Here is a 111558-nt window from a genome sequence, read left to right as displayed (position 1 = left end):
CCGGCACTCTGGGTGATGCCGCGCTGGCGCTCTCCCACCTGCTGAGCAAACGCACCCTCAACGAGAACCAGCTGGCAGCTGTGCTGCCACGGCTCGACCACCCCCATCCCCGCATTCTGGCCGGTCAGGCGCTGCGCGGGCTGGCGGGCAGTGCGCTGGATCTCTCCGACGGTCTGGCATCGGATCTCGGCCATATCCTCAAGGCCTCCGGCGTGCGGGCCCAGATCGAGCTCGATCTGCTGCCGCTCTCGCCGGTGCTGCAGGATGCGGTGAGCGAGCAGGAGGCGTGGCAACTGGCGCTGGCCGGTGGCGATGACTACGAGCTCTGCTTCACCGTACCGGAGGAGCACCGCGGCGCGCTCGATACGGCGCTGGCCCACAGCGGGGTCAAATTCAGCCGCATCGGCCGCATCGTGGCGGGCGAGCCGGGCATCGACTACCTGCGTGGCGACCAGGCGGTCGAGTTGCAACTGAAAGGGTGGGATCACTTCGCATGAGTTTGTTCAGGATAAAGCCCGAGCTGACACGACTGGATCTGAAAAATCCGCTTCACTTTTTGGCGGTGGGATTTGGTTCCGGTCTCAGCCCCAAAGCGCCGGGCACCATGGGCACCCTGGCGGCGATTCCGCTCTATCTGCTGGTGAGCGGTCTGCCGACCCACTGGTTTATCGCCTTGCTGGCGGTGGGTTTTGTTGTCGGTATTCGTATCTGCCAGAGCGCCACCGATGCCATCGGCATGCCGGATCACGGCGCCATCGTCTGGGACGAGGTGATCGGCTTTGGCGTCACCATGATCGCAGCGCCAGCCGGCTGGGAGTGGGTGGTGGCGGGCTTCGCGCTGTTCCGGTTGTTTGATGTGCTCAAGCCCTGGCCCATCTCCTGGTTTGATCGCCGGATCCACGGTGGCCTGGGCATCATGCTGGACGATCTGATCGCTGGCCTGTTCGCCCTGTTTTGTATGCAATTACTGGCATTCTGGCTCGGTTGAGTGCCCCCTTCCGGGGGATGACCGTTCTGGCATCCCCCGATTTATATCTGCTTAATTTTCATTCATCGGCATATGCTGCCGTTTATCATCCATTTCACATAAATATTCACTACTCATTCGGGGCTGGTGATTGTTTTGGAAATAGTGATAAATGCTGCTTGTTGCGTTGTTGTTGAAATTAAAGTAATGATACCAATAGATGTACGGACGCACCGGCCATTTGTGTGATGAAAATCATCATTTATCTCTGCCGAATTGGTGGTTATCTGCACAAAACATTGCGGAATTGTATAACTCAATCATTTACACCCGTGGTCAAACCGTCTAAGTTACTCGCGGGTTATTCCAAAAAAATGCAAAAAACCCGCCCGGATCGCTGGTTTCGCTGCCTCATGGATTGAGCGAATATTGCCCAAGGTAACAACCGGCATCTGCGGCTGATTTACGGACGAATTATTTGGGACGGATGTCCCCCGCAGAGGTAAACATGTCCTTGCTCGAAGTAAAGAACTTGCGGATCGAGTACCCCTCCCGCTACGGGGTGCTGGCCGCGGTAAAGGATCTCTCTTTCTCTATCGAAAAGGGTGAGATTGTCGGAGTGGTCGGTGAATCCGGCGCCGGCAAGTCCACCATCGGCAACGCCGTTATCGATCTCCTGAGCCCGCCGGGTCGCATCGCCCGTGGCGATATCTATCTCAATGGCGAGCTCATCTCCGGCAAGAGCCAGAACGAGATGCGGGCCATCCGTGGCTCCCGTATCGGGTTCATCTTCCAGGACCCCATGACCTCCCTCAACCCGCTGTTCACCGTTGAGCATCAGCTGGTGGAGACCATTCTGGCCAATACCGACCTCTCTCGCGAAGCCGCTTTTGCCAAGGCATTGGAGCTGATGGGGGCGGTGGGTATTCCGCAGCCGGAGCTGCGCATCAAACAGTATCCGCACCAGTTTTCCGGTGGCATGCGTCAGCGGGTGGTTATCGCCATTGCGCTCTCCTGCGATCCGGAGCTGATCATCGCTGATGAGCCGACCACGGCGCTCGACGTATCCATTCAGGATCAGATCCTTCAGCTTATCCGCGCCCTCTGCAAAGAGCGTCAGGTGGGCTGCATGCTGGTGACCCACGACATGGGCGTGGTCTCCAACGTTACCGACAAGGTGGCGGTGATGTATCGCGGCGATCTGGTGGAGTTCGGCCTGACCGAACAGGTACTGGGCAGCCCCAATCACCCCTATACCCGCAGCCTCATCTCGGCGGTGCCCCGCTCCGATGTGAAGCTGGTGCGTTTCCCGCTGGTCTCCTATATCGAGGATGCCAGTGCGCCGGATACCAATATCGACCTCAAGACCCACTGGCTCGGCCAGAGTCAGGACGAGCGTGCCTATGAAGGGGCGCTGCTGCGGGTGGAGAACGTCGATCTGAAGTTCGTCACCAAGGACTCCATCTTCCCGAGCCGCCGCCAGTATGTGCGTGCCTGCAACAACATCAGCTTCGAGATCTTCGAGGGTGAAACCTTCGGTCTGGTGGGGGAGTCGGGCTCCGGCAAATCGACCATTGCCCGCGCCATCACCGGTCTCTATCCGCCTGATACCGGCAAGATTTTCTTCGAGGGGATCGATCTGACCGCTCTCAAGAGCGAGCGCGAGCGTCGCCCGCTGCGTCGCCAGATGCAGATGGTGTTCCAGAACCCCTATTCCTCGATGAACCCGCGGATGAAGGTGCGCGACATCATTGCCGAGCCGATCCGCTTCCATCAGCTGGCGAGCAGCGAGAGCCAGATCGAGGGGATCGTCGGCGATCTGCTGGATCACGTGGGTCTCGGTCGTGGTGCCGGGGTCAAGTATCCCCACGAGTTCTCCGGCGGTCAGCGCCAGCGTATCTCCATTGCCCGCGCACTGGCCACTCGCCCGCGCTTCCTTATCTGTGACGAGCCGACCTCGGCGCTGGATGTGTCGGTGCAGGCCCAGATCCTCAACCTGCTCAAGGATCTGCAGCAGGAGCTCAAGCTCACCATGCTGTTTATCAGCCACGATCTGCCGGTGATCCGCCAGATGTGCGACCGCATCGGGGTGATGCAGCACGGTCATCTGGTGGAGGTGGCCGAGACCGAGAAACTCTTTACCAATGCCGAGCATGAGTACAGCCGCAAGCTGATCTCCCTCATGCCGGAGTTCAAGGGAATGTCCCGCGAGGGGCTGGAAATCGCAAGCTAGGAGAGCGCCGGTGCGCCGGTCTGCTTGTCAAAAAAAGTGTCATAAGAAAGCCAAAAGCATGGAGAACAAGATGAAGAAAGGATTGTCCAAGATTGCCCTGGCGCTGTTTGCCGCCGGTTTCGCCTTCAGTGTCTCAGCCGCTGATATCAAGGTGGGTGTCGCTTCTGACGCCACTTCGCTGGATCCGCAGGAGCAGCTCTCCGGTCAGACCCTGGAGATGTCGCACCTGGTATTCGATCCCCTGATGCGTTACACCCAGGACCTGCAGTTCGAGCCCCGTCTGGCCGAGAAGTATGAGCGTATTGACGACAAGACCGTCCGCTTCCACCTGCGCAAAGGGGTCAAGTTCCACTCCGGTAACGACTTCACCGCTGACGACGTGGTGTGGACCGTCAACCGCCTGAAATCCTCCGTCGACTTCAAGGCGATCTTCGATCCCATCAGCGAAGTGAAGAAGGTCGATGACTACACCGTCGATCTGATTACCGCCAAGCCCTTCCCGCTGGTGCTGCAGACCGTCACCTACATCTTCCCGATGGACTCCAAGTTCTACACCGGCAAGACCGAAGCGGGCAAAGACAAGGCCGAGATCGTCAAAAACGGCGACTCCTATGCCTCTACCCACGTCTCCGGTACTGGCCCGTTCACTGTCAAGTTCCGCGAGCAGGGTGTGAAGCTGGATTATGCCCGCAACGCCAACTACTGGGATAAAGCCTCCAAGGGTAACGTCGAGAACCTGACCGTAGTGCCGATCAAGGAAGATGCGACCCGTGTTGCAGCCCTGCTGGGTGGCGACGTGGACATGATCTATCCGGTTGCGCCGAACGATCTGGAGCGCGTGAAGAATGGCAAGGACTCCCAGCTGGTCACCCTGTCCGGTACCCGCGCCATCATCATCGAGCTGAACCAGAACACCAACCCGGCACTGAAAGACAAGCGCGTGCGTCAGGCGATCAACTACGCCATCAACCAGGTGGGCATTGTCGAGAAGATCAACAAGGGCTTCGGTACCCCTGCTGGCCAGCTGAGCCCGAAAGGCTATGCCGGTCACAACGAGGCGCTGGTGCCCCAGTATGATCTGGCCAAGGCCAAGGAGCTGATGAAAGAGGCCGGTTACGAGAAAGGCTTCAAGATGACCTTCATCTCCCCGGCTGCCCGCTACGTCAACGACGTCAAGATTGCCCAGGCTGTCTCCGCCATGCTGGCCAAGATCAACATCAAGGTGGATCTGAAAACCATGCCGGTGGCCCAGTACTGGCCTGAGTTTGACAAGTGTGCCGCGGACATGCAGATGATCGGTTGGCACTCCGACACCGAAGATACTGCGAACTTCTTCGAGTTCCTGACCTTCACCAAGGATGCCAAGACCGGTATGGGCCAGTACAACTGCGCCGGTTATGCCAACGCCGAAGCTGACAAGCTGGTGATGGATGCCAACGCCGAGACCGATCCGGCCAAGCGTGCCGAGATGCTGAAGAAGGTCGAAGCCATGCTGATCGAAGATGCTGCCTACGTGCCGTTGCACTGGGAAGATCTGGCCTATGGCGCCAAGAAGAACGTCGACATCAAGCCGGTGGTCAACGTGATGAACTTCCCTTACCTGGGTGACCTGGTGGTCAGCAAGTAAGAGAACGTCGCAAGGAAGGACGGGGCGGGGTGGTCAGCTGGCCACTCCGCCCACTAACAGAAGCCTGTGCCACGACACAGGCCACGTAGAAGGACAAGCATGTTTACATTCCTGCTGAAACGGTTCTATCAGGCCGTGATAGTGATGTTCGTCATCAGCCTGGTCGCCTTCTCCATCCAGGACAACCTGGGTGACCCGTTGCGCGAGCTGGTGGGACAATCCGTCTCCGAAGCCCAGCGTCACGAGTTGCGCGAGAAGATGGGCCTTAACGATCCCTTCCTCATCAAATACAGCCGCTTTCTGAAAAATGCGGTGCATGGGGATTTGGGCACCTCCTATTTCTTCAAGCGACCAGCTCTCGAGGTGATCCTCGACAAGCTGGTGGCTACCCTTGAGCTGGTGTTTGCTGCCGCGCTCATCATCGTGGTGGTCTCCATTCCACTCGGTGTCTATTCGGCGATCCGCCCGCGCAGCATTCCCACCAAGATCATCATGGCGGGGAGCAGTATCGGCATCTCGATCCCGGTATTTTTGACCGCCATCATGCTGATGTACCTCTTCTCCATCCAGCTGGGCTGGCTGCCAGCCTATGGCCGCGGCGAGACCCGTAACCTGCTGGGCTGGGAGTCGGGCTTCTTCACCTGGGATGGCATCCTGCACCTGATCCTGCCGGCGGTGTCGCTCTCTTCCATCATGCTGCCGCTGTTTATCCGGCTGGTGCGCTCCGAGATGCTGGAGCAGCTCTCTTCCGAGTACGTCAAGTTCGCCCGCGCCAAGGGGCTGGACAACAACAAGGTCTACTATCAGCACGCTCTGAAGAACACCATGCTGCCGGTCATTACCGTCGGCGGGGTGCAGATCGGTACCATGGTGGCCTACACCATTCTGACCGAGAGTGTGTTCCAGTGGCCGGGTACCGGCTTCCTGTTTCTTGAAGCGATCCACAGGGTCGATACCCCGCTGATCACCGCCTACGTCATCTTCGTGGGATTGATCTTCGTGGTGACCAATACCCTGGTCGACCTGCTCTACGGGTTGATTAACCCGACCGTTAACCTGACTGCCAAGGGGTAAGCATGAGTAACGCTGTAACTGCAAGCCCAAGCCGTTGGGCACGATTCAAGAACTCTGACATCGTCTACTACTTCCTGCGGGACAAGGTAGCCATGTTCAGCTTTGCGGTGTTCGTGGTATTTGTGCTGGCGGCGCTGCTGGCCCCCTGGCTCGCCCCGCACAACGTCTATGACCAGACCAGTTTTGATCTGATGGATGCCGAGTTGCCCCCCTCCTGGCTCGAAGGTGGCGAGGAGCGCTTCTGGCTCGGCACCGACAACCAGGGACGAGATATCTGGAGCACCATCCTCTATGGCGCCCGTATCTCCCTCACCATCGGCCTGTTTGCGGTGGCGCTGCAGCTGGTGCTTGGTATCGTCATCGGTCTGATTGCCGGTTACTTCGGTGGTCGTATCGACAACCTGCTGATGCGCTTTGCCGATGTGCAGCTGTCGTTCTCCACCATGATGGTGGCGATCATCATCTCCGCCATCTTTCAGGCAACCTTTGGCTCCGAGTTTTACTCGAAGTTTGCCATCATGATGCTGGTGGTGATCATCGGTATCGCCGAGTGGCCGCAATACGCCCGTACCGTGCGCGCCTCTGTGCTGGCGGAGAAGAAGAAGGAGTATGTGGAGGCCGCCAAGGTGATGGGGTTCCGCGCCCCGCGCATCATGTTCCGCCACATTCTGCCCAACTGCCTGTCGCCCATTCTGGTGATCTCCACCGTGCAGGTGGCCAACGCTATCATGAGCGAGGCGGCGCTCTCCTTCCTCGGGCTGGGAATGCCGGTTGATCAGCCCTCGCTCGGTTCGCTTATCAGCGTCGGCTTCAACTACATCTTCTCCGGCTCCTGGTGGATCACCGCCTTCCCGGGTATCTGTCTGGTGGTGCTGGTGCTGGTCATCAACCTGCTGGGTGACTGGCTGCGGGATGTGTTTAACCCCAAGATCTACAAAGGTTAACGCGGGCCGACTCTGAGGCGCCGAGTCGCAGCTGTCAGGTCATTTGGATGAAAAAAATCCGAAACCGGTTTAGCCGGTTTCGGATTTTTTATTGGTCTTGAGCAGACAGCTTGTTGATTGCACACCCATCAGTAGTGCGGCGGCGGGGTCTCTTCGGCCATGCTGGCAATCTGGCTGGGCTGTACGCTTTGTAGTTTGTCGATCAGCAGCTGGATCTGGTATTTGAGCCGATCGAGTTCACGGCCCTGGGTGGTCACCTCGTCGTTGAGCTGCTCTATGGTGTATTCCGCATAGGCGAGACGGGTTTCCAGGGTTTCGATGCGATCGTTAAGTTGCTGACTCATGGGCCTTCGGGTCCTTACTTGATTGTCCAGATTTCGGCCAGACCACTGGAGCTGGCACTGACAAGGTGGCTATTGTCGCGCAAAGCGACGCCGTAGACCACTGCGCTGGGCGGTTTCACCTTGGGTTGCGGCGAGACGCGCCAGCTCTGCAGCAGGGCACCATCGCTCACTTGCCACAGGGAGAGCTGACGGGAAGGGGCGCCGGTGATGAGCCACTTGCCATCGTTGGCAAAGCGGGCGCTGGTGTATACCTCGAAGCGGTGATCATATTGCAGCTGACTCACCTCCTTGCCAGTTTTCAGGTCCCAGATGCTGGCCCGGCTGCTGTCGGCGGTGAAGGCGTAGCGGCCGCTCGGCTCCAGTCTGGCCATGATCACCCGGCCACCATGGTTGAAGCGCCAGATCACCTGCCCGCTACGGGTATCCCACAGATAGGCGCTGTAGTCGTTGCCGCCGGTCAGGGCGTAGCGACCGTTGGCGGAGAGATCCACCGTATTGACCTGTTCGGTGTGCCCCAGAAACTGCAGGCGACGGCCGCTTCGGGTGTCGAGCCACTCAGCTTTGCCATCTTCCCGCCCGATCAGCACATAACGACCGTCGGCAGAGAGCGCGATGTCCCTCAGCCTGGATTCAGGAAGTGAGTAGTAGCCTTGTGATTGCCCGTCGTTCAGCCGCCAGGTAGCAAAGGTGTCTGGGGTTGCGGTGACGGCATGGCTGTTGCCTTCGGAAAAGCGGGTAATGAATACCAGATCATCCGCAGAGTCGGATTGCTTCCAGCGCCAGCGTTGACGGTTCTGTTCCAGATCCCAGACGATGATGCCCTGGCTGATGCTGGAGACGATGGCCTGCTTGCCATCACTGGAGAGATCTGCGGTCAGCAGACCCGTGCTGGCGAGGGTCATTTGCTGGTTGGGTTGGGAGCTCTGCTCGCAACCGGTGAGCATTAAACAGAGGCTCACCAGATAAATGGCACTTTTTATCATTTTTGCGGTCTCACGCTTTTGTTACCTGCGATCACGGCGTTAGTATAAGGCGCTTATCACGATAAACCTCTCATTTCACGATGGAACCGAGAGCGGTATTTGGAGTTTGGAGAAACTGATGAACAAATTTCTGAAGGTGTCCCTGTTGGCTGCGGCCGTTGCCGTCGGTCTGACTGCTTGCCAAAAAGACGAGAAGCCTGCTGCGGCCAATACCGCCGAAGTGAAGGCAGAAGCCAGCAAGCCGGCAGAGGCGACCAAGGCCGAAGCCAAGAGCTTTGAAGAGCAATCTGGCTACGCAATTGGCCTCTCCATGGGTCGTTACATCGCCAATACCCTGGAGCGTCAGCAGGAACTGGGCATCAAACTGGACAACGCCGTGATCCTGAAAGGGGTGACTGACGGTCTGGGCAAAGAAGCCAAGATGACTGATGAAGAGATCCAGAAGGTACTGCAGGATTACGACGCCAAGATCAACGAGCTGACCAAGGCCAAGGCCGAGAAAGACGCCGTTGAGAATCTGAAGAAGGGCGAAGAGTTCCTGGCTGCCAACGCCAAGAAAGAGGGTGTGAAGAGCACTGAATCCGGCCTGCAATACGTGGTCGAGAAGATGGGCACTGGCGCCAAGCCGAAATCAACCGACATCGTCAAGGTTCACTACACCGGTACCCTGACCGACGGCACCAAGTTCGACAGCTCCGTCGATCGCGGCGAGCCGGCTACCTTCCCGCTCAACCAGGTTATCCCGGGTTGGACCGAAGGTGTTCAGCTGATGCCGGTTGGCTCCAAGTTCAAGTTCTTCCTGCCGTCCAAGCTGGCCTATGGTGAGCACGGTGCAGGCTCCATCCCGGCGAACGCCGTGCTGGTGTTTGACGTTGAGCTGCTGGCTATCGAGAAGCCGACTGCAGACGACGCCAAGAAGTAATCCCTTCTTGTAGTTAAAAACGGCTCCTTAAGGAGCCGTTTTTACTTGTGTATTCCCTGCAATCGCGGGATAACAGAGCTGTCTTGGCGTTGGGTTTGCGCGCGAAAATAAGGCAAAATAGATCGCAGAATCAAATACAAGGATGAGTCCAGTGGCTGAAAATAAATCGCGTGTCCTGCTGGTGGAAGATACCCGTAGTCTGGCGGTGGTCTATGAACAGTACCTGCGCCAGGAGGGGTATGAGGTGGTGCTGGCCGATTGTGGTCAGCAGGCGTTGGCGCAGTTGCTGGCAAGTCCTCCCCCCGTGGTGCTGCTGGATCTGGAGCTGCCGGATATGTCCGGTATGGATATTCTGCAGATGATCACCGAACAGCAGTTGCCCTGCTCGGTGGTGGTGATCACCGCCCACGGCTCGGTGGATGTGGCGGTGGAGGCGATGCGCCTCGGTGCCTTCGATTTTCTGACCAAGCCGTTTGACAGCAAGCGGCTCTGTGCCACCGTTCGCAATGCCTTGAAACACCAGCAGTTGAGCTCGCTGGTTGCCCACTATCGGGAGAACTTCGAGCGTAGCTCCTTCTTCGGCTTTATCGGTGCCTCCATGTCGATGCAGGCGGTCTATCGCATCATCGAGAGCGCTGCGCCCAGCAAGGCGACCGTCTTTATCACTGGCGAAAGCGGCACCGGCAAAGAGGTGTGTGCCGAGGCGATTCACCAGTGCAGTCCCCGCAGCGAACAGCCCTTTATTGCCCTCAACTGCGCCGCCATTCCCCACGATTTGATGGAGAGCGAGATCTTCGGTCATGTGAAGGGCTCTTTTACCGGCGCCCAGGGGGATCGCAAGGGGGCGGCCAGTCTGGCCGATGGTGGCACCCTGTTTCTCGACGAGATCTGCGAGATGGACCTGGATCTGCAGAGCAAGCTGCTGCGCTTTATCCAGACCGGCACCCTGCAGCGGGTCGGCAGTGGCAAGCTCGAGACGGTGGATGTGCGCTTTATCTGCGCCACCAACCGGGATCCGCTGGTGGAGGTGAAAGCGGGCCGTTTTCGCGAGGATCTCTACTATCGGCTCCACGTCATTCCCCTCACCCTGCCGCCGCTGCGGGAGCGGGGCGAGGATATCCTGCTGCTGGCGCGTACCCTGTTGCAGAGCTACGCCAAGGAGGAGAACAAACGCTTCAAGGATTTCGATGTCGAGGCGGCGCGAGTGCTGCTCGACTACCCCTGGCCTGGCAACGTACGCGAGCTGCAAAACGTGGTGCGCAATATCGTGGTGCTCAACGACAAGGAGCTGGTGAGCCCGGATATTCTGCCGCCACCGCTCAATGGGGTTCGTCCCCAGCTGCCGGCTGCGATTGCGGCAGCGGTGGCATCGGCTCCGGCAGCCACCGGGGTGGCCAACGGGCCAATTCGTCCGCTCTGGCTGGTGGAGAAAGAGGTGATCGAACAGGCCATCGCCAGCTGTGACGGCAATATTCCCAAGGCGGCGGCCCTGCTCGAGATCAGCCCCTCCACCATTTACCGTAAAAAGCAGGGGTGGGAAGAGTCCAATCGGGCCTGAACCATCTTGCCAGCAGAAAGGGCGGCTAGCGTGCCGCCCTTGCTATTTGGGGGATCAGAGTTTGGCGAGGCGCTTGAGGCGGGCCAGTCGCTCCCCCTCGTTGGCGCTGAACCAGCGGTCCTGCGACAACAGAAACCAGGCGCGGGAGAAGTATTCCGCGGCCAGCGGATCGTCCAGCACCAAGGCATTCTCCCCCAGCTCCTCGAACAGATAACCATCCTCAGGTTCGCCTGCCTCGGCCATATCGGCCTTGAGTTGGTGCAGCTCTGCCTGCGCTTGCTGGTGCTGACCCTGGGCCCGGGTCAGGCGAGCCAGACTCCAGCGAGCGATAAACGCCTTGGCCGGCTGGTTATGTTGCAGATGCCAGGCCAGACACTTCTGCTGCTGGATTTTCGCCTCATCAAAGCGGCCCAGTTCGAACAGGGTCCAGCCCTGATTGTTGTAAAGGGGGGCCAGCCAGCCACGCACCTTCTCGTCACTGCTGCGCTCCGCCAGCTCCATCGCCAGTTGATGCCAGCGGCTCTGCTCTTCCAGTGGTGCGGCGATGGCGATCATGTGAGCGGCGTCGATGGCGAGATAGGTTTCTTTCTCCTTGAGTCCCCACTGCCAGGCTTGTTCAAACAGCGGTTTGGCGCTGGCTTTGTCGCCCGCCGAGTTAAAGGTGCGGCCCCGTTCCAGCAGGGCCCGGATCCGCGCTCTGGGGGTTGTGTCGGTGAGGCGAGGCGCTATCTCGTCGAGCAGCTGATGGGCTTCGGCAAACTGGCGCTGCAGCGAGTGGGTGCGGGCAATTTGGGTCAGCAACTCCAGTTCGAGTTGCAGGTCGGCGGCGGTGCGCGCTTCGGGAAGAAGGGTGTGAAAACGCAGTGCGCTGGCGGCGGGATCCTGATAATCCCACAGCGCCATGAAATCGGGCGGATTGTCCATTTGGCCTCCTTGCTGGTTATCCTGTCACCAAGATGCCTGCAGGCCATTGTTTGTACAAGGGGCGCCCATCACAGAGCGCCCCTTGAGTCATGTTAACGGCTGTGGCCGGTTGCTCAGTAGACCATAGCCAGGCTCATCAGCATCAGACCGAGGGCGGCAAAGGCCCCCTCTTTGATGGCGAGCCGTGGCACCAGCGCCTTGGGCAGGGCCGGAAACAGGCTCAGGGCAAAGCCAAGGCCCGGCATCAACCAGTGGAATGCCGGATCGCGCAGGGCGGGATCGGCGGCACCATTGATGATGATCAGCAAAATAAACAGGGTGAAGGCCGGCAGGATAAACCAGCGTACCCCACCGGCGGCGACCGCCCGCAGCGGCGAAATGCGATAGAGCAGCATGGTCACAAGGAACAGTACAAAAGGGGCCAGCAGATAGAGCGGAGCGGGGTTCATAACATCTTTCCTGAAAACTGATCGTCAAAAAACAGGGAGTCCGGTGCAAGAGGCGCGCGATTTAACCACTCTTCGCAGGTAATCACCAGCAGCCCGGGCCCGGGCTGTGAAGAGGATCCCGGATAAAGGTTTGCTAGCGCGTCTTAGTGCAACCAGAACCAGGCTGTAGCAAATCCTAGCCAGCTCAGCACCAGCAAGATCCAGGGCAGGGGATGCTGATGGCTTACTTCAACCACTTCAAGCTGATCGTCTTGCTCTTCGGTTTGTGGCGCCGCCTGTGGCTGCCTGGCTTTGGCCTGCAATTTTTTCTGGCGGCTCGCTTCGCGGGCCCGCGCCTTCATCTGTTTCTTGTATTCGTCGATGCCTTTCTGGATCCCTTGCGCGATAAGCTGGGTCTGCTCCTTGGTCTGCCCCGGCTTCTGGTTGGCACGGGCAATTTTCATCGCCTCCTGCTGGGTCTCGGGGGAAATCTTGTCGTACTTGGCCATCAAATCATCTCCTCGGGCATGGCTGGCTGGGGAGTATGCCATAAAGGCGCGTCCGGGTGGCGCCTCCTTGGTGCGGGAGGGGAGCAAGTGAGTGACTGCTCAACAAAAAAACTGATAAATCAGCAGGAAGCCGGATGTTGGGCCGAAGATCACAATTAGCAGAATTTGTGAGTCATCGATGAAAAACGGTCATCCGTTGTTTGTTATATTGGCGCCCGACCCGCTGGACAGGGTTGATAAATAACAAAACAATCAAGGTGATATGGAAATGAATAATAACTTTATCAAAGGCGGCGTGGCACTGGCCGTGCTTGCTGCACTGACTGGCTGTAATACCTCGAGCAATGACACCGTTGCACCCTGCACCGAAAATGTCTGCAAACTGACCATCCTGCACACCAACGATACCCACGGCCGTTTCTGGCACAACGCTGAAAATGAGTACGGTATGGCTGCCCAGAAGACTCTGGTCGAGCAGCTGCGTGCCGATGCCAAGGCTGCTGGCAGTGACGTACTGGTTCTTTCCGGTGGTGATGTGAATACCGGGGTGCCGGAGTCCGATCTGCAGGATGCCGAGCCTGACTTCATGGCGATGAACAACATTCGCTACGATGCCATGGCAGTGGGCAACCATGAATTCGACAACCCTCTCAGCGTGCTGGAGAAGCAGCGCAAGTGGGCCCAGTTCCCCATGCTCTCGGCCAACATCTATGACAAGGCCAGTGGCAAACACTACTTTGACCCCTACAAGGTGTTCAAGCTGGAGAGCGGTCTCAAGGTCGCCGTACTGGGCCTGACCACCGAGGATACCGCCCAGCTGGTGGATCCCAACAACGTGCAAACCCTGGAGTTCCGCGATCCGACCAGCGAGGCGGCCAAACTGGGCCAGCAGATCCGCAGCAACAAGGAGGCCAATCTGGTCTTCGCCATCACTCACATGGGCCATTACGAGAATGGTCAGCACGGCAGCAATGCGCCGGGCGATGTAGAGATGGCTCGTGCACTGCCGGCAGGGACTCTGGATGCCATCATTGGTGGCCACTCCCAGAATCCGGTCTGTATGGAACCGGGTACTACCAACAAGTACGCCAATTTCAAACCGGGTGATAACTGCCAGCCAGACCAGCAGAACGGCACCTGGATCATGCAGGCTCACGAGTGGGGCAAGTATGTGGGCCGTGCCCAGTTTGAGTACCAGAATGGCAAGTTGACCCTGACCAGCTATGACCTGATCCCGGTCAACCTGATCAAGCGTAACGCCAAGGGCGAGGCGATCGATGCCAACGGCGCCGTAACCAAGGATCCGGCCAAGATGCAGTTCGTACAGGACGAGATCACCAAGGATCCCGAGCTGTATAACACCCTGCTGGGTTATCAGGAGAAAGGTCAGCAAGAGCTGAATGTCGTCATTGGCTCGGCAGATGGCTTGCTGGTTGGTGATCGCAACTCGGTTCGCAACAAGCAGACCAACCTGGGTCGCCTGATCACCACGGCGACCAGCAGCAAGCTGGGTGTCGACTTTGGTATCGTCAACTCTGGCGGCGTCCGTGACAGCATCCCGGCCGGTGATATCACCTACCGCAGCGTGCTGCTGGTGCACCCGTTTGGCAACACGGTCAACAAGGCTGTCATGAAGGGAAGCGATCTGGCGACCTATCTGGGCCAGGTGGCAAGCAAGACCCGCAATACCGGTGGTTATGCCCAGTTTGGCGGTATCAACATGGCGGTGGATTGCCAGGCCAAGAGCGTCAATATCACCAGCATCGGTGGCAAGGCGTTTGATCCGGCTGCAACTTACAGCTTCGCGATCCCGAGCTTCAGCGCCTCCGGTGGTGACGGTTATCCGAAGATCGATACCATCAACGCCGGGTTGGTCGATGCTGCCGTGCTGAAGGAGTACATCGAGATCAAGAAGACCATCAACGTGGCCGATTATCAGTCAGGCAATGAGGTGAGCTATCTGAACTCAGCCTCTACCGAAGGGTGTAACTAAGCGCTGTCGATTCGGTATCGTCACAACAGTAGTCACACTCTGCTGTCTTCTTAAAAAAATCCCCAGGCATTACCTGGGGATTTTTTCGAACCGTTACTGAATTTTCCAGTCTATTGCATCACATCGTGTCTCGTCAGGCTTGCAGCCAGCTTTCGATGCTGCGCTGGATGCCTGCATCGTCCAGACCGAGCAGGGCATAGATCTCCTGCTGGGTACCCTGTTCCACGAAGCGATCCGGCAAGCCAAGGTTGAGCACCGGCTTGCACTGCTTGCTGCGCATCAGCAGTTCGTTCACCGCCGAACCGGCACCGCCCATGATGGCGTTGTCTTCAATGGTGACGAAGTGATCGTGGCTGGCCGCCAGCGACAGCACCAGCGCCTCATCCATCGGTTTGACAAAGCGCATATCCACCAAGGTGGCATCCAGCACTTCGGCGGCCGCTTTGGCGTGGTGCAGCAAGGTGCCAAACGCCAGAATGGCAGTGCCCTTGCCCTCTCGCAGGATACGTCCCTTGCCGAGCTCCAGTGCCTGCATTTCTGACGAGATGGGGGCGTCGCTCAGGCTGCTGCCGCGCGGATAGCGCACTGCGGCAGGGCCCTGATGGAGATAGCCGGTATAGAGCATCTGGCGGCACTCGTTCTCGTCGGAGGGGGTCATGATCACCATGTTGGGCACGGTGCGCAGGAAGCTGATGTCGAACGCCCCCTGATGGGTGGGGCCGTCAGCGCCTACCAGACCGGCCCGGTCGATGGCGAACAGCACTGGCAGCTCTTGCAGCGCCACGTCGTGGATCACCTGATCGTAGGCACGTTGCAGGAAGCTCGAATAGATGGCGACCACCGGCTTCTTGTCGGCGATGGCCAGACCGGCGGCAAAAGTGACCGCATGCTGCTCGGCAATGGCCACATCGAAGTAGCGATCCGGATACTGCTGGCTGAATTTCACCAGCCCGGAGCCTTCGCGCATGGCAGGGGTGATGCCGACCAGCTTCTCGTCTTTGGCCGCCATGTCACACAGCCACTGGCCGAAGATGGCGGAGAAGGTGGGCTTGGCACCACTCGCCTTGGGCAGAGCGCACTCGTCCGGATTGAACCTGGGCACGGCGTGATAACCGATAGGGTCTTTTTCGGCGGGCTCGTAGCCCTTGCCCTTCTTGGTCTTGACGTGCAGCAGCTGCGGGCCCTTGAGGTTGCGCATGTTGCGCAGGGTCTCGACCAGTGCCTCGATATCGTGACCGTCGATGGGGCCGATGTAGTTGAAGCCAAACTCCTCGAACAGGGTGCCGGGCACCACCATCCCCTTGAGGTGCTCTTCGGCCCGCTTGGCCAGCTCCTTGACTGGCGGCAGACCGGCTAGCACCTTCTTGCCGCCTTCGCGGATGGTGGTGTAGAGCTTGCCGGACATGACCCGGGCCAGATGGTTGTTGAGCGCGCCAACATTCTCGGAGATGGACATCTCGTTGTCGTTGAGGATCACCAGCATGTCTTTATGGACATCGCCGGCGTGGTTGAGCGCTTCAAAAGCCATCCCCGCCGTGATGGCGCCATCACCGATCACCGCCACGACCTTGCGGCCCAGCCCTTCACTCTCGGCGGCAACCGCCATACCGAGCGCCGCACCGATGGAGGTGCTGGAGTGGCCGACGGAGAGCACGTCGTACTCGCTCTCGCCACGCCAGGGGAAGGGGTGCAGACCATCTTTCTGACGGATGGTGTGGATCTGGTCACGGCGTCCGGTCAGGATCTTGTGGGGATAGGCCTGATGGCCCACATCCCAGATCAGCCGATCGAACGGGGTGTTGTAGACGTAGTGCAGGGCCACTGTCAGTTCGACCGTGCCGAGCCCGGAGGCAAAGTGTCCGCTGGAGCGGCTGACGGAGCGCAGCAGATATTCGCGCAGCTCGTTGCACAGCACCGGTAGCCGCTCTTTGGGCAGGGAACGCAGCTCTATCGGGGTGTCCGCGAGGGCCAGGTTGGGGAAATTGCTAATATCAACGCTCATTTTTTAACTGTTATCCAGCGTTTAGTGGGTTCGCTCGATGATGTAATCGGCGAACGCTTCCAGAATGTCGGTATTGTAGGGCAAGGATTGCAGGGCTGTTAAGGCTTTACCGTGCAGTTCGCGAGCCAGCTCACGGGCGTTTTCGAGTCCAAGCAGGGCCGGATAGGTACTCTTCTCCAGCGCCAGATCGGAGCCTTGCGGTTTGCCCAGGGTGGCGGTGTCACCTGTGATGTCGAGGATGTCATCCTGCACCTGGAAGGCGAGGCCGATGGCGGAGGCATAGGTTTGCAGCGCCGTCAGGGTCGCTTCGTCGACATTCTCCTTGCACAGGGCGCCAAGAGTGACGGCGCATTCGATGAGTGCCCCCGTCTTGTGGCGGTGTACCTGCTCCAGCTCGGCGAGCGTGATCCGGCGTCCTTCCGCTTGCAGATCCAGCGCCTGACCGCCGCACATACCGAGATAGCCGGAGGCGCGGGCAAGAGTGCTCAGCATGCGCACCCGGTTGGCCATCAAGGTATCGGGCATGGGGTGATCGGCCAGAATGGAGAACGCCAGGGTCTGCAGCGCATCACCGGCCAGAATGGCGGTGCCTTCGTCAAACGCCTTGTGAACGGTTGGCTGACCACGACGCAGGTCGTCGTTATCCATGGCGGGCAGGTCATCGTGCAGCAGGGAGTAAGCGTGGATGCACTCCACGGCAGCCGCGGGGCCATCCAGCAGTTCGCTCTTGACGCCCAGCATCTCGCCGACCGCGTAGACCAGAAACGGGCGAACCCGTTTGCCGCCCAGCAGCAGGCCATAACTCATGGCATCGCGCAGACGCGGCGCCATGGCGGGCAAGGATTCAAGTTGTGCTGACAGACAGTCGTCAATACGCTGACGATGCAGACGGGAAAAATGGTCCAGCGCCACTCACTCCTCTCCTTGTTCTGGCTGGAAGGGGGCGAGCTGATCACTGCCATCGGCTTGACTGAGCAGGATCTGGATCTTCTGTTCGGCCAGTTCCAGCTTCTGCTGACCGGCCCGAACCAGATGAACGCCCTGCTCGAACTGCTTGAGTGCCTCTTCCAGGGGTAGGGAACCTTGTTCTAGCTGATGAACGATGGTTTCCAGCTCTTCCAGAGTGGCATCAAAACTCAGACGGTCGATTTTTTTACTGGCCATGTCCATCCTCGGGGATTGAAAAAAACGGCTTATATTAACATCGACCGTCCACAGGGGGGAGGCAGAAAAGCATTGCCCCCTCAAACTCTCGCTAAACTGGCCGATAATGAGCCATCATTCTCAGTGGATGTATGCTTGCCGCATGGGTCGCAATAGCAGAAAATTCAACAGACTATAAATAGACACAAGAACCGGTGACAGGAGTAGGGACGTGGATCTAGGCAGTCTGATAGGGATAGTGCTGGGTTTCGGGGTGGTGGTGTACGGCATGCTGCTGGGTGGCCCCATGAGCATGTATGTGGATATGCCATCGGTCTACATCACTGTATTGGGATCAATCTTCATCGCCATGATGAAGTTCAACCTTGGCCAGTTCCTGATGGCATTCAAGGTGGCGGGTAAAGCCTTTATGTACAAGGGCGACAAGCTTGAAGACCTGATTACTAAAGCCGTTGAACTGGCTGACGCGGCTCGCAAAGGGGGCTTTCTTGCGCTGGAAGCCGCAGAGATCCCCAATGCATTTATGAAAAAAGGGATCGATATGCTGGTGGATGGTCACGATGCCGAAGTGGTGCGCGCCGTGATGGAAAAGGATATCGACCTGACAGCCGAGCGCCATGTCATTGCCATCAAGGTCTTCCGTACCCTTGGGGATCTGGGCCCTGCCATGGGGATGATAGGTACGTTGGTGGGTCTGGTGGCCATGCTGGCCAACATGAGTGACCCCAAGTCGATCGGGCCGGCGATGGCGGTGGCCTTGCTTACCACCCTGTACGGTGCGATAGAGGCCAATATGTTGGCGATCCCGATTGCCGACAAGCTGGAGCTGCGCAGCGGGGAGGAGAAGCTCAGTCGTACCCTGATCCTTGATGCCATTATGGGAATTCAGGATGGCCAGAACCCGCGGGTGATCCAGTCCATGCTGCAAAACTATCTGAACCAGTCCAAACGTAATACTGGCACCGAATAGGGGGCGTTATGTCTGATTGCAAGTGCCCGCCACCAGGTCTCCCTGGTTACATGGGAACCTTTGCCGACCTGATGTCGCTGCTGATGTGCTTCTTCGTGCTGTTGCTCTCCTTTGCCGAGATGGATGTGCAGAAGTTCAAGCAGATAGCCGGTTCCATGGACAAGGCATTCGGGGTACAGAACATCCTTGAGGTGAAAGATATTCCCAAGGGAACCTCGGTGATTGCCCAGGAGTTCAGGCCCGGTCGCCCTGAGCCCACGCCGATTGATACTGTGATGCAGCAGACTATCGATCTGACCCAGACCGAACTGGAGTTTCTGCCCGGCGAGTCGGATCAGGCCGGTGGTCAGGACAAGAGTGATGGCAAGCAGACGGGGGGCGATACCGCGCAGGATGCGAAGAAGGCGCAAGAACAGTCCAATACCCTGGCCAAAGCCCTCGCCGAGCAGATGAAAGATCAGATCCAGGACGGTGCCATCGAAATTGAGGCGCTGGGCCAGCAGATCATCATCCGGATCAGGGAAAAAGCGTCGTTCCCCGCCGGTTCTGCGTTTTTGCAGCCCCAGTTCTGGCCGGTCATTCGCAAGGTCGCGACCTTGCTCAAGGATGTGCCGGGTGAAATCACCATCTCCGGTCACACCGACAACGTGGCGACCGAAGATGAGCTGTTCCAGTCCAACTGGGAGTTGTCGTCGCAACGGGCGGTGGCGGTGGCGCACCAGATGCTGAAGGTCCCCGGTTTTGATCAGGGGCGGCTGGTGGTGCAGGGGATGGCGGACTCCCAGCCATTGGTGCCCAATACCACCCCGGAAAATCGTCGGATGAACCGGCGGGTGGAGATCGCCATCATGCAGGGCAAACCGACCGTTTCGGCCCCCATTTCCGTACCGGAAGGGAAGTAAGCGAGGGGAATGCCGATGACGCAAGTGGGATCTGCATCAGGGGGCTGACGTGGATTTTGTGTTGGCTTCATATTAAGATGCCTCATCCGAACCGATTGCTGCGGCCTCCTTGCAGATGGCCGCAGTTTCTATTTTCAAGCAACCCAGGTTTCGACTATGAATCATACTCCGATGACTGTTCGCGGCGCTGAGAAGCTGCGCGAAGAGCTCGATTATCTCAAGACCGAGCTTCGTCCCCAGATTATCGAAGCGATTGCCGATGCCCGCGAGCACGGTGATCTGAAGGAAAACGCCGAATACCATGCCGCTCGCGAGCAGCAGGGGTTCTGTGAAGGCCGCATTCAGGAGATTGAAGCCAAGCTCTCCAATGCGCAGGTGATCGATGTCACCAAGATGACCAACAACGGTCGCGTGATTTTTGGCGCGACTGTGACTCTGCTCAAGAGCGAGACAGAGGAAGAGGTGGTTTACCGAATCGTGGGTGATGATGAGGCTGATATCAAACAGAACCTCATCTCTGTCAACTCCCCCATTGCCCGCGCCCTGATTGGCAAGGAAGTGGACGATGTCGCAATCGTCAAGACCCCGGGCGGTGATGTGGAATACGAAGTGCTGGAAGTCGCTTATATCTAAGCGAATGCTACAGACAATGAAACAGGGGGGCTTGCGCTCCCCTGTTTGTCTTTATCTATGTGATTATTGATAAAAATCAGGACAGATACGCCTCGGTAAAGGCGTCCTGATGGCGCTGAAACAACCAGTGGCGCAGCCGTTCGATGTTGTTTTCGCTCATCTGAAAGCTCAGTGCCCAGGTGGCATGGTCGGCATTGGCTTTGATGCGCCTTACCAGTCGTCCCTGCAGTGGAAGAGGGTCCTCTTGCTCGATGCAGAGCTCGCCGTTGATGGGGGTGTCGGCCACCATGTCGATTGGCAAATTTTCCACGATGAGGCCGTTGAGGGAGAGGCTGAGTACCTGAAACAGGCCCAGTTCGCTGCATAGCTTGGCCTTTTGGGTGAGACGCCAGGCGCGCGGTTGGGCAAACCCCAGCTCCCTGATGACCGGTGCAGATAAGCGGGGCTCGACGAAGCCATCTTCCCCTTGGGTAAAGCTCAGGGGAAAACGCAGCTGATGGCCAGCGAAGCGGGCTTCGAGTACAAGGTGTTCGGCTTTTTGCAGCAAGCCAAGCATGGGGGCATCGAGGTGACCACTCAGAACATGGGTGTCCTGATTGCTCCCCAAGTCCCGCAGCATGGCCAGCTCATCGTCGGTCAGAATAGGATGGTGAGCCATAATGCGTGTCCGGAAGTATTCATCGCAGGTTAAGGGCTTTGCGACTACTTTGGCAAGCGACTCGGGAAGAAGTGGAATAAGGAAAGAGCGATGCTCTTTCCTTTTACTTGCGGGGCAGCTGGATTTTGGGTTCGTTGGCTTGACGATAAATGGTCAGCACATGACCCATGCTTTGCACCTTGATTGAACCGGTTTCACGGACGATAGCATCCATAACCAGTTGTTTCATTTCGCGATCTTCAGAGGCAACCTTAACCTTGATCAGCTCGTGATGGTTCAGTGCCAGATCGATCTCGGCCAGTACACCTTCGGTCAGACCATGCTGACCCAGCAGGACGACAGGCTTGAGGCTATGGGCAAGGCCCTTGAGGTACTGTTTCTGTTTATTGTTGAGAATCATCGCAATTTCTTCATAAGTCAGGGTTGAAAGGGGCGTATTCTACCCCCACTTAGCCCTTAATACTAATAACCCTTGTGGTTTTTTAAAGTCGATTATCATGACCCAGAAAAAACGTTCCCCCAGTTCAACTCGCTGGTTAAAAGAACATTTCGACGATCAATACGTCAAAAAAGCCCAGAAAATGGGCCTGCGTTCTCGTGCTGTTTTCAAGATTGACGAGATCCAGGGCAAGGATCGCTTGCTGAAACATGGCATGACCGTAGTGGATTTGGGAGCTGCCCCCGGTGGTTGGTCCCAGTTCGCGGTTGAACAGGTTGGTGATTCGGGTCGCGTCATCGCATGTGACATTTTGCCGATGGATCCCATTGCCGGTGTCGATTTCCTGCAAGGGGACTTTCGGGAGGAAACTGTACTCGGCGCTTTGCTGGAGCGAGTGGGTCCCGACAAGGTCGATGTCGTGATGTCTGATATGGCGCCCAACATGAGCGGTACCCAGCAGGTGGATCAGGCTCGCGCCATGTATCTGGTCGAGCTGGCGCTGGACATGTGCAATCAGGTATTGCGTAGTGACGGCAGTTTCGTAGTGAAGGTGTTTCAGGGAGAGGGCTTTGATGCCTATCTCAATGAAATTCGTAAACTTTTCTCCGCTGTCAAAATTCGTAAACCAGACTCATCCCGCGCCAGATCACGGGAAGTCTACATTGTGGCTACCGGTTTTAAACTGTAGTACCCTAACCTTCATCGTTAACTGTCAGTCTGCGAGGTTACTGATTTGAGTGACATGGCGAAAAACTTAATCCTGTGGCTGGTCATCGCCGTCGTTTTGATGTCGGTGTTCAATAGCTTCAGCCCCAGCGATACCACCAGTCGCCAGCTGGACTATTCCAGCTTCGTTAAAGAGGTGACCCAAGAGCAGATCCGTGAAGTGCGGATGGACGGTAAGGTCATTAATGGCGTCAAGCGTACTGGTGAACGATTCACCACCATCATACCTGCGCCGGATCCCCAGCTGCTCAACGACATGCTCAATCACAATGTCAAAGTGATGGGCGAGAAGCCGGAAGAGCCGTCTCTGTTGACCTCTATCTTCATCTCTTGGTTCCCGATGCTGCTGCTGATCGGTGTCTGGGTCTTCTTCATGCGTCAGATGCAGGGCGGCGGTGGCAAAGGTGCCATGTCGTTCGGCAAGAGCAAGGCTCGCCTGATGAGCGAAGATCAGATCAAGACCACCTTTGCTGACGTTGCAGGTTGCGATGAAGCCAAGGAAGAGGTGAAGGAGCTGGTCGACTATCTGCGCGACCCGAGCAAATTCCAGAAACTGGGTGGCAAGATCCCGACCGGTGTGCTGCTGGTTGGTCCTCCCGGTACCGGTAAGACCCTGTTGGCCAAGGCCATTGCGGGCGAGGCCAAGGTGCCTTTCTTCACCATCTCAGGTTCCGATTTCGTGGAGATGTTCGTCGGTGTTGGTGCCTCCCGGGTGCGTGACATGTTCGAACAGGCCAAGAAATCCTCCCCCTGCATCATCTTCATCGATGAAATTGATGCGGTCGGTCGCCAGCGTGGCGCCGGTCTGGGTGGTGGTCATGATGAACGTGAGCAGACTCTTAACCAGATGCTGGTCGAGATGGATGGTTTTGAAGGCAATGAAGGCATCATCGTCATCGCAGCCACCAACCGTCCTGACGTACTGGATCCGGCACTGCTGCGTCCGGGCCGTTTCGACCGTCAGGTTGTGGTCGGTCTGCCGGATGTCCGTGGTCGCGAGCAGATCCTGAAAGTGCACATGCGCAAAGTTCCGTTGGCGGATGACGTCAATCCGGCGCTGATTGCCCGTGGCACCCCCGGTTTCTCCGGGGCGGATTTGGCCAACCTGGTCAACGAGGCAGCCCTCTTCTCTGCTCGTGAGAGCCGCCGAGTGGTCTCCATGGCCGAGTTCGAGAAGGCCAAGGACAAGATCATGATGGGTGCGGAACGCCGCTCCATGGTGATGAAAGAGTCCGAGAAAGAGATGACTGCATATCATGAAGCCGGTCACGCCATCATTGGTCGTCTGGTTCCGGATCATGACCCGGTTTACAAGGTCTCCATCATTCCGCGCGGTCGTGCGCTGGGTGTGACCATGTATCTGCCGGAGCAGGATCGCTGGAGCCACTCCAAGCAGCATCTGGAGTCGATGATCTCCAGCCTGTATGGCGGTCGTCTGGCAGAAGAGCTGATCTACGGTGCCGAGAAGGTTTCTACTGGTGCTTCCAACGACATCGAGCGAGCGACCGACATTGCACGCAAGATGGTGACCCAGTGGGGTATGTCCGAGCGTCTCGGCCCGATGCTCTACGCGGAAGAAGATGGCGAGGTGTTCCTCGGTCGCAGCATGGCCAAGGCCAAGCATATGTCCGACGATACAGCTCGCGTGATCGATGCAGAGGTCAAGCAGGTCATCGACCGTAACTACGCCCGTTCCAAGCAGATCCTGCTGGATAATATGGACGTGTTGCACAGCATGAAAGATGCGCTGATGAAGTACGAGACCATCGACGCCAAACAGATCGATGACCTGATGGCGCGTCGTGAGGTTCGTGCTCCGAGCAACTGGCATGACGAGCACGGTGATACCCCGCAAGGCGGTTCCACCGTGGCTGCCGAGGCCAAGCCTGCCGATGAGGCGGCACCGGTGGCGGATGTCACTATCGACAAAGCCAACGACGCGCCGGCCAAATAATCGTGACTATCCAAACCCCGGGCTTGCCCGGGGTTTTTCTTTATCAGATGGATGTGAAAATGCAGTTAACCAGCAAGGGGCTCAGCCTCTCCCTCGATCGTCCCCATATGATGGGGATCCTCAATGTGACGCCCGACTCCTTCTCCGATGGCGGCAATTTCAACCAGTTTGAACGGGCAATGGCCCATGCGCGCCAGATGGTCTCTGACGGTGCGACCCTTATCGACATCGGTGGCGAGTCAACCCGTCCTGGTGCGCCCGATGTGAGCGAGCAGGAGGAGCTGGACAGGGTCATCCCCGTGGTTGAGCGCATGGCTGCTGAGCTGGAGGTGATGATCTCCCTCGATACTTCCAAAGCGGCTGTGATGCGGGAGGGTTGCAAGGCGGGCGCTCATCTGATCAACGATGTGCGGGCACTGCAAGAGCCTGGAGCACTGCAAGCCGCGGCCGAAGCGCGGGTTCCGGTCTGTCTGATGCATATGCAGGGGCAGCCGAGAACCATGCAGGTCGAGCCGCACTATGAGGACCTGATCGGGGAGGTTCGCGCCTTCTTTGATGAGCGTATTGCGGCTTGTCTGGCGGTCGGGATCCGTCGTGAAGAGCTGTTGCTGGATCCGGGATATGGCTTTGGCAAAACCCTTGCACACAACTATCAGCTGTTGGCGGCTCAAAAGGAACTGCTTGATTATGGCTTGCCGCTATTGGTGGGGATGTCGCGAAAGTCTATGATAGGCAACCTGCTGGGCCGTCCGGTGGATGAGCGTCTGGCGGGCAGTCTGGCATGCGCCCTTATCGGCATGCAGCATGGGGCCCGCATCATCAGGGTACACGATGTACGGGAGACCATGGACGCATTGCGCGTCGGTTGGCTGGCAATGACGGGACAAGATTTTATTTCCAGATAATAAAGAGAACAGACAATGGCAAGAAAGTATTTCGGTACCGATGGTGTGCGCGGCAAGGTTGGCGAATACCCGATTACCCCTGATTTTGTAATGAAATTGGGTTGGGCTGCCGGCAAAGTGCTCTCCAAGAAGGGCACCAAAAAGGTGCTGATTGGCAAAGATACCCGCATCTCCGGTTACATGCTGGAATCCGCGCTGGAAGCGGGGCTCTCCGCGGCAGGCCTTAAAGCCATTCTGATGGGGCCCATGCCCACGCCGGCGGTTGCCTACCTGACTCGCACTTTCCGTGCCGAAGCTGGTATCGTCATCAGCGCTTCCCACAATCCCTTCTACGACAACGGCATCAAGTTCTTCTCCGCCGACGGCACCAAGCTGCCCGATGATGTCGAGCTGGCTATCGAAGCCGAGCTGGATCACGACCTCAAGTGTGTCGAGTCGGCCGAACTTGGCAAAGCGGTGCGCATTGATGATGCTGCCGGTCGCTATATCGAATTCTGCAAGAGCACCTTCCCTTCTCACATGAATCTGGATGGGGTGAAAATGGTGGTCGACTGTGGCCATGGCGCTACTTACCACATTGCGCCGTCGGTTTTCCGCGAGCTGGGTGCTGAAGTGATCACAATGGGCTGTGCCCCGGATGGTCTCAACATCAACGATGGTGTCGGCTCGACTGCGCCTGACGCACTGGTTGCCAAGGTGCTGGAGTGCAAGGCCGATCTGGGGGTTGCCTTTGATGGTGATGGTGACCGTCTGATCATGGTCGACCATACCGGCTATCTCATCGACGGTGATGAAGTGCTCTATATCATCGCGCGCGATGCCCTGCGCAATGGTCGCCTCAAAGGCGGTGTCGTCGGCACCCTGATGGCCAACATGGGTCTGGAGCTGGCGCTGCAAACCCTGGGCATTCCGTTTGCCCGTGCCAAGGTGGGTGACCGCTATGTGCTGGAGATGATGGAAGAGAAGGGCTGGCGCATCGGTGGCGAGAACTCCGGCCACATTATCTGTCTGGATCAGACCACTACGGGTGATGGCATCGTAGCCGCCTTGCAGGTGCTTACCGCCATGCGCAGTGCCGAGATGCCGCTGGCCAAGCTGCGCTCCGGCATGAGCAAGTTCCCGCAGGTTCTGGTGAATGTTCGTTTTGCCGAAGGCAAGGATCCGCTGGCCGCTGATGCTGTCATGGCTGAGGTTGCCAAGGTGGAACAGGAGCTGGCTGGTCGTGGTCGCGTACTGTTGCGCAAATCAGGTACCGAGCCGCTGATCCGGGTCATGGTCGAAGGGGAGCATGAACAGCAGGTGCGTGACATGGCTCAGCGCATCGCCAAGCAGGTTGAATCGGCGTTTTAATGAACAGCCAGGGCGGCTTTTTAGCCGTCCTGGTTGTATCTTGTTCATACGATTCAAAAATTTAAAAATAGCACTTGTCAGCTGAGCATCCTCTGGATATTATCAGCCCCGCTTTCGCAAGGGAGTTGCCGATGGGACATCGCAAGCCGTTTGTAGCAGCCAACTGGAAGTTGCACGGTAGTAGGTCGCAGTTAGAGCAGTTTACGAGTCAGTGCCTAAACGGCGTTGACGGAAAAGTAGATGTGGTTCTCTGTCCTTCCCATGTGCATCTCGACTTTAGCGCTTCACTGCTTAATGAGCAGAAGCTAATAAAGTTGGGGGCTCAGAATGTGAGTCAGCACGCGGCTGGCGCTTACACCGGAGAAATCTCGTGTCAGATGCTGGTTGAGGCAGGGTGTCGTTACGTATTGGTAGGGCACTCCGAGCGCAGGCGTCTCTTTGGTGAGACCAGTTTTATCGTCGCAGAGAAGTTTGCGGCAGCCAGAGCGGCAGGCTTGATTCCCATCCTCTGTTTAGGTGAATCAGGTGCGGCGAGGCAGGCGAGAAGAGCCTTCGAGGTGATCGCTGAAGAGCTGGATATCGTCATAGAGAAAAATGGCGCGATGGCTTTCGATAATGCTATCATCGCCTACGAGCCGATTTGGGCTGTAGGTACAGGTAAATGCGCCACACCCGAGCAGGCACAAGAGGTTCATTCCTTTATACGTGGTCGCTTGGCGGAGGATACTCCGGTAATAGGTGAGAAAGTTAGAATCATCTATGGTGGGAGCGTAACGCCGAGCAACGCGAGAGATTTGTTTGCACAGCCCGACATTGATGGCGGACTGATTGGCGGAGCAAGCCTCGATAGCGATGCGTTTTTAGGAATTGTTGAAGCGGCAAAGGGTGCAAGTTAAATGTACGAGATTCTTTTAGTCGTTTATCTGCTGGTTTCACTGGCTCTGATTGGTCTGGTGATGATTCAGCAAGGTAAAGGGGCTGATATGGGCGCCTCCTTCGGCGCAGGGGCATCGAACACAGTATTCGGCTCCGGTGGTTCAGGCAGTTTCCTGACCCGAACAACAGCAATTTTGGCTACTCTGTTTTTCGTTATCAGCTTGGTGCTCGGATCTATGTCCAGCAACAAGGTAAAGCAGGGTAGTGAATGGGAGAATCTGCAACAAACCCAACAGGTTGAGCAGACCAAAGCGCCAGTAAAGAAAGATACTGACGTTCCCGAGTAAGAGTTTTGCCGTGGTGGTGGAATTGGTAGACACGCTATCTTGAGGGGGTAGTGCTCTAGGGTGTGCGGGTTCGAGTCCCGCCCACGGCACCAATTAAGCAGTGAGCTCGGGAAGCCGAGTGTATTATAGCCAGTCAGTCTTGTATCGAGAGAGTGAAGTGGCTATAATCTCGCACGATTTCGGACGCGGGGTGGAGCAGCATGGTAGCTCGTCGGGCTCATAACCCGAAGGTCGTCGGTTCAAATCCGGCCCCCGCAACCAAATTTCACGCATTTCCTACGCTCAGGAAGGCGGTCGCTGCGAGGCGACAATCAGGGTAAAGCGCCAAGCCCCGATTTGACATCGGGGCTTTTTGTTATGTGCAATTTACTCTGAATCGATATCTATCTGGGCTTTATGCCCTTTTTTTGTTTTGTTTTTCGGAGGGTGACTTTGGCTACGTTGGAACAACGTTTGACCGATCTGCTCGAGGCTCCGGTCGTTGCCTTGGGTTTTGAACTTTGGGGTATTGAGTTTATCCGTGCGGGTAAACACTCCACCTTGCGTGTCTATATCGACGGCGAGCAGGGTGTGACTGTCGAGAACTGTGCTGAGGTCAGCCATCAGGTTGGCGCCATCATGGACGTCGAAGATCCCATCACCGAGGAGTATTACCTCGAGGTATCCTCCCCCGGCCTGGATCGTCCCCTGTTCAAGGTTGCCCATTTCGAAAAATACGTTGGCCAAGAGGCGGCGGTAACGCTTCGGATGGCAACAAACAACCGCCGCAAGTTCAAAGGCGTAATCAAAGCTGTGCAAGGCGACATGATCACCCTGACAGTAGATGGTAAGGACGACGTGTTGGCTTTCACCAATATCCAAAAAGCGAACATAGTGCCGAACTTTGGTTAACGAGGCTATCGGATATGAATAAAGAGATTTTGCTGGTCGTTGACGCAGTATCCAACGAGAAAGCGGTACCCCGCGAGAAGATCTTCCAGGCTCTGGAAACCGCGCTGGCGACTGCGACCAAGAAGAAATATGAAGGCGAGATTGAAGTTCGGGTCGAAATCGATCGCAAGACCGGTGACTACGACACTTATCGCCGCTGGGTAGTCATTGCGGATCAAGCCGCAATGGAGAACCCCTATGCTGAAATCACCCTGGAAGCGGCGCAGATCGATCAGCCGGATATCCAGATCGGTGAGTATGTTGAAGACCAGATCGACTCTGTGACCTTCGACCGTATCACTACCCAGACCGCCAAGCAGGTTATCGTGCAGAAAGTGCGCGAAGCCGAGCGTTCACAAGTAGTTGATCAGTTTAAAGATAAAGAAGGCACCATCATCAGTGGTGTGGTCAAGAAGAGCAACCGCGACAACATCATCCTGGATCTGGGCAGCAATGCTGAAGCCGTGATCTTCCGTGATGACATGCTGCCGCGTGAAACCTTCCGCCCGGGCGACCGTGTCCGTGGCCTGCTCTATGCAGTGCGTCCGGAAGCCCGCGGTTCCCAACTGTTTGTCAGCCGTTCCAGCCCGGACTTCCTGAAAGAGCTGTTCCGTATCGAAGTACCGGAGATCGGTGAAGAGATGATCGAAATCATGGGCGCTGCCCGTGATCCAGGTTCCCGCGCCAAGATCGCGGTGAAGACCAACGATCGTCGTATCGACCCGATCGGTGCCTGTATCGGTATGCGTGGTGCCCGTGTGCAAGCTGTCTCCGCAGAGCTGAGCGGTGAGCGCGCCGACATCGTGCTGTACGATGACAACCCGGCCCAGTACGTGATCAATGCCATGGCGCCTGCCGATGTGGCCTCCATCATCGTTGATGAAGACAACCACACCATGGATATCGCCGTGGAAGCTGCCAACCTGGCTCAGGCCATCGGTCGCAATGGTCAGAACGTGCGTCTGGCCTCCCAGCTGACCGGTTGGGAGCTGAATGTGATGACCGTTGAGGACATGCGTGCCAAGCACCAGGCCGAAAACGACCGCATCATGAACCTGTTCACCAGCACCCTGGATATCGACGACGATTTCGCTGGTCTGCTGATGGAAGAGGGCTTCTCAACCCTGGAAGAGATCGCCTTTGTACCGGTCAACGAGCTGCTGGCTATCGACGGTCTGGATGAAGACATGGTCGAAGAGCTGCGCAAGCGCGCCAAAGATGCCCTGACTACCAAGGCACTGGCCAAAGAAGAGTCTTTCGATGGCGTTGAGCCGTCCGAAGAGCTGCTCAATCTGAACGGTCTGAGCCGCGAACTGGCTTACGCTCTGGCGGGCCGTGGCGTGGGCACCCTGGAAGATTTGGCTGAGCAAGGTATCGATGACCTTGCTGATATTGAAGGGCTGACTGCCGAGAAGGCAGGTGAGCTCATTATGGCTGCTCGCAATATCTGTTGGTTCGGAGAAGAGCAGTCCGAGTAAGATCAAACGGAGGAAAATGAATGGCAGAAGTATCAGTCAAACAACTTGCCACTGACATCGACACACCGGTTGATCGTCTTCTCCAGCAGTTTGTCGATGCCGGTATCAGCAAGAGCAAGGCCGACGACATGGTCAGCGAGTCTGAGAAACAGGCTCTGCTGGCACACCTGAAGAAACAGCATGGAGGTGACGAGGTCGTCGCTCCTGCCCGCATGACCTTGCAGCGCAAGACCAAGAGCACCATCAGTGTTCAGGGGACTGGCGGCAAGAACAAGGAAGTGCAGGTAGAAGTACGCAAGTCTCGCACCTATGTAAGACGCTCGGCGCTGGAAGATGAACAGCGTCAGGCGGAAGCCGAGGAAACAGCGCGTTTGGAAGCAGAAGAAAAAGCTCGTCGCGAGGCCGAAGAGAAGGCTCGCCTCGAAGCTGAAGAGAAGGCTCGCCGTGAGGCTGAGCAGGCTCGTCGTGAAGCTGAGGAAAAGGCGCGGATCGAGGCACAATCAAAGGCTCGACAGGCTTCACAGCCCGCCAAAGCAGCCAGTAGCACAGCTCAGCAAGAGGCAGAAAAGATGGCCAAGCGCGAAGCAGAAGAACTGAAGCGCCAACAGGAACAAACAGCTTTGAAAAAAGCTGAAGAACTCGCCGCGAAGAAAGCCGAAGAGGCTCGTCTCATGGCGGAACAGAACGCAGCCCGCTGGGCTGAAGAAGAGGCCGCTCGCGCCAAAGAGAGCAGCGACTACCATCTGACCACCAACAAGCATGCGCAAGCCGCAGAAGACGAGTTGGATCGGAAAGAAGAGACCAGCCGCCGCACTGCCGCAGCTGCCAAGGCACCGAAGAAAGCCGGTCGTCGTGAAGATGATCGTGACTCTCGCAACCCGCGTGCCCGTAAAGGCAAGCGCGGCAAGGTCGCCATGCCGAACGCCATGAAGCACGGCTTCAACAAGCCGGCTGCCGTGGTGAACCGCGATGTCGTCATCGGCGAGACCATCACTGTGGCCGAGCTGGCCAACAAGATGGCCGTCAAGGGCGTTGAAGTCATCAAGGTGATGATGAAGATGGGTGCCATGGCCACTATCAACCAGGTGATCGACCAGGAGACCGCTCAGCTGGTCGCCGAGGAGATGGGTCACAAGGTTGTGCTGCGTCGTGAGAACGAGCTGGAAGAGGCGGTACTGTCCGATCGTGACGAGACCTCCGAAGCCAAGCCGCGCGCACCGGTCGTTACCATCATGGGTCACGTTGACCACGGTAAGACCTCGCTGCTCGACTACATTCGTAAAGCCAAGGTTGCTGCTGGCGAAGCCGGTGGTATTACCCAGCATATCGGTGCTTACCACGTCCAGACTGACAGTGGCATGATCACCTTCCTGGATACCCCGGGTCACGCGGCGTTTACCTCCATGCGTGCTCGTGGTGCCAAGGCGACCGATATCGTTGTTCTGGTTGTTGCAGCTGACGACGGCGTGATGCCGCAAACCATCGAAGCTATCCAGCACGCCAAGGCTGCCGGTGTACCGCTGGTTGTTGCGGTCAACAAGATCGACAAGCCTGAAGCGGATCCGGATCGCGTCAAGACCGAACTGGCCCGTTACAACGTCATGTCCGAAGATTGGGGTGGAGACTGCCAGTTCGTGCACGTATCCGCCAAGTCTGGCGAAGGCATCGACGACCTGCTGGAAGCCATCCTGATCCAGGCTGAAGTACTGGAGCTGAAAGCGGTGGTTGACGGCATGGCCAATGGCGTCGTGATCGAATCCTTCCTGGATAAAGGTCGTGGTCCGGTTGCTACCGTACTGGTACAAGAAGGTACTCTGCGTCAGGGCGACATCGTTCTGTGTGGTCTCGAGTACGGCCGTGTTCGCGCCATGCGTGACGAACTGGGTCGCGAGATCAAGGAAGCGGGTCCGTCCCTGCCGGTGGAAATCCTGGGTCTGTCCGGCGTTCCCTCTGCCGGTGACGAAGCCACCGTTGTCCGTGACGAGAAGAAAGCCCGTGAAGTGGCGCTCTATCGTCAGGGCAAGTTCCGCGAAGTCAAGCTGGCTCGCCAGCAGAAGGCCAAGCTGGAAAACATGTTCGCCAACATGACCGAGGGCGAAGTGTCCGAAGTGAACGTGGTGATCAAGGCCGACGTACAAGGTTCTGTGGAAGCGATCTGCGATGCGCTGGTCAAACTCTCCACCGACGAAGTGAAGGTGAAGATCGTGGGTTCCGGCGTAGGTGGTATCACCGAAACCGACGCGACCCTGGCTGCTGCTTCCAGCGCCATCCTGGTTGGTTTCAACGTCCGTGCCGACGCATCTGCGCGCAAGGTCATCGAATCCGAGAGCCTGGATCTGCGTTACTACTCCGTCATCTATGACCTGATCGACGAAGTGAAGCAGGCCATGAGCGGCAAGCTGGCCCCTGAGTATCGTCAGGAGATCATCGGTCTGGCTGAAGTGCGTAGCGTCTTCAAGTCTCCGAAGTTCGGCGCCGTTGCCGGCTGTATGGTCACCGAAGGTGTGGTCAAGCGTTCCAACCGTATCCGTGTTCTGCGTGACAACGTGGTTATCTATGAAGGCGAGCTGGAATCCCTGCGCCGCTTCAAGGATGACGTCAACGAAGTTCGTAACGGCTACGAGTGTGGTATCGCGGTCAAGAACTACAACGACGTGCGCGAAGGCGACCAGATCGAAGTTTACGAGACTGTTGAAATCCAACGGACTCTGTAAGCCGAGAGTCAGACAAAATAGGGGGCCGCGGCCCCCTTTTATCGCAGGATAGAATATGGCCAGAGAATTCAGCCGGACCCGTCGGGTCGGACAGCAGATCCAGCGTGAAATCGCGCTGATCCTGCAGCGCGAGGTGAAAGACCCGCGCATCGGCATGGTGACCGTTTCCGATGTGGAAGTGTCCCGTGACCTCAACTATGCCAAGATTTACGTCACCTTCTTGCAGCTGGAAAATGATGCCGAGCGCATCAAGGAAGGCTTGCAGGGTCTGACCGAAGCAGCCGGATATATCCGTAGTCTGCTGGGCAGTGCCATGCGTCTGCGCGTGGTGCCAGAGCTGCGTTTCTACTACGACCAGACCCTGGTCGAGGGGATGCGTCTCTCCAACCTGGTGACCAACACTGTGCGTGAAGACAAGCGTCGCATGGCCGAATCCGGCCGTGACGAAGAAGCTGAATCCGCACCGGATGACACGACTGAGGATAAAGCCTGAGATGACCCGAAGACGTCGTTTCAAGGGCCGTGATGTGCACGGCATTCTGCTGCTGGACAAGCCGACCGGCCTGACCTCCAACGATGTGTTGCAGAAGGTCAAGCGCATCTACAACGCCGCCAAGGCCGGTCACACCGGTGCACTGGATCCGCTGGCGACCGGCATGCTGCCGATCTGCCTCGGCGAGGCCACCAAGTTCTCCCAGTATCTGCTGGAAGCGGACAAACGCTATGAGGTGACCGCCAAACTGGGCGAGCGCACCAACACCAGCGACTCCGATGGTGAGGTGGTCTCCACCCGTCCGGTGAACGTGGCTGTCGGTACCCTGATCGAGGCGCTGGACCAGTTCCGCGGCCCTATCATGCAGGTGCCCTCCATGTACTCCGCGCTCAAGCACAACGGCCGTCCGCTCTACGAATATGCCCGCGAAGGCATCGAAATCGAGCGTGAAGCCCGTCCCATCACCGTATTCGAGCTCAAACTGCTGAGCTTTGAAGGTGATGAGGTGCGCCTTGAAGTGCACTGCAGCAAGGGCACCTACATCCGCTCTCTGGTGGATGATCTGGGTGAAGTGCTGGGTTGTGGCGCCCACGTGACCCAGTTGCGTCGTACCCAGGTGGCCAGCTATCCGTACGAGCGGATGCTGACTCTGGAGCAACTCGAGTGCATCTTCGAGCAGGCCAAGGCCGAGAGCATCCCGCCGCGCGAGCAGCTGGATCCTTTGTTGCTGCCGATGGACACCGCCGTAGCAAGCTTGCCCGAGGTGAACATGCTGGCGGTTGTGGCTGCCTATGTGAATCAGGGCCAGGCCGTGCAGGTGGCGGGTGCGCCGCAAAGCGGTCAGGTTCGCATGACGGTCGGCCCGGAGCGCGAGTTCATCGGGGTTGGCGAAATTGATGATGATGGCCGCGTCGCTCCCAAGCGACTGGTGCGTTATCACGACGAGGAGTGATCCTCAGGCGGTATCAGCACGTCTTTCCCGTTTCGCCTCTTTATCGTTGCGAAAAGGGGCGGGGACGATTATGATACCGCCCTCATTTCACGGCTGAATTAGAGATTGGCTGTGAACCTTTAAACACTCTACTGGAGTATTACCATGTCTCTAAATGCTGAGATCAAAGCTCAAATCGTTGCTGACAACGCTCGTTGCGCCAACGACACCGGTTCCCCCGAAGTGCAAGTTGCCCTGCTGACTGCCCAGATCAACCATCTGCAAGGTCACTTCAAAGAGCACTCCAAGGACCACCACGGTCGTCGCGGTCTGCTGCGCATGGTTTCCCAGCGTCGTAAGCTGCTGGACTACCTGAAGCGTAAAGATTCCGAGCGTTATGCTGCTCTGATCGCCAAGCTGGGTCTGCGTCGTTAATCGACCATCAGATTTCGCGAAAAAGGGGAACCGTCAGGTTCCCCTTTTTTATTGCTCTGTCCCGTCCTGAATATGGTTTACACCTTTCCCCCCAATAAATGGAGAACCCGATGGGACAAGGTGTGAAACGGACACAACGCGATTACTCGCTGACTTTTAAACTGGCACTGGTCGAGCAGATTGAAAAAGGCGAGCTCACCTACAAACAGGCTCAGGTGCGTTATGGCATTCAGGGCCGCTCCACCGTTCTGGTATGGTTGCGTAAACATGGTCGGCAAGATTGGAGCCAGGGGGCTTCTGTGCGTGCCGGCAGGAGCATAACCATGCCTGACCCCGACAACCAGACGCCCGAACAGCGTATCAAGGAACTCGAGCAGCAGCTGGCGCTGATGAGTCAGAAGGCCCAGTTCTTTGAGGCCGTCGTCGATGTACTGAAGAATGACTACGGCGTCTCCATCGTAAAAAAGCGACCCGGCAAGTCCTCTCGCAGCGGCAAGTCGAGAAGCTGACCATCGTCAGGGCTTGCCTGTTTCTGGGGATAAGCCGGCAGGCTTACTACAAGCGCAATCGGGTCGCCGACGAGCGCCATGCACAGGGATTGCAGGTGGTGCGCTTCGTGCGTCAGGTTCGACTGCGACAACCGCGGGTCGGCACCCGCAAGCTGCATTATCTGCTGCAGGGTCAGGATGATGACGGGCTCAAGGTCGGGCGGGACAGGCTGTTTCGGATATTGACCGAGCACCGCCTGCTGGTGCTGCCCAGGCGTGCGTATCACAAGACCACCCACAGTTTTCACCGTTTCTACCGTCATCCCAACTTGCTCAAGGCGGGGCAAGAGCAGGTCACTCCGGTGGCCCCGGAGCAGGTCTGGGTCGCAGATATCACCTATCTGCCAGCCAGGAGCGGGCCGCTGTACCTGAGCCTGATGACGGATGCCTACTCACGCAAGATAGTGGGCCATCACGTGCACGAAGGGATGCACGCGGAGTCGGTGGCGATGGCGTTCAAGAAAGCACTGAAGCAACGGCGTGGCGACGGTGAACTCATCCATCACTCAGACCGCGGCGTGCAGTATTGCTCGGGACTGTATCAGTCATTACATGAACGGTACGGGGTGAAATGCTCGATGACGGATGGGTATGACTGTTACCAGAATGCGTTGGCGGAGCGGGTGAACGGGATTTTGAAAGGAGAGTTATTGTTGCAAAGCCCGCAGGATTTGACGCAAGCGCGGGAAATGGTGAGTGAGGCGGTGGATATTTACAACGCGGAGCGGCCACATCATGCGTTGAAATACAGAACCCCCGATGCGGTACATAGGGGGTTCTGAGTAGAGAAATGCTAGTTGAAAATGTGTAAACCTATTTCAGGACTAGACACTCTTCAAGCCGTTGCCTGCCTCACAGAATTCGCGTCGCCGCTTACCTTTTGCATCGAATCAAGTATACTTGTGCGCGAATTTAAAGAGCCAAATTGTAAAAAGGAAATTCACGTGAATCCTATTGTAAAGTCATTCCAGTACGGTCAACACACCGTCACTCTGGAAACCGGTGTGATGGCCCGTCAAGCCACTGCGGCCGTTATGGTCAGCATGGACGATACCTGCGTATTTGTGACCGTAGTCGGCAAGAAAGAGGCCGATCACGGCCGTGATTTCTTCCCGCTGACCGTCAACTACCAGGAGCGTACCTATGCTGCTGGTCGTATCCCGGGTGGTTTCTTCCGTCGTGAAGGCCGTCCGAGCGAAGGCGAGACCCTCATCTCCCGTCTGATCGACCGTCCTATTCGTCCGCTGTTCCCGGAAGGCTTCCTCAATGAGGTTCAGGTCGTTGCGACCGTAATGTCCGTGAATCCGGCCGTATCCCCCGACATCGTTGCCATGATCGGTGCCTCTGCTGCACTGGCCATCTCCGGTATCCCGTTTGGCGGCCCGATCGGTGCTGCTCGCGTGGGTTACATGAACGGTCAGTATGTGCTGAACCCGACCACCACCGAACTGCCGCAGAGCGATCTGGATCTGGTGGTTGCCGGTACTGCCAATGCCGTACTGATGGTTGAGTCCGAAGCGGCCATCCTTTCCGAAGAAGTGATGCTGGGCGCCGTGGTATACGGTCACGAGCAGATGCAGACCGTGATCAATGCGATCAACGAGTTTGCCGCTGCCGTCGGCACCAAGCCGTGGGACTGGACTCCGCCTGCCGTCAACGAAGCGCTGAAAGCCAAGGTTGCCGAGCTGGCGAGCGCCGAACTGGGTGAAGCCTACCGCATCACCGAGAAGGCTGTTCGTTACGAAACCATCGCGGCCATCAAGGGTCGTGTGGTTGAGCAAGTTATCGCTTCCGGCGTGGAAGAAGATGCCAAGAAGATCGGCGAAGAGTTCCACAGCCTGGAAAGCCGCATCGTTCGTGGTCGCGTAGTACGTGGTGAGCCGCGTATCGATGGTCGCGATCCGGAAATGATCCGCGCCCTGAGCGTAGGTACCGGTATTCTGCCCCGTGCTCACGGCTCTGCCCTGTTCACCCGTGGTGAAACTCAGGCCATCGTGGTCGCCACTCTGGGTACCGAGCGTGACGCCCAGAACATCGACGAGCTGACCGGCAACCGTGCCGATCGCTTCATGCTGCACTACAACTTCCCGCCATACTGCGTCGGTGAGACCGGCATGATGGGTAGCCCGAAGCGTCGTGAAATCGGTCACGGCCGTCTGGCCAAGCGCGGCGTTGCTGCTGTGATGCCGAGCGCCGCCGAGTTCCCGTACGTGGTGCGCGTGGTCTCTGAAATCACCGAATCCAACGGCTCCTCCTCCATGGCGTCTGTCTGTGGTTCCTCTCTGGCGCTGATGGATGCCGGTGTGCCGATCAAGGCCTCCGTGGCCGGTATCGCCATGGGCCTGGTGAAGGAAGAAGAAGGTTTCGTCGTGCTGTCCGACATTCTGGGTGACGAAGATCATCTGGGCGATATGGACTTCAAAGTAGCCGGTACCACCGAAGGTGTGACCGCGCTGCAGATGGACATCAAGATCGAAGGCATCACCAAAGAGATCATGGAGATTGCGCTGAAGCAAGCTCGTGGCGCTCGTCTGCACATCCTGAAAGTGATGGATGAAGCTATCCAGGCTCCCCGTGCCCAGATCTCCGATTTCGCACCGCGTATCCACACCATCAAGATCAATCCTGAGAAGATCAAGGACGTGATCGGTAAGGGTGGTTCCGTGATCCGTGCGCTGACCGAAGAGACCGGCACTAACATCGAGCTGGATGATGACGGTACTGTACGTATCTCCGCCGTGGCCAACGAAGCCGCCATGGAAGCGATCCGTCGCATCGAGGCTATCACCGCCGAGATCGAAGTGAACCGCATCTATGAAGGTAAAGTTGTTCGTCTGGCCGATTTCGGTGCATTCGTCAACATTCTGCCGGGCAAAGATGGTCTGGTACACATCTCCCAGATCACCGATGCTCGCGTGCAGAACGTGGCTGACCACCTGACCATCGGTGACGTGGTCAAGGTGAAGGTACTGGAAGTGGATCGTCAGGGCCGTGTACGTCTCTCCATCAAGGAAGCGAACGCCCCGACCGAAGCCGCTGCACCTGCTGCTGACGCCGCTCCGGCCGCTGAAGAAGCGCCTGCTGCAGAGTAATCTGCTCGCCTGATACCGGATTGGTTCCCGGTTGATGTAAAAAGTCCGGCTTCCCAATGGGAGCCGGACTTTTTTATGGGCAAAACGCGCGATAAGGGATTACTTGCCGAGGATGGCGTACTGCATCTCTTGCAAGGGGAGCACATGGCGGGCTGCTCCCAGCTTGATCGCCTCTTTGGGCATGCCGAAGACCACGCAGGAGGCCTCATCCTGGGCATAGGTGTTGGCACCCGCATCCAGCATCTCGCGCAATCCCCGGGCACCGTCATCCCCCATGCCGGTCATGATGATGCCGGTGGCATTCTTGCCGGCATATTTGGCGACGGAGCGAAACAGCACATCCACCGAAGGGCGATGGCGGTTGATAAGCGGCCCGTCGACCACCTCAACGTGATAGTAGGCACCGCTGCGTTTGAGCAGCATATGCTTGCCGCCGGGGGCAATCAGCGCCAGCCCCGGGATCACCCGGTCATTGTTCCTCGCCTCCCGCACTTCTATCTGGCAGACCCCGTTCAGGCGTTCTGCAAACATGGCGGTAAATTTCTCCGGCATGTGCTGCACGATGACAATGCCAGGGCTGACACGGGGCAAGGCAGTCAGCACGGCTTCCAGCGCTTGGGTACCGCCGGTCGAGGTGCCGATGGCGATGAGCCGCTCGGTGGTTTGTGCCATGGCGTGCTGGTTGGGCGCTAGCATGGCATCCGCGTTGAGTTTGGTGCTGACTGGTACAGAGGAGGGCTTGCCCACGCGCTTGAGGTTGGCCTGGGCCGCGGCACGTACCGCCATGGCCAGGTCGTGGGCAGATTCTTGCAGAAAGCTTTTTATCCCCATGGTCGGTTTGGTGATGATGTCCACCGCGCCGGCAGCCATTGCCTGCAAGGTGGTCTCGGCTCCCTTTTCGGTGAGGGAGGAGCAGATCACCACCGGGGTTGGATGCTCTGCCATGATCTTGGTGAGAAAGGTGATGCCATCCATACGGGGCATCTCCACATCGAGCACGATGACGTCAGGCCACTCTTTCTTCAGTTTTTCCTGGGCAAACAGGGGGTCCGATGCTGTGGCTATCACCCGGATATCAGGCTCCTGCTCCAGCACCGCTTGCAATACCTGTCTGACCACGGCGGAATCATCCACCAGCATGACCCGGATCTGCTTCATTCTCGCGACTCCCGTTGATGTGGCAGACGATGATGGCGGAGCCAGACACTGCCGTTGCTGAGCTCAAAGAGCAAGCTTCGGTGGCCGCTATGGCCAAGATGATGAGCCTTGATATCAAGGCCAAGGTGTCGGGTCAGCTGCCAGGCTGCCTGAATATTTTTGGTGGCGACATTGTTGTCGCTCTGTGCGTATTGAGGCTCGGTAAACATGTTGCCCCCCCCGAACAACTTGGCCTCATATTCATGGATAGGGGCGGGATAGTGACTGGCCGCTTGCAGCAACAAGGCGAGGGCCTCATCGGCATAGCGCCCATCCAGCTTGGCAGAGGGATTGCGCCGACTTGGCAGCATGTAGTGACACATTCCTCCCTGTTTCTGCTCCGGATGCCACAAGGTGATGGCAATACAGGAGCCCAGTACGGTTCGGACCACCACATCCTCCTTGCCAAAAAAGAGCTCTCCCGGTTGCAGGATCACCTCCCGTGCCATGACTTATCTCTTCTGATAGATGGAAGGAGAGACAAGCTGCAGGCCGTGGTGCAGGCCATGCAGGCTCTCTGCGTGGCTCACCAGCAGGTAGCCACCGGGTTTGAGTCTGGGTACCAGCCGCTGCAATACTTGCCCTTTGGTCTCCTTGTTGAAGTAGATCATCACGTTTCTGATAAAGATGACGTCAAACATGCCGATGTCCGGCAGATCCTGATTGAGGTTGATCTGCATGAACTGCACCTTGTCTCGCAACTTGCGATCGATGATGAAGATGCCCTCCTGCAAGCCCACACCCTTGAGACAATATTTCATCAAAAAGGGCAGTGGAATATTTTGCGCCCGCTCGATGGGGTAGCGCCCGCTCATCGCCTGTTCCAGCACCCGGGACGAGATATCGGAGGCTAGGATCTCCCAGTTGAAGGTACTGCGTTTTTCCGCGAGGGTCATGGCCAGACTGTAGGGCTCCTCGCCGGATGAGCTGGCAGCGCTCCAGACCCGCAGTGGTTGCTCGGGCGGGAGCGCTGAGACTATCTCCCGCGTCAGAAACTCGAAGTGTTTGGGCTCCCTGAAAAAGTAGGTTTCGTTGGTGGTAAGGAGATCAAGCGCCAGCTGCAGTTCGCTGCTGCGATCGTTCATGATGAGCTGGAAATAGTCGTCATAACTATCCAGCTCATAGTGGCAGAGGCGTTTCGCCAGGCGGCTGGCCACCAGCGCCTTCTTGGCAGGAGACAGCTCTATCCCCGCCGTTTGATGAAGCCAGCGTTGGAAACGGGAGAACTCATCATCATGCAGCTGGGTTTGATACAAAAAGCCGTCCCTCTACCTGTGTTGTCGGAGATGGGAGAGGCAACGCCTCTCCCGTGACTAGAACCGGACAAAATCGCCATCGCCGATGGGGCGTTGGACGGTGGCGGCTCGTTCCCGACTGTTGGCATTGCTCTCGTTCATAAAGCGACCTCGGGTATTGGGGTGAAGATGCGAGGTGGCTGCTTTACCTTCTTTGGCGTGGGCCTCCAGGGTAAAGAACTCCATGGCCAGTTGCAGCTGTTCAGCCTGGCTGCTCATCTCTTCTGCTGTGGCAGCCAGCTCTTCGCTACAAGAAGCGTTCTGCTGGGTAACCTGACTCAGCTGGCTCATCGCAAGGTTGATCTGGCTAACGCCGGTAGACTGCTCATTAGATGCGGCACTGATCTCCTGCACCAGATCCGAGGTCTTGTTGATGGAAGGAACCATCTGATCCAGCAAACGACCGGCTTTTTCCGCCATCTCGACACTGCTGGAGGCCAGCTCGCCAATCTCCTGGGCTGCAACCTGGCTGCGTTCGGCCAGTTTGCGCACCTCCGCCGCCACTACGGCAAAGCCTTTGCCGTGATCGCCTGCCCGCGCCGCTTCGATAGCTGCGTTGAGTGCCAGCAGGTTGGTCTGGTAGGCGATGTCATCGATGATGCCAATCCGTCTGGCGATCTGCTTCATGGCATCCACAGTCAGTTTGACCGCTTCTCCTCCCTCTACGGCTTCTTTGGCTGCCTTGCTGGCCATGCCATCGGTGACCTGGGCATTGTCGGTATTCTGGTTGATGCTGGCGCTCATCTGCTCGATGGAGGCGCTGGTCTCCTCCATGCTGGAGGCCTGTTCACTGCTGGATTGGCTGATCGACTGGGCTGTCGCGCTTACCTGCTCGGCGGCACTGGAGAGGTTGTCAGAGGCGCCGCGTACTTCGGTAACAATCTTGGTCAAGGAGGCGATGGTTGTATTGAGCGCATCCTTGGTGGTGCCAAACACGCCGGGGTAGTCCGCCTCAATCTGCTGGGTCAGATCCCCTTTTGCCAGACATTGCACGATCCGGATGACATCGTTGAGGGTACTGTCGATCACGTCGGCAATTTGATTGATCCCTTCTCCCATCGCCTGAAAGAAGCCGCTCTTGCCAGCAAGTTCCATCCTGCGGTGCAGCTCGCCATTGATCACGGCCTGCACAATGTCGGACATCTCTTTCTCTATCATTACCTCCTTGGTTCTGTCGGCCCATTCGACCACGGATCCCAACCGTTCTCCGGTATCGTTGAAGACCGGATTGGCGATCAGGGAGAAGGTGCGCCCCCCCAGCTGTATCTGGGTGCGGTAGGTGCTGTTGAGTTTGGCCAACATGGCGCGCTGATGGCCGGGATTTTTATGAAAGCTGTCGATGTTGGCGCCCATCAGCTGATTGGCGTTGAAGCTGTAGAGCTCTTTCTTGATGTCGGTCTCAGCCTGATTGAGCATGCCGGTCACAGCCTCGTTCATATAGATAATGTCGAGGTTGGTATCGGCAATCATCACGTTGGTGCTGGCGCAGTCGAGGGCTTTGCGAACCAGCTGGTTTTCATGGAGCAACATCTGATTCTTTTTAATGTCGTTGCGGCTCTGTTCCAGCTTGTCGCTGAGCAAGGTGACCACCTCGTTGATGGCATGTCCTACTTCACGCAAGGGACTGTCCATACCGGAAAGATCGAGTGGTGCTGGAACCTGCTCTGCCAGGACTGCATGTTGCAGCTGGCCGATTGCGTCGAGTAACTGGGTCCGCTGCCTCACTTCGGTGGCATTGTCTCCGAAGAGTTTTCCTAAGAGTGATTGGGTCATGAGCGTTTCCTTATGCTGCATGTCGTGGAGTATGGAGGCCTGTTCAGGAGGGTTGCAGGTTGCCTTGTGGCAACCTTGCCTGTGGCTGGGCCAGTTCGTTGAGTTGAGCCATCTCATCGAGTGACAACACTTTCCCGGTATCGATGAGGATGACGAATTTGCCGTTGACCTTGCCCATGCCGCTGATGAAATCGGCCCGGATGCGGGCACCAAAACTGGGTGGGGGCTCGATATCTGCTTGTGGGATACCCAGTACTTCCGATACGGAATCCACCACAACGCCAATATCCTGACCTAGAGGTTCATCGCCCTGCGGGGCCACCCCCTCAATAATGACGATGCAACTGCGGCGAGTGATGACCGAAGGTGCATTGCCAAAGCGGGCATTCAAGTCTACGACCGACACTACCGCTCCTCTGAGGTTGATTACGCCGCGAATAAAACCCGGCATCATCGGAACCGGAGTGATATTGCCGTATTCGATGATCTCTTTGACCCCCAGAATATTGATGGCGAACATCTCGTTGTTGATCAGAAATGTCAGGTACTGGGCATCGCCACTGCTCTCGTCAGCGGCCGCTGATGGCACCGTGATGTCGGTGGATGTATGCATGGTCGCCTCCGGTTAAAAGCGGACAAAATCCGCGTCATCAATGGAATGGGATGATGGTTGATTGGGCTGGCTGGCCCTTTGTGGGGGGGCGATGAAACTGCCTCTGGGAGGCATGCCCTTGTGGCCGGTTTCATTGGGCCTGGTGTTGAGCTGCGCACTTTTCTCCAGAGCAAAAAAGGCCATGGTTTGCTGCAGTTCGCTGGCTTGCGAGCTCATCTCTTCGGCCGTGGCCGCCAGCTCCTCGCTACTGGCCGCATTCTGCTGTGTCACTTGATTAAGCTGGTTCATGGCCAGACTAATCTGGTTGGCTGCGCTGGCCTGTTCACCTGAGGCGGCATTGATCTCTTGTACCAGATCAGAGGTTTTGCGAATGGAGGGGACGATCCTTTCCAGCAGGTTGCCAGCCCTCTCTGCCTTGCTGACGCTGTCGGAGGAGAGCTCGCCAATCTCCTGCGCAGCGATCTGGCTGCGTTCTGCCAGTTTTCTCACCTCGGCAGCAACCACCGCGAAGCCTTTGCCATGCTCTCCGGCGCGAGCCGCCTCGATGGCGGCGTTGAGGGCAAGCAGGTTGGTCTGGTAGGCAATGTCGTCGATGATGCTGACTTTCTTGGCGATTTGCTGCATGGCGGTCACCGTCTGTTGAACGGATTGGCCCCCTTCGGTGGCCTCCAACACCGAGTTGCTGGCCATGCTGTCGGTGATCTTGGCGTTCTCGGTGTTCTGATTGATGCTGGCGCTCATCTGCTCGATAGAGGCGCTGGTCTCTTCAACGCTGGCCGCTTGCTCGCTGGTGGCTTGGCTCAATGCCTGCGCCGTGTTGCTCACCTGATTGGAGGCATTGGTCAGGTTGTCGGCGGCGTTGCGTACCTCTTCGATGATATTGGTCAGCGCAGTGATGGTCCGGTTGAGGCCGTCTTTGGTCTGGCCGAAAATACCTGGGTAGGGCTCATCGATCCGTTGGGTCAGATCACCCTTGGAGAGCGCGGTGGCGATGCGCATCACATCTTCCAGGCTGGTATCTGTCACATGGGAGAGGCGATTCAGCAGCTCTGATACCCGCTTGATGTAGCCCTGACGATCCTCCAGCGCAATCTTGTGGCTGAAGTCGCCCTGTTCGACAGCGGCGGTGACCAGCGTCTCGATATCCGTGATCAAGGCCCCCAGTTTCTTGACCATGTTATTCATCGCCATCAAGAGCTGACCCGCTTCATCGTTGGAGTCTATCTGGATCGATACATCCAGATTGCCATCGGCCAGACTATTGGCCACGCGCAGAGCCTGTTCGATAGGGGTGACGATGCTTTGGATCAGCAGGGTGCCAAACCAGGCTGCGAGTGCGATGCCGACCGCGATAACCACCGCCATGGTTATCAGCATCACGTCATACCAGGATTGCGCTGCGGTATATTCCGACTTGGCCACATTGAGCTGCAGGTTGACCAGCTCGGTGATTTTGTTGCCTATCGGGTCGATGGAGCCATAGAGGGCACCGTCAAAATTGTTCAGCATGCCAGTAATCATGCCGTGCTGGGTGGTGAGGTATTTCTCCAGCTTGCCAATATCGGTATCAGCCGCGTTGAACAGGGTTGTCGCCTCGGCTGACAAACGCTGTTCATCCGGTGTGAGAGTGGTGGACTGGTAGTGATGCCACTCGTTTTTGATTGTCTGCTGGGCCTGTTGTATCTGCTTCAAAGCCTCTTCTGCCGGGATCAGCCCCGCATTGGCCTTGTTGAGGTTGTCGATGATCGAGACGGCATAGCTGTCGGAGATAGTCTTCAGCTGCTTGAGGGGAACCACCCTGTCGTTGTAAACGCGCTGCAACCCGGTATTGCTGCTCTGCATGTTGTATAACCCGAGGCTGCCAACGGCCAGCAGCAGCAGGCAGAGCATGCAGAGCAGTACAATAAGACGCAATTTGATGGTGGAATTTTTTAACATGATGGTCCCCTCAGTTGATGCTGGATTGAGGCAGGTTGCGCGACACTGTCAACCTGTTGAGCTGACAGGATTCCTGAGTGATTGCGTGCTGGATCAGCGAAGGAATGTCGAGGATCAGGGCGACCTCTCCCCCCCCCAGAATGGTTGAACCACTGATGCCCTGCAGGCGCTGGAACAATTTCCCCAACGGTTTGATGACGGTCTGGAATTCTCCCAGCAGTTCATCCACCACCAGTCCGGATTTTTTGCCTGCATGGCTGACCACGACAATGTTCTCGCGCCTCCCTTTGCTGCCATTGGTATCGAAGTAGTGTTGCAGGCGGATAAAGGGCAGCACCTCGCCACGCAAATTGATGTAATTGCGACCCTGGGTGTCGGACAGTGCACTCTGGGTCAATTCAACGCACTCGATCACCATATCGAGGGGAATGACGTAGTGGGTGTCGCAGACTCGCACCAGGAAGCCGTCGATGATGGCAAGGGTAAGCGGCAGGCGGATCTGCACACGGGTTCCTTTTCCCGGGATGCTGTCCAGATCGACCGTGCCGCGCAGGGCAGTGATGTTGCGTTTGACGACATCCATGCCAACCCCGCGACCGGAGAGGTTGGTTATCGCCTCGGCGGTAGAGAACCCCGGCTCGAAGATCAGGTTGTATATCTCCTGATCCGTCAGCGTGGTGGTTGGGTTGATCAGACCGCGCTCGATGGCTTTTTGCTGGATCCTGGCTTTGTTGAGACCTGCACCGTCATCCCGAATTTCGATGACGATACTGTTGGAGTCGTGATAGGCATTGAGATTCAGGGTGCCACGGGGGGGTTTTCCTGCCAGCAGCCGTTGCTCTGCCGATTCAATGCCATGATCCATCGAGTTTCTGACCAGATGCATCAGCGGATCGCCGATCTTCTCTACCACCGACTTGTCCAGTTCGGTCTCGGCTCCGGAGATCACCAGAGTGATATCCTTGTTCAGTTCCTGACTGACATCGCGCACCACCCGCTGGAAGCGGTTGAAGGTATCGCCGATAGGCACCATTCGCAGGCGCAGTGCACTGTCGCGGATCTCTTCCACCAGCATGGCAATGACCGAGGTGGCTTCCTGCAGCTGGCTTTCGCGGGTGCGTTGGGCCAGCAGATTGGCTCCTGAACTGGCGACTACCAACTCCCCGACCAGATTGATCAGATCGTCCAGCTTGTCGGCATGCACCCTGACGTAACGGCCCTCTTTGCTCTTGCTCTCCTTGGTCTGGTTCTGTTTTTTCAGGGCTGCATCGACGACGGCTTCGTTTACGGCACCCTGCGCAATCAGGATCTCCCCTAGTTTGGGCGCTTGTTCTGCCGGGGTCGCTTGTTGTGCCTGCAGACCGCTTGCTAACTCCTCTGCAGTCAGGGCGCCGGTGTTGACCAGCAACTGCCCAAGCATGGTGCTATCTTCCGGTAGCGACTCGATCAGGTTGATGAACTCGGCGATCTTGCTGTGGGGCGGCAAGATGGTGATCTGACAGTCATCTCTGACAAATTCAAAGACATCGCTGATGGCCGTCTTGTCTGCCTGCGAGTCGAAGTCTATCTCGTAGCCGAGGTAGCAATTCTCCGGATCGAACTGTTCCCAATCCGGTAGTGCCTGATGGATGGTCTCCACTGAACATATGGTTCCGAGGGTGCCGAGATAGCGCAGAAATGCGGCCGGATCCATGCCATTACGCAGCACATCGGGGCCAAAACGCAGGGAGATATGCCACAGGGAGGCGGAGCTGGTAATTCCTCCCTCTTTTTCGATCTTAGGTTCCGGCGTATGTACAGTATTTGGCAGCGTGGCATGGGGGACGCACTGATGACGGGTGAGAGCGAGCCTTAGCCGTTCATCCTGGTTGGCATCGCCATCGCTTAACGTGCTGCCCTGTTCTGCAACGACACTGATGAGCGTCTGGATGTGGTCACAGCTCTCCAGCAGATCCTTGATCAGAGGAGAGGTGACGGTGAGCTGCTGATTGCGGATCTGGTCTAGCAGATCCTCGACGATATGGGTAAACCCGACGATGGGTTGCAGACCAAACAGGCCAGCCGACCCCTTGATGGTATGAGCAGCACGGAAGATGGCTCCAATCAGCTCGCTATTGTCAGGGTCAGATTCCAGTGATAGAAGGGCTGACTCCATCTCTTCAAGCAACTCGCGTGCCTCGGCGATATAGGTTTGTAAAGCCTGATCAAGATCGATGCTCACGGTGACTCCTTGTCATGGTGGCTCAGGGCCGTTCGCCATGGGTGATGAGGGTGGGGTCGCCAAAAAAGGCCGAGAGCTGGCAGAGCTCCAGCAGTTCAAGCACAACATGGCTGTGCCAGACCAGTGCCAGGGAGGATCCTTGCTGCAGAGCGGTTTTCTTCGCTGCCAGCAGCAATTGCAGCCCGGCGCTGTCTATCTCGGATACAGCTGCCAGATTCAGCTCCAGTTCGTTCCCCTGATGCAATAAGGGCGAGAGAGCATCTTTCAGCTCGCTGACTGTATAAATGGTGATCTCGTCCGGCATGGTCACCACTACCTTGTTGTCGAGTAGCTCACTCTGTAGTTGCATGATGTGCTCCGGATCACGGCATGATGAGCTTGGCGACTGCGGCCAGCATCTGTTCGGGCTGGAAGGGTTTGACCACCCAGGCCTTGGCTCCTGCAGCTTGTCCCTCCTGCTTCTTGCTGTCCTGAGACTCGGTGGTCAGCATGATGACAGGGGTAAATTTGTAGTTGGCCAGCTTTTTGGCCTCTTTGACGAAGGTGATGCCATCCATGTTCGGCATATTGACGTCACTGATGATCAGGTTGATCTTCTTGCCATCTAGTTTGTTGAGCGCATCTTTGCCGTCAGAGGCTTCCATGACCTCATAACCGGCGCCCTTGAGGGTCATGCCCACGACTTGGCGAATAGTTGCCGAGTCATCCACGATCAGGATCGTTTTGCCCATATCTCTCTCCTAGAAAAATGTGATGTCGGCGCTGCTTGGTTGCGCGTTGACAGAACGGGTGGTGCGACCATGGTGAATATTGCGCTGTTCGTCGGTGGCGTATGAGAGCTCCATCTGTGCCAGCCAGCGATTGGCATCGATCTGGATTGGCCCTGTCGCATTGCTGCTTTGCTCCGAAGCAACCAGATGGCTGGAGAGGCTCTCCATGTTTTGTCTGACGTGGCTGAGGATCTGGCTGACCCTGTCTTGAAATTGCAACGAGACAATGACACTGGAGATTTCGCGATGGATATCGGTGCTCTCGTTTTGCAGCAGGGAGGCGGATTCCGCCAGGCTGTCAGTGGCATGGCGAAAACGGGCCAGCACCTGTTCGATTGTCTGCTCCGAATTGAGCGCCGAGGCGTGATCCCGTGCGGCAGCATTTTCGGCAATCTGGAAGGCGCGACCGATAGCAGTATTGATGGTATCAACCTTGTCGGTCATCTTCTGGGCGGTTTCGCTGGAGAGGCGGGAGAGGTTGCGCACTTCATCAGCGACCACAGCAAAGCCACGGCCTGCTTCCCCTGCACGAGCCGCTTCAATGGCGGCGTTGAGGGCCAGCAGGTTGGTCTGGGAGGCGATTTTGGCCACATCCATGGCCATGGTGTTGAGCTCTATGGTGTAGGTGGTCAGGCTTTTTATCTCACCCAGCATGGCGTCCCGATTGGCTTGGGCGGAGTGCAGGATGGCCACTACCTCATTGAGTTGCTGCTGGCTCTCGCTCAAGACTCCTGCCATGCCACGGGAATTGGCATCACCCAGTTCTCCGGCTGCCAGATGAGAAGCATTGACTGCTTCCTCCAGCTTGTTGGCCAAGCCGTTGAAGCGTTGGGTCAGGTCAATCATCGCGGCTTCGGTTTGTTGACGAGAGCTTTCAATTTGCTGGGACCAGATAGGTAGAGCCTTCTCGCACACCTGTTCGAGCCCGATGATGGAGTGGGCGAGAGGATCGGTTGCGACGGTTTGTTCCTCTCCGGCACGATGTCGATGTGTGTGCTGGTGGAAGTGACTCGATGTCCAGAGCGCGGCTGCAATGGCAACCAGCACATTGAGCAGCAGATAGAGAGGTGACAACGCATCGGCAAGCTGCAGCAACAGGCAGCTCAGCAGAGCAAGCCCGATGCAGCAAATCCAGCAAACCGGTTCCCAAAGCGGTGTGTTCACGCCACTTTTGTGTTGTGCCATACGTAGCTTATCCCTGTGCAATTATTTGGTAAGAGGTAAAGGCGCAGGACCGAAACAGTCATGGTGCCCCTTGACGCTCTTTTCTTTATTTATAGTTGGCACAATAAGGTTAGCGGAAAAAAATTAATTGGCTGCAAATCGGAGTTGTTTGTATCAGCGATTGCCGTATCAAGCGGCTTGCGAGGTGGGGGGGCAGAGCTAGGTGGGGATGAAAAGGAGAGAAGGAGCCTGAGGATTCAGGCTCCTGATGAGGATCACGCCTCGTTGGCGTGAGCCTTCTGGCAACCTTCCACGGCGTGGGCAATCAGTTCCAGCGCGCTCTTGTCACACGGGGGCAGTTCGGCATCGCACGCCTTGATAGGGGTGACGCGATCGCCCCACTTGATGATGGCGGCCCCCCAGGTCAGGCCGGCACCGAAAGCGGCGGTCAGCAGATAGGAGTTCGGCTTGACGCGGCCCTGCTCCAGCGCTTCGCAAAGGGCGATGGGCACAGTGGCGGCGGAGGTGTTGCCATAGTTTTCGATGTTGACCATCACCTTCTCCATCGGCGCATTCATCCGTTTGGCGAGGGTCTCGATGATGCGGATATTGGCCTGATGGGGAACGATCAGGTCGACCTGCTCCGGCGCAATACCGGCCTGTGCCAGCACAGTGCTGGTGGCTTCCACCATGCCGCGCACGGCGCGTTTGAAGATCTCCGGCCCTTCGAAGTTGAAGGTGAACAGCCCATCGATATCGGCAAAACGCACCCGATCGGTACCGAAGTTTGGTACGTGCAGGATCTCACGCGCTTCGCTGTCACAGCCCAGCTTGTTGGCGATCAGGCCACACTCCTGCTCGCTCGCCTCGATTACCACGGCACCGGCACCATCGCCAAACAGCACGGCGGTATCGCGGCGCGCCCAGTCCAGCAGGTAGGTGAGGCGCTCGGCGCCGATCACCAGCACCTTCTTCATCATGCCGGTCTGCACCAGCGAGGTGGCGACGGAGAGGGAATAGACGAAACCGGTGCAGGCCGCGTTGAGGTCAAACACGGCCGCATTGACGGCGCCCAGCTTCTTCTGCACCGCAGAGGCGGCACTTGGTAGCAGGTTGTCCGGGGTGGCGGTGGCCAGGATGATGCCATCTAGATCGCTCGCTTCCAGACCTGCGCAGGCCAGCGCGCGGCGACCGGCCAGGGTGGCGAGATCCGAGGTGCTGACATGGGAGATCCGGCGGGCCTTGATGCCGGTGCGCGGATAGATCCACTCGTCTGACGTATCCATGATGGTGCTGAGGTCGTCGTTGGTCAGCACGGAGGGAGGCAGGCATTTGCCCCAGCCGGTGATATTGGCGTATTTCATCTTGTTACCGCTTCTCAAAGTGGATCGCCCGCGGGCGGAAAATCGTGCAATTATGCCGTACAAGACAACCACTGTCATCTTGTGGTCATGGTTATGTGCGGGGGGATCCGCTTTGCCATCTGGTCGCAAAGGGCTGCAATGTGCCGAACATGGCAGGAAATTTTGCTTAAAACGCGGGACTCCTCTGCCCTAAGATAGGCGTTTCGCTACCGATGAGGGTATCTCCTTGCTCAGAGCCAATCTCAACTTGTTGCCGACCCTCAAGGTGCTGCTGGAGACGCGCAATATCAGCCGCGCCGCCGAGCTGCTGCACCTGAGCCAGCCCTCCATCAGCAAGCAGCTTGCCCAGTTGCGCAGCGAGTTTGACGACGAGTTGCTGGTGCGGGAGGGGCAACGCTGGCTGCTGACGCCACGGGCCGAACTGTTGGCCGCCCAGCTGGCGGATTCTCTCAGTGCGCTGGAGCGGCTCTACGAGGCGCCCGGATTTGACCCGAGCCGCTGCGAGCGGGTATTTCGACTCGCCTCTTCTGATTATGTGGCCCAGCATATCCTGCCCGATATCTGTGCCGCGCTCGCCAAAGAGGCGCCGTTGGCGGCGCTGGAGTACAGCCTGTGGGACAAACGTCAGCTGCCGCAACTGTGGCAGTCCGAGCTCGATCTGGTCTCCACCATCACCGAGCAGGTACCGGAGCAGATCCGTGGTCTGCATCAGGGGGAAGATCGGCTGGCGGTGCTGATGGGATGTCACCACCCGTTGGCAGGCAAGACGCTTAATCTCGATGACTATCTCGCCTGGCCTCACCTGCAGGTGAGTGGCGGTGGTGACAAGGACAGCCCGGTTGAGCAGGTATTGGCGCCGCAGGGACTGAGTCGGCGCTGGTTTGCCAGAGTTCCCTTCTTTCAGGCTGCGGTTGAGGTGTTGCTGCGCACCGATTGCCTGATGACCACTCCGGCTCATATCGCCTGGCAGCTATCCTGTGGCCATGAGCTCACCTTTGTCGATCTGCCATTTGCTACCCGCGACCAGCAGTATCATCTGCTGTGGCATCAGCGCCATCATCAGGATCCGGCTCACCGCTGGTTTCGCGAGCTGGCCTACCCCTTCCTGCGGGATCACCTGCAACATACCGTCGGCGAGAGTCGCAAGCTGCTCGATCTCGGCGGTTAGCCCAGTCAGTTGTGTGGCACCATAGCCATTGGTTATGGAATCTATTCATAACTTTCACTACTGGCATAATGGCTCAGCCCGTACCCTGAATACAGGTCATCATATCGAGCATATAAAGAGGAAATACATGGAACTGACGAGTTGGCTGGCACTGGCCGCAATCTGCGTGATGGGCGCCATCAGCCCGGGGCCGAGTCTGGCGCTGATCATCCGCAACACGGTGCAGGGTGGGCAGGGGCATGGCGTCGCAACCGCGCTCGGCCACGGCTTCGGGGTTGGTATCTATGCGCTGGTTACCGCACTGGGCCTCTCCATTTTGATCACCCAGACCCCGATCTTGTTTGATCTTATCCGCTACGGCGGTGCAGCGTTTCTTGCCTGGCTTGGGGTGAAAGCCCTGCTGGCAAAACCAGCCAGTGGTGAAGCGAGTGAAGAGGTGCACCAGCTGCGTGGTCGGCAAGGGGCCTTTGAAGGTTTTATGGTGGCCTTCCTCAATCCCCAGCTGGCGGTCTTCTTCATCGCCCTGTTCAGCCAGTTTGTGCGGGCCGATACCGGTTGGAGCGAAGGGGGCATCATGATGCTTACCGCTGGCGGGATCGATGCAGTCTGGTACGTGCTGGTGGCGCTGGTGCTCTCCCGCGGGCCGGTGCTGGCGTGGCTTAAAGCCAAATCCTTTGTCATCGACAAGGTGAGCGGGCTGGTGCTGCTCGGGCTGGCACTCAAGGTAGTTATCTAATCCTGCATTTCGCAGATACCTTAAGCGGGATCAAGGCACGCGGGTGGTGAATGGGCTAGAGTAGCGCCCATTTGCTGTCCGCCCTGATCCCGAGACCATGCACCAGAACAAGCACCCGTTAAGCCACAACAACCGGTTGGAGCTGCTGGCTCCGGCCAAGAACCTCGCCTACGGCATCGAAGCCATCAACCATGGGGCCGATGCCGTCTACATGGGGGGCCCAGCCTTTGGCGCCCGCAGTGCGGCGGGCAACTCCATCGAGGATATCGAAGCGCTGGCACGTCACGCCCACCGTTTCGGCGCCCAGGTCTTTGTCGCCTTCAACACCCTGCTGCACGATCATGAGCTGGAGCAGGCCCGGCGCCTGACCCACCAAATTTATGAAGCCGGTGCCGATGCGCTCATCGTCCAGGATATGGGGCTGCTGGCGCTGGATCTGCCACCCATCGCGCTTCATGCCAGTACCCAGACTGACAACCGCACGCCGGAGAAGGTGAAATTTCTGCAGGATGTGGGCTTCTCTCAGGTGGTGCTGGCGCGCGAACTGTCGCTGGCGCAGATCCGCGAGATCAGTGCGGCGACCAATGTGCAGCTGGAGTTTTTTATCCACGGCGCGCTCTGCGTTTCCTACAGCGGCCAGTGCAACATCAGCCATGCCCGTACCGGCCGCAGTGCCAACCGTGGTGAGTGTGCCCAGCTCTGCCGTCTGCCCTGCTCGCTGCAAAAGCCGGATGGCGAAGTACTGGTGGCCGACAGCCACCTGCTGTCACTCAAGGATATGGATCAGACAGACAACCTGGAGGCCTTGATCGAGGCGGGGATCCGCTCCTTCAAGATTGAAGGGCGCCTCAAGGGGCTCGACTACGTCAAGAACGTCACCGCCTGGTATCGGCAGAAGCTGGACGCCATTCTGGATAGTCGCTCCGATTTGGTGACTGCCTCTGCTGGCCGTTGCAGCTACAGCTTCACGCCAGATCCCAAAAAGAGCTTCAACCGCGGCAGCACCGATTACTTCCTCCATGGCCGCCAGCAGGGGATCGACTCCACCAAGAGCCCGAAGTATGTTGGCGAGCCGCTGGGGCGTGTTACCAAGGTGACCCGTGACGGCATCGAGATCGACGGCAAACAGGTCACCCTCAACAACGGCGACGGTCTGGGCTTCTTCAAGCCGAATAACGAGCTGGTGGGGATGCGCCTCAACAAAGTCGAAGGTAAGCAGTTACTCCTGTCAGAGCGCATGCCGGGGCTGAAGGTGGGGACAGAAATCTACCGCAACCACGATCAGGCGTTCAGCAAGATGCTGGAGAAGGCGAGCGCGGATCGCCGCATCCGGGTCGATATGGTGCTGGCAGAGTGCGATGAGGGCGTGATTCTCACGCTCACCGACGAGCAGGGCATCAGTGCCGCGGTGGCCCTGCCTTGCGACAAACAGCCTGCCGACAACCCGGAGCGGGCGTTGCAGCAGGCGCGGGATCAACTTGGCAAACTCGGCAATACCCTGTTTGTGGCGCGCAAGATTGAGTTGGTAGTAACGAGGCCGCTATTTATCGCCGCATCACAGCTCAACGGTTTGCGCCGGGAGGGCATCGCCGCGCTGGAGGCGGCACGGGTGGCCAGCTACCAGCGCCCCGAGCGACGCATCGCCCTACGGGATATCAACTATCCCCAGCACCGTCTCTCCTACCTTGGCAATGTGCTGAACAGCGCGGCCGAGCAGTTCTTCCGCAAACACGGGGTGGAGCGCATTGCCCCTGCCTATGAGGCGAACAAGGAGGAGCGGGAAGTGGTGCTGATGATCACCAAGCATTGCATCCGCTATAGCCAGAACCTCTGCCCGAACGAGGTGCCCGGTCTCAAGGCCGAGCCGCTGGAACTCAAGATGGGTAAAGACACCTTCCGCCTGCGTTTTGACTGTAACCGCTGCGAAATGCATGTGATGGGCAGCCTGAAACGCTGATCAATGAGCCCCTTTCTCCATCCGGGAAGGGGCAATTTTTTATCGCAGGTTCTCTGCCTACCCTCCTTTAATTGCCCCTCTCCAGCGCCAGCAGCGCTTTTTTGATCTCCAATCCCCCCGCATAGCCGGTCAGGCTGCCGTTTTGGCCGTTCACCCGATGGCAGGGGACGATGATCGAGAGCGGATTGCGGCCGTTCGCCGCGCCCACTGCCCGCACCGCATCGGATTTGCCGATGGCGCGGGCAATATCGCTGTAGCTGCGGGTCTCGCCGTAGGGGATGTCGCACAATGCTTGCCACACCGCCTGCTGAAAGGCGGTACCACGGGCGGCAAGGGGCAGGGAGAAACGCTGCAAGCGACCGGCAAAATAGGCGTCAAATTCGGCGAGGAAGGGAGCCAGCGCTTCGTGATCTTGCTGCCAGCCACTCATATCGGGCAGTGCCCGCAGGCCCGCCACAAAGTCCACGTGCACCAGACCAGATTCATTGATGGCGACCAGCAGATCGCCGCAGCGGGTCGGCAGAATATCGTATCGGATCATGGTGTTATCTCCTGTTGTTGGGTATCTGGCTGTTGTTCGTTGCCAGTGGCACGGAGCAGCAAATCGGGCGCTTCGCTCATGGCGTGCCACAGCCAGCTGGCCGCATAGCTGCGCCACGGTTGCCACGCCGCACTTTGCGCCAACACCTCTTTCACCGGCAGCTTGGTGCCGCCTCCGAGTGCCTTTTGCAGTACCAGATCGGAGGCGGGGAAGGCATCGGTATCCATCCCGCAGCGCAGCCGCCAGTAAGAGACCGTCCAGGGGCCTATGCCCGGCAGCGCCAGCAACTGCTCATCACTGGCTGTCGTGAGGGTCAGCTCGCCGCTGGCCAGCGCCTGTGCCACGCCCCGCAGGGTGCGAATACGGCTGCCGGGCATGCCGATGCCGTCGAGATCGAGTTCGCACAACTGGGCGGTGGTCGGTAGTTGCGCCACCCCGAATTGCGCCTCGGTGCGGGCCACCAGTCGCCCGAGTATGGTGATGGCCCCCTTGACCGAGACCTGCTGGCCGACGATGGCGCGCAGCATCACCTCGTATTCGTCCCAGCCACCCGGAAGCCGTACGCCGGGCCAGCGCGCCTGCAAGCGGGCGAGCAGCAGATCCTGACCGAGCAGATCACCGATCCGCTGCATATCGGCATCGAGATCCCACATCCGGCGCACCCGGTAGAGCAGATCGGGCAGTGTCGCGAGCGGCAGATCATGGACGGTGAGTTGCAGGCTGTGCCCCTTGCCCTGCGCGATACGCACCAGCGCGACCTGATCGCCGACCCGGTAGCGCCGCTCATACACCTCGCCATCTACCCGCTCCAGCCCCGGGATTGCCCGCATCCGGTAAAACGCCAGCATGGCCGCCACGTCATACGGGGGGCGATAGGGCAGTTGCAGCGTCAGGGTTGCGCCGCGCGGCTGCGCGCTCATGTGCTCTGGCGCATGATCCTCTTGTTGGCGCAGGATGCGCGGGGCCAGTCCGTAGGCGTTGAGCCAGGCGTCATTGAAGCGGCGGATGCTGGCAAAGCCGGCGGCAAACGCGATGTCGGTAATGGGCAGCCCGGTTTCAGTCAGCAGCCGTTTCGCGAGCAGCAGGCGGCGCGTCTGCTCCACCTGTTTTGGTGAGGCGCCGAGATGTTGCTCGAACTGGCGGCGTAGCGTGCGTTCGCTGATCCCGGCCTCAGCGGCGAGTTCAGCGAGCGTGCCCTCCGCCAGCTCTCCGCGATCGATGCGTGCCAGCAGACGTGCCAGTTCAACCGGCAGATCGCCACGGGCGGCGGGGGCCAGCTCAGGGCGGCAGCGCAGACAGGGGCGCAACCCATACTGCTCGGCGGCCGCGGAGCTTTGGAAGTAGCGCACATTGTGCTCGTGCGGTGGCCGTGCCGGGCAGACCGGCCGGCAGTAGATGCCGGTCGAGAGCACGCCGGTAAAGAAGCGGCCATCAAAGCGAGCATCGCGGGCGAGCCGTGCGGCGTGACACTGCTCACGGCTGAGGGTGTTGCTCACCTCATTCGGTGACGACTCTGGGCTGGGCTTTGCATTCATGGTGTTGGCGGCTTTGCTGGAATAGATGGCAAGAGAGTAAGGGGGCTCGGGGGCCATGACTAGCCAGAAACGGACAGGGATAGCAAAAATTGGCGAAAGGTTTTTTTACTCTTTCGTTGCACGGTTGGGTTTCACTCTTCGCTCCGTTGTTGTTCATGTATCGCGGCTCGACAGAAGGGGGCATAACGGATGTCGATTGGCCTAGCTTTATTTGCTTAGCGAGATTAGTGGCGGTGAAAACTGCTTAAAAATTAATAACAGATCACATAATTATCTTTTTTACATTGAGTGTGGCGATTTAGTGTTGTTCAATCGAGTCAGTTAATTTTTTATGATTATTAAGTCATCGCATTTGCGGCCCAGGGCCGACCAATAACAACAACACTTGCCAAGGATGATAAGTGAACGACTGTAAGGCATGGGCCCATTGCCGGGGGTTTAGTCTGATCGAGTTGTTGATCGCCATGACGGTTGTCAGTATTCTCGCGGCCATCGCGTTGCCAGCGTATCAGGGTTATCTGCAACAGGGACGTCGTTACGAAGCACAGCAGCAATTGCTGGAGCAGGCGCTCGCCCTCGAACGTATCTATACCCAACACGGGCGTTATCCCGCCACGTTTGCCACCCCTTCCAACACGGATTTCTACCAGTTCAGCTACAGCCAGCAAGACGCTGGTGACTACCTGCTCAAAGCCATTCCAACGACGCGACAACAGGATGAGTGCGGCACTCTGACCCTTGATCAGACCGGTTATCGCGCGGCCAATCGCCATGACTGCTGGGGATCATAAGATGAATGTGCGCGGATTTACTCTGATTGAGTTGATGATCACGGTCGGCATCGCCGCCATTTTGCTATTGGTCGGGTTGCCCTCCATGAGTCAGCGCCTCGCGGCCGAACGGCTCGATCGCAGTGCGACCGAACTCGCTTCAGCCTACCGCTTTGCCCGCAGCGAAGCGGTCAAGCTGACCCTGCCGGTGGTACTGCAGGGCACCGAGAACGGTGGCTGGGAGGTGATGGCTGACAGCAAGTTGCTGCGTCAGGCAGCAGCACCTGCTGGCGGAGTGGTGATCAAGCCGTTTGACCCCATCCAGATCGCGCCAACCGGCAGCAGCAGCCACGCCGAGATCATTCTGGCCAATCGCCTCGGTGAGCAGCGGGTGCTCTGCGTGGCCCCGAGCGGCCAGCTGCTGCAAGGGAGCTGCTCATGAGACACGCCGCACTTGCCCGCCAGCAGGGCTTCAATCTGGTGGAGATCATGGTCTCCATGGTGTTGGCGGTGATGGTGTTTCTCGGTCTCGCCAAGGGGCAGGTGGTCTCGTTGCAGCAGGCGCATTACAGCTTGCAGAGCACGCTGGCTACGATCGAGGCGAGCAACAGCGTGGAGCAGATCTGGAGCTCGCTGTGCGAAGTGCAGCGCAAGCCCGAGCGGTTCACTCAGGCCGATTTTCTTGCCCGCTTCATCCTGCAGGATGGCCACCGGCTGGTGCTGCCGAACCGTTATAGCGACAACTTTGTGGTCGCTATCGAGTGGCAGGATGAGCGGGTCTCCGGCGCCAAGCGGGTGGAGTTGAACGCAGGATTTCCGCCTTTATGCTGAGCGTCCCCTCACGGCAACGAGGCGTCAGTCTCGTCGAGCTGATGATCTCCATGGTGCTCGGTCTGATGCTGATGCTGGCGATTTTTGCCGGTTACGCCCCGATCAAGAGCACGGTCGAGCAGAGCAAGGCGCTGGAGCAGGCGAACGAGGTGTTGCGCTTTGCCACTCTCACCTTTACCAACAGCATCAAGCAGGCGGATCAGCTGATAGCGGTCACCCCTGATCGCCTGACGCTGGCTTTCAAGGTAGAGGGGGGCAGTCAGGTGCTCTCCTGCCTTGGCAACCAGAAAACCGCCGATTTTACCGAGCAGTACCGCTTCACGCCGCCGGTACTCAGTTGCGATGACGGGGATGGCCCGCGCCTGTTGTTGGCCCATCTTCAGGATCTTGAATTCGGCCAGCAGGGGGCGCTGGTCAATATCCGCATCTTGCCCGAAGGGCTGCCCAGCTATCTGGCGCCGGGAGTCGAGGTGCAGGTGGCCCGCCGCAAGGCGGTCTGGGCGGCAGCGTTGGCCACATCCGGTGCCAACGCCACAGCAGGGGGAGCGGGATGAACAAGGGATTGCAGGGGCAGCGGGGAGCCGTACTGCTGGTGGTGTTGGTGGTGAGCCTGCTGTCGAGTCTGCTGGTGTTTACCAGCATTCAGGAGAACCAGTTGCAGACTCGCCTGAGCGGCAATTTTCACAAGAAGATCAATGCGCAGCTCAGTGCCGAGCAGGGGATGAACGAGAGTTATCGAGCCCTGCATCAGGCCCTTGGCGCCGAACCGCGCATCGAGTGGGCTCAACTGGTGCAGAAGGTGCCTGGCAAGGGGGAAGGAGCCATGGCGGGCAGCCGCTTCAGCATCGAGCAGCTTGATGCCTCCGCCGGCAGCAAGCTGGCGTTGCAGAGCCATGGCCGCTATCTGGAGGGGAATGCCAGCCTCAACGCGCTGTTTGCCCTCAAGCGCGAACCCGGCAATCTCATCTTTCAGGATTCGGTGGTGGCGTGTGAAGGGTTGAGCCTCTCCGGTAGCGGTTTTATCGACAGCTATGACTCGCGCAAGGGGGCGTACAAGGAGTTTGTTTCCGGGACTCTTAATCAGGGGCAAAACGCCAAGGTGGCGACCGTCAGCGACAAGGCCAATGTAGTGCTCGCCGGGCACTCCCCCATTTGGGGTGATGTGCGGGCGACCGGCTCGGTGACCTTGAACGGCTCTTCACCTGTTGCAGGTAATGTACTTGCTGGCGGCGATATCACCATTTCTCCCTCTGATGGGGTCGTCAGGGTTGAGGGCAGCGTAAACGGGAGTGGAAATTTTGCCTTGCAAGGGGGGCATATTGCCGGAGCTGTTGCGATCAATGGTGATGTTTCTATGGGTCATGGCACAAGCATTGCTGGCGACAAGTTGAACTATGGTGGGAACGGGGCATTCCTTGATGCCAAGCATCAGAAGTATCTGGATCCCCAATACCGCACTCACCCCAAGCTGCCACCGGTAGCCGGACAGGTGTGTGACCCGCTCAATGTGGCCGCGTTGCCCAAATCGTTTCCCCCTGCAACATTGCCTATTAATGGCCCGTTGACGCTTGGGGCCACCCAGCAGATGGTGCTGACCACGGATCCTGCCACTGGCTCGGTCACCAGCAACAACCAGCATAAGCCCGGGCTGCCGCTACCCGGCAAGGGGGAGTTGTTTGGCAAGGAGCAGACCGTTTACAAGCTCGACAGCCTCAATATGGGGGCCGATGCCAGTCTCACCATCAAGGGGGATGTGGTGCTGCTGATCGACAAGGATTTCACCATGACTGGCAGCAACAAGTTGACGGTGAGCGAGGGGAGCAGTCTGACCCTGATCGTCAGCGGCAAGGTTGATCTCGGGGCCGGTGCCGAGGTGACGGCAGCCAAGCAGGGGCTGACCGCTGGCGGTACGCCCGCTATCTCCATCTATTCCGCGTATAGCGGCAAGGATGGGATCAAGCTGTCGGGCAATACGCCGCTTTATGCCGCCCTCTATGCCCCGCTCACCGAGATGAAGATCAGCGGAAGTGGTGGTCTGTACGGGGCGGTGCGGGCAAAACACCTGACCGAGAGTGGCGCGGGCGGTGTGCACTATGACGAGGCGCTGGGCATGGCAGATTTGGGCGAAGATCAGGGGCCGCCTCCGACACTGGCACTGCGGCAGTGGCACTTTGTGCAGTGAGGCTGGCGAGCCGCTAAAAAGGATCGAACGGGGCGCGCAACTGTGAGAAGGTGGAGATCTGTCCACCCAGTCGTTCACTGTTGAGGAGTGCTCCATGCCAGGCCCCGCTCGTGCCGGTGCCCTGATCTATGCCAAGGATCCGGGCCTGCTGACCCACTTTTACCGTACGCTGCTGCAGATGGTGGTCTGCAGTCAGGATGAGCAGCTGGTGGTGCTGGAAAACAGCGATATCCAGCTGCTGATCCACGCCATTCCTGCGCCCTATGCCGGGCAAGTTGTTATCAAGCGGCCGCCGGAATTGCGGGAAGAGGGGGCCATCAAGCTCTTCTTCACCGTCTCCAGCCTCGCCTGGGTGGAAGCGAAGGCGGCGGATCTCGGCGGCGGCCTGCTGCCACAGCAGTGGACAGGGCCTGGCTTTGTGGTGCGCAACGCCTTCGACCCGGAGGGCAATATCCTGCAACTGCGCGAGTTGCTGGGTTCCCCTGATCCTCTCTGAATTTTCTCTTTTTACAGCATGGTGGTGGCGTGCTGTGCCATGCACCGCCATAAAAATGAACCGCCATAAAAACGGGGCCCTGTAGTGGTCAACTAAAAAGGCCCCGTTCTGCTGTTAGCTTACTGCGCTCATTACTTCAGGTAGCGCTGTTCCAGATGCTGGCGCAGCCAGTGCGGGTTGAGCGCTTCACCGGTGGCACGGCGCACCAGCTCGTCGGTGCTGTGCAGGCTCCCCTGTGACCAGATGTTGCGTCCGAGCCAGCCGAAGATCTCCGGCAGGCGGCCCGCCGCGATCACCTCACCCATGCTGCCCAGCTCTTTCTCGAGGGCAAAGCGCAGCTGGGCGGCATACATGGCGCCCAGGGTGTAGCTCGGGAAGTAGCCAAACGAGCCGTCGGTCCAGTGAATATCCTGCATGCAGCCATTGCGGTAGTTGCCCTTGCTGGAGAGCCCCAGCCACTGCTGCATCTTGGCATCCCACAGCTCGGGGATGTCGGCCACCTCGATCTTCCCTTCCACCAGATCGCGCTCCAGCTCGTAGCGCAGAATAACGTGGGCCGGATAGGTCACCTCGTCCGCATCGACCCGGATAAAGCCCGGCTCGACCCGGCTGTAGAGCTTGGCCAGATTGTCCGGCGCAAACGCCGCCTGTTCGCCGAAGTGGTGACGAATGCGTGGTGCCAGCAGCGCGAGGAAGGCGGGATGATGGCCCAACTGCATCTCGCAAAACAGGCTCTGGCTCTCGTGGATCGCCATGGAGCGCGCTTCGGCCACCGGCTGACCCAGCAGATGACGCGGCAGCCCCTGCTCGTAACGGGCGTGGCCGGTCTCGTGCACTATGCCCATCAGGCTGGAGACAAACTCCTGCTCGTTATAGCGGGTGGTGATCCGCACGTCGGTCGGCACGCCGCCACAGAAGGGGTGGCTGCTCACATCGAGCCGGCCGTGGGCGAAATCAAAGCCGAGCAGTCCCATCACCTCCTGACCGAGTGCCTGCTGGGTCGGGATGGGGAAGGGGCCTTGCGGCAGCAGCAGGGCATCGCCCTTCTGCTGTTCACTCACGATCTGGATAAGAGCCGGCAGCCAGTTGGCGAGATCGCCGAAGATCTGATCGAGCCGTGCGCTGGTCATGCCCGGCTCATAGAGAGCCAGCATGGCGTCGTAGGGGCGCACGCCAAGCGCATCGGCCCGCAGTTGTGCCACTTCACGGGAGAGTTTCACCACCTCCTCGAGATTGGGAGCAAAGCCGGCCCAGTCGTTGTTCTTGCGCTGGCTGCGCCAGGCGTGCTCGCACTTGCTACCGGCGAGCGACAGCGCTTCGACCAGCTCACCGGGCAGCAGGCTGGCATCTTGCCACTGGCGCTTGATCTCGCCGAGGTTGGCCCGTTGCACTTCATCGAGCGGCTCACTCTCGGCCTTGGCAATCCAGTCGCCCAGCTCGGGAGCGGTACGCTTCTGGTGGATTAGCAGACCGAGTTCGGCCATCGCTTCGGCGCGGGCATCGTTGCCCCCTTCCGGCATCATGGCCGCCTGATCCCAGCCGCAGATGGCGGCGAGGTGGCTAAAGCGGTGGATCTGCTGCTGATGTTGTTCAAGCTTTTGATATGACATGGGATTGTCCTTGTTATCGTCCCTGATGGTATGCCGCCCCGTACCTGGCATGATCGGGGCCGTTCGATGCTAACACCGCCGCTGTATAGTTGACCACCTTCATGCTGGCGGGCAAAAGACGTGGGAGCGAAACGCGGATTAGCCGAGTCGCTTCTGGTGCCGTTCGCGGTTTTCCGCTTTTTTGCGTTCGCTTTTACGCAGCAGCACGTATAGAGCACCGCTGCCGCCGTGGCGACGCTCGGCGCTGTGGATCGCCATGACGGCGGGCAGTTGCGGCAACCAGGCGCTCACATAGCTTTTCAGCAGGGCGCGCGGGGTGCTGCGCTCCCCCTTGCCGTGCAGGATCAGCAGGCAGCGGATATCCCGGACTTCACAATCCGCAATGAACTGCACCAGCGTCTGGCGCGCTTCGTTGAGGGTTTTCTGGTGCAAGTCCAGGCTGGCCTGCAGCTCGTATTTGCCGAGCCGCAGCTTCTTGTAGACCCCCTCCTGCACCCCATCGCGCTTGAAACCGACGATTTCGTGCGGATCGCGCATCTCGATGGCCTCCATGGTGAGGTGGTCGAGGGCGAGTTGTTCGGCAGTGGCAGCCTGGCGGCGAGCGAGCTGCGCCTCGGTCGGGGCGGATTTGGCCGCATGGGGATGGATGTTGTCGCTGCGAATGGGCCGCACGTCGGCCACTTCATTCATGAATAGCGAGAGTTCGTCGTTATGAGACACGGCAGGCTCCCCATAAGAAAAAGTGGGGGTCATTATAACGGTCGCAACCGGCACAGAAAACGGGGAAAGGGGGAGGGGGATAAGGGAGGCCCAGCATCGATACCAGTGCAGCTTGGCCCGGGAATCACAGTCGCGAACCATAAAGCAGTACAGGCGGTCAGTGTGAGCTGCCGCCTGTGGTCAGAGGATTATTTTCCCTCTTTGGGCTGTTGAGAATGGGGTTGCTGTGAATGAGGCGGTTGCGAGTGCATCACCTTGTAGATGAAGTAGGCCGCGTAAGAGCTGATGAGCAAGAAGGTGCCGATAATCACCAGCATCGACATCAATCCCACGCTGTTGCCAAACATCAGGTTCAGCCAAAAGTCCATTTTATTGCTCCTGTCACCCGGTTGATGACAGGCATGATAAATACCTCTTTGCCCTGTCCGGGATGATCCTGATCAACTCCCTTGCAGGTTGTTTAATAACCAGCGCGATCTGTGATCGTTCTCACTGGACTCCTTGCGACCGAGCCTGCACAGGGCCCGGTGTGGTGAGCGGGGTAATGCGCCACCCCTGCTGCTCCAGCAACGCCAGCAACCCCTGTTCGCCGTAAAGGTGCAGGGCGCCTACCACGATAAAGCTCTCGTTGGGCAGGGTGGACCATTTCTTCAGCCAGTTGTGGTTGCGCTCGGCCAGCAGGGTCTGCTCCATCCAGCTCTGTAGCGCGGGCGGGGCCATCTCCTCCTTGAGCAGATTGATCAGCGTCGCCTCATCCCCCTGCTGCCACGCCTTCATTACGGCGGCGAAACCACTCTCCAGCATCGGTAGCTCATCCAGGGTGCTGGCGAGCATCAGGGTCTGGTTGTCACCCACGCTGGCCAGATAACCGAGCTGTTCCAGCAGGGTTTCAAAACCCACCACCGGTTTGCCCTCTTTGGCGGCCCGGGTGGCAAAGTGCTGGTCTATCCCGAGTTCACTCTTGAAGTCGGAACGGGCCATGGCGGCCTGGGTCAGGGTAATGGCGGCAAACCAGGGGCGCAGGGTGGCGAGGGTCGCCTCGTCGATGCCATAGCGGGCACCTGCCATCAGGGTGCGTTGATAGAGCTCGGCAGGCAGATGATCCTTGAGCGGCTTGCCATCCACCAGTCGGGTGAGGGAGCCGGTCTGTTGCCACTGATCCGGTGTGATGCTGTTCATGTCCACCTCCATCACCAGTGCGCGACTCTGCAGCCAAGCACGTTCCACTGGCTCGGGCAGAGGATAGAGGGCTGGTTTGCCCGCATGGATGGAGCCCAGCAGCCAGTATTGCTGGTTGCCCTTGCTCACCCGATAGAAGGCGGGATCGGCAAAGGCGTGCAGCGGTAGCAGCAGGCAGAGCAGGAAGGCAAAGAGGGTGCGATGAAATCTCATGGGGATCCTTAATATGCGCCGGGTGACTTCTCTTGCTGACAATAACTCCTATGATAAGTCCTCATTTCAGATAACCAAGAGGTTTGCCATGCCCCATCTTCGTTTTCGCGCCGTGACGCTCGATACCCTGCAACAGGTGAGCGGTCCGCTGCTGGCCGAGCTTTGCGAGCTGACCGGCGGCAAGCCGGAGTTTGTCACCATGGAGCGGGTGGAGAGTTGCTGGATACGCAACGGTGAGCCAGAGACGGGTTTTCCGTTTGTCGAGCTGCACTGGTTCGAGCGGCCACAAGAGATGCAGGACGCCGCCGCGCGCCTTATCACGCGCCATTTGAAACGGATGCTGGGGGAGCAGACCTATGTGGTGGTGCAGGTGATCCCTCTGGTCAAGAGTGCCTACTACAGCAATGGCGAGCACTATTGAAGAGAGGGACAAACCAGGTTGGCGGGACGGGTGATGCCGCTACCCGGCTAACGCCACTTGGGCGGCAGGATGCTTGTCGCCCATCACGGGATCAGGCCGATTTCGCCAGCAGTTTGTCGAGCCAGCGAGTGGGCAATACCCGTCGCAAGAAGGCAAACAGCCGGGTCGGAGTGGTCACCGGATAGCGTGCCTTGGGATGGGCGTGGGTCAGCGCATGGAGCAGCGGCGGGATGCAGGCGTCGCTCGGGAGGGTAAAGCCGCTGGTGGCCCCCTCTTTTTCCAGCCGCGTCAGGGTTTGGCGGTAGGCCGACTGATGACGGCTCTGGGCCGGATCGATGTGGCGCAAGAAGGCGCTGCGGGCATTGGCACGAAAACGGGTATCGATGGGGCCCGGTTCAATCAGGCTGATATGTACCCCGCTACCCGCCAGTTCGAGGCGCAGGGTATCGCTATAACCTTCCAGCGCAAATTTGCTGGCGTTGTAGGCGCCGCGATACTTCATGGCAACCAGTCCCAGCACCGAGCTGTTCTGCACTATCCGTCCCTCTTTGGCCTCCAGCATCGGCGGCAGCACCTGACGGATCAGATGGTGCCAGCCAAACAGGTTGGTATTGAACTGCTCCCTGAGCGCCTCGGTGGGCAGATCTTCCAGCGCCCCGGGTTGGCCATAAGCGCCGTTGTTGAACAGGCCATAGAGGCGCCCGCCTGCCAGATGGAGCGCCGCACTGGCACCCAGCTCGATGGAGGCGGGGTCCGCCAGATCCAGCTGAACTGCCAGCAATCCCTGTTGCTGCAAACGGGCCACATCTTCCGCCTTGCGCGCCGAGGCGATCACGGTAAAACCGTGCTGGCCCAGCGCCTGCGCGGCGGCGAGGCCAATTCCGCTGGAACAACCGGTGATCAGAACAAAACGGGGCATGATGGCGTCCTTGTGACTGCTGATAAAAGCGTGCGGGCTGGTGAGCGGATAAAATCCTTATCCGGCTCGCATGTTAGCCTGCCAACCGGCAAAAGAAAACCGGGCCAAGTGGCCCGGTTTGCTGACATCGTATTGCCTGATTACATGAAGGTAAGCGGCATGATGATGTGGAACTTGACGTCGTGCTCGGAGGCGAAGATGTTGGGGTAATCGGTCCAACCGCCGCCCTGGCTGATGTCGTTGTTGTAGTCGGTGTAGTGCAGTTTGAACAGGGTGCCTTTCAGCTTGCCATCCTGCACGGTATAGGTGACATCGAAGTTGGCTGCCCATTCGGTATCTTCACCGTTGGCTGCTTTCTTGCCTTGACCGGTTTCGATATCCCAACCGTAAGCACCGGATACACCGACGGACCAGCCAGGCGCACCAACCAGGTCATCCAGAGAACGGGTCACGCCGAAGAACAGCGCTTTCTCGTTGTTGGCGTTCCAGTCAGAGCGGGAGTCCCACCAAATTTCGTTGGCACCCTGGGAGTTGGCGTAGCCACGGGTCAGACGGGGCAGGTAGTTGCCTTCCGCACCTTCAGCCTTGGTCCACAGACCTTCCAGACGGAAGCCGTACGGGCCCATGCCCCAGGCAGCTGTCAGAGCTTGTTGCCATGCCAGACCGTCATAAGTCTCGATCTGGGAAGCGCCCTTGGTGTAGGTCTCGGTCTCGGAACCGTAGAACTGGTAGCTGGTGGAGAGGCCGCCCAGTACGTCAAACTTGTGAGCCAGTTTGAAGTGGTAGCTATCCATGTAGCCTTCGGACTGACCGAAAGAACCGGTCACTGCAGTGCCATTTTCGAAGGTGTAACGGGCTGCGATACCGTGGATGTAGTCGATGACGTTTTCATCAGCGAACGGATCCATCCACGCTTTGGCACGTGAGAAGACCTGAGTCTCTTTGTACCAGGGGGCCTTGTATTCGTCAGCGATGGCGTAGGTCAGGTAGAGGCCACCGAAGTTACCTTCAACTTGACCACCACGATAGGTACCCGGCTGATAAGACCAGTTAACACCGATTTGGCCAGGGACATACAGCTGGGTATAACCACCCTTGGCAGTGATGCCGCCGTCCAGGAATTTCAGCTTCATCGCTGCGTTGGAGAGGCTGAAACCACCTTCAGGGGAGCCATCTTTGGCGTTGTTGCCCCAAGAACGGCCAGCGAAGGAGAATTCGTTTTCCTGGTTGACCGGGTGATTTTCGGTAACGGCCAGGTCATAGGCACCGAAGCCGCCCAGATCCAGACCTACGGTGTCCCAGGCATAACCGGAGTTGAAGTTGAGAGCGGCTTGAACGGTGGAATGGCTCAGGTTGGACTGGTATTTGCCTTCTTTCTTGGCTGCAGTCGGGTCACCATCGATGCGCTGACGATCACGCTGGAAGTAGAACAGACCGCCGGTCAGTTTGGAGTCTTTCACGAAGGTTTCATAGGACTGGCCGTATTCCGGGCTCATCATATCCTGAGCTGCCAACGCCATACCGGGGGCGACCAGAGCGGCTACCACAGCGGCACTCAAAGCGGCGCGCTTGAAGATCACTTTTTCCATTTTTATTGCTCCTGATTTTATGGACTTAGCTTTTTTTTCCGGCAGTTGGCATCGGGCCTACCGCTCGGTATTGGCATTGCAATCAAAACCCCGAAGGGCAAAAAATCTTGTCTTGGCTACCTGCAAACCCGGATGTCTTGGCACATCTGTAGTTGGCAGTCCTGATCATCACATGTTGTTTTTTTATGTTCCGATTCTTGGCTATCGGACAACCCCAAGAGTACGTTCGCGGTGCGAAATATCAATGAAAAGTTCCCTCAACGTTTCAAAAGTATGACCGAGTGCAAATAATCATGGGCAAGGTCGTAAACAGCCTCATGGCAGGTATTACGGTGATGAGAGCGTTTTCTTGAGGCCGCAGCCAGCGCCAGTGTGGGTTTTCATCCGGTACGGGGGAAGAGATGTCAGTTAACCTGCCGATAACAGATAATTTTGTGCTACAAAAAAACTTTCCCTCTGGTCGAGGGAAAGTGATCTGGTGAGGATGCGGGGCGAATAGGGGTCAGCCTTGCTGGCCGAGGATGCGGGGGATCTGCTGCGCCTGATGGTGGATATGGGACGAGACCTGCACCGAGAGCTGACTCACCTGACGGGCATGCTGATGGATGTGGGTGATCAGATCGGCAAAACTGGCCAGCTTGTGTTCCTGACTTTTGGCGTTGTCGGCCCCCTGCAGGGCGATCACTGCGGTGTTGCGGGCGATCTCCCTCACCGCCTGGGTAGTCTGGCGCAGTTGTTCAGCCTGCGCTCGCTGGCGGCTTGATTCGCTGGTGATTCGGTTCAGTACAGTGCCAAGTTGTTCGCCGGATTGGGTCAGGCGCCCCAGAATATCGGTGATCTGGTTGAGGGATTGCTGGGTGTTAGCTGAGAGGTGGCGCACTTCATCGGCAACCACGGCAAAACCGCGTCCCTGTTCCCCTGCGCGGGCCGCTTCGATGGCGGCGTTGAGGGCCAGCAAGTTGGTCTGCTGAGCGATATGACCGATCACATCGACAATGGCCGTCACATCGGCAACCGAGCGGGTGAGGGCTTGCAGCGCCTCATCGCTCTCGTCAATCGCCAGTCCGGTCTGATGAGTGGCGTGCAGCATGCTCCCCACCAGATCTTCGCTCTGGCTCATCGCCTGTTCGTTATGGTGGGCATGCTGGGCGATGTCGGCGGCAACCTGATGGACCTCTCCGGCCAGCTGGTTCAGCTCATCCATCATCTGGCCGCTCTCGTCGACCACCTGTTCGGTGGTGCGGGTGCTGTGGTGGATCTCGTCAACCTGACTGACCATCCCTTGCAGACTGAGGGATACCGCTGACAGCTGCCCCTCTTTTTGTTGTTGGTCCAGTTGCAGACGACAGATCAGCCGATTGTAGCTGGCAACAATATCGGCCAGCTCGTTGCGATCGCGCCCGGTAGGCAACGGCTCGGCCTGCCCTGTCTGATCGAGCTGCATAAAGGCTCCGCGCAGTCGCAACAAGGGGGCGAGCAGCCAGCGTCGTTGCACCAGCGCAAACAGCAGGGCGACTATCACCAGACAGAGCGCCAGCGTGCCGAGGATGGTGGCCAGCTCCTGATTGACGGCTTGCCGCTCGTGGGCAAGTTGTTCCCCCATCTGTCTGGTCGCTTGCAACATGGCCATGATGTCTTGCTGCACGGTCTGGCGGCCAGCCTGTTGCTGTTGCAGCGCCGTGCGGCTGTTGGCCAGCTCCTGCGGATAGCGGCCCAGCAGCGAGCGTAATTCGCTGCGCGGTTGATCTCCCAGCTCCTTGCGTACCGGCTCCCCTAGGGTGAACTCATCGGCGGGCGCCTCTTCATACAGGCCGAGCAGCGGCAAGGCTTGCAGCGCTTGCGCCTGTTTTTGCAGTGCCTCCAGCTCAAAGCGGATCCCTTCGAGCAGCTTTTCATTGCCCTGCTCCATATAGCTTTGGCGCAAATGGGCGAGGCGCGGCAGGCCAGCCAGGATCTCGGCCGCACCGCGGCGATATTGCTGTGCTGCGGCAGATTGTTCTGTGCTGGCGCCTTGCTCCCCATAGCGGATCAGCGCCATGGCTTGGCTGCCCAGCTCACTCTCCGCATTTTGCAGCAGCAGCTGGCTGTTGCCCGAGAGCTTGCCTGCGGCCTGATAGTCGTGCGCGATGCGCTGCGCCATCTGTTCGAGTTGCTGTCTGAGCGGGGCCGCCACGGCATCATCCTGAGCGGCCAGTGAGGAGAGTGCTTGCTGGCGGATCTTCTCCGCAGCGGTCAGTTGCTGTGGATCGCCGCTGTTGAGGTAGTCACGCAGGCTGTTTTGCAGGGTCACCGTCACCAGTTGTTGCAGCGTCTCGTGCTGATGCTGGGCCTGATTGGTGCGGGCAAGCTGTTGCCAGCCGTGGTAGAGGGCCAGCGCCTGTCCTCCCGCAACCAGTAACAAAACAAGGGAGGATAGGGTGGCGTAATGGGCGATTTTCACGGGGTAATTCCTGTCAGCACAGACCATGGGGGAGCGTGGCCAGAGCCTAAACAGGGATGATGGCGTTTTTATGACAGCACGGTCAGGTAGCCCTATCTTGCCGGCTTAACTGGCTCGGGATACCTGAGCGCTGTTGCGTTGGCCCAACATACCGAGCAGGGCGCCCCCCATGATAAGTGCACCGGCCAGCAGATGGCGCGAGGTTAGCTCCTCTCCGTTCAATGTTACTAACAGCAAAGTACTCAGCAGAGGGGTCAGGTAGGCAAGGGCTCCGATCCGGCGTGGATCGCCGTCTCGCAGTGCCAGATACCAGGTAACGAAGGCCGCCCCCATCGGGCCCAGCGCCAGCCAGATGATCAGCCACCAGTCACTGGTGGGGAGCTGCGTGAGCGGCAGGGGCCCCTCCAGCAGACGAGCGAGCAGCAGCGCCAGCAAACCTGCGGGCAGACAGGCTGCCGCAGTGACCACGGCGGGGGCCGGCGGCAGACGGCGTGATAATACCGAGTAGGCTCCCCAGACGACTGCCGCGCCCAGTGCCAGCAGGTATCCCGGCAGATAGGCCTGCTGCAGTTGCAGCTCACCGTTGACCATCACCAGCATGGAGCCTGCCAGACCAAAGGCGCCAGCCAGCAGATGACGGGCATGGAGTGGATGGCCGGGCAACAACAGCGGGGTGAACAGAATGATGCAGAGCGGCCAGAGGTAGTTGATGAGGTTGGCCTCCAGCACCGGGGCATGGCGAAAACTCATAAAGAGCAGCAGATGGTAGAGCAGCAATGCCGTAACCGTCACCAGCCAGGTAATGGGGCGAGCGCGCCATTGGCGCCAAAACGGCAAGGCCCCGACCCCGCAGAAAAACAGCACCAGCCCGACCAGCACCAGTGGTGACACGCTGGTGACCCGTGACGTCAGCGCCGCCAGCGAGGCCCACAGCACAATGGTCAGCAAGGCAAAACCGGTGGATCTATCCCACCAGGAACATCCGGACATCCAACACTCCTTTGCAAGATGAAGCTGCTGGCTTGGGCGCAGGTCCCAGCCAAAGAGAGTCAGTCTATCAGAGAGAGAGCGAGCCCGGGATGCTGAGGGTGATAACAGATGAGAGGAGGCGGGATTGACCACCATCAAAAACGACCAAGGGGTTGGCACCATGATGATGCCAACCCCTTGTTTTGTATGGCGCTCCCGACTGGAGTCGAACCAGTGGCCTGTCCCTTAGGAGGGGACCGCTCTATCCTACTGAGCTACGGGAGCCTTGTGGCGGGCATTATACAAGAAGCAACTCCCTTTTAAACCCTTGATTCCTATTCCAATACTGCCAAATCCCCGTTCTGGATGTTGAATGGTGAATATTTGTTCTGGCTGCGAATGATGGCGCCGTCGTCGAACACCTGCACCACTTCGAACAGGCCGTCGGCCGGGTTGCGCATCATGCGGGACTTGCCGTAGGGGTCTATGAAGTCGGCGTTGTGCTGGATCCGGAACTGGTCGCCGAGCTTGACGCCATTGCGCCGCCCCAGATTGATGTAGGGGCCGCGTTCGTTCTGGCCGACTACCCGGGCGGTGACCGGGGCACAGGTGAGCTGGGCCACCAGATCCTGAGCGGCCTGCTGCAGCTGGTAGTTGACCTCTTGGCCGTAGCTCGACTGCCAGAACTGGCCGCTGTTGCTGCCCACCTGATCCCGTTTGCCGAAGGTCCAGGTGGCGCGCCCTTCATAGACCTTACGGTTGATCAGGCTGCCGTTGATGCCGTCGAACAGGTAGAGCTGCATGCGAAAATTGCGGACGGGATCCTGATACCAGCTGGTCAGCTGGTTGCCCTGCGGTTCGATGGAGAGATCGTCGATGCTGCCGAGCACCAGATACTGGCTGTCGGTACGCAGGCTGAGCGCCTTGATCTCTTCGAGGGCACTGCGATCCCCCTGTTGCAGATGCAGCGGATCGATGCGCAGGTTTTCATCCAGCCACTGGCGCACCGCGACCCCTTGCGGCGCGTTGGCGAGGGTTTCGAACAGCCGGCGTGAGAGGTTTTCCGGCATGTCGTCCATGGCGCCGTAGCTAGCTTGGTCCGGATAGCGCATCCGCAGCCTCACCAGTGTCAAATCCTTGGCGAAGTGCTGGGTCTGGCAGATCTGGCGCTCGGCCTGAATGTCGGCCACCAGGGTGATGTACATGCGGCCGTTGCGCACCTCTTCCCGCTTGAGGCGGTACTGGCGAATGTCACCGCCGGAGCGGATCTGGATCTGCTCGGATCGCAGGCTGCCATTTTCCAGACGCTGCACGCTGGAAACGGCCGCGCCGCTGGCCAGCAGCGCCTGACGCAGGGCGTCGCGGGTCGCCTGCTCGCGGGCATAGACCTCATCGCCCCCCAGAATGGCGGCGCTGCCCTGCGCTTCGATAAGCTCGGCTCGGGCGCTCAGGCTGGCCAGCAGCAGGGTCAACAGCAGCGGTAATTTCATAGCAGATACCTTGAGTTGGCGGGCAGCCGAGCCATTTTGAGGAAATGGCGCCTGCTGGCCGACATGGATCACAACACGTTCCAAGTGGCAGCGCACGTTGGCGCTGACGATGTCCATTAAAAAGCAAGAATCATGCCTCATTCCCGGCTCAAGCTTTGTCCGGCGCGTCCGATAATAAGTCAGGTGCAGATACAGGAAAGGTATCCATGAACAAACTCATCACGGCGTTGGCGCTCGCCCTGGCATTAACCGGGTGCGGCTCCGACCCTATCAATCGGGATCAGGGTGACCCCCGCCAGGCGGCGCAGGGGATGGAGCTCAACTGGCTGGTGGCGCGTATGACCGACCAGCTGATGGAGCGCAAATCGCTGACCACCCTGACCGAACCCATCGCGGTGGCCTCTTTCGTCGATCTCGATACCCTGCAGGATACCAACTGGATGGGGCAGCAGATTGAGGAGAGCTTTATCTACGAGCTCAACCGCCGCGGCGAGGTGGTGGTGGACTTCAAGCTGACCGGCAGCATCAAGGTGACGCCGCAGGGGGACTTCGTGCTGAGCCGCAACTACAAGGAGCTCTCTTCCCGTTTGCCGATCTCCCGCATTCTGGTCGGCACCTTCAGCCGCAATAGCAAGGGGATCCTGGTCAATGCCCGCGTTATCGACATGCGCACCAAGATGGTGGAGACCACGGCCCAGAGCCTGATCCCGCAAAAATATCTGTTCGGTGCCAACAATTCGTTTGGTCGGGCATCGATCAATCGCGGTTATCTGATGCGTGACAGTCAGGCCCGGCCGGGTGGTCATCTGGTCAACCTGACCCCGTGAGGAGCGAGTCATGAAGATGTTGTTTGGTTGCCTGTTGGCACTCTTGCTCACCGGTTGCAGCGGCAACCGGGTGGTGGATTACACCCAGGGTGGCAAACCCGATGATTTTCCGGTGCTCAAGGCGGTGGGCTATGCGGTGATCGACATCCAGCCCGGTCCCTCCCAGTCGGAGAAGATGCTGCAAGCCATTCGCGCTTCCAAGATGGATGCTTATCGCGAGCTGGCCGAGCAGCTCAATGGTCAGCAGGTGCGCGGCCAGAGCAGCTACCGCGACCTGACCCAGACCTCCAATTCGCTCGATGTGTCGGTCGCCGGTGTGGTGCGTGGTGCCCGGGTGGTTGCCTCTTATCCGCGCGGCAATACCTATGCCACCGAGATGGAGCTCGATACCCGTGCCCTCTACAACATCAACCAGCTGATGGCCGGTCAGTTCTGAGTTGATGGGCTTGCCGTGAAAACCGGCATCAAAACAAAAGGCGAGCAGGGTGCTCGCCTTTTGTCGTTGTGGTCTGGTTAGCTCCCCATCAGCACCGGCGGCACTGCGGTGGGTTTCACATCCTCGCTCGGGTAGCAACCAAGCACCTTGATATAGCGGGTGATCTTGGTCAGCTCCACCAGTGCGGCCTGCATCGCCGGGGTCTGCAGGTTGGCGGAGACATCCAGATAGAACATCTCTTCCCACGGGTTGCCCTGCACCGGACGGGATTCGAGCTTGGTCATATTGATCTCGTGGTTGCGCAGCACCAGCAGCGCCTCAACCAGCGAACCCGGTTTCTGTGAGGTGGACATGATGAGGGTGGTTTTGGCCGGGATCTGCGGTGCCACGTCGATGGGCTTGCGCGCCACCACGATGAAGCGGCTGTAGTTCTCTTTCTGGTTGGCGAGCTGCTCGGCCAGTACGTCCAGACCATAGAGTTCACCGCCGGCGGCGCTGCCGATGGCCGCGGCCTCCGCGCTCGCCAGCTCTTTCACCTTCATCATGGCGCTGGAGGAGGAGTCGCAGATCTCGTGGCGCGCCCCTTCCAGCTTGCTCAGATAGTGGGAGCACTGCTGGAACACCTGCGGGTGGGCATAGAAGGTCTTGATGCGGCCAAGCTCGGTCGGCACGGCGGTGAGAATGCAGTGCTCGATGGGATAGGTCAGCTCGCCAACGATGGAGAGGCTGGTGTGCTGCATCACGTCATAGACTTCGTTGATGGAGCCCGAGCTGGTGTTCTCGATGGGCAGTACGCCAAAGGCGGCGCGACCCGACTCCACCGCATCCAGCACTTCGCGGAAGTTCTGGCAGTTCACCTCGATCACCTGATCCTTGTAGCGCGCCAGATATTTGCGGGCGGCCAGGCTGGAGTAAGAACCGCGCGGTCCCAGATAGGCGACGCTGGTCATCGGCTCCTGCTGCTCCGGGTTGAGCAGGCTCTGCAGATAGGCCTGCTGGGAGAGCACCGAGTCCTCGATGATGGTGTGGTAGATGCGGGTGATGTACTGGGCATCCAGCCCCAGCACGCGGCCTTGCTGGATCAGGGCGACCAGCAGCTCCTGCTCGCGCTGGTGGTCACGGATGGGGCGCGGGTTGGCTTGCTTGGCTCGGGCTACCTCGATGCTGAGGGTCTTGCGTTTTGCCAGCAGGGCAAGCAGCTCCTGATCCAACCGGGTGATGTCTTGTCTGATCTCGTCGAGCGTTGCCATGATGGTTCCCTATCCAATTAATCGATTGATATTGATGCAAAAAAAAGCCTCCGCTAGGGGAGGCTTGATTCGTCTTTGCTTTCTGTTCACACGACGACAGGCCTTCCCTCAAGCGGGCCGGATAAACGAGAAAGCAAAGAAGAATGGTGCGTGCATAGGTGTGTCCTTGAAGTAACGTCATAACCATTAAGGGATTTGCCGGTCTGATGCAAGTAAAACTTGCCCGCGGGCGGGGATGGGGGCAGGGTATCCGGTTAAGAAAATGGCATATGAGCGATGTTCTATTGACTCTGTTTTTATGACTGAAACCCAGTGGGGGAGGTAAAGACGATGGCGATTATTTTCGATCTGGGACGGGTGGTTGTGAGCTGGGATCCGGTAGGCATAGTGCGTTCCGTGCGTGGCCCGCAAGGAGCCGAACAGTTGGCCGAGCAGCTATTTAACCACCCGGATTGGCTGGAGGTAGACAGAGGCACCATGTCGCTCCACACCATGGCCCGGGAAGCGCAAGCGCGCACCGGCCTCTCGGCGGCACAGAATCTGGCCATTTTACAGGCCGTTCCGGCCTCTCTGCTGCCAGATCCCGCTATGCTAACCCTGATAGCCGAGCTGCACGGGGCGGGGCACACTCTTTATGCCCTCTCCAACATGGGTCATGCCAGTATCGACTGGTTGGAGCAGCATCAGGATTTCTGGCGCTTCTTTAGCGGCAAGGTGGTCTCGGCGCGGGTACGGATGATGAAGCCGGAGCCGGATATCTACCGCTATCTGCTGGTGTCGTTCGATCTGAAACCGGCAGAGTGCCTCTTCATCGATGACAGTCCCGCTAACATCGCGGCCGCCGAGGCCCTCGGTATCAGGGGGATCGTCTTTACCGACGCGGCGAGTTGCCGCCAGCAACTGGGTGAGCTGGGCTGTTTGCCCGCCACCGGCAAGGGGTGATGCCCCTCTAGGAGCACTATGGAGCATGGCCGGTTTCGCAATTGGCTCAGTCACTATCCCGAGGCGACCCTGATCATCGCCTGCAAGGATGGCAGCGGTTATCAGCTCTGTGTTGAGGCAGAAGGGGAGTGCCTCTGCCTGACCGACAGTGAGGGAGGGCGCCTGACCTTCACCTCGCTGGATCAGGCGCAGGGTTTCTTGCGAGCCCATCGGGTGCACCAAGCAAGATTACGAATTTATGACGCCCAAAATGAAGATTTAGCAGCAGAATCACAGGAAATAATCATCAAGTTTTAATTTTAACCAGACTCTTTAAGGGTCTATTCAGTTTGTTTGCCGCACAATACTGCACCTGTTCATCATCCGGAGCTGTTTAATGGGTGCCAATGTAGTTGTACTGAATCAGGGATATGATCACTCTTTTCAAGCCAGGGAACAGCTGCTGATTGAGCGACTGGCAAGTTTTGACGAGCTGGTTGTCTCTTTTTCGGGACGGTTGGAATCCTGCTACAGCATCGAGCTGTGCCGCGCTGCCGGTGTGAAAATCCACGCAATTACCCTCGATAATCCGACCCGCAGTCGCAGCGAAGTGGCCCGAGCCCGCCGTTATTGCCAGCGTTATGGCATCGATCACTGGGTCATCAAGAGTGACGAGATCGTCTTTTGCGATCGCCTGCCAAATATTGAAGGGCTGATCGACCCGGTTCGCCGTATTGGTGAGTATGTGCAGACTCGTCCGGAATGGACTCATCTGCCGTTGCTGGTTCCGGCAGCGGTGGAGGAGCGTGATGATTATCTTGCCCAGTTCGGGTCTCTGCCTGCCAACTCAATCTGGTTTTTTGCCGACAACGGATTGATGCGTCGCGATTATCGTTACGGCTTCAACAAGCGTCAGCTCGGTCGTTGGGGCAAAGGGAGCAACGGTTGCCTCAGCAATCGCTTCACCAATCCACGGCAGCTTGAGCAGCGTTATCTGCGAATGGTGGATCAGGCAGAGCAGATGCTGGCCGACATGGGGCTGGACGAGGCACAGGTCTTTTTCCATACCCTGTGCGACTGCTCCACCACCCTGGCCCGGGTGCGTCTGCCAGAGCATCAGCGTGCGCAGGCCTTTGATATGCAATCGGATATTTTGTCTGCCCTCAAGGGGAGCAAGTTCGATCTGGTGACCCTGGATATGGCTCAGAAAGAGCGGCACGATCTCGCCATCTAGCCTGCGGGCAAGCGATGCGGGTGCCAGAACGTGAGTGCTGTCATAGGCAAGGGGCGACGGGACTGTTTATACTGTCGCCCTTTCACCCGTTACCGAGCTTCGCCCTATGAAACCCTTCTCCCGTCTGCTGATTGCCCTGTGCCTCTCCCCCGTATTGGCGCAGGCTGCCCCTCTTTCTCAGGTGACGCTGCCCGATGGCCGGCAGGTTCAGCTCAACGACGACTTCACCTGGGAGTATCTGGTGGTCAAACCGGCCGAGCCTGTGCAGGGCGTGGCTGCCGATGGGAAGGCTGGGGCCGTGGTGGCCGTCGCGGCCCCGGTGTTGACCGATCAGGCCAAGGCCAATCCGGACCTGCTTGCCCAGATGGCGCGTGACGGTGTGGTGGTCAAGCTGGACAAGAGCGAGGGATCTGACCCGCTGGTGCTGACCTTTATGGTGAGCAATACCGGTACCCGCAATGTAGTCGGGGTGCGTGGCATGGTGACCCTGTTCAGTGCTGACGGGGTGCAGCTGAGCCGTCATGAGGCCCGCTTCTGGGTTGCCGAGAACCGCCTGCCGGAGACCTATCTGCGCAAGGGGCAAGCCCGTCCGTCGCTGGCCCTCGAGATCCCCCGTCCTGCCGGATTGACCGGTCAACCACTGGTGCGGGTTGAAATTGACGAGGTGGTCTTTCGCTGATTTGGCGTTGTTCCGGCCCATGCAAACCGTGTGGGCCGGCAACTTGTTGCCGCTGACACCCCCTGCAATATCTGCTTACATCTGACATGGTTCTGCAACAGCTTGCAGCTCGGCAAGCCGGGAACCTGATCGCACAATGACTCCATACCAGCTCGCTAGCAACGGGCCCAATCACATGGAGTTATCATCATGAAAAAAGCAACTGTCTCTCTTCTGGTTCTGGCCGGGTTTGCCTCTACTTCCGTCATGGCGCAGGATGCCTTCAGCTATGCCAAGGGCGCGGCTACCTGGGCGCACACCAAATCCGACTATCTCAACGGTACCTTCAGCAATGACAGCAAAGGAACCCGTGATTTTGGCGGTCTGAGCCTGGATCTCTCCAAGAGCTTCGGCTCCAATTTCTATGGTCGCGGCAGCACTGAATACACCTCTCGCAGCAACGGCAACGACAGCATGTCGATCTCCAGCATCGGTGTCGGTGTATTTACCCCGCTGAGCACGGGTCTGAACCTCTACGGTGAAACCGGTTTGACCGGCTACATGCTGGAGCGTGAACTTGCCAGCGATATCGCTAACAAAGGGTGGGATGCTGTTGCTCGCAAAGATAGCGGCAGCATGTACGGTGAAGTGGGTCTGCGCTATGACATCGGTAATGTCGAGCTCTCCACTGCCTACCGCTACGCCAACATGACCGATGATATGCACGACTTCAAGGTGGGCGGTGCCTACAAGCTCAACCAGAACTGGGCACTGACAGCCGATTACACCTATCGCAACTGGGATCTGCAAAAAGGTTCCATCTCCAGCCTGGGTGTGAAGTACAGCTTCTAATTTTCCTTCCCGTAGTCCGTAGTGTCTTGTTTTTTACCCATGGCGTTCGCCATGGGTTTTTTCTTTTTCCGGTGATCCCTTTTTTCTCCTTGTGTCGTATCAGTCGCAAATAGTTATACAACTTTCATTTTTTTGTATAACTGCTATAACTGAATCAATGCTTATACAAGGAGCGTCATCATGTACAAGATTAAAGTCGGTATCAGTGCCTGCCTGCTGGGACAAGAGGTACGTTTCGATGGGGGCCACAAGCGCTCCAGCTTCTGCGAACGGGATCTTGGCGCTCACTTTGACTATCACCCCGTCTGTCCCGAGATGGCCATTGGTCTAGGGGCGCCTCGCGCCGCCATCCGGCTGGTCAAGCGCAACGGCGAGATCCGTGCCGAGGCGAGCAACGGTAGTTTCGATGTCACCGAAAAGCTGATTGCCTTCAGCGAGCAGAAGGCACGCCAGCTCGACTTCATCTCCGGTTATATCCTCTGTGCCAAATCACCCAGCTGCGGTATGGAGCGGGTCAAGGTCTATGGCGCCAACAACGAGGGGAGCGCCAAGGAGGGGATCGGCCTCTTTGCCAAGGCGTTGATGGAGGCCAACCCCCTGCTGCCGGTGGAAGAGGATGGTCGGCTCTGTGATCCCATCCTGCGGGAGAACTTCGTGCTGAGGGTCTTCGCCTACCACGACTGGCAGCAGCTCTGTGCGCGTGGTATCACTGCCTCTGCGCTGATCCGCTTCCACTCCCGCTACAAGTATCTGGTGCTCTCCCATGCCACCACCCACTACAGGGCGCTCGGCAAGCTGCTCGGCAATCTGGGCAAGTCCACCAATTTGCAGGAGGTGGCCGACAACTACATCAAGGGATTGATGACGGCGCTGACCCTGCGGGCCAACCGTCGCAGCCACACCAATGTGCTGATGCACCTGCAGGGCTACTTCAAGCGGGTGCTGACCCCGGCCCAGAAGCAGGAGCTTGCCGATACCATCGACAAGTACCGCACCGGTATCTTCCCCTTGCTGGTGCCGCTCACCCTGATCCGTCACTACCTGCGCGAGTACCCCAACCCCTATCTCGCCGAGCAGGTTTATCTCAATCCCCACCCCGATACGCTCAAGCTGCGTTACGGGCTCTGAATCCGTTCTGTTGCCCCGGCGCATGGTTTGCGCCGGGGGGCTTTACCCCTCTGTTTGATGGACGTTGTCATGTCTGATTTACCGCAAGAAGTTGCTCCTCTGGCTGATGAGGGGATCTACCCCATTCGCGAGGTCTCCCGCCTCACCGGCGTCAACGCCGTGACCCTGCGCGCCTGGCAGCGTCGCTACGGTCTGGTGCAGCCGGCCCGTACCGAAAAGGGCCACCGCCTCTACAGCGAGCAGGATATTCGCCATATCGGCGAGATCCTGAGCTGGCTGGAGCGGGGGGTGAGTATCGGGCAGGTGAAGGGGCTCTTGAGCGAACCCCATTCCGAGCCGGTGAGCGATCACTGGCAGCAGACTCTGGAGCAGTTCAGTCAGGCGCTGCTTGCCTTCAACCAGCGCAAGGCGGAGTCCGAGCTCAACGATCTGCTGGCGAGCTACCCGTTCGAGCTGGTGCGCCGCCGGATACTGCAACCGCTGGTGGAGCGGTTGCTGGGGCTGTGGCGCGAGCGGCCCGATGGCGAGCTGCTGCAACAGGTGTGGCTGGGCTGGCTCCATACCCGCTTCGCCCGCCACCTGATCGAGCAGGAGAAGGGCGTGCCGATCACCTTGGTGAGCTGGGGACAGGTTGGCCCCCTCGATCTGGTCTGGGCCGCCTACGAGTTGATCGGTCAGGGTTATGAGGTGCAACTGCTGGGGGCGGTCGAGCCGCGCCATGCCAGCTTGCTGGAGGGGCGTGCCGTTACCCCCTGGCTGGTATTGCTGGGAGCCGGTCTTGGCAAACAGGAGCTGGCCGCCGGGTGGCCCGCAGGCACGCGCCTGTTTGGCGAACTGGGTCGTCTCTACGACGATGAGTGGCTGAAAGCACACGGTTGGCAGGCGAGCCTTGCCGAGCTGATGGCGGATGCCCCAGATGCTGCTGGCACCAGCGGACGCGGGAGGAAAAAATCATGAAGCTGGTCTGGTTTCGCCACGATCTGCGTCTTGCTGACAACCCCGCGCTGCGGCATGCCTGCGCCGGTGATGAACCGGTCGCCGCGCTCTTTATCATCTCCCCCACCCAGTGGCGGCAGCACAAAATGGCCCCCATCCGTCAGCGCTTTATGTTGGCGCAGGTGAATGAATTGGGCCGCGAGCTGGCGGCGCTCGGCATCCCGCTTCATCTGCTGCGAGTGGAGACCTTTGCCGAGGTGCCAGCAGCGCTGGCAGATCTTTGCCGCGAGCTGGGCGTAACCCAGCTCTACGCCAATCAAGCCATCGAGATCGATGAGCTGCGTCGTGACCACACCGTCACTGCCGCACTGGCAGAGCAGGCGGTGAGCTGTCACTGGTTCAACGGCTGCTGCGTGTTGCCGCCGGGGCGTGTGCTGACCGGGTCGGGGGAGATGTTCAAAGTCTTCACCCCCTTCAGCCGTGCCTGGCTCAAGGCTCTCGACGAGGATGGTTTTGTCATTCATCGCGCCCCAGCGCCCCGTGGCGAGCCGTTGCCGTGGCAGCCGCTGGTCGAACGTGCGTGGGTTGATGAGGCGCTCGGCGAGCTGACGCCTGATCCCCGCTGGCCAGTGGGGGAGGTGGAAGCTCTGCGTCGTTTGAACATTTTTCTGGAGCAGGCAGTGCTCGACTATGGCGAGACCCGGGATTTTCCTGCCATCGCAGGCACGTCCGTGCTCTCCCCCTATCTGGCGGCGGGCATCATCAGCCCGCGTCAGTGCGTGGCGGCGCTCCAGCAGCGGCTGGGCTATCGACCCCAGTCGAAAGCCCAGCCCGGCTTTGTCTGGCTCAATGAGCTCATCTGGCGCGAGTTCTATCGCCACCTGCTGGTACTGATCCCGACCCTCTCCATGAATCGCCCCTTCAAGCCTGAGACGGCGGACTTGCCGTGGAGTTGGGATCCGGATGCCTTCGCCGCCTGGTGCGAGGGACGAACCGGCTACCCCATCGTCGATGCGGCGATGCGCTGTCTCAACGCCACCGGCTGGATGCACAACCGGCTGCGGATGATAGTAGCGAGTTTTCTCACCAAGGATCTCCATATCCACTGGCGGCTTGGGGAGGATTACTTCATGAGTCGGTTGATCGACGGCGATCTGGCGGCCAACAACGGCGGCTGGCAGTGGGCGGCGGGTACCGGCGCCGATGCGGCGCCCTATTTTCGGGTGTTCAACCCCACCACTCAGGGGCAACGATTTGATCCACAAGGGGAGTTTATCCGTACCTGGGTAACTGAACTGGCCGATATTCCTGCCGCTTATGTGCATCAGCCCCACGACTGGCTGCGACTCAAGGGGCGACAGGATTATCCGGCTCCCATGGTGGATCACGCCGTTGCCCGGGTGAGAGCCATCGAGATGTTTCGCTCTCTGGAGAAATAGGATGAACGAGCCGCTGGCCCGCTTTATTGGCCTCTATCAGCAATTGGACAAACAGCAGTTGCACCGCTTGCCCGAGGTCTATGCCGAACAGGTGCTCTTTACCGATCCGGCCCACCGTATCGAGGGGCTGGCGGCCCTTGGCGACTATTTTGCCGCTCTCTATCAGCGCCTCGCCTACTGTCGCTTCGTCATCACCAGTCAGCAGCTGCAAGGGCAGCAGGCCTGGCTCGGCTGGACCATGACCTTCTCTCACCCCAGATTGCGTGGTGGTGAGCCGGTGACGGTGGAGGGGGCCACCCGCCTCGAATTCGACGAGGCGGGCAAGGTGTGCCAGCACCGGGACTATTTTGACCTGGGCGCCATGCTCTACGAGCAGTTGCCGCTGCTCGGGCCAGTGGTGCGCACTATCAAGATGAGGCTGGGCGCATGAGCGGCCGGGTGCTTATTACAGGCGCGACCTCCGGCATCGGTCGTCAACTGGCGCTGGATTACCGGCGGGCAGGCTGGCAGGTGTGGGGTTGTGGCCGCGATGGCGAACGGCTGCAGGCGCTGGGGCTGGATGGCGTCACGCCGCTGCAATTTGATGCCCGGGATCTGGCCGCTATGAACGGGGTGGCTGCTACGCTGCCATTCCTCGATCTGCTGATCCTCAACGCAGGCAACTGCGAGTACATGGATGTCGGCGATGGGTTTGACAGCAAGCTGTTTGCCCGTGTCATCGACACCAATCTGACCGCTACCGGCCATGCTTTGGCCGCCTTCTTGCCGTTGCTCGGGGCTGGGTCACGGCTGGCCATCGTCAGCTCGTCGGTGAGCTGGCTGCCGCTGCCACGAGCCGAGGCCTATGGCGCCTCCAAGGCGGCCCTCGACTATCTGGCGGATACCTTGCGCCTCGATTTGGCCAGCAAAGGGATCGGGGTGACCCTGGTCCGCCCCGGCTTTGTCCAGACGCCGCTCACTGCCAAAAATGATTTTCCCATGCCCTGTCTGGTGACGGTGGAAGAGGCCTCCCGTGCCATCATGGACGGGCTGACCGCTGGTCGTAACCAGATCCACTTTCCCCGCCGTTTCATCTGGTTGCTGCGCCTGCTTGGTGCGCTGCCGGTGGGGCTCTGGCTGCGCCTTGGCCGCGCACTCGTATCGAAAGGAAGCCATTCATGAAGAAAAAGATCGCTATCGTCGGTTCAGGGATCTCGGGGCTCACCGCCGGTTTTCTGCTCCACAAACTCCATGACATAACCCTGTTCGAGGCGGCGCCGACTCTGGGGGGGCACACAGCGACCGTCGATGTGAATCAGGCTGGCCGCAGCTATGCCATCGACACCGGCTTTATCGTCTTCAACGATCGTACCTACCCCAACTTCTTGAAGTTACTGGCACGGATCGGCATGGCGCGGCAACCGGCCGAGATGAGCTTCTCGGTGAAGAGCCCGGAGGGGCTGGAGTATAACGGCCACAACCTCGACACCCTGTTTGCCCAGCGCAGCAATCTGTTGAGTCCCCGTTTCTACGGCTTTGTCGCCGAGATCCTGCGATTCAACCGGGAGGCGCGGGCCTGGCTGGCGGATGGGCAACATCAGGGGGCTGGCCCCGAGCTGACCCTGGGGGATTTTTTGCTGGCGGGGGAGTTTAGCGACTACTTCGCCCGCCACTACATCTTGCCGATGGGGGCGGCAATCTGGTCATCGACCCTGGCCGATATGCGCGCCTTCCCCCTTGGCTTCTTCCTGCGCTTTTTTGCCAACCACGGTCTGCTCGATGTGGCCAATCGCCCCCAGTGGTACGTGATCCCGGGTGGCTCGCGGGAATATATCGGCCCCCTTACCGCGGGTTGGCAGTCGCAGATCCGCCTCGCCTGTCCGGTGCAGAGCGTACGGCGGGACGCGGATGGCGTGGTGATCCAGAGCAGTTACGGCGAGGAGCGGTTTGACGAGGTGATTTTCGCCTGCCACAGCGATCAGGCGCTGGCGCTGCTGGCGGATCCCGGCGAGCGGGAGCAGGCCATCCTCGGCGACATGCCCTATCAGGCCAACGATGTCTGGCTCCATACCGATGCTCGCTGCCTGCCCACCCGCCGCAAGGCATGGGCCAGCTGGAACTATCAGCTCGATGGCAACGATGAGGCGCGGCCACTGGTGAGCTACAACATGAACATCCTGCAGGGGGTGAACTCGCCGGAGCCCTTCTGCGTCAGCCTCAACCCCAAGGGCAAGGTGGATGAGAGCAAGGTACTGCGCCGCTTCGTCTACCACCATCCAGTGTTCAATCAGGCCTCCATCGCCGCCCAGCAGCGGCGTGCGGAGATCTGCGGCCAACAGCACACCCACTTCTGCGGCGCCTACTGGTACAACGGCTTCCATGAGGATGGGGTGCGCAGCGCGCTGGATGTCGCCAGGCGCTTCGGAGCCGAGCTATGAACGGCGCCACCGTGGCCACGGAACATGAGGGTGCCGACGAACTGGCTGGCGTCACCAGCGCCATCTGGCAGGGCTCGGTACGCCACCGCCGTTTCGCTCCGCGGGCTCACGCCTTCTCCTACAGCCTTTTTATGCTGGGACTGGATCTCGACGAGCTGCCGCAGCTCGATCAGGGGCGCTGGTTCGGAGTTGAGCGTTCGGGGCTGCTCTCGTTTCACCGCCATGACTATCTCAAGGGGAGTGAGGGGAGCCTCAAGCAGGCGGTGTGGCAGAAGGTGGGCGAACTGGGTGGAGATGCCGAGCCCGAGGGGCGGGTACTGCTTCTCGGCAATGTGCGCTGTCTGGGGTTCTACTTCAGCCCGGTCAACTTCTACTTCTGCTACCGGCAGGGCGAGGCGCGCTATCTGCTGGCAGAGGTGTCGAACACCCCCTGGAACGAGCGTCACTACTACCTGCTGGATTTGGCGGCGCTGGCACCCCATGACAAGGATTTTCACGTCTCCCCCTTTATGGGGCTGGCGATGCGTTATCACTGGCGGATCAGGCCGCCCGCACAGGAGACACTGATCCATATCGAGAGTCATCCCGTATCCGGTGAAGCCAAGCTGTTTGACGCAACCCTGGCGCTCACTCGCGAACCCTTGTCGCGCAAGGGGCTGGTGGCCCTGCTGGCACGCTGGCCCTGGATGACCATGAAGGTGCTGCTCGGGATCTACTGGCAGGCCCTGCGTCTATTTATCAAACGAACCCCGATATTTACCCATCCGGAGAGCCGCTAATGGAACTTGCTCAATCAACCCTCTCTGCCTCTTTCATCGACAAGGGGGCAAGACAACTGCTGCTCAATCTGCTGGGTCGCCTCGAACATGGCCAGCTGCTGCTGCGGGATGGCGGTGAGCGCCACAGCTTTGGCGTCGCGGGCACCGATCTGCATGCCGAACTGGTGGTGCAGGATCCTGCCTTCTATCGTCGCCTGTTGCTGGGGGGCAGCATTGCCGCTGGGGAAACCTGGGTGGAGGGGCTCTGGACCAGCCCGGATCCGGTGGCGCTGGTGCGGCTGCTGGCCCGCAACCTGACCCTGCTCGACTCCCTCGAGCGGCGCCTTGGCTGGCTCAGTTTCCCCTTCAACAAGGTGCGCCACTGGCTCAACCGCAATACCCTGACCGGTTCGCGCTCCAACATCGCCGCCCACTACGATCTCGGCAATACCCTCTATCAGGGGTTTCTCGACAGCCATATGCAGTACTCGAGCGCCATCTATCCGAGCGCCGAGGCCACTTTGGAAGAGGGGCAGCAGGCCAAGCTGCGCACCATCTGCGAGCGGCTGGAGCTGGGGCCTGACGATCATCTGCTGGAGATCGGCACCGGCTGGGGCGGCCTCGCTGTCTATGCCGCCCGCCACTATGGCTGCCGGGTGACCACTACTACCATCTCCCGGGCCCAGCATGACTATGCCAAGGAGTGGATTGCGCGGGAGGGGCTGGGGGATCGCATCACCTTGCTGCTGGAAGATTACCGCAAGCTGGAGGGGACCTATGACAAGCTGGTCTCCATCGAGATGATCGAGGCGGTGGGTCACGCCTTCCTGCCCGACTATTTCCGCCAGCTGTCGCGGCTGCTCAAGCCCGGTGGCCGCCTGCTGATTCAGGCCATCACCATCGCCGATCAGCGCCATGCCCAGTATCTGCGCGGGGTTGATTTCATCCAGCGCTATATCTTCCCCGGTGGCTGCCTGCCGAGCGTCACCCAGATGGCGGGGCTGCTGGCGCGGGAGACCGACATGCAGCTGGTGCGGCTGCATGATCACGGCCATCACTATGCCCGCACCCTGGCTCACTGGTGCGAGCGGTTTCTGGCGTTGGCGCCCGAGCTGCCCAAGCTCGGTTACAGCCAGGATTTCATCCGGTTGTGGCACTTCTACTTTGCCTATTGCGAAGGGGGATTCTGGGAGCGCAGCATCAGTCTGGTGCAGCTGGAGGCCGCCAAGCCGGGGCCCGCTGGCTGGTCGGGTGATGTGCCAGTAAGCGGTCACTGACCATGTGGCAGTGGGCTCACCTGCTGGGGTTCAACCTCTACTGGTTGCTGGCGGTGAAGTGGCAGCAGCCGGGCCCGCTGCTGGCAATGTTGCTGCTGCACTTTATCTTCTCACCCAGCCGCCTGCGTGACTGGCTGCTGCTCCCCATCGCGGTTGCTGGCTGTCTGCTGGATGTCCTGCTCTGGCAGCTCGGCCTGTTCAGGTTCCCGTCCGGTTTTCCCCTCTGGCTGGTGCTGCTCTGGCTCGGTTTTGCCCTGACGCTGGCCCACGGTATGCGCTGGCTGCTGCGCTTGCCTCGCTGGCAGCAGGCGCTGTTTGGCGTATTTGGCGGTGCTTCCTCCTATGTGGCGGCGGCCGCCATGGGGGCAGTAAACTTACCCTGGGGCATCTGGATCAGCACGGCGCTGCTGGCAGTGATCTGGATGTGGTGGTTACCCGTACTCCTGTGGGTAATGGTCAAGCTGGAGGGTGAGTCATGACAAACACCTTTTCGACCGACTCGTTGCTTTTTTCCAAATGGACCAAAGAGGGCCAGCATGAGCTCGCGGATCGCTTCTATCTGGTGGTTGCCTGCCAGCGGGATGCGCAAGGTCGGCTGGTGCAGGTGGTGATGCAGGATATCAACACCCTGCAGGAACAGGAGATGGACTGGCATGAACTGGAAGACCCCAACCACTGGCATATGGGGTGGAATTAACCCGCTGCTTTTGGCGTTTACGCTCTTGGCTGCAACCGCTGTGCAGGCTTCTGCCGCCCCCTGGCAGCAGCTGCGCCCGGTCGGGCAGGGGGAGATGAACTGGCTCTGGTTCAAGCTCTACGATGCCACCCTCTACAGTGCGAACGGGCGCTATCAGCCCGGTCACTATCCACAGGCACTGACCCTCACCTATGCCAGATCCATCGAGCGGCAAGATCTGCTGAGCGCCACCGCCGCCGAGTGGCAGCGGCTCGGTCTTGGCACTGAGGTCGAGCGTCAGCGCTGGCTCGGCCAGCTCGCTGCACTCTGGCCCGATGTGCAGGCAGGCGACAAGCTCACCTTCTATGTCGACAAGGGCGGGGCAGGCCACTTCTGGTGGCAGGAGAAGTCCCTCGGGACTCTGGCCGATCCGCAATTCTCGGCCGCTTTTCTCGCCATCTGGCTGGCTGACAACAGCCGCGATCCCGCCCTGACCCGCCGCCTGCGTGGCCAACCCTGAACATGGAGTCTCTGATGTCTTTCTATCGTGCATACCGCTGGTTGCTGTTGCTCCCCTTTTTGCTGCTGAGTGGCTGTGGTGCCAGTCTCGATGACTATCGTGGGCAGGGGCCAAACTGGGATCTCGCCCGTTTCTTCAATGGCAAACTGGTGGCTCACGGCCTGGTGACCGACCGCAGCGGCGAAGTGACCAGTCGCTTTCGGGTCGAGATGGTGGGTCGTTGGAAGGACGGCAAGGGAGAGCTGTTCGAGCAGTTCTACTTTGATGATGGCCGCGAGCAGACCCGTACCTGGTATCTGAGCAAGGGCGATGATGGTCATTGGCGCGGTACTGCTTCCGATGTGGTGGGCGAGGCGGTGGGTAAAAGCGAAGGGTTCGCCCTCAACTGGCGTTATCAGCTCGATCTGGCGCTACCGGATGGCGAGGTGGTGCGGGTGAGCTTCGATGACTGGATGTACCTGCTGGACGAAGAGCGTCTGATCAATCGTGCCGAGATCAGCAAGTTCGGTATCCATCTGGGTGAGGTGATCCTCTATATCGAACGTCAACCCTGACCGTTAATGCAAGATAACTCCCAGTAAAAAGCGCGCCGATGGCGCGCTTCTGTTTACCGAAAAACCAGAGTCATCAGATGATGCGGTTCTCTTCCAGCATCTTACGACGGGCCTCTTCCTTGGCCATCTTCTTCTTGCGGTTGTCACAGGGTTCCGGGCAATCGCACTCTTTCTCGATGCCGACACTACCCAGACCGCCACAGGAGCCGGAGATGGTCTTCTTCTGGAAGATGTAACCGATAGCCATGGCGGCTATCACCAGCATGAATACCCCGAAGGTGATCAGAAAAATCTGCATCTCTACCTCTTACTTCTTGACCAGATAGGGCTTGAAGGCATCGGAGTAAGCCTCTTCAAAGCCGTTGTCCGTCTTGGTGATCACGAAGATCGCCAGGCCGCGCTCGTTGGCATAGGCCAGGCTTTTCTCGGTCCCCATCACCATAAACACGGTGGCCAGCCCGTCTGCGGTCATGCAGGAGGGGTGGATCACGGTGACCGACACCAGACGGTGCTGGATCGGCTTGCCGCTGCGCGGATCTATGGTGTGGGAGAAGCGCTGACCATCCAGTTCATAGTAGTTGCGGTAATCGCCGGAGGTGGCTACCCCATTGTCACCGGGCACGATCACCTCTTGCACCGTGCCGGTGCCTGCGGTGGGCTTCTCGATGGCCACGCGCCAGGGGTGACCCTTGCCGTTGACGCCATTGATCCGCAGCTCGCCGCCAATCTCCACCAGATAGTTACGCGCACCCAGTGACTCCAGATACTCGGCTACCTTGTCCACACCAAAGCCCTTGGCGATGGCGGAGAGATCGACGTAGAGGTCCGGAATATCTTTTTGCAGGGTGTCGGCATCTACCGAGGTGATGACGTGCAGGTTGCCCAGACCGGTCTTCTGGCGAGTCTGGGTGATCAGCTCGTCGGAGGGAACCTTGGTCGGCTTCTTGTCCGGGCCAAAGCCCCACAGATTGACCAAGGGGCCAACGGTGACGTCCAGCGCCCCCTGGCTCTCACGGCCAATGTGAATGGCCTCTGTGACGACCCGTGCGGTATCGCGGGAGACCACTACCGGTTTGTTGTCACGGCTCTGGTTGAAGCGCGACAGTTCGGAATCGGGGCGATAGGTCGACATCTGATCGTTGACCCGCTCCAGCAAGACATCCACCTCGGCTTGAAGCTTGGCTGGATCGGTGATGGCGCTGTCCGCCACCTTGATGGAGTAGTAAGTGCCCATGGTGCTACCGGTGATGTGGATCTCCGGCTTGGATTGGACCGTCTCCTGACCGCACCCAGTCAAGAAAAAGGCTAGCCCGAAGGCTAGCCAGGTCTTTACAACACTGTGCATGGATTAACCACCAAAGTCATCCAACAGGATGTTTTCGTCTTCAACGCCCAAGTCTTTGAGCATGTTGATGACGGCAGCGTTCATCACCGGAGGTCCACACATGTAGAACTCGCAATCTTCCGGTGCTTCGTGGTTCTTGAGATAGTTCTCGTAGAGCACGTTGTGGATGAAGCCGGTGTAGCCGTCCCAGTTGTCTTCCGGTTGCGGATCAGACAGGGCGACGTTCCAGGTGAAGTTCTCGTTCTCGGCGGCGAGCATGTCAAAGTCTTCGACATAGAACATTTCGCGCTTGGAACGGGCACCGTACCAGAAGCTCATCTTGCGCTTGGACTTCAGGCGACGCAGCTGGTCGAAGATATGGGAACGCATCGGCGCCATACCTGCACCACCACCGATGAATACCATTTCGGCATCGGTGTCCTTGGCGAAGAACTCACCGAACGGACCGGAGATAGTCACCTTGTCGCCAGCCTTCAGGCTGAAGATGTAGGAGGACATCTGTCCCGGAGGGGCAGTCCAGTTGCTCGGGGGCGGGGTCGCGATACGCACGTTCAGCATGATGATGCCGAACTCTTCCGGATAGTTGGCCATGGAGTAGGCACGGATGATCGGCTCATCGACCTTGGACTCCAGCTCAAAAATCTTGAAGCGATCCCAGTCACCGCGATACTCCTCGGGAATATCGAAGTTCTTGTAGTGCACGTGGTGAGCCGGGGCTTCAATCTGGATATAACCACCGGCGCGGAACGGCACGCTCTCGCCATCGGGGATCTGCAGCTTGAGCTCCTTGATGAAGGTGGCCTTGTTATCGTTGGAGATAACAGTACATTCCCACTTCTTCACCCCGAAGATCTCTTCCGGCAGTTCAATATCCATGTCGGAGCGAACGGTAACCTGACAGGCCAGACGCTCGCCATGACGGGCTTCGCCCTTGCTGATGTGATCCAGTTCGGTCGGCAGAATGTCGCCACCACCGGATTTCACCCGTACCTTGCACTGGCCGCAGGAGCCACCGCCGCCACAGGCGGAGGAGACGAAGATACCGCTGCCAGCCAGCACGCCGAGCAGCTTGCCACCGGCCGGGCTGGTCACAGCCTTGGCCGGGTCACCATTGATGCTGATTGTCACGTCGCCCGCGGTCACCAGCTTGGACTTGGCGAACAGAATGACTGCCACCAGTGCCAGCAGGATCACGGTAAACATGACCACACCCAAAATAATTTCCATCTATCGTTCCTTTCTGATTGCAGGAAAGCCGATTACAGGGAGATACCAGAGAAGGACATGAAGCCCAGCGCCATCAGACCGGCGGTGATGAAGGTGATGCCCAGACCGCGCAGGCCTTCCGGAACATCGGAATACTTCATCTTCTCGCGGATACCAGCCAGCGCAACGATCGCCAGCATCCAGCCTGCCCCTGAACCCACACCGTAGACCACAGACTCCATGAAGTTGTAGTCACGCTGCACCATGAAGGAGACGCCACCGAAGATGGCGCAGTTCACGGTGATGAGCGGCAGGAAGATACCCAGCGCGTTGTAGAGTGCCGGGAAGTACTTGTCCAGCGCCATCTCCAGGATCTGTACCAGTGCTGCAATCACACCGATGAAGGTGATGAAGCTCAGGAAGCTCAGATCCAGACCGGATACCAGAGCGCCATCTTTAAGCACGTAGTTGTAGATCAGGTTGTTGGCAGGAACCGCGATGGTCTGCACCACAATAACGGCAATACCCAGACCCATGGAGGTCTTTACCTTCTTGGACACCGCCAGGAAGGTACACATCCCCAGGAAGAAGGAGAGTGCCAGGTTTTCGATGAAGATCGATTTAATCAACAGACTCAGATAGTGTTCCATACCTTAATCCTTCGCCTCCACCTGCTTGGGATCCTTGGTGCGCACGCCCCAAATGATCAGACCAATGATGAAGAATGCACTCGGCGGCAGCAGCAGCAGGCCGTTGGGCACATACCAGCCACCGTTGTTCACCAGCGGCAGTAGCTCGATGCCGAACCAGGTGCCGGAGCCCAGCAGTTCACGCACGGTCGCGACACTCAGCAGAATGGCACCATAGCCCAGACCGTTGCCGATACCATCCAGGAAGGAGGGCAGCGGGGCACTCTTCATGGCGTACGCTTCAGCGCGGCCCATTACGATACAGTTGGTGATGATCAGACCCACGAAGACCGACAGTTGCTTGGAGATGTCATAGGCGTAAGCCTTGAGCACCTGGTCAACCACGATAACCAGTGAGGCGATGATCGCCATCTGTACGATGATCCGGACGCTGTTCGGGATCTGGTTGCGGATCAGGGAGATGAACAGGTTTGAGAAGGCGGTGACCGCCATGACCGCGAGGGTCATTACAAACGCAGTTTTCATCTGGCTGGTAACCGCCAGTGCAGAACAGACACCCAGCACCTGCAAGGCGATGGGGTTGTTGCCCAGCACAGGCGTCAACAGCAACTTCTTCATTTCGCTCTTGTCAGCCATTGTTGATTTCTCCTGCACGAACCTTGGCCAGGAAAGGACCGAAGCCCTTGGGACCCATCCAGAAGTCGAAGGTATGCTGTACGCCGTTACCGGTCAGAGTGGCACCGGAGAGACCATCGATCTCGTGCTCGGAGCCCGCCGGAGCATGGCCTTTGATGACGCGCAGCGCCGGCATGCCATTCTGGTCGAACAGTTTCTTGTCCTTGAACAGCGCCTGCCAGGCCGGGTTTTCGATCTCGCCACCCAGACCCGGGGTTTCACCGTGGTCATAGTAGGTGATGCCCTTGATGGTCTGGCCATCAGCGGCAACGGCGACGAAGGCATACATGGTCGACCACAGACCCTGACCGTAGATGGGCAGGATGATGCTGTCGATCTTGCCTTCGGCATCCTTGGCGAAGAATACCGGGATCTGCTTGGAGATCTGACGCAGGCTGGCCTTGTCGTCAGCGGCGGCAAGACGGATGCTGCGGGCCGGATCTTTGGCTGCTTGCTTGGTGTCGAAGTTGTCGGCATCGCCGTCAACAAAGTCACCGGTCGCCAGATCCACCAGACGGGCTTCGATCTTCTCGCCATACAGTTTGGCCAGGTCGCGCTTGGCCACTTCGCTCACATCCACACCGGCTACGGCGAGAATGTTGCTCTGCTTGTCCAGCGCCTTGTTTTCCTGCTGGGTAGAACGCAGGCCCACAGCGGCAACGGATACCACGATGGAACAGGCCAGACAGAGGCCGGTGACCACGCTGACGGTGCCGAGGGTTGAATCTTTATTAAACGCCACGAGCAATCCTCCGCTTGATGTTTGCCTGAGCGACGAAGTGGTCAAACAGGGGAGCAAACAGGTTCGCAAACAGAATGGCCAGCATCATGCCTTCCGGGAACGCAGGGTTGACCACGCGAACCAGCACGACCATTACGCCGATCAGGGCGCCATACCACCACTTGCCTTTGTTGGTAAAGGCGGCGGAGACAGGGTCGGTCGCCATGAAGGCCATACCGAAGGCGAAGCCACCCAGTACCAGATGCCAGTGCCACGGCATGTTGAACATGGGGTTGGTATCGGAACCGATGACGTTGAACAGCAGGGAGGTGGCGATCATACCGATCATCACGCCGGCGATGATGCGCCAGGAGGCGATGCGCATGTAGACGATCATGGCGGCACCCAGCAGGATCATCAGGGTAGAGACTTCACCGATGGAACCCGGCAGGTTACCCAGGAAAGCGTCCATCCAGCTGATAGCCTGGCCGGTTGCACCGTTGATCAGCGCCATCTGGCCGCCTTGGGCCCACTGGCTCAGGGCAGTCGCGCCGGAGAAGCCGTCAACGGCAACCCATACGGCGTCACCGGAGATCTGGCCCGGGTAGGCGAAGAACAGGAACGCACGACCAGCCAGCGCCGGGTTCAGGAAGTTCTTGCCGGTACCACCGAACACCTCTTTGGCCATCACCACACCGAAGGTGATACCCAGCGCAGCTTGCCACAGGGGTAGCTCGGGCGGCACGATCAGGGCAAACAGGATGGAGGTTACGAAGAAGCCTTCGTTGATCTCGTGTTTGCGCACCATGGCGAACAGCACTTCCCAGAAACCACCGACAAAGAAGACGGTGATGTAGATCGGGAAGAAGTGGGTGGCGCCAATCAGCATCTTGCTGCCGATACCGGCTACAGCCGGATCGAGGGAGGCGCCCAGCATGGTAGCCAGGGCATATTGCCAGCTGCTGGCACCAGCAGCCGAGCCCATGTGGGCAATGGCGGCAATCGCCTGGTTACCAACGTTGTACATGCCCCAGAACATGGCCGGGAACACGGCCAGCCACACCATGATCATCATGCGCTTCAGATCGAGCGCATCACGAACGTGGGAGGCGTTGCGGGTAACGCTACCCGGGGTATAGAACAGGGTGTACGCCGCTTCGAACAGGGCATAGTACTTGGCGTACTTTCCACCCGGTTCGAAGTGGTGTTCCATATTTTCAAGAAGTTGCTTGAAACTCATCGCTTAACCTTCCAGTTCAATCTTGGTCAGGCACTCACGCAAGATCGGGCCGTACTCTGTCTTGCCGGGGCAGACAAAGGTACAGAGCGCCAAATCTTCCTCATCCAGCTCCAGGCAGCCCAGTGCTTGCGCACCGTCGGTATCGCCGGAGACCATGTCCCGCAGCAGCAGGGTCGGCAGGATGTCGAGTGGCATCACCCGCTCATAGTTGCCGATAGGCACCATGGAACGGTCACTACCGTTGGTAGTGGTGGTGAAGTTGATCAGCTTGCCCTTCATCAGATGAGAGAGGGTGGTACGGGTGATAGAGAACTTGTTGGCGCTGGGGTTGATCCAGCCCAGGAACTCTTTCTCGCGACCTTCACCCAGCACGCAAACCTGATTGTGGTAGCGGCCCAGGTAGTCGTGAACACCTTCGGCTTTGGCACCACTCAGGATAGAACCGGAGATGATACGGTTTTCGTCGGCACGCAGCTCATTGTTGGTGAGCTGGCTGATGCAGGCGCCCAGACGGGTACGCAGCAGACGCGGCTTGAGCACGTTCGGGCCAGCCAGGGCGATTACCTTGTCAGTGAAGATCTGACCGGTGGTGAACAGCTTGCCGAATGCAATCACATCCTGATAGTTGATGTGCCACTGCACCTTGGTGCTGCTGACCGGATCCAGGAAGTGGATATGGGTACCCGGCAGACCGGCAGGGTGCGGACCAACGAAGATCTCTTCCTTGACCTGAGCCAGCGGAGAGTGGGGCAGACTGCCTTCGCCTTTACAGACGTAGACGGCGCCGTCGGTCAGGCGGGTCAATACGGCCAGACCATCGAGGAAGGCCTGCGGCTGTTCCTTGATAATCAGCTCGGCATCGGCTGCCAGCGGGTTGGTGTCCATTGCAGTCACAAAGATGGCGCGCGGGGCAGACGCTACCGCGGGGACTTTGCTGAACGGACGGGTACGCAACGCAGTCCACTGACCTGATGCGACCAGGATCTCTTGCACCTTGCTGCGCTCGAGCTTGGCCAGCTCGGCAGAGGCAAAATGCTCAAACGTCACCTGTTCATCGGAACCGTCGAGGTCGATGACCACAGACTGGAGAACACGTTTGGCACCACGGTTGATCTCTGAAACCACACCGGTGGCAGGAGCTGTGAATTTAACGCCCGGATTCTTCTTGTCTTCAAAAAGATCCTGACCTTTGATGACGCGATCACCTACTTTGACGAACATAGTAGGTCGCATCCCCACAAACTCCTCGCCCAGTGTCGCAACACGGGTGATGGCGGGGCCATCGTAGATTACTTGCTCTGGCGCACCCAGCACGGGGATGTCCAGTCCTCTTTTGATTGTAATCATACTTACTTGCACTACCGTTACGGGAGAGGTTGGTTAGCGCCGAGAAATACATCACGACGGGTGGTTGAATGAGTCGATGTTGTGGTTGTGCCAGGTAGGCAGGCTCAACAATTATTCAACATGCAGGCTCACTCAAAAGCGCTTGAGTTTACCACTTAAGGTGCATTTTCTGCCATGCCAAATGGGCAAAATCCCCGTGCCATCACAAAATTAACCTGCAATGAATAAGCCCCCGATACCTTGTAAGTAGTGGTTTTAAAGGTTTTTTTATTTCGATACCTCGATAGAGGTATTTGCCTTTGTCTCCACTATCAACAAAAAGCCTTGATGCCGAAATATACCCCCTTGGATGTAGCCTTTTCGGGGCCAATGGGGGAAATATGTTTAATTTTTGTTGGCAGGTTCTCGAGGGGAATCCTGTGGTACAACCGGTTTCAGGAGAGTGACGGTTTGCCAACGCAGCTCGGTGTGCGCGGGGCGTGGCCTTTTTCCTGCCACTCGCTCTCTGTGTAGGTATGCAACGCCAGTGCATGAACGGCACCGGCCAGCTCGTCGGCCAGCACCGCGTTGACCTGACGATGACGGGCCAGCAGCCGCTGCCCTGCAAATTGCTCGCTGACGATCACCACCTTGAAGTGGCTCTCAGATCCCGGTTCCACACGGTGCATGTGGCTCTCGTTGATCACCTCCAGCACGGTGGGGGAGAGGGCGGCGGTCAGCTTGGCTTCAATCAGTTGTTGGATGGTCATCGGATCGGCTTCCAGAGTGAATGTCGGGCCATTCTATCGGCAGTCGCGGGATGGAATAAGCCCCCGGAAGAGGGAAATCACCCGTCAGTTGCCCCCTTGATGCGCATCGAACTGGTGAAATTCCTGCTCCTCGCTAGAATAGCGCCACTTTGCGTCGCCCCTGGCGCCTGTATACACGAATCAAGCCGAGGTTGGACTCTTCCTATGCAAACCCTTCTCGACACTCCCCATTGCCAGCTCACGCTCTACCGCTATCCGCGCCAGAGTCAGGAGACCCTGCAAGCCTGGGATGCGGCTGACGAATATCTGATCAATACCCTGGCGGAGTCTCCCCTCGAGCAGGCGGGCCCCGTCATCATCATGAATGATGGCTTTGGCGCGCTGGCCGCCTATCTGCATCCGCACTCCCCCTGCTGCGTCACCGACTCCTACATCAGTGAGCGGGCGACCCTGGCCAATTTGGCCGAAAACGGGCTGGATGCAGGCGGGATCCGCTTGCAGGATGCGCTGGCGACGCTGCCCGATGCCCCTGCGCTGGTGGTGATCAAGGTCTCCAAATATCAGGCTCTATTGGAGCAGCAACTGCTGGCATTGCGTGCGGTGGTGACACCGGCAACCCGCGTTATCGCTGCCGGCAAGGCGAAGGATATTCATACCTCCACCCTCAAGTTGTTCGAGAAGTATTTGGGGCCTACCCGTACCTCGCTGGCCTGGAAGAAGGCGCGCCTCATTCACTGCGAGCCGCAGGCAGAACGTCCCGCGCTGGCCAACCCCTTCCCGACTGTCTGGCCGCTGGAGGGGAGTGGCATGCTCATCCACAACCATGCCAACGTCTTCTCGCGCACCAGTCTCGATATCGGTGCCCGCTTTATGCTGGACAACCTGCCCATCCACAGTGCCCGCAAGGTGATCGATCTGGGCTGTGGCAACGGGGTGCTGGGTCTGTCGCTGCTCGCCAAAGACAGCGAGGTGGAGGTGACCTTTATCGATGAATCCTATATGGCGGTCGCCTCGGCACAGCTCAACGTTGAGCACAATCTGCCTGATGCACTGCCGCGTGCCCGCTTTATGGTCAATAACTGTCTCGACGGGGTGGCGGTCGGCTCTGCGGATCGGATCCTCTGCAACCCTCCTTTCCATCAGCTGCAGGCGATCACCGATCATATCGCCTGGCAGATGTTCAGCGATGCGCACCGGGTGTTGCCTCAGGGGGGTGAACTCTGGATAGTAGGCAACCGTCATCTGGACTATCACAACAAACTCAAGCGCTTGTTTGCCAACGCACAAGTCGTTGCGTCGAACAGCAAATTCGTTATTTTGAAAGCCATCAAACGCTAAAGCCAAAGGAAACCATGATGAAAAAGTCACTCTTGCTGCTGGCCGCCCTGATGCTGGGCGGGTGTGCCACTCATTGGCCGGAGACGGCGCTGCTCAATCCGCAGGTGATCCCCGCCAACCAGCAATACTACTCTGGCAATCGCATCACCATGGAAGGGGTAGACAAGCGTGAGGCTGCCTACGTCTTCTCCATCAAACATAAAGAGAAAGCCCCCGTGCTGGTCAACAGCGAGCGTCCGCTCAACCTGCTGATGGCCGAGCGGCTGGCTGAAGGGCTGCGCAGCCAGGGTCTCGAAGTGGGCAACAGTGGCACCACCAACCTGACGCTGGTGATCTCCAACGCCGCAGTCAATGTGGAAGAGAAGACCTTTACCTATGTCACTAAGTCCCGCGTCAGCTTGCAGGTGATCGCCGATTTCCAGGGCAACCGTCTGACCAAGCAGTTCAACATGTCCTCCAGCAAGGAGAGCCCGAGCGAGCCAAGCATGGCCGATCTGGAGTCTACACTGAACCTGCAACTGGGTAGCGTGCTGCAGCAGATCATGGCGGATGATGCGCTGCGCGGTTACCTGAAAGGTCAACCGAATGGTGCAGGGGTCTGATGATGAAAAAACTCTGGTTGCTGGCCATGCTGATCGCCCCGCTGGCGTTCGCAGGCCCGAAAGTCAGAATGGAGACCAACCACGGCAATATCGTGGTGGAGCTGGCGTCCAAGCAGGCGCCCCAGACGGTGAAGAACTTCCTGCGTTACGTGGCTGATGGCAGCTATGACGGCAGCATCTTCCACCGGGTGATCCAGGATTTCGTGGTGCAGGGTGGGGGCTACAACCAGCAGTTCCAGCAACTGCCGACTTATGAGCCTGTGGTCAACGAGTCGCGCGGCGGTCTGCCCAACAAGCGTGGCTCCATCGCCATGGCCCGCACCCAGGCGGTTGACAGCGCTACTCGCCAGTTCTACTTCAATCTGGTCGACAACAATAACCTCAACGCCGGTGGCTCTGCGGGTTATACCGTGTTCGGTCAGGTGGTGCAGGGGATGGAGGTGCTGGACAAGCTGGCTCAGGTACAGACCGGTTACAGCCCCATTTTGCGTGCCAACGATGTGCCGACCAGTCCCATCATTCTGAAGAAGGTGGTCTTGTTGGCAGAAACTCCAGCAGACAAGAAAGTCGACAAGAAAGCGGGCAAGTAATCCTCGCCGGACGCGGTTCGTCACCTCGCCTCGTCAGGTCACAATAAAAGGCTCATCCCGTTCGGGATGAGCCTTTTCTCTATCCGGGCTTCTTTTGCCTATCTCTTTGCTCGCCTTGGCTATCTGCCATCAACCTGCCAAAATGACGCACTTTTCCAAAGTCGTCAGGTAGTTGAACATGATCCGCAAACCAAGCTGGAGAGAGTCCCTCGCCGTCTATCTCGAATTTCGGGTGTTTATTCTCTTTGCCATGGGTTTTTCATCGGGTCTGCCGTTGCTACTGGTGTTCGGTACCCTCTCATTCTGGTTGCGCGAGGCCGATGTCAGCCTGACCGATATCGGCTATATGAGCTGGGTGGCGCTCGCCTATGGCTTTAAATGGCTGTGGTCGCCGCTGGTGGATCGCATGCCGCTGCCGTTGCTCTCCGCGCTGCTGGGGCGTCGCCGCAGTTGGATGTTCTTCTCCCAGTTGTTGATTGCCGCCGCGCTGGTCGGCATGGCGTTCTGCGATCCCAAGACCGAGCTGGCCCAGCTGGCGATGTTTGCCCTGCTGGTGGCCTTTGCCTCGGCCACGCAGGATATCGTTATCGACGCCTATCGCATCGAATCCGCCCCCGAGCGGCTACAGGCGGCGATGGCTGCCTCCTACATGACTGGCTACCGACTGGCGATGATCATGGCGGGCGCCGGTGCGCTGGCGCTGGCAGCCTGGTTTGGCAGCAACAGCGGCTATGACTATCGTGGCTGGCAGATTACCTATCTGGTGATGGCGGGTCTGATGTCACTCGGGGTCATCACCACGCTGTTTTGCCACGAGCCGGATATCGATCTGGCCGAGCAGGGTAAACAACAGGTCGAACGCAAGGCGCAGCTCCTGGAAAAAGGGTGGCCTGCGCTGCTGGCGAGTGCGGGGGCCTGGGCCTATGAGGCCGTCTGGTGTCCGTTTGCCGACTTCTTTCGTCGCTATGGCAGCTCGGCGCTGCTGATCCTGGCTCTGATCGCCTGCTATCGGGTTGCCGATGTGGTGATGGGGGTGATGTCCAACAGCTTCTATGTGGATATGCAGTTCAGCAAGACCGAGGTTGCGACCATTACCAAGGTGTTTGGCGTCATCATGACGCTGGTGGGGGCTGCGCTGGGGGGCGTGCTGGTGATGCGCTTCGGCACGCTGCGCATCCTGTTCTTGGGGGCGCTGCTCACCGCCAGCACCAACCTGTTGTTTGCCCTGCTCAATCAGGTTGGTCACAACCTGGAGCTGCTGACCCTGATCATTTCCCTCGACAACCTCAGTGCCGGTATCGCAACCGCGGCCTTCGTGACCTATCTCTCCAGCCTGACCAATGTGGCATTTTCGGCCACTCAGTACGCCCTGTTCAGCTCGGTAATGTTGCTGCTACCCAAGTTGCTGGCTGGTTTTTCCGGGCAGGTTGTGGAGCAGATTGGCTACAGTGCCTTCTTTGTCGGAACCAGTTTATTGGGCTTGCCCGTGTTGTTGTTGATTGTGCTTGTCGCCAGAAAAGGGAGTGAGTTGCTCTCAACGGCTGACAAATAGCAAGCGTTTGCGTAGAATCGGGGGTGATTAGATTCACACTTCCGGATAAAGTTCCCGAGAAGTTGTTTCACCCCCAATTTTATTTGATTAGAATCCCTCTCGCTCCTTGTGGGCAGGCTACGGAAAACCTCAACTAACGCACAAGAGACCAATAAAATGGCCAAATTTACCAAGACTCTGATCGCTGCCGGTCTGCTGGCTGCTGCCGCTACCCCGGCCTTCGCTGCTGACTACAGCGGTGATATCCACAAGAATGACTACAAGTGGATGCAGTTCAACGTAATGCACACCATCGACCAGCGCCCTTTCACCACCGGTGAAGAGGACTACAACGATACCTATTTTGAAATGGAATTCGGTGGTCGCTCCGGTCTGTTTGATCTGTATGGCTATGTCGACGTATTCGATATTTTCGACTCCCGCCACAGCAACAAACACCATGGTCAGAACCTGTTCATGAAGTTTGCGCCGCGCATGTCTCTGGATGCTCTGACTGGTAAAGATCTCTCCTTTGGTCCTGTGCAAGAGCTCTACATTGCCAACCTGAACAACGTTGGCGACAAGCAGATGGAAAATCAGATTGGTCTGGGCGCCGATGTGATGGTTCCTTGGTTTGGCAAGGTAGGCATGAACCTGTATGCCCGTCATTCCACTGAGAACCAGTTCTTTACTGAAGAAGAAGGCGACTGGAACGGTTATCAGTTCTCCATGAACTGGTTCAAGCCCTTCTACACCTTCGGCAATGGCAGCTTTGTCTCCTACCAAGGCTATCTGGATTATCAGTTCGGTCTGGATACCCATGACCGTGCTGACCGTACCAGCGACAACCTGGCTACTTTCCACGGTATCTACTGGCACTCCGATCGTTATGCCGTTGGTTACGGTCTGAAGTACTTTATGGATGCTTATGGTACCAAAGATGGTTCCACTGCATACGATGGTACTCCTTGGAAGAGCACCGGCTTCAGCCACTACTTCTCTGTTACCTACAAGTTCTAATAAAACTTGGGGTACAAAAAACCGGAGCATCTGCTCCGGTTTTTTTATGGCCGCGATTTAGATAGCGTGGCGCGAGTCATCAAGTGCGCCACGGCTGAGTGGATAAATCAGTCGCGGAAGTTCTGGAACTGCATAGGTTGACCCAGTTCGGCGCCACGGACCAGTGCCATGGTCTCTTGCAGATCGTCACGCTTCTTGCCGGTGACACGTACTTCATCACCCTGGATGGCGACCTGTACCTTGATTTTGGAGTCCTTGATCAGCTTGACCAGCTTCTTGGCGATCTCTTTCTCGATCCCCTGCTTGAATTTGACGGTCAGGTGGAAACGCTTGCCGGAGTGAACGGAGTCACCCACTTCCATGGAGCTGTTTTCGATGTTGCGCTTGAGCAGGGCGCCGCGCAGGATTTCGACCATCTGCTTGAGCTGGAAATCAGCATCGGCTTCCAGCTTTACCTCTTCCTTGTTCAACTCGAAGCTGGCTTCTACCCCACGAAAATCGAAACGGGTGGCCAGTTCACGATTGGCGTTGTCGACTGCGTTCAACACCTCGTTCATTTTGACTTCAGAGACAATATCGAATGACGGCATAGCCGGAGCTCCTCATGTTGCGTTATCGGGGGGCAAATCTACCAGAAAACGGGCAAATTTGCTGATTTTGATGGGGTTGCTCTGCTAGAATCCCCTGCGCACAGGACGGGTGGACCCGTTAGTGTCCACCAGCGACATCTTCACTTATCCCCGGTAACAGGTTGAGAGAATTGCAACCCTTACCCTGACAGAGTCACACCATGCCAAGCGGATTAAAAAATTCCCGACAGCCCGTTATTCCACCCGTTACTCCGAAGTGGTCACTGTTGGGTTGTGGCGCCCTCGGCGGCGTTTTTGCCTCCCTGCTGACCCAGAGTGGTCAATCCACCCGTGTCTTGTTGCGCGAACATCATAAGTCCACGCTCCATCCGGGGATCGATTTCACCTCGCTGGAGGGGCATGTTCAGTTGCTCAATATCGAGCGCGGATTTGTCAGCAAACCCGGCAAGATCCAGCGTCTGCTGGTGATGACCAAGGCCAGTCAGGTGATTACCGCACTGACGCCGCTGGTGGGTAAGCTGGATGCCGGCGTGCCGATCGTGCTGCTGCACAACGGGATGGGCATTGCCGAGCAGGTGGTCGAGATGTTCCCGCACAATCCGGTGATTGCCGGTGTCACCAGTCATGGTGCCATGCAGTGCGGCCATTTTGTCTTCCGTCATACTGGCAAGGGTGAAACCTGGCTTGGCCCGATCAACGATGCCGCCAAGGCCCATGCCGCGCTCGCGGACGAGCTGGCGCTGGCACTGGGTCAGGCTGGTTGGGATGAACAGGTATTGACACGCCAGTGGCAAAAGCTGGCCATCAACTGTGCCATCAATCCCCTGACGGCCCTCTACAAGCTGAAAAATGGCGAGCTGGCGGGCCCCCGTTTTGCCGATGCCCTGCAGCAGATCTGCGTGGAAGTGGCGGATGTGATGTGCGCCGAAGGAGTTGCGACCACGGCAGAGGAGTTGCAGCGTCGGGTGATGACAGTGGTGGAGCTGACCGCTGACAATTACTCCTCCATGCATCAGGATATGGAGCTGGGACGCGAGACCGAGATTGAGGCCATCACCGGCTTCCTGTTGGCCAAGGCAGCCCGGCATGGCATCGCCGTACCGGTCAATCAGGGTCTCTATCAGGCGATCAAAGAGAAGAGTCAGGCCGTCTGATCTTCTACATGGCAGAGCAAGCTGCAAGGAGGCGAACGTGAGTGTACTGGTGCTGGTGGCCCCCGGGTCGGAAGAGATAGAGACGGTCGCCATTGTCGATACCCTGGTGCGCGCCAGCATCGAGGTGGTGCTGGCCTCTTGCTGCCCTGCCGGATCCCGGCAGGTAAAAGCGTCGCGCGGGGTACAGCTGGTGGCCGATTGTCATATCGACGAGCTGACCCGTCGGGACTTTGAAGCCATCGTGGTACCCGGTGGTCTGCCCGGCAGCGAAGTGATCCGCGATACCCCGCTGGCCATCGATCTGCTCAAAGAGCAGGCCGCTCTTGGTCGCTGGCGCGCTGCCATCTGCGCCGCCCCTGTGGTGGTGTTGCAACATCACGCTCTGCTGGGTGATGCCATCGTCACCTGTCATCCCGGCTTTCAGTCCCGACTACCGACATCGCAGCTGTCACGTGAGCGGGTAGTCAGGGATGAGGCTCATCGCCTTATCACCAGTCAGGGGCCGGGCAGTGCCATTGAGTTTGCCCTTGAACTGGTTCGGGTGCTGCGCGGGGATGACGTGGCTACCGCCGTGGCTGGCCCTATGGTGCTGCCTTGAGCGCACTCTGCTGCAGAATCAAGCTGGCCATGCTTTGAAAACGGGCCCCGGTCATCTTGATCGGGGCCCGCTTGTTATCTGCCGTTGTCGGTCACGCCATCTTGTCCGGCTCAGTAGTCGTACTGTGAGCACTGTTTTTTGTTGTACTCAGTTTTCCAGCGTGCCAATTCTTGCTCTGTGCCGAGCTTGTCCCCTTTCTTGATAGCCTGTTCCAGTATCTCAATTCGGTCGTAGAGCCAGCGGCACTCTGCCGTCGGGTTGTTCTTGCCGATGCCGGTCAACGGCAGTAAACAGAGTCCCAGCCAAAGATATTTCATCCCGAACGCTCCTTGTCATTGTGGCAGTAAAGGTCTCCTTGGAGTCTACTATTTTAGCCGCAACGAGAGAGATAGAGCTGCGGTTATCCTTGGGGTAAGATGATGCCATGTCTGTTTATTTATACAGTGGTATGCGCAAGATCATCCATATCGACATGGACTGCTTTTTTGCCGCGGTGGAGATGCGGGATAACCCCGCATTGCGGGAAGTTCCGCTTGCGATAGGGGGGGCCTCCGAGCGGCGCGGCGTCATCTCGACCTGCAACTATGTGGCGCGCCGGTTCGGTGTGCGCTCCGCCATGCCGAGCGCACTGGCGAAAAAACTCTGCCCGCCGCTGGTACTGATCCCTGGGCGAATGGCGGTATACAAGGATATCTCCCGTCAGCTCAGGGCAATTTTCCTGCGCTATACCGATCAGGTTGAACCACTGTCGCTGGACGAGGCTTACCTCGACGTGACCCACAGTCGTTGCTGTGGCGGCAGCGCCACCCTGATGGCGCAAGAGATCCGGCAAGCCATCGTCACCGAACTGGGATTGACCGCCTCGGCTGGAGTGGCCCCCAACAAGTTTCTCGCCAAGCTCGCCTCGGAGCAGCGCAAACCCGATGGTCTGTTTGTCATTCGTCCCGACGAAGTGGCCGAATTTGTCTGCCAGTTGCCCCTTGGCAAACTGCCCGGGGTGGGGCGCAAGACTGCCGAGCGGCTGGAGGCACAGGGGCTCTACACCTGTGAGGATGCGCGGGCCTTGTCGGCACAAGAGCTGTGCAGCCGTTTTGGCAAGCTGGGGGAGATGCTGACGACCCGGATCTGGGGGCTGGATGAACAGCCGGTGCAGGCGCACCGGATCCGCAAAACCATCGGGGTGGAGACCACCTTGGCGAGCGATGTTTGTGACGAAGCCGCCTGCCTGACGGTATTGCAGCAACTGCTGCCGGAGCTGGAGCGGCGATTTCAGCTGGCGTGCCCTGCCGAGCAGGTGATGGGGCAGGGGATCAAGCTCAAGTTTGCCGACTTCCACCAGACCACCGTCTATCGCAGTCAGGGTGGCTATCAGCCAGCCTTGTTCGTTCCCCTGCTCAAAGAGGGGCTACAGCGGGCGCAAGGGCGTTCGGTTCGCCTGCTTGGATTGGTGGTGGGTTTGCCAAAAGAGGGTGAAGTTAATCAACTCTCGCTGGATTTGCTGTGAGAGAGTTAAGTTTTTGTTTATAAAGTCGATAATCTATCCATATCTGTATGACGTAGGAATATTGGCATGAGCGCTCTTTCTGTCCAGGGTCGGATTACCCTGATCGCCGGTTGCTGTCTGTTGGTGACAGCCGCCGCTCTGGTTGCCTCTTCGATTTACAACGCGAACAAGATGCAACAGCAGGTGCGGCAAGCCACCATGCACGAGGCGCAGCAGTCTGCCGAAAACTGGATGAAGGCGATGGGCTCGGAGCAGGCGGCCAAGGTGACCAGCTATCTCGATGAGGCCTATTTCCGCGCCAGTTTGCTGGCGGAGAGCGTGTTGTTCCAGCGCAAGAATGCGGCCGAGAACTTTGTCCATTCGGAGGCGCTGCGCAGCGCCGTCAATCAGCAACTGCACGATGCCGTTGCCTCATCGACCAATCTGCTTGGTGTCTATGCGGTGTTCGAGCCTGACCAGCTGGATGGGGAAGACAGCAACTATCAGGGCTCAACGGCGCTGGGTTCCAACGACAAGGGGCGTTTTTCCAGTTACTGGGCCTATGACAACGGCAAGATAGAGCCGGAAGTGCAGAATGAAGATGTACTGGCCGATGAGAGCCCGACCGAGGCTGGTGGCATCGAAAACGAGTGGTATCGCTGCAGCATTCGCACCCGTGCCCTCTGCCTGCTGGAGCCCTATCTGGACGATGTGGGCGATAAACAGATATTGATGACCTCGGTGACGGTCCCGCTGCTGGAGCAGGAGACTTTGCTGGGGATGGTCGGGGTCGATATCTCGCTGGCCACTTTGCAGAGTCTGGTCAGTACCATGGACAAGGAACTCTATGACGGCAAGGGCAGAATCTTGCTGGTCAGTCACGAGGGGCGCGTGGCGGGAGCCGATGAGTTCGATGTGACCATGGGGCGTGGGCTGGATCAGAAGTATCAGGGGCTGGCCAGCGAGCTGAAAGGCTGGCTCAGTCAGGGTCAGGAGCTGACTCGCTGGAGCAGCGATGGCACCCTGTTGCAGACCTTTGTCCCGGTATCTATGCGTGGCACCGACCGTAAATGGGGCATCTACATTGAATTGCCACGGGCCGTAGTGCTGGCCTCGGCCCAGCAACTGCAAGATGAGCTGGCCAGTGAGGCCAATCGCAGCGTGGTCTCGCAGTTGTCGATTGGAGTGCTGATCTCGCTGGTGGCCCTGAGTTTTATCTGGTTGATGGCGCGCCAGATTGTGGCGCCCATCCGCGCCGTGGTTGCCCGCCTCAAGGATATCGCCAGTGGTGAGGGGGATTTGACCCAGCGTATCGAGATCCAGCGGCAAGACGAGATCGGCGAGCTGGCCAAGTGGTTCAACAGCTTCCTCAACAAGTTGCAATCCACCATCAGTCAGGTGATTGATACTGTCTCCGGTACGCGTAACAGTGCTGAGCGAGCCGCGCAGGTAGCCGAGCGCACCAGCAGCGGCATGCAGGCCCAGTATCAGGAGATCGATCTGGTGGCGACGGCATTTGAAGAGCTGAGCGCCACGGCGTTGCAGGTCTCCGGTAATGCCGGCTCGGCGGTGGCGGCCGCCAACACCACTGATGCCGCGGCGCAAGAGGGCAAATTTGTCGTTGCCGACACCCAGGAGGCGATGCGCAAGCTGATGACCATCATCAATGATGCCCAGCCGGTGGTGGAGCGGCTCTCCGCCAACAGCGACAACATCAACGATATTCTCACCGTGATTCAGGGAATTGCCGAGCAGACCAACTTGCTGGCGCTGAATGCGGCTATTGAAGCGGCGCGGGCCGGTGAGCAGGGCCGTGGCTTTGCCGTGGTGGCCGATGAGGTGCGCAATCTGGCTGGTCGCACTCAGAATGCCATCGTCGAGATCCAGACCCTGATCAGCCAACTGCAATCCGGTACCGGCGCCGTGGTCAAGGCGATCCGCGATGGTCATGGTCAGGCTGACGAGACCCTCGCCAAGGTGGATCTCTCGGTGCAGGTGCTGGAGCAGATTATCCAGTCGGTCTCCACCATCCATCAGATGAACGAGCAGATTGCCCGGGCGGCACAGGAGCAGAGCCGGGTGGCGGACGAGATAAACCGCAACGTCAGCAACATTCGCGATGTGAGCCACACCATTCGGGCCGAGGCGGCGACCTCCGCCGAAAATGGTCGTGAGCTCTCTGCGCTGGCGGATAAACAGCAGCAGCTGGTGGGGCAGTTCAAGGTATAGAAGGGATGAAAAAAGGCGCCATCCAGCTGGAGGCGCCAAACACATTCAGATGACAGACTGGGTCAAACCGGTGAGATTTGAGCCCCTCTTCCCGCAGAGGAAGAAACACAACACCACAATCACAGTCGAAAGGCTCACTAAAAACACATGTAAACCAACACGTAGTAGAAAATGTGAGCCATATGACGACTGATTGCTGGGCGAATTATGTTTATTCACTGGTCGACCCGCAACCGACAAATTATAATGCGCCCCATTAGAAAAACTCATCGTCGGCTGGTGTCATGTCTCGTCGTTTACCCCCGCTCAATGCCCTCAAGGCCTTTGAAGCTGCGGCTCGTCACTTAAGCTTTACCCGCGCAGCAGAAGAGTTGTTTGTGACTCAGGCTGCCATCAGTCACCAGATCAAGGCGCTGGAGGAATATCTTGGCATCAAGTTGTTCCGCCGCAAAAACCGCTCCTTGTTGCTGACCGAAGAGGGGCAGGGCTATTTTCTGGATATCAAGGACATCTTTGCCTCCATCTCGGAAGCGACCGACAAGCTGCTGGCCCGCAGTGCCAAGGGGGCGTTGACTGTCAGTTTGCAACCGAGTTTCGCCATCCAGTGGCTGGTGCCGCGGTTGGTCAAGTTCAGCGAGCGCCACCCCGATATCGATGTACGGATCAAGGCGGTTGATCTCGATGAAGGGTCGCTTACCGACGATGTGGATGTGGCCATCTACTACGGCCGCGGCAACTGGCCGGGTCTGCGCTCGGACAAGCTGCATACCGAATACCTGATCCCGGTCTGCTCCCCCTTGCTGCTGACCGGGCCCAAGCCGCTGCGTACGCCGCAAGATTTGACTCTTCATACCCTGCTGCACGATACCTCCCGCCGCGACTGGAAGGCCTGGTTCCGCCAGCTCGATATCGATGCACCCAACGTCAATCAGGGGCCCATCTTCAGCCACTCAACCATGGTGATCCAGGCGGCGATCCACGGCCAGGGGGTGGCGCTTGGCCACAGCGTGCTGGCACAACCCGAGATTGAGGCCGGCCGCCTTATCTGCCCGTTCGAGCAGGTGCTGGTGAGCAAAAATGCCTTCTATCTGGTGTGCCAGGAGCAACAGTCGGATCAGGGCAAGATCGTTGCCTTCCGCGACTGGATGCTGGAGCTGGTGGAGCAGGAAGAGGCGCGTCGCAGGGCAAGGCTCGCCGATGCCTGATGTGATCCGCGAGGGGGCAATTGATGCCCCCGTTCGCATTTTGCTGGCCCACGGGGCAGGTGCAGGGATGGATCACCCCTTTCTTGCCGAGTTGTCACGCCTGCTGGCCGGGCCGGATATCGAAGTGGTGCGCTTCAACTTTCCCTACATGGCCAAGCGAGCCCAGGATGTCAAGCGCCGCCCGCCTGACAGGGCGCCTGTGCTGCTCGCTCATTGGCGCGACATGATCCGTGAGTTTGCCCATCCACGGCTGTTTCTGGCGGGCAAGTCGATGGGCGGACGGATGGCGGCGGAACTCTATCGTGAAGGCGAGGGTGAGATGAATGCTGCAGGATTGCTCATTCTCGGGTATCCTTTCCACCCTCCGGCCAAGCCCGACAGCTGGCGAGGCGAGGTACTCAAACATATTGCAGTGCCAACCCTGCTGTTGCAGGGTGAACGCGATACCTTCGGTAGTCGCGCCGAACTGGCCGATTTCCCCTTCTCACCCGCCGTATCGGTCCATTGGTTGACCGATGGTGATCATGGTTTCAAACCGCGAAAAGCCAGTGGCGTGAGTGAGCAGGAGAATATGCAGCATGCAGCTGCGGCCATCAGCCATTTTGTGGCCCGGCATGGATAGCACGATAGGGTTGGTTTTATTGCCAGCCGTGATGAGAGAGGGATTGTGAGGATGCAGATCCATCGACATTGGCTGATACTGGCCGGTCTCTTCGGGTTGACGGCCACCATGCTGGGGGCTTATGGCGCCCATGGATTGGCGGCGACCGGCATTACACCCGAGCGTCTGGCGGCATTCAATACCGCCGTGCAATATCAGTTTTTTCACGCATTGGCCCTGCTGGTTCTGGGCTGGTGTGGTGTGCGTAGCAAGGTGATCCAGCTGGCTGGCACCGCTTTTGTGCTGGGGATCATCGGATTCTCCGGCAGTATTTACGCCATGGTGCTGCTTGGCAGCAAGGGGCTGGGGTTGATTACTCCGGCCGGTGGCCTCTGTTTTATGTTGGGATGGGCGGCCCTGATCTGGGCTGGCTGTCGTCTTGGAGGAAAAAATGAATAATCTGCTGCTTTATTGCCGCCCCGGTTTTGAGAAAGAGGCGGCTGCAGAGATCACCGAGCGTGCCGGTAACATGCAGTGCTACGGTTTCGCCCGGGTCAAGGACGACAGCGGTTATGTGATCTTCGAACTGTATGACGAGGAGCAGGCGGACCTGCTGGCTCGCAAGCTGCCATTCCGGGAGCTCATCTTCATCCGCCAGATGCTGGTGGTCACCCATGAGCTGAAGGAGCTGGATGTCGCGGACAGGATCTCCCCCATCCTTGAGGCGGTGAGTGACTACACCATTTGCGGTGATCTGCGTGTCGAAACCGCAGATACCAACGAAGCGAAAGAGCTGTCGGCCTTCTGCCGCAAGTTCACCGTGCCGCTGCGTCAGGCGCTGCGCAGCAACGAGATCCTGACCAAGAAGGAGACGCCAAACCGTCCGGTGTTCCACGCCTTCTTCATGGCCAATGATCACGTGTTGCTGGGCTACTCCTATTCGTTCAACAACTCCGGATTCCACATGGGGATCCCGCGCCTGCGCTTCCCGGCCGATGCGCCGAGCCGCTCCAGCCTCAAGCTGGAGGAGGCGTTTTACGTGTTCGTGCCGCGGGAAGAGTGGGATGTGCGTCTCTGTTCAGGCATGAAGGCGGTGGATCTGGGCGCCTGCCCGGGTGGCTGGACCTATCAGTTGGTGCGCCGTGGCATGATGGTGACGGCGGTCGACAACGGTATGATGGCCCAATCCCTGATGGATACCGGTCAGGTCAAGCATATCCGGGATGACGGTTTCGTCTGGCGTCCGAGCAAGAAGAACACCTACTGGCTGGTGTGCGACATGGTCGATAAACCGGCGCGGGTCGTTCACATGATTGCGGACTGGTTCCGTGAGGGTGACTGCCAGGAGGCGATGTTCAACCTCAAGCTGCCGATGAAGAAGCGTTATGCCGAGTCGGTGCACAATATCGAGGTGCTGCGCGAGATGCTCAAGGAGATCGACAACGCGTTCGTGATCCAGGCCAAGCAGCTCTATCACGATCGAGAAGAGATCACCGTGCATGTTTACAACAAGTACTGGGTCTCCAAACTCGAGCCCAAGGCGTGATGTAGCAGTTCTGCCCGTACGATAAATACCAAGGCCGACAGGGAAACCTGTCGGCCTTTTGCTATTCGGCTGCCGGAAAAAATCAGAAACGGTAATCGAGGCGCAGGGAGGATTCGTCGTCGGTCACCTTGATCTCTATCTGCAGCGGGATGGTTTTGTCGACCGGATTGAATTGCATCTTTATCCCGTCTCCTCTCAGCCTGAGGGCGGTGTTCATTCCGCCAGCCTTGAACTTGACCTTGGGTCTGAAGCGTTCAACCGACAGACTGACGCTCTTTTCCGGGGTTAGATTAAGCTGCGGGTAGGAGGTGATCTTTTGATTACCAAAGTTGTCGGTGGAGACTTCAATACCAAACGACAGGGGTTTGGGTGCCTTGAGCAGGTCGTTGGTATTCAGGCTCGAGCGCCATACCTCGGTGGCAGTCCGTTTTTCCTGCTGTGGCAGTTTGGCGGTTTGGGTCTGTTGATCCTGCTCGAAAGCACTGGCAGTACCACAAACCAGCATCAGACCCGAAACCAGATAGCACCCGTATCCCTTCATGAAAAACACTCCCTGTTCTTCTTCTCTATTGAACATAGTTGCTGTTCGGGGAGTGGCAAAGGATTCGGAAATATAAAAAAGGGAGCAGAAGCTCCCTTTTAAAATCAATGAATTAACTCACAGACGATCGATGATGGCCTGGGTGAATTCGCTGGTGGAAGCCGTGCCACCCAGATCGCGGGTGACCCGATCACCGGATTCGATGGTGGCTCGTACCGCCTCGCGGATCCGCTCTGCTTTATCCTGCATGCCGAGGTACTCCAGCATCTGGATGGAGGCTAGGATCACCGAGGTCGGGTTGGCGATATTCTTGCCTGCGATATCCGGTGCCGAGCCGTGCACTGCTTCGAAGATGGCGGCGCCATCGCCGATGTTGGCGCCGGGCGCCATACCAAGGCCGCCAACCAGACCGGCGCAAAGATCCGAAAGGATATCGCCGAACAGGTTGGTGGTGACCATGACATCGAAACGCTCCGGGTACATCACCAGATTCATGCAGGCGGCATCGACGATCATCTCTTCGCTCTGGATATCCGGGTAGTGGCTGGCGATTTCACGTG

General features: G+C 58.4%; 114 protein-coding genes, 3 tRNA genes and 1 other annotated feature (2 of these 118 only partly in view). Of the genes, 70 read left to right on the top strand and 47 right to left on the bottom strand.

Translation table 11 applies throughout. From position 1 onward, the window contains the following. From thiL to I6L49_RS11465, 6 genes are all read left to right on the top strand, one after another. Positions 1-497 carry the 3' portion of a thiamine-phosphate kinase gene (thiL, locus tag I6L49_RS11490; protein ID WP_216949580.1) on the top strand. 463 nt of this gene lie to the left of the window's left edge, so only the last 497 of its 960 coding nucleotides appear in the window; its start codon lies beyond the left edge, outside the window; its stop codon occupies positions 495-497. After that, positions 494-988, top strand: a complete 495-nt coding sequence (locus tag I6L49_RS11485) for a phosphatidylglycerophosphatase A (protein ID WP_005349509.1) — start codon at positions 494-496, stop codon at positions 986-988. The genes thiL and I6L49_RS11485 overlap by 4 nt, the downstream gene beginning before the upstream one ends. Before the next feature lie 487 nt (positions 989-1475). Next, on the top strand, positions 1476-3200 hold the full coding sequence (locus tag I6L49_RS11480; RefSeq protein WP_005358467.1) for an ABC transporter ATP-binding protein: 1725 nt from the start codon (positions 1476-1478) through the stop codon (positions 3198-3200). A gap of 70 nt (positions 3201-3270) precedes the next feature. Beyond that, positions 3271-4827 carry an ABC transporter substrate-binding protein gene (locus tag I6L49_RS11475; RefSeq protein ID WP_216949579.1) on the top strand — a complete coding sequence of 519 codons (1557 nt, stop codon included), beginning with the start codon at positions 3271-3273 and terminating at the stop codon, positions 4825-4827. 99 nt (positions 4828-4926) lie between these two features. Beyond that, a complete protein-coding gene (locus I6L49_RS11470) occupies positions 4927-5901 on the top strand; it encodes an ABC transporter permease (protein WP_005349514.1) in 975 nt (324 codons plus the stop codon). Between the two features lie 2 nt (positions 5902-5903). Then, positions 5904-6845: an ABC transporter permease gene (locus I6L49_RS11465; RefSeq protein ID WP_040068611.1), complete on the top strand. Its 942-nt coding sequence runs from the start codon at positions 5904-5906 to the stop codon at positions 6843-6845. A 128-nt stretch (positions 6846-6973) separates the two neighbouring features. Here the strand turns inward: I6L49_RS11465 and I6L49_RS11460 are convergent, their stop codons facing one another. Together I6L49_RS11460 and I6L49_RS11455 are read right to left on the bottom strand one after the other, a co-directional pair. After that, positions 6974-7189, bottom strand: coding sequence for a SlyX family protein (locus I6L49_RS11460; RefSeq protein WP_005335285.1), 216 nt, complete (start codon positions 7187-7189; stop codon positions 6974-6976). Positions 7190-7203: 14 nt separating this feature from the next. Further along, positions 7204-8172 (bottom strand): hypothetical protein, encoded by a 969-nt coding sequence (locus I6L49_RS11455; RefSeq protein ID WP_021230804.1) that lies wholly within the window; start codon positions 8170-8172, stop codon positions 7204-7206. A gap of 118 nt (positions 8173-8290) precedes the next feature. On the opposite strand from I6L49_RS11455, the gene fkpA reads away from it, so the two are divergent. Further along, positions 8291-9094 carry an FKBP-type peptidyl-prolyl cis-trans isomerase gene (gene fkpA / locus I6L49_RS11450; protein WP_005335283.1) on the top strand — a complete coding sequence of 268 codons (804 nt, stop codon included), beginning with the start codon at positions 8291-8293 and terminating at the stop codon, positions 9092-9094. 151 nt (positions 9095-9245) lie between these two features. After that, entirely contained in the window at positions 9246-10652 is a 1407-nt protein-coding gene (locus I6L49_RS11445) for a sigma-54 dependent transcriptional regulator (protein ID WP_216949578.1), read from the top strand. Between the two features lie 54 nt (positions 10653-10706). Here the strand turns inward: I6L49_RS11445 and I6L49_RS11440 are convergent, their stop codons facing one another. The 3 genes from I6L49_RS11440 to I6L49_RS11430 form a co-directional block, all read right to left on the bottom strand. After that, the gene (locus I6L49_RS11440) at positions 10707-11576 is read right to left on the bottom strand and encodes a hypothetical protein (protein ID WP_216949577.1); all 870 of its coding nucleotides are present in this window, start codon (positions 11574-11576) and stop codon (positions 10707-10709) included. 113 nt (positions 11577-11689) lie between these two features. Further along, a complete protein-coding gene (locus tag I6L49_RS11435) occupies positions 11690-12025 on the bottom strand; it encodes a hypothetical protein (protein ID WP_005358483.1) in 336 nt (111 codons plus the stop codon). A 143-nt stretch (positions 12026-12168) separates the two neighbouring features. After that, positions 12169-12513, bottom strand: a complete 345-nt coding sequence (locus tag I6L49_RS11430; protein ID WP_216949576.1) for a DUF2956 domain-containing protein — start codon at positions 12511-12513, stop codon at positions 12169-12171. A 268-nt stretch (positions 12514-12781) separates the two neighbouring features. Between I6L49_RS11430 and ushA the strand changes: the two genes are divergently transcribed. Then, positions 12782-14506, top strand: a complete 1725-nt coding sequence (ushA, locus tag I6L49_RS11425) for a bifunctional UDP-sugar hydrolase/5'-nucleotidase UshA (protein WP_216949575.1) — start codon at positions 12782-12784, stop codon at positions 14504-14506. A gap of 133 nt (positions 14507-14639) precedes the next feature. On the opposite strand, the gene dxs is transcribed toward ushA, so the two are convergent. From dxs to xseB, 3 genes are read right to left on the bottom strand one after another with little or no spacing between them, the layout of a single operon-like run. Next, complete coding sequence (gene dxs / locus I6L49_RS11420) at positions 14640-16508, bottom strand: 1-deoxy-D-xylulose-5-phosphate synthase (RefSeq protein WP_216949574.1); 1869 nt, start codon at positions 16506-16508, stop codon at positions 14640-14642. Between the two features lie 21 nt (positions 16509-16529). Beyond that, positions 16530-17420: a (2E,6E)-farnesyl diphosphate synthase gene (gene ispA / locus I6L49_RS11415; protein WP_216949573.1), complete on the bottom strand. Its 891-nt coding sequence runs from the start codon at positions 17418-17420 to the stop codon at positions 16530-16532. Then, positions 17421-17672, bottom strand: a complete 252-nt coding sequence (xseB, locus tag I6L49_RS11410; protein ID WP_005338838.1) for an exodeoxyribonuclease VII small subunit — start codon at positions 17670-17672, stop codon at positions 17421-17423. It lies immediately after the preceding gene. 211 nt (positions 17673-17883) lie between these two features. Here xseB and pomA point away from each other — a divergent pair, with 211 nt between their 5' ends. The 3 genes from pomA (at position 17884) to greA (ending at position 20177) form a co-directional block, all read left to right on the top strand. Beyond that, the gene (pomA, locus tag I6L49_RS11405; RefSeq protein WP_005349525.1) at positions 17884-18642 is read left to right on the top strand and encodes a flagellar motor protein PomA; all 759 of its coding nucleotides are present in this window, start codon (positions 17884-17886) and stop codon (positions 18640-18642) included. Between the two features lie 8 nt (positions 18643-18650). Beyond that, positions 18651-19544, top strand: coding sequence for a flagellar motor protein MotB (locus tag I6L49_RS11400; RefSeq protein WP_005349528.1), 894 nt, complete (start codon positions 18651-18653; stop codon positions 19542-19544). A gap of 156 nt (positions 19545-19700) precedes the next feature. Further along, complete coding sequence (greA, locus tag I6L49_RS11395; protein ID WP_005338833.1) at positions 19701-20177, top strand: transcription elongation factor GreA; 477 nt, start codon at positions 19701-19703, stop codon at positions 20175-20177. Positions 20178-20253: 76 nt separating this feature from the next. Here the strand turns inward: greA and I6L49_RS11390 are convergent, their stop codons facing one another. Both I6L49_RS11390 and yhbY read right to left on the bottom strand, forming a co-directional pair. Further along, entirely contained in the window at positions 20254-20835 is a 582-nt protein-coding gene (locus tag I6L49_RS11390) for a hypothetical protein (protein WP_021230375.1), read from the bottom strand. A gap of 103 nt (positions 20836-20938) precedes the next feature. Further along, positions 20939-21235: a ribosome assembly RNA-binding protein YhbY gene (yhbY, locus tag I6L49_RS11385; RefSeq protein ID WP_005338829.1), complete on the bottom strand. Its 297-nt coding sequence runs from the start codon at positions 21233-21235 to the stop codon at positions 20939-20941. Positions 21236-21332: 97 nt separating this feature from the next. Between yhbY and rlmE the strand changes: the two genes are divergently transcribed. The 16 genes from rlmE to pnp all read left to right on the top strand — a co-directional run bounded on the left by rlmE (position 21333) and on the right by pnp (position 38053). After that, positions 21333-21962: a 23S rRNA (uridine(2552)-2'-O)-methyltransferase RlmE gene (gene rlmE, locus I6L49_RS11380; RefSeq protein WP_005338828.1), complete on the top strand. Its 630-nt coding sequence runs from the start codon at positions 21333-21335 to the stop codon at positions 21960-21962. 45 nt (positions 21963-22007) lie between these two features. Then, positions 22008-23954 carry an ATP-dependent zinc metalloprotease FtsH gene (gene ftsH, locus I6L49_RS11375; RefSeq protein ID WP_005343537.1) on the top strand — a complete coding sequence of 649 codons (1947 nt, stop codon included), beginning with the start codon at positions 22008-22010 and terminating at the stop codon, positions 23952-23954. A gap of 59 nt (positions 23955-24013) precedes the next feature. Continuing rightward, the gene (folP, locus tag I6L49_RS11370) at positions 24014-24859 is read left to right on the top strand and encodes a dihydropteroate synthase (protein WP_216949572.1); all 846 of its coding nucleotides are present in this window, start codon (positions 24014-24016) and stop codon (positions 24857-24859) included. Between the two features lie 15 nt (positions 24860-24874). Then, a complete protein-coding gene (gene glmM / locus I6L49_RS11365; RefSeq protein WP_216949571.1) occupies positions 24875-26209 on the top strand; it encodes a phosphoglucosamine mutase in 1335 nt (444 codons plus the stop codon). 131 nt (positions 26210-26340) lie between these two features. Next, positions 26341-27105 (top strand): triose-phosphate isomerase, encoded by a 765-nt coding sequence (gene tpiA, locus I6L49_RS11360; protein WP_216949570.1) that lies wholly within the window; start codon positions 26341-26343, stop codon positions 27103-27105. Next, positions 27106-27432 carry a preprotein translocase subunit SecG gene (gene secG, locus I6L49_RS11355; RefSeq protein ID WP_005338811.1) on the top strand — a complete coding sequence of 109 codons (327 nt, stop codon included), beginning with the start codon at positions 27106-27108 and terminating at the stop codon, positions 27430-27432. Positions 27433-27439: 7 nt separating this feature from the next. Then, positions 27440-27524, top strand: a tRNA-Leu gene (locus tag I6L49_RS11350). 92 nt (positions 27525-27616) lie between these two features. Beyond that, positions 27617-27693 (top strand) — tRNA-Met (locus tag I6L49_RS11345). A 171-nt stretch (positions 27694-27864) separates the two neighbouring features. Further along, entirely contained in the window at positions 27865-28323 is a 459-nt protein-coding gene (gene rimP, locus I6L49_RS11340) for a ribosome maturation factor RimP (RefSeq protein WP_005338809.1), read from the top strand. A gap of 14 nt (positions 28324-28337) precedes the next feature. Beyond that, a complete protein-coding gene (gene nusA, locus I6L49_RS11335; RefSeq protein WP_111899901.1) occupies positions 28338-29840 on the top strand; it encodes a transcription termination factor NusA in 1503 nt (500 codons plus the stop codon). A 20-nt stretch (positions 29841-29860) separates the two neighbouring features. After that, entirely contained in the window at positions 29861-32554 is a 2694-nt protein-coding gene (gene infB, locus I6L49_RS11330; protein WP_216949569.1) for a translation initiation factor IF-2, read from the top strand. A 55-nt stretch (positions 32555-32609) separates the two neighbouring features. Then, a complete protein-coding gene (gene rbfA / locus I6L49_RS11325; RefSeq protein ID WP_005338799.1) occupies positions 32610-33047 on the top strand; it encodes a 30S ribosome-binding factor RbfA in 438 nt (145 codons plus the stop codon). 1 nt (position 33048) lies between these two features. Continuing rightward, positions 33049-33999 (top strand): tRNA pseudouridine(55) synthase TruB, encoded by a 951-nt coding sequence (truB, locus tag I6L49_RS11320; protein ID WP_005338798.1) that lies wholly within the window; start codon positions 33049-33051, stop codon positions 33997-33999. A 144-nt stretch (positions 34000-34143) separates the two neighbouring features. Next, positions 34144-34413, top strand: coding sequence for a 30S ribosomal protein S15 (gene rpsO / locus I6L49_RS11315; RefSeq protein WP_005338797.1), 270 nt, complete (start codon positions 34144-34146; stop codon positions 34411-34413). A gap of 110 nt (positions 34414-34523) precedes the next feature. Continuing rightward, positions 34524-35743, top strand: a protein-coding gene (locus tag I6L49_RS11310) for an IS3 family transposase (RefSeq protein WP_216949568.1) whose coding sequence is annotated in 2 segments (ribosomal slippage) — positions 34524-34872 and positions 34872-35743 — 1221 coding nt in all. Because the reading frame shifts where the segments join, the coding sequence is not laid out codon by codon here. A gap of 162 nt (positions 35744-35905) precedes the next feature. Then, complete coding sequence (pnp, locus tag I6L49_RS11305; RefSeq protein ID WP_005338796.1) at positions 35906-38053, top strand: polyribonucleotide nucleotidyltransferase; 2148 nt, start codon at positions 35906-35908, stop codon at positions 38051-38053. Between the two features lie 99 nt (positions 38054-38152). On the opposite strand, the gene I6L49_RS11300 is transcribed toward pnp, so the two are convergent. From I6L49_RS11300 to I6L49_RS11250, 11 genes are all read right to left on the bottom strand, one after another. Then, complete coding sequence (locus tag I6L49_RS11300; RefSeq protein WP_005338795.1) at positions 38153-39211, bottom strand: chemotaxis response regulator protein-glutamate methylesterase; 1059 nt, start codon at positions 39209-39211, stop codon at positions 38153-38155. Continuing rightward, the gene (cheD, locus tag I6L49_RS11295) at positions 39208-39699 is read right to left on the bottom strand and encodes a chemoreceptor glutamine deamidase CheD (RefSeq protein ID WP_113739041.1); all 492 of its coding nucleotides are present in this window, start codon (positions 39697-39699) and stop codon (positions 39208-39210) included. Before cheD ends, I6L49_RS11300 begins: the two co-directional genes overlap by 4 nt. A 3-nt stretch (positions 39700-39702) precedes the next feature. Then, positions 39703-40506, bottom strand: a complete 804-nt coding sequence (locus I6L49_RS11290; RefSeq protein WP_040068586.1) for a protein-glutamate O-methyltransferase CheR — start codon at positions 40504-40506, stop codon at positions 39703-39705. 57 nt (positions 40507-40563) lie between these two features. Next, positions 40564-42318: a methyl-accepting chemotaxis protein gene (locus tag I6L49_RS11285; RefSeq protein WP_216949567.1), complete on the bottom strand. Its 1755-nt coding sequence runs from the start codon at positions 42316-42318 to the stop codon at positions 40564-40566. A gap of 43 nt (positions 42319-42361) precedes the next feature. Then, positions 42362-42931 carry a chemotaxis protein CheW gene (locus I6L49_RS11280; RefSeq protein WP_110303373.1) on the bottom strand — a complete coding sequence of 190 codons (570 nt, stop codon included), beginning with the start codon at positions 42929-42931 and terminating at the stop codon, positions 42362-42364. 12 nt (positions 42932-42943) lie between these two features. Next, positions 42944-44869 carry a methyl-accepting chemotaxis protein gene (locus I6L49_RS11275; RefSeq protein WP_216949566.1) on the bottom strand — a complete coding sequence of 642 codons (1926 nt, stop codon included), beginning with the start codon at positions 44867-44869 and terminating at the stop codon, positions 42944-42946. Between the two features lie 10 nt (positions 44870-44879). Next, on the bottom strand, positions 44880-47090 hold the full coding sequence (locus tag I6L49_RS11270; protein WP_216949565.1) for a chemotaxis protein CheA: 2211 nt from the start codon (positions 47088-47090) through the stop codon (positions 44880-44882). A 22-nt stretch (positions 47091-47112) separates the two neighbouring features. Continuing rightward, entirely contained in the window at positions 47113-47439 is a 327-nt protein-coding gene (locus I6L49_RS11265) for an STAS domain-containing protein (protein ID WP_005358513.1), read from the bottom strand. 13 nt (positions 47440-47452) lie between these two features. Then, positions 47453-47821 carry a response regulator gene (locus I6L49_RS11260; RefSeq protein WP_005338778.1) on the bottom strand — a complete coding sequence of 123 codons (369 nt, stop codon included), beginning with the start codon at positions 47819-47821 and terminating at the stop codon, positions 47453-47455. Positions 47822-47830: 9 nt separating this feature from the next. After that, positions 47831-48514 carry a methyl-accepting chemotaxis protein gene (locus I6L49_RS21065; RefSeq protein WP_254127609.1) on the bottom strand — a complete coding sequence of 228 codons (684 nt, stop codon included), beginning with the start codon at positions 48512-48514 and terminating at the stop codon, positions 47831-47833. 785 nt (positions 48515-49299) lie between these two features. Then, the gene (locus tag I6L49_RS11250) at positions 49300-50388 is read right to left on the bottom strand and encodes a ketoacyl-ACP synthase III (protein WP_216949563.1); all 1089 of its coding nucleotides are present in this window, start codon (positions 50386-50388) and stop codon (positions 49300-49302) included. A gap of 226 nt (positions 50389-50614) precedes the next feature. Between I6L49_RS11250 and I6L49_RS11245 the strand changes: the two genes are divergently transcribed. The 3 genes from I6L49_RS11245 (at position 50615) to I6L49_RS11235 (ending at position 54249) form a co-directional block, all read left to right on the top strand. After that, a complete protein-coding gene (locus tag I6L49_RS11245) occupies positions 50615-51556 on the top strand; it encodes a LysR family transcriptional regulator (protein ID WP_216949562.1) in 942 nt (313 codons plus the stop codon). 127 nt (positions 51557-51683) lie between these two features. After that, positions 51684-52292, top strand: coding sequence for a LysE family translocator (locus tag I6L49_RS11240; protein ID WP_139428824.1), 609 nt, complete (start codon positions 51684-51686; stop codon positions 52290-52292). Positions 52293-52389: 97 nt separating this feature from the next. After that, positions 52390-54249 (top strand): U32 family peptidase, encoded by a 1860-nt coding sequence (locus I6L49_RS11235; RefSeq protein WP_216949561.1) that lies wholly within the window; start codon positions 52390-52392, stop codon positions 54247-54249. 67 nt (positions 54250-54316) lie between these two features. Here the strand turns inward: I6L49_RS11235 and I6L49_RS11230 are convergent, their stop codons facing one another. Next, a complete protein-coding gene (locus I6L49_RS11230) occupies positions 54317-54790 on the bottom strand; it encodes a methylated-DNA--[protein]-cysteine S-methyltransferase (RefSeq protein ID WP_216949560.1) in 474 nt (157 codons plus the stop codon). Next, positions 54787-56325 (bottom strand): AlkA N-terminal domain-containing protein, encoded by a 1539-nt coding sequence (locus I6L49_RS11225; protein WP_216949559.1) that lies wholly within the window; start codon positions 56323-56325, stop codon positions 54787-54789. The genes I6L49_RS11230 and I6L49_RS11225 overlap by 4 nt, the downstream gene beginning before the upstream one ends. A gap of 401 nt (positions 56326-56726) precedes the next feature. Between I6L49_RS11225 and I6L49_RS11220 the strand changes: the two genes are divergently transcribed. The 6 genes from I6L49_RS11220 (at position 56727) to I6L49_RS11195 (ending at position 60604) form a co-directional block, all read left to right on the top strand. After that, on the top strand, positions 56727-57116 hold the full coding sequence (locus I6L49_RS11220; RefSeq protein ID WP_124930088.1) for a type IV pilin protein: 390 nt from the start codon (positions 56727-56729) through the stop codon (positions 57114-57116). A gap of 1 nt (position 57117) precedes the next feature. Further along, positions 57118-57537, top strand: a complete 420-nt coding sequence (locus I6L49_RS11215) for a GspH/FimT family pseudopilin (protein ID WP_005338751.1) — start codon at positions 57118-57120, stop codon at positions 57535-57537. Further along, a complete protein-coding gene (locus I6L49_RS11210; RefSeq protein WP_088870005.1) occupies positions 57534-57926 on the top strand; it encodes a prepilin-type N-terminal cleavage/methylation domain-containing protein in 393 nt (130 codons plus the stop codon). Before I6L49_RS11215 ends, I6L49_RS11210 begins: the two co-directional genes overlap by 4 nt. Further along, complete coding sequence (locus tag I6L49_RS11205; RefSeq protein ID WP_005338746.1) at positions 57920-58480, top strand: PilW family protein; 561 nt, start codon at positions 57920-57922, stop codon at positions 58478-58480. The genes I6L49_RS11210 and I6L49_RS11205 overlap by 7 nt, the downstream gene beginning before the upstream one ends. Further along, on the top strand, positions 58477-60108 hold the full coding sequence (locus tag I6L49_RS11200) for a hypothetical protein (RefSeq protein WP_216949558.1): 1632 nt from the start codon (positions 58477-58479) through the stop codon (positions 60106-60108). Before I6L49_RS11205 ends, I6L49_RS11200 begins: the two co-directional genes overlap by 4 nt. A 94-nt stretch (positions 60109-60202) precedes the next feature. Then, positions 60203-60604, top strand: a complete 402-nt coding sequence (locus I6L49_RS11195; RefSeq protein WP_216949557.1) for a glyoxalase/bleomycin resistance/dioxygenase family protein — start codon at positions 60203-60205, stop codon at positions 60602-60604. Between the two features lie 131 nt (positions 60605-60735). On the opposite strand, the gene I6L49_RS11190 is transcribed toward I6L49_RS11195, so the two are convergent. The 4 genes from I6L49_RS11190 to I6L49_RS11175 all read right to left on the bottom strand — a co-directional run bounded on the left by I6L49_RS11190 (position 60736) and on the right by I6L49_RS11175 (position 64326). Then, complete coding sequence (locus I6L49_RS11190) at positions 60736-62214, bottom strand: carboxypeptidase M32 (RefSeq protein WP_216949556.1); 1479 nt, start codon at positions 62212-62214, stop codon at positions 60736-60738. Positions 62215-62352: 138 nt separating this feature from the next. Continuing rightward, positions 62353-62934 (bottom strand): DNA endonuclease SmrA, encoded by a 582-nt coding sequence (gene smrA, locus I6L49_RS11185; protein ID WP_005338734.1) that lies wholly within the window; start codon positions 62932-62934, stop codon positions 62353-62355. 188 nt (positions 62935-63122) lie between these two features. Further along, a complete protein-coding gene (locus I6L49_RS11180) occupies positions 63123-63302 on the bottom strand; it encodes a DUF3149 domain-containing protein (RefSeq protein ID WP_216949555.1) in 180 nt (59 codons plus the stop codon). Positions 63303-63423: 121 nt separating this feature from the next. Then, positions 63424-64326, bottom strand: a complete 903-nt coding sequence (locus I6L49_RS11175) for a TraB/GumN family protein (protein WP_216949554.1) — start codon at positions 64324-64326, stop codon at positions 63424-63426. Between the two features lie 88 nt (positions 64327-64414). On the opposite strand from I6L49_RS11175, the gene I6L49_RS11170 reads away from it, so the two are divergent. Then, positions 64415-64747, top strand: a complete 333-nt coding sequence (locus tag I6L49_RS11170) for a DUF1904 family protein (protein ID WP_216949553.1) — start codon at positions 64415-64417, stop codon at positions 64745-64747. 91 nt (positions 64748-64838) lie between these two features. On the opposite strand, the gene I6L49_RS11165 is transcribed toward I6L49_RS11170, so the two are convergent. From I6L49_RS11165 to I6L49_RS11140, 6 genes are all read right to left on the bottom strand, one after another. Next, positions 64839-65666 carry an SDR family oxidoreductase gene (locus I6L49_RS11165; RefSeq protein WP_139428083.1) on the bottom strand — a complete coding sequence of 276 codons (828 nt, stop codon included), beginning with the start codon at positions 65664-65666 and terminating at the stop codon, positions 64839-64841. A gap of 140 nt (positions 65667-65806) precedes the next feature. After that, positions 65807-67255, bottom strand: a complete 1449-nt coding sequence (locus I6L49_RS11160) for an OprD family outer membrane porin (RefSeq protein WP_005338723.1) — start codon at positions 67253-67255, stop codon at positions 65807-65809. A 502-nt stretch (positions 67256-67757) separates the two neighbouring features. Then, positions 67758-69695, bottom strand: coding sequence for a methyl-accepting chemotaxis protein (locus I6L49_RS11155; protein WP_216949552.1), 1938 nt, complete (start codon positions 69693-69695; stop codon positions 67758-67760). Between the two features lie 105 nt (positions 69696-69800). Continuing rightward, positions 69801-70685, bottom strand: a complete 885-nt coding sequence (locus I6L49_RS11150) for a DMT family transporter (RefSeq protein ID WP_216949551.1) — start codon at positions 70683-70685, stop codon at positions 69801-69803. Positions 70686-70872: 187 nt separating this feature from the next. Beyond that, a tRNA-Arg gene (locus I6L49_RS11145) sits at positions 70873-70949 on the bottom strand. A gap of 50 nt (positions 70950-70999) precedes the next feature. Then, positions 71000-72154, bottom strand: a complete 1155-nt coding sequence (locus I6L49_RS11140) for a flagellar assembly protein FlgT (protein ID WP_216949550.1) — start codon at positions 72152-72154, stop codon at positions 71000-71002. 206 nt (positions 72155-72360) lie between these two features. Here I6L49_RS11140 and I6L49_RS11135 point away from each other — a divergent pair, with 206 nt between their 5' ends. Together I6L49_RS11135 and I6L49_RS11130 are read left to right on the top strand one after the other, a co-directional pair. Then, a complete protein-coding gene (locus I6L49_RS11135) occupies positions 72361-72981 on the top strand; it encodes a FlgO family outer membrane protein (RefSeq protein ID WP_005338718.1) in 621 nt (206 codons plus the stop codon). Positions 72982-72991: 10 nt separating this feature from the next. After that, on the top strand, positions 72992-73417 hold the full coding sequence (locus I6L49_RS11130; RefSeq protein WP_100654365.1) for an LPP20 family lipoprotein: 426 nt from the start codon (positions 72992-72994) through the stop codon (positions 73415-73417). Positions 73418-73494: 77 nt separating this feature from the next. On the opposite strand, the gene pheA is transcribed toward I6L49_RS11130, so the two are convergent. Next, complete coding sequence (gene pheA, locus I6L49_RS11125) at positions 73495-74667, bottom strand: prephenate dehydratase (protein WP_216949549.1); 1173 nt, start codon at positions 74665-74667, stop codon at positions 73495-73497. Positions 74668-74705: 38 nt separating this feature from the next. Then, positions 74706-74827 (bottom strand) — a sequence feature (Phe leader region). Between the two features lie 170 nt (positions 74828-74997). On the opposite strand from pheA, the gene I6L49_RS11120 reads away from it, so the two are divergent. The 17 genes from I6L49_RS11120 to I6L49_RS11040 all read left to right on the top strand — a co-directional run bounded on the left by I6L49_RS11120 (position 74998) and on the right by I6L49_RS11040 (position 88037). Next, complete coding sequence (locus I6L49_RS11120) at positions 74998-75609, top strand: HAD family phosphatase (protein ID WP_058058235.1); 612 nt, start codon at positions 74998-75000, stop codon at positions 75607-75609. Positions 75610-75627: 18 nt separating this feature from the next. Then, the gene (locus tag I6L49_RS11115; protein WP_005338699.1) at positions 75628-75906 is read left to right on the top strand and encodes a DUF6482 family protein; all 279 of its coding nucleotides are present in this window, start codon (positions 75628-75630) and stop codon (positions 75904-75906) included. 79 nt (positions 75907-75985) lie between these two features. After that, a complete protein-coding gene (locus tag I6L49_RS11110; RefSeq protein ID WP_042080710.1) occupies positions 75986-76822 on the top strand; it encodes a hypothetical protein in 837 nt (278 codons plus the stop codon). 106 nt (positions 76823-76928) lie between these two features. Then, positions 76929-77501 carry a DUF3157 family protein gene (locus tag I6L49_RS11105; RefSeq protein WP_216949548.1) on the top strand — a complete coding sequence of 191 codons (573 nt, stop codon included), beginning with the start codon at positions 76929-76931 and terminating at the stop codon, positions 77499-77501. A gap of 189 nt (positions 77502-77690) precedes the next feature. After that, positions 77691-78332 (top strand): autotransporter, encoded by a 642-nt coding sequence (locus I6L49_RS11100; RefSeq protein ID WP_005338693.1) that lies wholly within the window; start codon positions 77691-77693, stop codon positions 78330-78332. A gap of 180 nt (positions 78333-78512) precedes the next feature. Then, positions 78513-79460: a DUF523 and DUF1722 domain-containing protein gene (locus tag I6L49_RS11095; RefSeq protein WP_005343644.1), complete on the top strand. Its 948-nt coding sequence runs from the start codon at positions 78513-78515 to the stop codon at positions 79458-79460. A gap of 69 nt (positions 79461-79529) precedes the next feature. Then, complete coding sequence (locus I6L49_RS11090) at positions 79530-80417, top strand: MerR family transcriptional regulator (RefSeq protein WP_216949547.1); 888 nt, start codon at positions 79530-79532, stop codon at positions 80415-80417. After that, positions 80414-81835, top strand: a complete 1422-nt coding sequence (phrB, locus tag I6L49_RS11085; RefSeq protein ID WP_216949546.1) for a deoxyribodipyrimidine photo-lyase — start codon at positions 80414-80416, stop codon at positions 81833-81835. The genes I6L49_RS11090 and phrB overlap by 4 nt, the downstream gene beginning before the upstream one ends. 1 nt (position 81836) lies before the next feature. Next, a complete protein-coding gene (locus I6L49_RS11080; RefSeq protein ID WP_216949545.1) occupies positions 81837-82265 on the top strand; it encodes a nuclear transport factor 2 family protein in 429 nt (142 codons plus the stop codon). Continuing rightward, positions 82262-82996, top strand: coding sequence for an SDR family NAD(P)-dependent oxidoreductase (locus I6L49_RS11075; protein ID WP_216949544.1), 735 nt, complete (start codon positions 82262-82264; stop codon positions 82994-82996). The genes I6L49_RS11080 and I6L49_RS11075 overlap by 4 nt, the downstream gene beginning before the upstream one ends. Then, positions 82993-84252 carry an NAD(P)/FAD-dependent oxidoreductase gene (locus I6L49_RS11070; RefSeq protein WP_107682467.1) on the top strand — a complete coding sequence of 420 codons (1260 nt, stop codon included), beginning with the start codon at positions 82993-82995 and terminating at the stop codon, positions 84250-84252. The genes I6L49_RS11075 and I6L49_RS11070 overlap by 4 nt, the downstream gene beginning before the upstream one ends. Next, positions 84249-85031 carry a DUF1365 domain-containing protein gene (locus I6L49_RS11065; protein ID WP_158112034.1) on the top strand — a complete coding sequence of 261 codons (783 nt, stop codon included), beginning with the start codon at positions 84249-84251 and terminating at the stop codon, positions 85029-85031. Before I6L49_RS11070 ends, I6L49_RS11065 begins: the two co-directional genes overlap by 4 nt. Further along, the gene (locus tag I6L49_RS11060) at positions 85031-86287 is read left to right on the top strand and encodes a cyclopropane-fatty-acyl-phospholipid synthase family protein (protein WP_216949543.1); all 1257 of its coding nucleotides are present in this window, start codon (positions 85031-85033) and stop codon (positions 86285-86287) included. The genes I6L49_RS11065 and I6L49_RS11060 overlap by 1 nt, the downstream gene beginning before the upstream one ends. 2 nt (positions 86288-86289) lie before the next feature. Then, positions 86290-86766, top strand: a complete 477-nt coding sequence (locus I6L49_RS11055) for a DUF2878 domain-containing protein (RefSeq protein WP_216949542.1) — start codon at positions 86290-86292, stop codon at positions 86764-86766. Next, complete coding sequence (locus tag I6L49_RS11050; protein WP_216949541.1) at positions 86763-86984, top strand: TIGR02450 family Trp-rich protein; 222 nt, start codon at positions 86763-86765, stop codon at positions 86982-86984. The genes I6L49_RS11055 and I6L49_RS11050 overlap by 4 nt, the downstream gene beginning before the upstream one ends. After that, positions 86941-87483 carry a chalcone isomerase family protein gene (locus I6L49_RS11045; protein WP_216949540.1) on the top strand — a complete coding sequence of 181 codons (543 nt, stop codon included), beginning with the start codon at positions 86941-86943 and terminating at the stop codon, positions 87481-87483. Before I6L49_RS11050 ends, I6L49_RS11045 begins: the two co-directional genes overlap by 44 nt. A gap of 14 nt (positions 87484-87497) precedes the next feature. Then, the gene (locus I6L49_RS11040; protein WP_005358607.1) at positions 87498-88037 is read left to right on the top strand and encodes a DUF3833 domain-containing protein; all 540 of its coding nucleotides are present in this window, start codon (positions 87498-87500) and stop codon (positions 88035-88037) included. Between the two features lie 73 nt (positions 88038-88110). Here I6L49_RS11040 and nqrM read toward each other — a convergent pair whose 3' ends face one another. From nqrM to I6L49_RS10995, 9 genes are all read right to left on the bottom strand, one after another. Further along, complete coding sequence (gene nqrM, locus I6L49_RS11035) at positions 88111-88335, bottom strand: (Na+)-NQR maturation NqrM (RefSeq protein WP_005338668.1); 225 nt, start codon at positions 88333-88335, stop codon at positions 88111-88113. Between the two features lie 9 nt (positions 88336-88344). Continuing rightward, the gene (locus I6L49_RS11030) at positions 88345-89382 is read right to left on the bottom strand and encodes an FAD:protein FMN transferase ApbE (RefSeq protein WP_005358608.1); all 1038 of its coding nucleotides are present in this window, start codon (positions 89380-89382) and stop codon (positions 88345-88347) included. A gap of 3 nt (positions 89383-89385) precedes the next feature. Further along, positions 89386-90609 carry an NADH:ubiquinone reductase (Na(+)-transporting) subunit F gene (nqrF, locus tag I6L49_RS11025; RefSeq protein WP_005338656.1) on the bottom strand — a complete coding sequence of 408 codons (1224 nt, stop codon included), beginning with the start codon at positions 90607-90609 and terminating at the stop codon, positions 89386-89388. A gap of 32 nt (positions 90610-90641) precedes the next feature. Then, positions 90642-91238, bottom strand: a complete 597-nt coding sequence (gene nqrE / locus I6L49_RS11020) for an NADH:ubiquinone reductase (Na(+)-transporting) subunit E (RefSeq protein WP_005338645.1) — start codon at positions 91236-91238, stop codon at positions 90642-90644. Between the two features lie 3 nt (positions 91239-91241). Beyond that, a complete protein-coding gene (locus I6L49_RS11015; protein WP_005338644.1) occupies positions 91242-91874 on the bottom strand; it encodes an NADH:ubiquinone reductase (Na(+)-transporting) subunit D in 633 nt (210 codons plus the stop codon). Then, positions 91867-92655 (bottom strand): Na(+)-translocating NADH-quinone reductase subunit C, encoded by a 789-nt coding sequence (locus I6L49_RS11010; protein ID WP_005338643.1) that lies wholly within the window; start codon positions 92653-92655, stop codon positions 91867-91869. Before I6L49_RS11010 ends, I6L49_RS11015 begins: the two co-directional genes overlap by 8 nt. Continuing rightward, complete coding sequence (locus I6L49_RS11005) at positions 92645-93874, bottom strand: NADH:ubiquinone reductase (Na(+)-transporting) subunit B (protein ID WP_005338642.1); 1230 nt, start codon at positions 93872-93874, stop codon at positions 92645-92647. The genes I6L49_RS11010 and I6L49_RS11005 overlap by 11 nt, the downstream gene beginning before the upstream one ends. 3 nt (positions 93875-93877) lie before the next feature. Further along, a complete protein-coding gene (locus tag I6L49_RS11000; RefSeq protein WP_005349684.1) occupies positions 93878-95221 on the bottom strand; it encodes a Na(+)-translocating NADH-quinone reductase subunit A in 1344 nt (447 codons plus the stop codon). A 434-nt stretch (positions 95222-95655) separates the two neighbouring features. Then, complete coding sequence (locus tag I6L49_RS10995) at positions 95656-95970, bottom strand: BolA family transcriptional regulator (RefSeq protein WP_064337123.1); 315 nt, start codon at positions 95968-95970, stop codon at positions 95656-95658. A gap of 204 nt (positions 95971-96174) precedes the next feature. Here I6L49_RS10995 and I6L49_RS10990 point away from each other — a divergent pair, with 204 nt between their 5' ends. The 5 genes from I6L49_RS10990 (at position 96175) to I6L49_RS10970 (ending at position 101051) form a co-directional block, all read left to right on the top strand. After that, complete coding sequence (locus I6L49_RS10990; RefSeq protein ID WP_139405768.1) at positions 96175-97308, top strand: methyltransferase; 1134 nt, start codon at positions 96175-96177, stop codon at positions 97306-97308. 17 nt (positions 97309-97325) lie between these two features. Then, entirely contained in the window at positions 97326-97910 is a 585-nt protein-coding gene (locus I6L49_RS10985) for a YajG family lipoprotein (protein ID WP_005349692.1), read from the top strand. 2 nt (positions 97911-97912) lie between these two features. After that, the gene (locus I6L49_RS10980; RefSeq protein ID WP_042053243.1) at positions 97913-98500 is read left to right on the top strand and encodes a peptidylprolyl isomerase; all 588 of its coding nucleotides are present in this window, start codon (positions 97913-97915) and stop codon (positions 98498-98500) included. 172 nt (positions 98501-98672) lie between these two features. After that, on the top strand, positions 98673-100052 hold the full coding sequence (locus I6L49_RS10975; protein ID WP_216949539.1) for an MFS transporter: 1380 nt from the start codon (positions 98673-98675) through the stop codon (positions 100050-100052). Between the two features lie 156 nt (positions 100053-100208). Beyond that, positions 100209-101051: an outer membrane protein OmpK gene (locus tag I6L49_RS10970; protein ID WP_069554294.1), complete on the top strand. Its 843-nt coding sequence runs from the start codon at positions 100209-100211 to the stop codon at positions 101049-101051. A 107-nt stretch (positions 101052-101158) separates the two neighbouring features. Here I6L49_RS10970 and I6L49_RS10965 read toward each other — a convergent pair whose 3' ends face one another. Beyond that, positions 101159-101641, bottom strand: a complete 483-nt coding sequence (locus I6L49_RS10965) for a YajQ family cyclic di-GMP-binding protein (protein WP_005338634.1) — start codon at positions 101639-101641, stop codon at positions 101159-101161. Positions 101642-101841: 200 nt separating this feature from the next. On the opposite strand from I6L49_RS10965, the gene I6L49_RS10960 reads away from it, so the two are divergent. After that, positions 101842-102795 (top strand): ketopantoate reductase family protein, encoded by a 954-nt coding sequence (locus tag I6L49_RS10960; protein WP_216949538.1) that lies wholly within the window; start codon positions 101842-101844, stop codon positions 102793-102795. Between the two features lie 37 nt (positions 102796-102832). Beyond that, complete coding sequence (locus I6L49_RS10955; protein ID WP_120414959.1) at positions 102833-103393, top strand: DJ-1 family glyoxalase III; 561 nt, start codon at positions 102833-102835, stop codon at positions 103391-103393. A gap of 110 nt (positions 103394-103503) precedes the next feature. On the opposite strand, the gene I6L49_RS10950 is transcribed toward I6L49_RS10955, so the two are convergent. Then, entirely contained in the window at positions 103504-103710 is a 207-nt protein-coding gene (locus I6L49_RS10950) for a hypothetical protein (protein WP_005338629.1), read from the bottom strand. A gap of 131 nt (positions 103711-103841) precedes the next feature. On the opposite strand from I6L49_RS10950, the gene dinB reads away from it, so the two are divergent. The 6 genes from dinB to rlmM all read left to right on the top strand — a co-directional run bounded on the left by dinB (position 103842) and on the right by rlmM (position 110457). Then, positions 103842-104897, top strand: a complete 1056-nt coding sequence (dinB, locus tag I6L49_RS10945; RefSeq protein ID WP_031227617.1) for a DNA polymerase IV — start codon at positions 103842-103844, stop codon at positions 104895-104897. Positions 104898-104963: 66 nt separating this feature from the next. Continuing rightward, positions 104964-107105, top strand: a complete 2142-nt coding sequence (locus I6L49_RS10940) for a methyl-accepting chemotaxis protein (protein ID WP_216949537.1) — start codon at positions 104964-104966, stop codon at positions 107103-107105. Positions 107106-107389: 284 nt separating this feature from the next. Next, a complete protein-coding gene (locus I6L49_RS10935; protein ID WP_005338622.1) occupies positions 107390-108310 on the top strand; it encodes a transcriptional regulator GcvA in 921 nt (306 codons plus the stop codon). Then, positions 108303-108932: an alpha/beta family hydrolase gene (locus I6L49_RS10930; protein WP_216949536.1), complete on the top strand. Its 630-nt coding sequence runs from the start codon at positions 108303-108305 to the stop codon at positions 108930-108932. Before I6L49_RS10935 ends, I6L49_RS10930 begins: the two co-directional genes overlap by 8 nt. Positions 108933-108983: 51 nt before the next feature. Continuing rightward, positions 108984-109370 (top strand): DUF423 domain-containing protein, encoded by a 387-nt coding sequence (locus I6L49_RS10925; protein ID WP_101530798.1) that lies wholly within the window; start codon positions 108984-108986, stop codon positions 109368-109370. After that, on the top strand, positions 109363-110457 hold the full coding sequence (rlmM, locus tag I6L49_RS10920) for a 23S rRNA (cytidine(2498)-2'-O)-methyltransferase RlmM (protein WP_139405780.1): 1095 nt from the start codon (positions 109363-109365) through the stop codon (positions 110455-110457). Before I6L49_RS10925 ends, rlmM begins: the two co-directional genes overlap by 8 nt. 82 nt (positions 110458-110539) lie before the next feature. Here the strand turns inward: rlmM and I6L49_RS10915 are convergent, their stop codons facing one another. Together I6L49_RS10915 and I6L49_RS10910 are read right to left on the bottom strand one after the other, a co-directional pair. Further along, the gene (locus tag I6L49_RS10915; protein WP_005349721.1) at positions 110540-110998 is read right to left on the bottom strand and encodes a hypothetical protein; all 459 of its coding nucleotides are present in this window, start codon (positions 110996-110998) and stop codon (positions 110540-110542) included. A gap of 117 nt (positions 110999-111115) precedes the next feature. Next, a protein-coding gene (locus I6L49_RS10910) for an isocitrate dehydrogenase (protein ID WP_005349723.1) crosses the window boundary here: on the bottom strand, positions 111116-111558 show its 3' end. It continues 565 nt past the right edge of the window; the window shows 443 of its 1008 coding nt (coding positions 566-1008); the start codon falls outside the window, past its right edge; it ends in the stop codon at positions 111116-111118.

The organism is Aeromonas sp. FDAARGOS 1419, from assembly GCF_019047045.1.
Taxonomy (GTDB): Bacteria; Pseudomonadota; Gammaproteobacteria; order Enterobacterales; family Aeromonadaceae; genus Aeromonas; species Aeromonas veronii.
Note: the sequence above shows the minus strand (reverse complement) of the source record. Positions and strands in the feature narration are given on the sequence as shown.

What these genes read in the sequence shown, in the direction of transcription:
- I6L49_RS11485 (WP_005349509.1), top strand. Translation starts at nt 494, where the DNA reads ATGAGTTTGTTCAGGATAAAGCCCGAGCTGACACGACTGGATCTGAAA.
- I6L49_RS11480 (WP_005358467.1), top strand. Translation starts at nt 1,476, where the DNA reads ATGTCCTTGCTCGAAGTAAAGAACTTGCGGATCGAGTACCCCTCCCGC.
- I6L49_RS11475 (WP_216949579.1), top strand. Translation starts at nt 3,271, where the DNA reads ATGAAGAAAGGATTGTCCAAGATTGCCCTGGCGCTGTTTGCCGCCGGT.
- I6L49_RS11470 (WP_005349514.1), top strand. Translation starts at nt 4,927, where the DNA reads ATGTTTACATTCCTGCTGAAACGGTTCTATCAGGCCGTGATAGTGATG.
- I6L49_RS11465 (WP_040068611.1), top strand. Translation starts at nt 5,904, where the DNA reads ATGAGTAACGCTGTAACTGCAAGCCCAAGCCGTTGGGCACGATTCAAG.
- I6L49_RS11460 (WP_005335285.1), bottom strand. Translation starts at nt 7,189, where the DNA reads ATGAGTCAGCAACTTAACGATCGCATCGAAACCCTGGAAACCCGTCTC.
- I6L49_RS11455 (WP_021230804.1), bottom strand. Translation starts at nt 8,172, where the DNA reads ATGATAAAAAGTGCCATTTATCTGGTGAGCCTCTGTTTAATGCTCACC.
- fkpA (WP_005335283.1), top strand. Translation starts at nt 8,291, where the DNA reads ATGAACAAATTTCTGAAGGTGTCCCTGTTGGCTGCGGCCGTTGCCGTC.
- I6L49_RS11440 (WP_216949577.1), bottom strand. Translation starts at nt 11,576, where the DNA reads ATGGACAATCCGCCCGATTTCATGGCGCTGTGGGATTATCAGGATCCC.
- I6L49_RS11435 (WP_005358483.1), bottom strand. Translation starts at nt 12,025, where the DNA reads ATGAACCCCGCTCCGCTCTATCTGCTGGCCCCTTTTGTACTGTTCCTT.
- I6L49_RS11430 (WP_216949576.1), bottom strand. Translation starts at nt 12,513, where the DNA reads ATGGCCAAGTACGACAAGATTTCCCCCGAGACCCAGCAGGAGGCGATG.
- ushA (WP_216949575.1), top strand. Translation starts at nt 12,782, where the DNA reads ATGAATAATAACTTTATCAAAGGCGGCGTGGCACTGGCCGTGCTTGCT.
- dxs (WP_216949574.1), bottom strand. Translation starts at nt 16,508, where the DNA reads ATGAGCGTTGATATTAGCAATTTCCCCAACCTGGCCCTCGCGGACACC.
- xseB (WP_005338838.1), bottom strand. Translation starts at nt 17,672, where the DNA reads ATGGCCAGTAAAAAAATCGACCGTCTGAGTTTTGATGCCACTCTGGAA.
- I6L49_RS11400 (WP_005349528.1), top strand. Translation starts at nt 18,651, where the DNA reads ATGTCTGATTGCAAGTGCCCGCCACCAGGTCTCCCTGGTTACATGGGA.
- greA (WP_005338833.1), top strand. Translation starts at nt 19,701, where the DNA reads ATGAATCATACTCCGATGACTGTTCGCGGCGCTGAGAAGCTGCGCGAA.
- I6L49_RS11390 (WP_021230375.1), bottom strand. Translation starts at nt 20,835, where the DNA reads ATGGCTCACCATCCTATTCTGACCGACGATGAGCTGGCCATGCTGCGG.
- yhbY (WP_005338829.1), bottom strand. Translation starts at nt 21,235, where the DNA reads ATGATTCTCAACAATAAACAGAAACAGTACCTCAAGGGCCTTGCCCAT.
- rlmE (WP_005338828.1), top strand. Translation starts at nt 21,333, where the DNA reads ATGACCCAGAAAAAACGTTCCCCCAGTTCAACTCGCTGGTTAAAAGAA.
- folP (WP_216949572.1), top strand. Translation starts at nt 24,014, where the DNA reads ATGCAGTTAACCAGCAAGGGGCTCAGCCTCTCCCTCGATCGTCCCCAT.
- glmM (WP_216949571.1), top strand. Translation starts at nt 24,875, where the DNA reads ATGGCAAGAAAGTATTTCGGTACCGATGGTGTGCGCGGCAAGGTTGGC.
- tpiA (WP_216949570.1), top strand. Translation starts at nt 26,341, where the DNA reads ATGGGACATCGCAAGCCGTTTGTAGCAGCCAACTGGAAGTTGCACGGT.
- secG (WP_005338811.1), top strand. Translation starts at nt 27,106, where the DNA reads ATGTACGAGATTCTTTTAGTCGTTTATCTGCTGGTTTCACTGGCTCTG.
- nusA (WP_111899901.1), top strand. Translation starts at nt 28,338, where the DNA reads ATGAATAAAGAGATTTTGCTGGTCGTTGACGCAGTATCCAACGAGAAA.
- infB (WP_216949569.1), top strand. Translation starts at nt 29,861, where the DNA reads ATGGCAGAAGTATCAGTCAAACAACTTGCCACTGACATCGACACACCG.
- rbfA (WP_005338799.1), top strand. Translation starts at nt 32,610, where the DNA reads ATGGCCAGAGAATTCAGCCGGACCCGTCGGGTCGGACAGCAGATCCAG.
- truB (WP_005338798.1), top strand. Translation starts at nt 33,049, where the DNA reads ATGACCCGAAGACGTCGTTTCAAGGGCCGTGATGTGCACGGCATTCTG.
- rpsO (WP_005338797.1), top strand. Translation starts at nt 34,144, where the DNA reads ATGTCTCTAAATGCTGAGATCAAAGCTCAAATCGTTGCTGACAACGCT.
- I6L49_RS11300 (WP_005338795.1), bottom strand. Translation starts at nt 39,211, where the DNA reads ATGAAGCAGATCCGGGTCATGCTGGTGGATGATTCCGCCGTGGTCAGA.
- cheD (WP_113739041.1), bottom strand. Translation starts at nt 39,699, where the DNA reads ATGGCACGGGAGGTGATCCTGCAACCGGGAGAGCTCTTTTTTGGCAAG.
- I6L49_RS11285 (WP_216949567.1), bottom strand. Translation starts at nt 42,318, where the DNA reads ATGACCCAATCACTCTTAGGAAAACTCTTCGGAGACAATGCCACCGAA.
- I6L49_RS11280 (WP_110303373.1), bottom strand. Translation starts at nt 42,931, where the DNA reads ATGCATACATCCACCGACATCACGGTGCCATCAGCGGCCGCTGACGAG.
- I6L49_RS11275 (WP_216949566.1), bottom strand. Translation starts at nt 44,869, where the DNA reads ATGTTAAAAAATTCCACCATCAAATTGCGTCTTATTGTACTGCTCTGC.
- I6L49_RS11265 (WP_005358513.1), bottom strand. Translation starts at nt 47,439, where the DNA reads ATGCAACTACAGAGTGAGCTACTCGACAACAAGGTAGTGGTGACCATG.
- I6L49_RS11260 (WP_005338778.1), bottom strand. Translation starts at nt 47,821, where the DNA reads ATGGGCAAAACGATCCTGATCGTGGATGACTCGGCAACTATTCGCCAA.
- I6L49_RS21065 (WP_254127609.1), bottom strand. Translation starts at nt 48,514, where the DNA reads ATGCTGGGTGAGATAAAAAGCCTGACCACCTACACCATAGAGCTCAAC.
- I6L49_RS11250 (WP_216949563.1), bottom strand. Translation starts at nt 50,388, where the DNA reads ATGAAATACGCCAATATCACCGGCTGGGGCAAATGCCTGCCTCCCTCC.
- I6L49_RS11240 (WP_139428824.1), top strand. Translation starts at nt 51,684, where the DNA reads ATGGAACTGACGAGTTGGCTGGCACTGGCCGCAATCTGCGTGATGGGC.
- I6L49_RS11235 (WP_216949561.1), top strand. Translation starts at nt 52,390, where the DNA reads ATGCACCAGAACAAGCACCCGTTAAGCCACAACAACCGGTTGGAGCTG.
- I6L49_RS11230 (WP_216949560.1), bottom strand. Translation starts at nt 54,790, where the DNA reads ATGATCCGATACGATATTCTGCCGACCCGCTGCGGCGATCTGCTGGTC.
- I6L49_RS11225 (WP_216949559.1), bottom strand. Translation starts at nt 56,325, where the DNA reads ATGAATGCAAAGCCCAGCCCAGAGTCGTCACCGAATGAGGTGAGCAAC.
- I6L49_RS11215 (WP_005338751.1), top strand. Translation starts at nt 57,118, where the DNA reads ATGAATGTGCGCGGATTTACTCTGATTGAGTTGATGATCACGGTCGGC.
- I6L49_RS11210 (WP_088870005.1), top strand. Translation starts at nt 57,534, where the DNA reads ATGAGACACGCCGCACTTGCCCGCCAGCAGGGCTTCAATCTGGTGGAG.
- I6L49_RS11205 (WP_005338746.1), top strand. Translation starts at nt 57,920, where the DNA reads ATGCTGAGCGTCCCCTCACGGCAACGAGGCGTCAGTCTCGTCGAGCTG.
- I6L49_RS11200 (WP_216949558.1), top strand. Translation starts at nt 58,477, where the DNA reads ATGAACAAGGGATTGCAGGGGCAGCGGGGAGCCGTACTGCTGGTGGTG.
- I6L49_RS11195 (WP_216949557.1), top strand. Translation starts at nt 60,203, where the DNA reads ATGCCAGGCCCCGCTCGTGCCGGTGCCCTGATCTATGCCAAGGATCCG.
- I6L49_RS11190 (WP_216949556.1), bottom strand. Translation starts at nt 62,214, where the DNA reads ATGTCATATCAAAAGCTTGAACAACATCAGCAGCAGATCCACCGCTTT.
- I6L49_RS11180 (WP_216949555.1), bottom strand. Translation starts at nt 63,302, where the DNA reads ATGGACTTTTGGCTGAACCTGATGTTTGGCAACAGCGTGGGATTGATG.
- I6L49_RS11175 (WP_216949554.1), bottom strand. Translation starts at nt 64,326, where the DNA reads ATGAGATTTCATCGCACCCTCTTTGCCTTCCTGCTCTGCCTGCTGCTA.
- I6L49_RS11170 (WP_216949553.1), top strand. Translation starts at nt 64,415, where the DNA reads ATGCCCCATCTTCGTTTTCGCGCCGTGACGCTCGATACCCTGCAACAG.
- I6L49_RS11165 (WP_139428083.1), bottom strand. Translation starts at nt 65,666, where the DNA reads ATGCCCCGTTTTGTTCTGATCACCGGTTGTTCCAGCGGAATTGGCCTC.
- I6L49_RS11160 (WP_005338723.1), bottom strand. Translation starts at nt 67,255, where the DNA reads ATGGAAAAAGTGATCTTCAAGCGCGCCGCTTTGAGTGCCGCTGTGGTA.
- I6L49_RS11150 (WP_216949551.1), bottom strand. Translation starts at nt 70,685, where the DNA reads ATGTCCGGATGTTCCTGGTGGGATAGATCCACCGGTTTTGCCTTGCTG.
- I6L49_RS11140 (WP_216949550.1), bottom strand. Translation starts at nt 72,154, where the DNA reads ATGAAATTACCGCTGCTGTTGACCCTGCTGCTGGCCAGCCTGAGCGCC.
- I6L49_RS11135 (WP_005338718.1), top strand. Translation starts at nt 72,361, where the DNA reads ATGAACAAACTCATCACGGCGTTGGCGCTCGCCCTGGCATTAACCGGG.
- I6L49_RS11130 (WP_100654365.1), top strand. Translation starts at nt 72,992, where the DNA reads ATGAAGATGTTGTTTGGTTGCCTGTTGGCACTCTTGCTCACCGGTTGC.
- pheA (WP_216949549.1), bottom strand. Translation starts at nt 74,667, where the DNA reads ATGGCAACGCTCGACGAGATCAGACAAGACATCACCCGGTTGGATCAG.
- I6L49_RS11120 (WP_058058235.1), top strand. Translation starts at nt 74,998, where the DNA reads ATGGCGATTATTTTCGATCTGGGACGGGTGGTTGTGAGCTGGGATCCG.
- I6L49_RS11115 (WP_005338699.1), top strand. Translation starts at nt 75,628, where the DNA reads ATGGAGCATGGCCGGTTTCGCAATTGGCTCAGTCACTATCCCGAGGCG.
- I6L49_RS11110 (WP_042080710.1), top strand. Translation starts at nt 75,986, where the DNA reads ATGGGTGCCAATGTAGTTGTACTGAATCAGGGATATGATCACTCTTTT.
- I6L49_RS11105 (WP_216949548.1), top strand. Translation starts at nt 76,929, where the DNA reads ATGAAACCCTTCTCCCGTCTGCTGATTGCCCTGTGCCTCTCCCCCGTA.
- I6L49_RS11100 (WP_005338693.1), top strand. Translation starts at nt 77,691, where the DNA reads ATGAAAAAAGCAACTGTCTCTCTTCTGGTTCTGGCCGGGTTTGCCTCT.
- I6L49_RS11095 (WP_005343644.1), top strand. Translation starts at nt 78,513, where the DNA reads ATGTACAAGATTAAAGTCGGTATCAGTGCCTGCCTGCTGGGACAAGAG.
- I6L49_RS11090 (WP_216949547.1), top strand. Translation starts at nt 79,530, where the DNA reads ATGTCTGATTTACCGCAAGAAGTTGCTCCTCTGGCTGATGAGGGGATC.
- phrB (WP_216949546.1), top strand. Translation starts at nt 80,414, where the DNA reads ATGAAGCTGGTCTGGTTTCGCCACGATCTGCGTCTTGCTGACAACCCC.
- I6L49_RS11080 (WP_216949545.1), top strand. Translation starts at nt 81,837, where the DNA reads ATGAACGAGCCGCTGGCCCGCTTTATTGGCCTCTATCAGCAATTGGAC.
- I6L49_RS11075 (WP_216949544.1), top strand. Translation starts at nt 82,262, where the DNA reads ATGAGCGGCCGGGTGCTTATTACAGGCGCGACCTCCGGCATCGGTCGT.
- I6L49_RS11070 (WP_107682467.1), top strand. Translation starts at nt 82,993, where the DNA reads ATGAAGAAAAAGATCGCTATCGTCGGTTCAGGGATCTCGGGGCTCACC.
- I6L49_RS11065 (WP_158112034.1), top strand. Translation starts at nt 84,249, where the DNA reads ATGAACGGCGCCACCGTGGCCACGGAACATGAGGGTGCCGACGAACTG.
- I6L49_RS11060 (WP_216949543.1), top strand. Translation starts at nt 85,031, where the DNA reads ATGGAACTTGCTCAATCAACCCTCTCTGCCTCTTTCATCGACAAGGGG.
- I6L49_RS11055 (WP_216949542.1), top strand. Translation starts at nt 86,290, where the DNA reads ATGTGGCAGTGGGCTCACCTGCTGGGGTTCAACCTCTACTGGTTGCTG.
- I6L49_RS11050 (WP_216949541.1), top strand. Translation starts at nt 86,763, where the DNA reads ATGACAAACACCTTTTCGACCGACTCGTTGCTTTTTTCCAAATGGACC.
- I6L49_RS11045 (WP_216949540.1), top strand. Translation starts at nt 86,941, where the DNA reads ATGAACTGGAAGACCCCAACCACTGGCATATGGGGTGGAATTAACCCG.
- I6L49_RS11040 (WP_005358607.1), top strand. Translation starts at nt 87,498, where the DNA reads ATGTCTTTCTATCGTGCATACCGCTGGTTGCTGTTGCTCCCCTTTTTG.
- nqrM (WP_005338668.1), bottom strand. Translation starts at nt 88,335, where the DNA reads ATGCAGATTTTTCTGATCACCTTCGGGGTATTCATGCTGGTGATAGCC.
- I6L49_RS11030 (WP_005358608.1), bottom strand. Translation starts at nt 89,382, where the DNA reads ATGCACAGTGTTGTAAAGACCTGGCTAGCCTTCGGGCTAGCCTTTTTC.
- nqrF (WP_005338656.1), bottom strand. Translation starts at nt 90,609, where the DNA reads ATGGAAATTATTTTGGGTGTGGTCATGTTTACCGTGATCCTGCTGGCA.
- nqrE (WP_005338645.1), bottom strand. Translation starts at nt 91,238, where the DNA reads ATGGAACACTATCTGAGTCTGTTGATTAAATCGATCTTCATCGAAAAC.
- I6L49_RS11015 (WP_005338644.1), bottom strand. Translation starts at nt 91,874, where the DNA reads ATGGCTGACAAGAGCGAAATGAAGAAGTTGCTGTTGACGCCTGTGCTG.
- I6L49_RS11005 (WP_005338642.1), bottom strand. Translation starts at nt 93,874, where the DNA reads ATGAGTTTCAAGCAACTTCTTGAAAATATGGAACACCACTTCGAACCG.
- I6L49_RS11000 (WP_005349684.1), bottom strand. Translation starts at nt 95,221, where the DNA reads ATGATTACAATCAAAAGAGGACTGGACATCCCCGTGCTGGGTGCGCCA.
- I6L49_RS10995 (WP_064337123.1), bottom strand. Translation starts at nt 95,970, where the DNA reads ATGACCATCCAACAACTGATTGAAGCCAAGCTGACCGCCGCCCTCTCC.
- I6L49_RS10990 (WP_139405768.1), top strand. Translation starts at nt 96,175, where the DNA reads ATGCAAACCCTTCTCGACACTCCCCATTGCCAGCTCACGCTCTACCGC.
- I6L49_RS10985 (WP_005349692.1), top strand. Translation starts at nt 97,326, where the DNA reads ATGAAAAAGTCACTCTTGCTGCTGGCCGCCCTGATGCTGGGCGGGTGT.
- I6L49_RS10980 (WP_042053243.1), top strand. Translation starts at nt 97,913, where the DNA reads ATGAAAAAACTCTGGTTGCTGGCCATGCTGATCGCCCCGCTGGCGTTC.
- I6L49_RS10970 (WP_069554294.1), top strand. Translation starts at nt 100,209, where the DNA reads ATGGCCAAATTTACCAAGACTCTGATCGCTGCCGGTCTGCTGGCTGCT.
- I6L49_RS10965 (WP_005338634.1), bottom strand. Translation starts at nt 101,641, where the DNA reads ATGCCGTCATTCGATATTGTCTCTGAAGTCAAAATGAACGAGGTGTTG.
- I6L49_RS10960 (WP_216949538.1), top strand. Translation starts at nt 101,842, where the DNA reads ATGCCAAGCGGATTAAAAAATTCCCGACAGCCCGTTATTCCACCCGTT.
- I6L49_RS10950 (WP_005338629.1), bottom strand. Translation starts at nt 103,710, where the DNA reads ATGAAATATCTTTGGCTGGGACTCTGTTTACTGCCGTTGACCGGCATC.
- dinB (WP_031227617.1), top strand. Translation starts at nt 103,842, where the DNA reads ATGCGCAAGATCATCCATATCGACATGGACTGCTTTTTTGCCGCGGTG.
- I6L49_RS10940 (WP_216949537.1), top strand. Translation starts at nt 104,964, where the DNA reads ATGAGCGCTCTTTCTGTCCAGGGTCGGATTACCCTGATCGCCGGTTGC.
- I6L49_RS10935 (WP_005338622.1), top strand. Translation starts at nt 107,390, where the DNA reads ATGTCTCGTCGTTTACCCCCGCTCAATGCCCTCAAGGCCTTTGAAGCT.
- I6L49_RS10930 (WP_216949536.1), top strand. Translation starts at nt 108,303, where the DNA reads ATGCCTGATGTGATCCGCGAGGGGGCAATTGATGCCCCCGTTCGCATT.
- I6L49_RS10925 (WP_101530798.1), top strand. Translation starts at nt 108,984, where the DNA reads ATGCAGATCCATCGACATTGGCTGATACTGGCCGGTCTCTTCGGGTTG.
- rlmM (WP_139405780.1), top strand. Translation starts at nt 109,363, where the DNA reads ATGAATAATCTGCTGCTTTATTGCCGCCCCGGTTTTGAGAAAGAGGCG.
- I6L49_RS10915 (WP_005349721.1), bottom strand. Translation starts at nt 110,998, where the DNA reads ATGAAGGGATACGGGTGCTATCTGGTTTCGGGTCTGATGCTGGTTTGT.